This window comes from Mesorhizobium sp. B2-8-3 (genome assembly GCF_006440815.1).
Classification (GTDB): Bacteria; Pseudomonadota; Alphaproteobacteria; order Rhizobiales; family Rhizobiaceae; genus Mesorhizobium.
Genome location: NZ_VFTW01000015.1, coordinates 1 through 108,599, shown reverse-complemented (window position 1 = coordinate 108,599; position 108,599 = coordinate 1). Strand labels below are relative to the sequence as shown.

At 64.8% G+C, this 108,599-nt stretch carries 122 protein-coding genes and 2 pseudogenes (1 of these 124 running past the window's edge); 46 read left to right on the top strand and 78 right to left on the bottom strand.

Annotated elements, in window-relative coordinates; translation table 11 throughout:
- The 7 genes from FJ418_RS32010 to FJ418_RS21070 all read right to left on the bottom strand — a co-directional run.
- On the bottom strand, positions 1-449 hold the beginning of the coding sequence (locus FJ418_RS32010; RefSeq protein WP_181167020.1) for a hypothetical protein. The gene continues 997 nt to the left of window position 1, outside the view; the window shows 449 of its 1,446 coding nt (coding positions 1-449); it begins with the start codon at positions 447-449; its stop codon lies off the left edge, out of view.
- A 302-nt stretch (positions 450-751) separates the two neighbouring features.
- Positions 752-1,507 (bottom strand): terminase family protein, encoded by a 756-nt coding sequence (locus tag FJ418_RS21095; protein ID WP_140868886.1) that lies wholly within the window; start codon positions 1,505-1,507, stop codon positions 752-754.
- 180 nt (positions 1,508-1,687) lie between these two features.
- Positions 1,688-2,689, bottom strand: a complete 1,002-nt coding sequence (locus FJ418_RS21090; protein WP_140868884.1) for a bestrophin family ion channel — start codon at positions 2,687-2,689, stop codon at positions 1,688-1,690.
- A 228-nt stretch (positions 2,690-2,917) separates the two neighbouring features.
- Positions 2,918-3,271, bottom strand: coding sequence for a hypothetical protein (locus FJ418_RS21085; protein WP_140868881.1), 354 nt, complete (start codon positions 3,269-3,271; stop codon positions 2,918-2,920).
- A 206-nt stretch (positions 3,272-3,477) separates the two neighbouring features.
- Positions 3,478-4,086: a terminase family protein gene (locus FJ418_RS21080; RefSeq protein WP_246683144.1), complete on the bottom strand. Its 609-nt coding sequence runs from the start codon at positions 4,084-4,086 to the stop codon at positions 3,478-3,480.
- A gap of 40 nt (positions 4,087-4,126) precedes the next feature.
- Positions 4,127-4,570, bottom strand: a complete 444-nt coding sequence (locus FJ418_RS21075) for a hypothetical protein (protein ID WP_246683143.1) — start codon at positions 4,568-4,570, stop codon at positions 4,127-4,129.
- A complete protein-coding gene (locus FJ418_RS21070; protein WP_140868875.1) occupies positions 4,563-4,931 on the bottom strand; it encodes a hypothetical protein in 369 nt (122 codons plus the stop codon). The genes FJ418_RS21075 and FJ418_RS21070 overlap by 8 nt, the downstream gene beginning before the upstream one ends.
- Positions 4,932-5,277: 346 nt before the next feature.
- Here FJ418_RS21070 and FJ418_RS21065 point away from each other — a divergent pair, with 346 nt between their 5' ends.
- From FJ418_RS21065 to FJ418_RS21050, 4 genes are all read left to right on the top strand, one after another.
- The gene (locus tag FJ418_RS21065) at positions 5,278-5,601 is read left to right on the top strand and encodes a hypothetical protein (protein WP_140640959.1); all 324 of its coding nucleotides are present in this window, start codon (positions 5,278-5,280) and stop codon (positions 5,599-5,601) included.
- Positions 5,602-5,726: 125 nt separating this feature from the next.
- A complete protein-coding gene (locus FJ418_RS21060) occupies positions 5,727-6,182 on the top strand; it encodes a hypothetical protein (protein WP_246683142.1) in 456 nt (151 codons plus the stop codon).
- 245 nt (positions 6,183-6,427) lie between these two features.
- On the top strand, positions 6,428-6,697 hold the full coding sequence (locus FJ418_RS21055; protein WP_140640957.1) for a hypothetical protein: 270 nt from the start codon (positions 6,428-6,430) through the stop codon (positions 6,695-6,697).
- Positions 6,698-6,774: 77 nt separating this feature from the next.
- Positions 6,775-7,080 carry a hypothetical protein gene (locus FJ418_RS21050; protein ID WP_140651970.1) on the top strand — a complete coding sequence of 102 codons (306 nt, stop codon included), beginning with the start codon at positions 6,775-6,777 and terminating at the stop codon, positions 7,078-7,080.
- A 93-nt stretch (positions 7,081-7,173) separates the two neighbouring features.
- Here the strand turns inward: FJ418_RS21050 and FJ418_RS21045 are convergent, their stop codons facing one another.
- Complete coding sequence (locus tag FJ418_RS21045; RefSeq protein WP_140640953.1) at positions 7,174-7,596, bottom strand: DoxX family protein; 423 nt, start codon at positions 7,594-7,596, stop codon at positions 7,174-7,176.
- Between the two features lie 280 nt (positions 7,597-7,876).
- Positions 7,877-8,617 carry a tryptophan 2,3-dioxygenase family protein gene (locus tag FJ418_RS21040; RefSeq protein ID WP_140868872.1) on the bottom strand — a complete coding sequence of 247 codons (741 nt, stop codon included), beginning with the start codon at positions 8,615-8,617 and terminating at the stop codon, positions 7,877-7,879.
- Positions 8,618-8,759: 142 nt separating this feature from the next.
- Between FJ418_RS21040 and FJ418_RS21035 the strand changes: the two genes are divergently transcribed.
- Both FJ418_RS21035 and FJ418_RS32005 read left to right on the top strand, forming a co-directional pair.
- Positions 8,760-9,227, top strand: coding sequence for an Lrp/AsnC family transcriptional regulator (locus FJ418_RS21035; RefSeq protein ID WP_140651974.1), 468 nt, complete (start codon positions 8,760-8,762; stop codon positions 9,225-9,227).
- A 323-nt stretch (positions 9,228-9,550) separates the two neighbouring features.
- A complete protein-coding gene (locus tag FJ418_RS32005; protein ID WP_181167019.1) occupies positions 9,551-10,015 on the top strand; it encodes a hypothetical protein in 465 nt (154 codons plus the stop codon).
- A 74-nt stretch (positions 10,016-10,089) separates the two neighbouring features.
- On the opposite strand, the gene FJ418_RS21025 is transcribed toward FJ418_RS32005, so the two are convergent.
- The 7 genes from FJ418_RS21025 to FJ418_RS21000 all read right to left on the bottom strand — a co-directional run bounded on the left by FJ418_RS21025 (position 10,090) and on the right by FJ418_RS21000 (position 14,991).
- The gene (locus tag FJ418_RS21025; RefSeq protein ID WP_140868869.1) at positions 10,090-11,259 is read right to left on the bottom strand and encodes an SdrD B-like domain-containing protein; all 1,170 of its coding nucleotides are present in this window, start codon (positions 11,257-11,259) and stop codon (positions 10,090-10,092) included.
- Positions 11,256-12,161: an HTTM domain-containing protein gene (locus FJ418_RS21020; RefSeq protein ID WP_181167018.1), complete on the bottom strand. Its 906-nt coding sequence runs from the start codon at positions 12,159-12,161 to the stop codon at positions 11,256-11,258. Before FJ418_RS21020 ends, FJ418_RS21025 begins: the two co-directional genes overlap by 4 nt.
- The gene (locus FJ418_RS21015; RefSeq protein WP_140710126.1) at positions 12,145-12,585 is read right to left on the bottom strand and encodes a hypothetical protein; all 441 of its coding nucleotides are present in this window, start codon (positions 12,583-12,585) and stop codon (positions 12,145-12,147) included. The genes FJ418_RS21020 and FJ418_RS21015 overlap by 17 nt, the downstream gene beginning before the upstream one ends.
- A gap of 220 nt (positions 12,586-12,805) precedes the next feature.
- Complete coding sequence (locus tag FJ418_RS32000) at positions 12,806-12,973, bottom strand: hypothetical protein (protein WP_181167017.1); 168 nt, start codon at positions 12,971-12,973, stop codon at positions 12,806-12,808.
- A 142-nt stretch (positions 12,974-13,115) separates the two neighbouring features.
- Positions 13,116-13,475 carry an SPW repeat protein gene (locus FJ418_RS21010; protein ID WP_140855291.1) on the bottom strand — a complete coding sequence of 120 codons (360 nt, stop codon included), beginning with the start codon at positions 13,473-13,475 and terminating at the stop codon, positions 13,116-13,118.
- Between the two features lie 143 nt (positions 13,476-13,618).
- Complete coding sequence (locus FJ418_RS21005) at positions 13,619-14,710, bottom strand: PAS domain S-box protein (protein ID WP_140868863.1); 1,092 nt, start codon at positions 14,708-14,710, stop codon at positions 13,619-13,621.
- 38 nt (positions 14,711-14,748) lie between these two features.
- Positions 14,749-14,991: a hypothetical protein gene (locus tag FJ418_RS21000; RefSeq protein WP_140640937.1), complete on the bottom strand. Its 243-nt coding sequence runs from the start codon at positions 14,989-14,991 to the stop codon at positions 14,749-14,751.
- 351 nt (positions 14,992-15,342) lie between these two features.
- Here FJ418_RS21000 and FJ418_RS20995 point away from each other — a divergent pair, with 351 nt between their 5' ends.
- On the top strand, positions 15,343-15,606 hold the full coding sequence (locus FJ418_RS20995) for a hypothetical protein (RefSeq protein ID WP_140640935.1): 264 nt from the start codon (positions 15,343-15,345) through the stop codon (positions 15,604-15,606).
- Between the two features lie 140 nt (positions 15,607-15,746).
- Here FJ418_RS20995 and FJ418_RS20990 read toward each other — a convergent pair whose 3' ends face one another.
- The 3 genes from FJ418_RS20990 to FJ418_RS20980 form a co-directional block, all read right to left on the bottom strand.
- A complete protein-coding gene (locus tag FJ418_RS20990; protein WP_140640933.1) occupies positions 15,747-15,956 on the bottom strand; it encodes a hypothetical protein in 210 nt (69 codons plus the stop codon).
- 262 nt (positions 15,957-16,218) lie between these two features.
- The gene (locus FJ418_RS20985) at positions 16,219-16,428 is read right to left on the bottom strand and encodes a cold-shock protein (protein ID WP_140640931.1); all 210 of its coding nucleotides are present in this window, start codon (positions 16,426-16,428) and stop codon (positions 16,219-16,221) included.
- A 465-nt stretch (positions 16,429-16,893) separates the two neighbouring features.
- Positions 16,894-17,307 (bottom strand): HD domain-containing protein, encoded by a 414-nt coding sequence (locus FJ418_RS20980; RefSeq protein WP_140651983.1) that lies wholly within the window; start codon positions 17,305-17,307, stop codon positions 16,894-16,896.
- Between the two features lie 445 nt (positions 17,308-17,752).
- On the opposite strand from FJ418_RS20980, the gene FJ418_RS20975 reads away from it, so the two are divergent.
- Positions 17,753-17,956: a CsbD family protein gene (locus tag FJ418_RS20975; RefSeq protein ID WP_140640927.1), complete on the top strand. Its 204-nt coding sequence runs from the start codon at positions 17,753-17,755 to the stop codon at positions 17,954-17,956.
- A gap of 59 nt (positions 17,957-18,015) precedes the next feature.
- Here FJ418_RS20975 and FJ418_RS20970 read toward each other — a convergent pair whose 3' ends face one another.
- Positions 18,016-19,266: a trimethylamine methyltransferase family protein gene (locus FJ418_RS20970; protein ID WP_140868860.1), complete on the bottom strand. Its 1,251-nt coding sequence runs from the start codon at positions 19,264-19,266 to the stop codon at positions 18,016-18,018.
- A gap of 317 nt (positions 19,267-19,583) precedes the next feature.
- On the opposite strand from FJ418_RS20970, the gene FJ418_RS20965 reads away from it, so the two are divergent.
- From FJ418_RS20965 to FJ418_RS20935, 7 genes are all read left to right on the top strand, one after another.
- Complete coding sequence (locus tag FJ418_RS20965) at positions 19,584-20,303, top strand: Crp/Fnr family transcriptional regulator (RefSeq protein ID WP_140868857.1); 720 nt, start codon at positions 19,584-19,586, stop codon at positions 20,301-20,303.
- A gap of 201 nt (positions 20,304-20,504) precedes the next feature.
- Positions 20,505-20,798 carry a hypothetical protein gene (locus tag FJ418_RS20960; RefSeq protein ID WP_140640923.1) on the top strand — a complete coding sequence of 98 codons (294 nt, stop codon included), beginning with the start codon at positions 20,505-20,507 and terminating at the stop codon, positions 20,796-20,798.
- Between the two features lie 199 nt (positions 20,799-20,997).
- Positions 20,998-21,207, top strand: a complete 210-nt coding sequence (locus FJ418_RS20955; RefSeq protein WP_140868854.1) for a hypothetical protein — start codon at positions 20,998-21,000, stop codon at positions 21,205-21,207.
- A gap of 228 nt (positions 21,208-21,435) precedes the next feature.
- Entirely contained in the window at positions 21,436-22,746 is a 1,311-nt protein-coding gene (locus tag FJ418_RS20950) for an Nramp family divalent metal transporter (RefSeq protein ID WP_140868851.1), read from the top strand.
- Positions 22,747-22,902: 156 nt separating this feature from the next.
- Entirely contained in the window at positions 22,903-23,415 is a 513-nt protein-coding gene (locus FJ418_RS20945; RefSeq protein ID WP_140640919.1) for a ferritin-like domain-containing protein, read from the top strand.
- Between the two features lie 317 nt (positions 23,416-23,732).
- Entirely contained in the window at positions 23,733-24,035 is a 303-nt protein-coding gene (locus FJ418_RS20940; protein WP_140868848.1) for a DUF982 domain-containing protein, read from the top strand.
- A gap of 28 nt (positions 24,036-24,063) precedes the next feature.
- Positions 24,064-24,351: a DUF982 domain-containing protein gene (locus FJ418_RS20935; RefSeq protein ID WP_140785403.1), complete on the top strand. Its 288-nt coding sequence runs from the start codon at positions 24,064-24,066 to the stop codon at positions 24,349-24,351.
- Between the two features lie 502 nt (positions 24,352-24,853).
- Here the strand turns inward: FJ418_RS20935 and FJ418_RS20925 are convergent.
- Positions 24,854-25,114 carry a hypothetical protein gene (locus FJ418_RS20925; protein ID WP_140710110.1) on the bottom strand — a complete coding sequence of 87 codons (261 nt, stop codon included), beginning with the start codon at positions 25,112-25,114 and terminating at the stop codon, positions 24,854-24,856.
- Positions 25,115-25,194: 80 nt separating this feature from the next.
- Here FJ418_RS20925 and FJ418_RS20920 point away from each other — a divergent pair, with 80 nt between their 5' ends.
- Complete coding sequence (locus tag FJ418_RS20920; RefSeq protein ID WP_140868845.1) at positions 25,195-25,407, top strand: hypothetical protein; 213 nt, start codon at positions 25,195-25,197, stop codon at positions 25,405-25,407.
- 17 nt (positions 25,408-25,424) lie between these two features.
- On the opposite strand, the gene FJ418_RS20915 is transcribed toward FJ418_RS20920, so the two are convergent.
- Together FJ418_RS20915 and FJ418_RS20910 are read right to left on the bottom strand one after the other, a co-directional pair.
- Complete coding sequence (locus FJ418_RS20915; RefSeq protein WP_140868843.1) at positions 25,425-26,486, bottom strand: YihY/virulence factor BrkB family protein; 1,062 nt, start codon at positions 26,484-26,486, stop codon at positions 25,425-25,427.
- 6 nt (positions 26,487-26,492) lie between these two features.
- Positions 26,493-27,596 (bottom strand): flavodoxin family protein, encoded by a 1,104-nt coding sequence (locus tag FJ418_RS20910; protein ID WP_140868839.1) that lies wholly within the window; start codon positions 27,594-27,596, stop codon positions 26,493-26,495.
- Positions 27,597-27,859: 263 nt separating this feature from the next.
- Here FJ418_RS20910 and FJ418_RS20905 point away from each other — a divergent pair, with 263 nt between their 5' ends.
- Together FJ418_RS20905 and FJ418_RS20900 are read left to right on the top strand one after the other, a co-directional pair.
- Positions 27,860-28,450, top strand: coding sequence for an NAD(P)H-dependent oxidoreductase (locus FJ418_RS20905; RefSeq protein WP_140868836.1), 591 nt, complete (start codon positions 27,860-27,862; stop codon positions 28,448-28,450).
- An 81-nt stretch (positions 28,451-28,531) separates the two neighbouring features.
- On the top strand, positions 28,532-28,717 hold the full coding sequence (locus FJ418_RS20900) for a hypothetical protein (protein WP_140640903.1): 186 nt from the start codon (positions 28,532-28,534) through the stop codon (positions 28,715-28,717).
- Between the two features lie 15 nt (positions 28,718-28,732).
- On the opposite strand, the gene FJ418_RS20895 is transcribed toward FJ418_RS20900, so the two are convergent.
- Both FJ418_RS20895 and FJ418_RS20890 read right to left on the bottom strand, forming a co-directional pair.
- Positions 28,733-29,038: a hypothetical protein gene (locus FJ418_RS20895; protein WP_140652002.1), complete on the bottom strand. Its 306-nt coding sequence runs from the start codon at positions 29,036-29,038 to the stop codon at positions 28,733-28,735.
- Positions 29,039-29,055: 17 nt separating this feature from the next.
- Positions 29,056-30,075, bottom strand: a complete 1,020-nt coding sequence (locus FJ418_RS20890) for an SDR family oxidoreductase (RefSeq protein ID WP_140868833.1) — start codon at positions 30,073-30,075, stop codon at positions 29,056-29,058.
- Between the two features lie 160 nt (positions 30,076-30,235).
- Between FJ418_RS20890 and FJ418_RS31995 the strand changes: the two genes are divergently transcribed.
- Together FJ418_RS31995 and FJ418_RS20885 are read left to right on the top strand one after the other, a co-directional pair.
- Positions 30,236-30,412: a hypothetical protein gene (locus FJ418_RS31995; RefSeq protein ID WP_181167016.1), complete on the top strand. Its 177-nt coding sequence runs from the start codon at positions 30,236-30,238 to the stop codon at positions 30,410-30,412.
- A gap of 208 nt (positions 30,413-30,620) precedes the next feature.
- Complete coding sequence (locus FJ418_RS20885) at positions 30,621-30,920, top strand: DUF982 domain-containing protein (protein ID WP_140640897.1); 300 nt, start codon at positions 30,621-30,623, stop codon at positions 30,918-30,920.
- Positions 30,921-30,924: 4 nt separating this feature from the next.
- Here FJ418_RS20885 and FJ418_RS20880 read toward each other — a convergent pair whose 3' ends face one another.
- Entirely contained in the window at positions 30,925-31,644 is a 720-nt protein-coding gene (locus tag FJ418_RS20880; RefSeq protein ID WP_140640895.1) for a Crp/Fnr family transcriptional regulator, read from the bottom strand.
- 164 nt (positions 31,645-31,808) lie between these two features.
- Between FJ418_RS20880 and FJ418_RS20875 the strand changes: the two genes are divergently transcribed.
- The gene (locus FJ418_RS20875; protein WP_140868830.1) at positions 31,809-32,039 is read left to right on the top strand and encodes a hypothetical protein; all 231 of its coding nucleotides are present in this window, start codon (positions 31,809-31,811) and stop codon (positions 32,037-32,039) included.
- Positions 32,040-32,079: 40 nt separating this feature from the next.
- Positions 32,080-32,973 (top strand): alpha/beta hydrolase, encoded by an 894-nt coding sequence (locus tag FJ418_RS20870; RefSeq protein WP_140868828.1) that lies wholly within the window; start codon positions 32,080-32,082, stop codon positions 32,971-32,973.
- A gap of 54 nt (positions 32,974-33,027) precedes the next feature.
- Here FJ418_RS20870 and FJ418_RS20865 read toward each other — a convergent pair whose 3' ends face one another.
- Positions 33,028-33,252 (bottom strand): hypothetical protein, encoded by a 225-nt coding sequence (locus tag FJ418_RS20865; RefSeq protein WP_140640890.1) that lies wholly within the window; start codon positions 33,250-33,252, stop codon positions 33,028-33,030.
- Between the two features lie 328 nt (positions 33,253-33,580).
- Between FJ418_RS20865 and FJ418_RS32715 the strand changes: the two genes are divergently transcribed.
- The 5 genes from FJ418_RS32715 to FJ418_RS20840 all read left to right on the top strand — a co-directional run bounded on the left by FJ418_RS32715 (position 33,581) and on the right by FJ418_RS20840 (position 35,282).
- Positions 33,581-33,796, top strand: a complete 216-nt coding sequence (locus FJ418_RS32715) for a KGG domain-containing protein (RefSeq protein ID WP_140868826.1) — start codon at positions 33,581-33,583, stop codon at positions 33,794-33,796.
- A 169-nt stretch (positions 33,797-33,965) separates the two neighbouring features.
- Positions 33,966-34,460, top strand: a complete 495-nt coding sequence (locus tag FJ418_RS20855) for a hypothetical protein (protein WP_140710096.1) — start codon at positions 33,966-33,968, stop codon at positions 34,458-34,460.
- A gap of 27 nt (positions 34,461-34,487) precedes the next feature.
- Positions 34,488-34,706 (top strand): hypothetical protein, encoded by a 219-nt coding sequence (locus FJ418_RS20850; RefSeq protein ID WP_140652012.1) that lies wholly within the window; start codon positions 34,488-34,490, stop codon positions 34,704-34,706.
- A gap of 25 nt (positions 34,707-34,731) precedes the next feature.
- Positions 34,732-34,929 carry a hypothetical protein gene (locus FJ418_RS20845; protein WP_140640884.1) on the top strand — a complete coding sequence of 66 codons (198 nt, stop codon included), beginning with the start codon at positions 34,732-34,734 and terminating at the stop codon, positions 34,927-34,929.
- 35 nt (positions 34,930-34,964) lie between these two features.
- On the top strand, positions 34,965-35,282 hold the full coding sequence (locus FJ418_RS20840; RefSeq protein ID WP_140868824.1) for a plasmid stabilization protein: 318 nt from the start codon (positions 34,965-34,967) through the stop codon (positions 35,280-35,282).
- A 51-nt stretch (positions 35,283-35,333) separates the two neighbouring features.
- On the opposite strand, the gene FJ418_RS20835 is transcribed toward FJ418_RS20840, so the two are convergent.
- Positions 35,334-35,792 carry an Lrp/AsnC family transcriptional regulator gene (locus FJ418_RS20835; protein ID WP_140640880.1) on the bottom strand — a complete coding sequence of 153 codons (459 nt, stop codon included), beginning with the start codon at positions 35,790-35,792 and terminating at the stop codon, positions 35,334-35,336.
- A 169-nt stretch (positions 35,793-35,961) separates the two neighbouring features.
- On the opposite strand from FJ418_RS20835, the gene FJ418_RS20830 reads away from it, so the two are divergent.
- Together FJ418_RS20830 and FJ418_RS20825 are read left to right on the top strand one after the other, a co-directional pair.
- Positions 35,962-36,705 (top strand): AzlC family ABC transporter permease, encoded by a 744-nt coding sequence (locus FJ418_RS20830; protein WP_140868822.1) that lies wholly within the window; start codon positions 35,962-35,964, stop codon positions 36,703-36,705.
- Positions 36,702-37,004, top strand: a complete 303-nt coding sequence (locus FJ418_RS20825; protein ID WP_140868820.1) for an AzlD family protein — start codon at positions 36,702-36,704, stop codon at positions 37,002-37,004. The genes FJ418_RS20830 and FJ418_RS20825 overlap by 4 nt, the downstream gene beginning before the upstream one ends.
- Positions 37,005-37,028: 24 nt before the next feature.
- Here the strand turns inward: FJ418_RS20825 and FJ418_RS20820 are convergent, their stop codons facing one another.
- The 5 genes from FJ418_RS20820 to FJ418_RS20800 all read right to left on the bottom strand — a co-directional run bounded on the left by FJ418_RS20820 (position 37,029) and on the right by FJ418_RS20800 (position 44,552).
- Positions 37,029-39,125 (bottom strand): EAL domain-containing protein, encoded by a 2,097-nt coding sequence (locus FJ418_RS20820; protein ID WP_140640874.1) that lies wholly within the window; start codon positions 39,123-39,125, stop codon positions 37,029-37,031.
- Between the two features lie 256 nt (positions 39,126-39,381).
- The gene (locus tag FJ418_RS20815) at positions 39,382-40,536 is read right to left on the bottom strand and encodes a M20 aminoacylase family protein (protein WP_140868818.1); all 1,155 of its coding nucleotides are present in this window, start codon (positions 40,534-40,536) and stop codon (positions 39,382-39,384) included.
- 174 nt (positions 40,537-40,710) lie between these two features.
- The gene (locus FJ418_RS20810; RefSeq protein ID WP_140868816.1) at positions 40,711-41,907 is read right to left on the bottom strand and encodes a diaminopropionate ammonia-lyase; all 1,197 of its coding nucleotides are present in this window, start codon (positions 41,905-41,907) and stop codon (positions 40,711-40,713) included.
- Positions 41,908-42,117: 210 nt separating this feature from the next.
- On the bottom strand, positions 42,118-43,353 hold the full coding sequence (locus FJ418_RS20805; protein WP_140868814.1) for a Zn-dependent hydrolase: 1,236 nt from the start codon (positions 43,351-43,353) through the stop codon (positions 42,118-42,120).
- Positions 43,350-44,552 (bottom strand): diaminopropionate ammonia-lyase, encoded by a 1,203-nt coding sequence (locus FJ418_RS20800; protein ID WP_140868812.1) that lies wholly within the window; start codon positions 44,550-44,552, stop codon positions 43,350-43,352. Before FJ418_RS20800 ends, FJ418_RS20805 begins: the two co-directional genes overlap by 4 nt.
- Positions 44,553-44,662: 110 nt before the next feature.
- Here FJ418_RS20800 and FJ418_RS20795 point away from each other — a divergent pair, with 110 nt between their 5' ends.
- Positions 44,663-45,136 carry an Lrp/AsnC family transcriptional regulator gene (locus FJ418_RS20795; protein WP_140868810.1) on the top strand — a complete coding sequence of 158 codons (474 nt, stop codon included), beginning with the start codon at positions 44,663-44,665 and terminating at the stop codon, positions 45,134-45,136.
- Positions 45,137-45,209: 73 nt separating this feature from the next.
- Here FJ418_RS20795 and FJ418_RS20790 read toward each other — a convergent pair whose 3' ends face one another.
- Both FJ418_RS20790 and FJ418_RS20785 read right to left on the bottom strand, forming a co-directional pair.
- Positions 45,210-45,710 (bottom strand): hypothetical protein, encoded by a 501-nt coding sequence (locus FJ418_RS20790; RefSeq protein ID WP_140868808.1) that lies wholly within the window; start codon positions 45,708-45,710, stop codon positions 45,210-45,212.
- 148 nt (positions 45,711-45,858) lie between these two features.
- Positions 45,859-46,185, bottom strand: coding sequence for a DUF1330 domain-containing protein (locus FJ418_RS20785; RefSeq protein ID WP_140868806.1), 327 nt, complete (start codon positions 46,183-46,185; stop codon positions 45,859-45,861).
- A 177-nt stretch (positions 46,186-46,362) separates the two neighbouring features.
- Between FJ418_RS20785 and FJ418_RS20780 the strand changes: the two genes are divergently transcribed.
- The gene (locus tag FJ418_RS20780) at positions 46,363-47,055 is read left to right on the top strand and encodes a helix-turn-helix domain-containing protein (protein WP_140785385.1); all 693 of its coding nucleotides are present in this window, start codon (positions 46,363-46,365) and stop codon (positions 47,053-47,055) included.
- A 53-nt stretch (positions 47,056-47,108) separates the two neighbouring features.
- Here FJ418_RS20780 and FJ418_RS20775 read toward each other — a convergent pair whose 3' ends face one another.
- The 9 genes and pseudogenes from FJ418_RS20775 to FJ418_RS32585 all read right to left on the bottom strand — a co-directional run.
- Positions 47,109-48,107, bottom strand: coding sequence for a branched-chain amino acid ABC transporter permease (locus tag FJ418_RS20775; protein ID WP_181167014.1), 999 nt, complete (start codon positions 48,105-48,107; stop codon positions 47,109-47,111).
- Positions 48,100-48,987: a branched-chain amino acid ABC transporter permease gene (locus FJ418_RS20770; RefSeq protein ID WP_140645512.1), complete on the bottom strand. Its 888-nt coding sequence runs from the start codon at positions 48,985-48,987 to the stop codon at positions 48,100-48,102. Before FJ418_RS20770 ends, FJ418_RS20775 begins: the two co-directional genes overlap by 8 nt.
- A gap of 7 nt (positions 48,988-48,994) precedes the next feature.
- On the bottom strand, positions 48,995-49,699 hold the full coding sequence (locus FJ418_RS20765; protein ID WP_140868802.1) for an ABC transporter ATP-binding protein: 705 nt from the start codon (positions 49,697-49,699) through the stop codon (positions 48,995-48,997).
- Positions 49,692-50,492 carry an ABC transporter ATP-binding protein gene (locus tag FJ418_RS20760; RefSeq protein ID WP_140652044.1) on the bottom strand — a complete coding sequence of 267 codons (801 nt, stop codon included), beginning with the start codon at positions 50,490-50,492 and terminating at the stop codon, positions 49,692-49,694. Before FJ418_RS20760 ends, FJ418_RS20765 begins: the two co-directional genes overlap by 8 nt.
- Positions 50,489-51,697: an ABC transporter substrate-binding protein gene (locus tag FJ418_RS20755; RefSeq protein ID WP_140652046.1), complete on the bottom strand. Its 1,209-nt coding sequence runs from the start codon at positions 51,695-51,697 to the stop codon at positions 50,489-50,491. The genes FJ418_RS20760 and FJ418_RS20755 overlap by 4 nt, the downstream gene beginning before the upstream one ends.
- A 290-nt stretch (positions 51,698-51,987) precedes the next feature.
- On the bottom strand, positions 51,988-52,404 hold the full coding sequence (locus FJ418_RS20750) for an XRE family transcriptional regulator (protein ID WP_140645508.1): 417 nt from the start codon (positions 52,402-52,404) through the stop codon (positions 51,988-51,990).
- A complete protein-coding gene (locus tag FJ418_RS20745) occupies positions 52,404-52,700 on the bottom strand; it encodes a type II toxin-antitoxin system HigB family toxin (RefSeq protein ID WP_140652049.1) in 297 nt (98 codons plus the stop codon). The genes FJ418_RS20750 and FJ418_RS20745 overlap by 1 nt, the downstream gene beginning before the upstream one ends.
- 80 nt (positions 52,701-52,780) lie before the next feature.
- Positions 52,781-53,101 (bottom strand): SDR family NAD(P)-dependent oxidoreductase, encoded by a 321-nt coding sequence (locus FJ418_RS32590; protein WP_281407582.1) that lies wholly within the window; start codon positions 53,099-53,101, stop codon positions 52,781-52,783.
- A 107-nt stretch (positions 53,102-53,208) separates the two neighbouring features.
- Positions 53,209-53,487 (bottom strand): annotated as a pseudogene (locus FJ418_RS32585) (SDR family NAD(P)-dependent oxidoreductase); the annotation flags it as partial.
- A 364-nt stretch (positions 53,488-53,851) separates the two neighbouring features.
- Here FJ418_RS32585 and FJ418_RS20735 point away from each other — a divergent pair.
- Entirely contained in the window at positions 53,852-54,163 is a 312-nt protein-coding gene (locus FJ418_RS20735) for a hypothetical protein (RefSeq protein ID WP_140868800.1), read from the top strand.
- Between the two features lie 115 nt (positions 54,164-54,278).
- On the opposite strand, the gene FJ418_RS20730 is transcribed toward FJ418_RS20735, so the two are convergent.
- The 4 genes from FJ418_RS20730 to FJ418_RS20715 all read right to left on the bottom strand — a co-directional run bounded on the left by FJ418_RS20730 (position 54,279) and on the right by FJ418_RS20715 (position 57,351).
- On the bottom strand, positions 54,279-54,881 hold the full coding sequence (locus FJ418_RS20730; RefSeq protein WP_140868798.1) for a YdeI/OmpD-associated family protein: 603 nt from the start codon (positions 54,879-54,881) through the stop codon (positions 54,279-54,281).
- Positions 54,882-55,029: 148 nt separating this feature from the next.
- The gene (locus FJ418_RS20725; RefSeq protein WP_140868796.1) at positions 55,030-55,752 is read right to left on the bottom strand and encodes an amino acid ABC transporter ATP-binding protein; all 723 of its coding nucleotides are present in this window, start codon (positions 55,750-55,752) and stop codon (positions 55,030-55,032) included.
- Entirely contained in the window at positions 55,739-56,407 is a 669-nt protein-coding gene (locus FJ418_RS20720) for an amino acid ABC transporter permease (protein ID WP_140645502.1), read from the bottom strand. The genes FJ418_RS20725 and FJ418_RS20720 overlap by 14 nt, the downstream gene beginning before the upstream one ends.
- A 128-nt stretch (positions 56,408-56,535) precedes the next feature.
- A complete protein-coding gene (locus FJ418_RS20715) occupies positions 56,536-57,351 on the bottom strand; it encodes a basic amino acid ABC transporter substrate-binding protein (RefSeq protein ID WP_210239383.1) in 816 nt (271 codons plus the stop codon).
- Between the two features lie 326 nt (positions 57,352-57,677).
- Here FJ418_RS20715 and FJ418_RS20710 point away from each other — a divergent pair, with 326 nt between their 5' ends.
- The gene (locus tag FJ418_RS20710) at positions 57,678-58,406 is read left to right on the top strand and encodes an SDR family oxidoreductase (RefSeq protein WP_140868794.1); all 729 of its coding nucleotides are present in this window, start codon (positions 57,678-57,680) and stop codon (positions 58,404-58,406) included.
- Here the strand turns inward: FJ418_RS20710 and FJ418_RS20705 are convergent.
- Together FJ418_RS20705 and FJ418_RS20700 are read right to left on the bottom strand one after the other, a co-directional pair.
- Positions 58,357-59,298 (bottom strand): LysR family transcriptional regulator, encoded by a 942-nt coding sequence (locus FJ418_RS20705; RefSeq protein WP_140868792.1) that lies wholly within the window; start codon positions 59,296-59,298, stop codon positions 58,357-58,359. The two genes, FJ418_RS20710 and FJ418_RS20705, sit on opposite strands and share 50 nt — an antisense overlap.
- A 13-nt stretch (positions 59,299-59,311) precedes the next feature.
- Positions 59,312-60,214: a S1C family serine protease gene (locus FJ418_RS20700; protein WP_140645499.1), complete on the bottom strand. Its 903-nt coding sequence runs from the start codon at positions 60,212-60,214 to the stop codon at positions 59,312-59,314.
- Between the two features lie 343 nt (positions 60,215-60,557).
- On the opposite strand from FJ418_RS20700, the gene yghU reads away from it, so the two are divergent.
- Positions 60,558-61,427, top strand: a complete 870-nt coding sequence (gene yghU, locus FJ418_RS20695) for a glutathione-dependent disulfide-bond oxidoreductase (protein WP_140868791.1) — start codon at positions 60,558-60,560, stop codon at positions 61,425-61,427.
- Positions 61,428-61,486: 59 nt separating this feature from the next.
- Here the strand turns inward: yghU and FJ418_RS20690 are convergent, their stop codons facing one another.
- Both FJ418_RS20690 and FJ418_RS20685 read right to left on the bottom strand, forming a co-directional pair.
- Positions 61,487-62,035, bottom strand: a complete 549-nt coding sequence (locus tag FJ418_RS20690) for a YbhB/YbcL family Raf kinase inhibitor-like protein (protein WP_181167013.1) — start codon at positions 62,033-62,035, stop codon at positions 61,487-61,489.
- A 265-nt stretch (positions 62,036-62,300) separates the two neighbouring features.
- Positions 62,301-63,488 carry a PLP-dependent aminotransferase family protein gene (locus FJ418_RS20685; protein ID WP_181167028.1) on the bottom strand — a complete coding sequence of 396 codons (1,188 nt, stop codon included), beginning with the start codon at positions 63,486-63,488 and terminating at the stop codon, positions 62,301-62,303.
- A gap of 270 nt (positions 63,489-63,758) precedes the next feature.
- On the opposite strand from FJ418_RS20685, the gene FJ418_RS20680 reads away from it, so the two are divergent.
- Positions 63,759-64,499, top strand: a complete 741-nt coding sequence (locus FJ418_RS20680) for a sulfotransferase family protein (protein WP_140868785.1) — start codon at positions 63,759-63,761, stop codon at positions 64,497-64,499.
- 40 nt (positions 64,500-64,539) lie between these two features.
- Here FJ418_RS20680 and FJ418_RS31985 read toward each other — a convergent pair whose 3' ends face one another.
- The 4 genes from FJ418_RS31985 to FJ418_RS20655 all read right to left on the bottom strand — a co-directional run bounded on the left by FJ418_RS31985 (position 64,540) and on the right by FJ418_RS20655 (position 67,946).
- A complete protein-coding gene (locus FJ418_RS31985) occupies positions 64,540-64,698 on the bottom strand; it encodes a hypothetical protein (RefSeq protein ID WP_181167012.1) in 159 nt (52 codons plus the stop codon).
- A 448-nt stretch (positions 64,699-65,146) separates the two neighbouring features.
- A complete protein-coding gene (locus tag FJ418_RS20670) occupies positions 65,147-66,355 on the bottom strand; it encodes an amidohydrolase family protein (RefSeq protein ID WP_140868783.1) in 1,209 nt (402 codons plus the stop codon).
- Between the two features lie 480 nt (positions 66,356-66,835).
- Positions 66,836-67,291: a GFA family protein gene (locus FJ418_RS20660; RefSeq protein ID WP_140868779.1), complete on the bottom strand. Its 456-nt coding sequence runs from the start codon at positions 67,289-67,291 to the stop codon at positions 66,836-66,838.
- A 103-nt stretch (positions 67,292-67,394) separates the two neighbouring features.
- Positions 67,395-67,946: an isochorismatase family protein gene (locus FJ418_RS20655; protein ID WP_140645491.1), complete on the bottom strand. Its 552-nt coding sequence runs from the start codon at positions 67,944-67,946 to the stop codon at positions 67,395-67,397.
- A 103-nt stretch (positions 67,947-68,049) separates the two neighbouring features.
- Between FJ418_RS20655 and FJ418_RS20650 the strand changes: the two are divergent.
- Positions 68,050-68,309 (top strand): annotated as a pseudogene (locus FJ418_RS20650) (MFS transporter); the annotation flags it as partial.
- 77 nt (positions 68,310-68,386) lie between these two features.
- Here FJ418_RS20650 and FJ418_RS20645 read toward each other — a convergent pair.
- The 7 genes from FJ418_RS20645 to FJ418_RS20615 all read right to left on the bottom strand — a co-directional run bounded on the left by FJ418_RS20645 (position 68,387) and on the right by FJ418_RS20615 (position 78,409).
- Positions 68,387-69,217: a hypothetical protein gene (locus tag FJ418_RS20645; RefSeq protein ID WP_140868776.1), complete on the bottom strand. Its 831-nt coding sequence runs from the start codon at positions 69,215-69,217 to the stop codon at positions 68,387-68,389.
- A 93-nt stretch (positions 69,218-69,310) separates the two neighbouring features.
- Positions 69,311-71,314, bottom strand: coding sequence for an amidase (locus tag FJ418_RS20640; RefSeq protein ID WP_140868774.1), 2,004 nt, complete (start codon positions 71,312-71,314; stop codon positions 69,311-69,313).
- Positions 71,315-71,438: 124 nt separating this feature from the next.
- On the bottom strand, positions 71,439-73,688 hold the full coding sequence (locus FJ418_RS20635) for a molybdopterin cofactor-binding domain-containing protein (RefSeq protein ID WP_140868771.1): 2,250 nt from the start codon (positions 73,686-73,688) through the stop codon (positions 71,439-71,441).
- Positions 73,688-74,194, bottom strand: coding sequence for a (2Fe-2S)-binding protein (locus FJ418_RS20630; protein ID WP_140645487.1), 507 nt, complete (start codon positions 74,192-74,194; stop codon positions 73,688-73,690). The genes FJ418_RS20635 and FJ418_RS20630 overlap by 1 nt, the downstream gene beginning before the upstream one ends.
- Positions 74,194-75,567: a cytochrome c gene (locus FJ418_RS20625; protein ID WP_140868768.1), complete on the bottom strand. Its 1,374-nt coding sequence runs from the start codon at positions 75,565-75,567 to the stop codon at positions 74,194-74,196. The genes FJ418_RS20630 and FJ418_RS20625 overlap by 1 nt, the downstream gene beginning before the upstream one ends.
- A gap of 100 nt (positions 75,568-75,667) precedes the next feature.
- The gene (locus FJ418_RS20620) at positions 75,668-76,636 is read right to left on the bottom strand and encodes a tetratricopeptide repeat protein (protein WP_140710040.1); all 969 of its coding nucleotides are present in this window, start codon (positions 76,634-76,636) and stop codon (positions 75,668-75,670) included.
- A gap of 168 nt (positions 76,637-76,804) precedes the next feature.
- Entirely contained in the window at positions 76,805-78,409 is a 1,605-nt protein-coding gene (locus FJ418_RS20615) for a WD40 repeat domain-containing protein (protein ID WP_140868765.1), read from the bottom strand.
- Positions 78,410-78,754: 345 nt separating this feature from the next.
- Here FJ418_RS20615 and FJ418_RS20610 point away from each other — a divergent pair, with 345 nt between their 5' ends.
- Entirely contained in the window at positions 78,755-78,850 is a 96-nt protein-coding gene (locus tag FJ418_RS20610) for a putative RiPP precursor (RefSeq protein ID WP_140652080.1), read from the top strand.
- A 266-nt stretch (positions 78,851-79,116) separates the two neighbouring features.
- Positions 79,117-79,230: a putative RiPP precursor gene (locus tag FJ418_RS20600; protein ID WP_140645482.1), complete on the top strand. Its 114-nt coding sequence runs from the start codon at positions 79,117-79,119 to the stop codon at positions 79,228-79,230.
- A gap of 60 nt (positions 79,231-79,290) precedes the next feature.
- On the opposite strand, the gene FJ418_RS20595 is transcribed toward FJ418_RS20600, so the two are convergent.
- The 10 genes from FJ418_RS20595 to FJ418_RS20545 all read right to left on the bottom strand — a co-directional run bounded on the left by FJ418_RS20595 (position 79,291) and on the right by FJ418_RS20545 (position 91,940).
- Positions 79,291-80,472, bottom strand: coding sequence for a hypothetical protein (locus tag FJ418_RS20595; RefSeq protein WP_140868762.1), 1,182 nt, complete (start codon positions 80,470-80,472; stop codon positions 79,291-79,293).
- Positions 80,473-80,908: 436 nt separating this feature from the next.
- Positions 80,909-81,682 carry an exodeoxyribonuclease III gene (gene xth / locus FJ418_RS20585; RefSeq protein WP_140868759.1) on the bottom strand — a complete coding sequence of 258 codons (774 nt, stop codon included), beginning with the start codon at positions 81,680-81,682 and terminating at the stop codon, positions 80,909-80,911.
- Between the two features lie 173 nt (positions 81,683-81,855).
- A complete protein-coding gene (locus tag FJ418_RS20580) occupies positions 81,856-82,509 on the bottom strand; it encodes an alpha/beta family hydrolase (RefSeq protein ID WP_140868756.1) in 654 nt (217 codons plus the stop codon).
- A gap of 238 nt (positions 82,510-82,747) precedes the next feature.
- The gene (locus FJ418_RS20575; protein ID WP_246683139.1) at positions 82,748-83,872 is read right to left on the bottom strand and encodes a tetratricopeptide repeat protein; all 1,125 of its coding nucleotides are present in this window, start codon (positions 83,870-83,872) and stop codon (positions 82,748-82,750) included.
- A complete protein-coding gene (locus FJ418_RS20570; protein WP_140855207.1) occupies positions 83,869-84,780 on the bottom strand; it encodes a Ku protein in 912 nt (303 codons plus the stop codon). Before FJ418_RS20570 ends, FJ418_RS20575 begins: the two co-directional genes overlap by 4 nt.
- Positions 84,781-85,116: 336 nt before the next feature.
- Entirely contained in the window at positions 85,117-87,612 is a 2,496-nt protein-coding gene (gene ligD, locus FJ418_RS20565) for a DNA ligase D (RefSeq protein WP_140868753.1), read from the bottom strand.
- 265 nt (positions 87,613-87,877) lie between these two features.
- The gene (locus FJ418_RS20560) at positions 87,878-88,102 is read right to left on the bottom strand and encodes a hypothetical protein (RefSeq protein ID WP_140710884.1); all 225 of its coding nucleotides are present in this window, start codon (positions 88,100-88,102) and stop codon (positions 87,878-87,880) included.
- 95 nt (positions 88,103-88,197) lie between these two features.
- A complete protein-coding gene (locus FJ418_RS20555; RefSeq protein ID WP_226891878.1) occupies positions 88,198-89,406 on the bottom strand; it encodes a GNAT family N-acetyltransferase in 1,209 nt (402 codons plus the stop codon).
- A 30-nt stretch (positions 89,407-89,436) separates the two neighbouring features.
- Positions 89,437-90,744, bottom strand: coding sequence for a hypothetical protein (locus FJ418_RS20550; protein WP_140868750.1), 1,308 nt, complete (start codon positions 90,742-90,744; stop codon positions 89,437-89,439).
- Positions 90,741-91,940: a glycosyltransferase family 4 protein gene (locus FJ418_RS20545; RefSeq protein WP_246683137.1), complete on the bottom strand. Its 1,200-nt coding sequence runs from the start codon at positions 91,938-91,940 to the stop codon at positions 90,741-90,743. The genes FJ418_RS20550 and FJ418_RS20545 overlap by 4 nt, the downstream gene beginning before the upstream one ends.
- Before the next feature lie 340 nt (positions 91,941-92,280).
- On the opposite strand from FJ418_RS20545, the gene FJ418_RS20540 reads away from it, so the two are divergent.
- Positions 92,281-93,468 (top strand): DUF1972 domain-containing protein, encoded by a 1,188-nt coding sequence (locus tag FJ418_RS20540; RefSeq protein WP_246683135.1) that lies wholly within the window; start codon positions 92,281-92,283, stop codon positions 93,466-93,468.
- Complete coding sequence (locus FJ418_RS20535) at positions 93,465-94,754, top strand: cellulase family glycosylhydrolase (protein WP_140868744.1); 1,290 nt, start codon at positions 93,465-93,467, stop codon at positions 94,752-94,754. The genes FJ418_RS20540 and FJ418_RS20535 overlap by 4 nt, the downstream gene beginning before the upstream one ends.
- Before the next feature lie 93 nt (positions 94,755-94,847).
- Here FJ418_RS20535 and FJ418_RS20530 read toward each other — a convergent pair whose 3' ends face one another.
- Positions 94,848-95,486, bottom strand: a complete 639-nt coding sequence (locus FJ418_RS20530) for a TetR/AcrR family transcriptional regulator (protein ID WP_140855119.1) — start codon at positions 95,484-95,486, stop codon at positions 94,848-94,850.
- A gap of 187 nt (positions 95,487-95,673) precedes the next feature.
- On the opposite strand from FJ418_RS20530, the gene FJ418_RS20525 reads away from it, so the two are divergent.
- Positions 95,674-96,870: a TCR/Tet family MFS transporter gene (locus FJ418_RS20525; RefSeq protein WP_140868741.1), complete on the top strand. Its 1,197-nt coding sequence runs from the start codon at positions 95,674-95,676 to the stop codon at positions 96,868-96,870.
- Between the two features lie 66 nt (positions 96,871-96,936).
- Here FJ418_RS20525 and FJ418_RS20520 read toward each other — a convergent pair whose 3' ends face one another.
- Both FJ418_RS20520 and FJ418_RS20515 read right to left on the bottom strand, forming a co-directional pair.
- Positions 96,937-98,199, bottom strand: coding sequence for a VpsF family polysaccharide biosynthesis protein (locus FJ418_RS20520; RefSeq protein ID WP_246672423.1), 1,263 nt, complete (start codon positions 98,197-98,199; stop codon positions 96,937-96,939).
- A gap of 55 nt (positions 98,200-98,254) precedes the next feature.
- Complete coding sequence (locus FJ418_RS20515; RefSeq protein WP_140868739.1) at positions 98,255-100,342, bottom strand: Wzz/FepE/Etk N-terminal domain-containing protein; 2,088 nt, start codon at positions 100,340-100,342, stop codon at positions 98,255-98,257.
- Positions 100,343-100,591: 249 nt separating this feature from the next.
- Here FJ418_RS20515 and FJ418_RS20510 point away from each other — a divergent pair, with 249 nt between their 5' ends.
- The 4 genes from FJ418_RS20510 (at position 100,592) to FJ418_RS20495 (ending at position 105,472) form a co-directional block, all read left to right on the top strand.
- Positions 100,592-102,121 carry a formyl transferase gene (locus FJ418_RS20510; protein WP_140868736.1) on the top strand — a complete coding sequence of 510 codons (1,530 nt, stop codon included), beginning with the start codon at positions 100,592-100,594 and terminating at the stop codon, positions 102,119-102,121.
- Positions 102,118-103,407, top strand: a complete 1,290-nt coding sequence (locus tag FJ418_RS20505; protein ID WP_140868733.1) for an NAD(P)/FAD-dependent oxidoreductase — start codon at positions 102,118-102,120, stop codon at positions 103,405-103,407. The genes FJ418_RS20510 and FJ418_RS20505 overlap by 4 nt, the downstream gene beginning before the upstream one ends.
- A 252-nt stretch (positions 103,408-103,659) precedes the next feature.
- Entirely contained in the window at positions 103,660-104,868 is a 1,209-nt protein-coding gene (locus tag FJ418_RS20500; protein ID WP_140868730.1) for an NAD(P)/FAD-dependent oxidoreductase, read from the top strand.
- Between the two features lie 106 nt (positions 104,869-104,974).
- Positions 104,975-105,472, top strand: coding sequence for an N-acetyltransferase (locus tag FJ418_RS20495; RefSeq protein WP_140868727.1), 498 nt, complete (start codon positions 104,975-104,977; stop codon positions 105,470-105,472).
- A 7-nt stretch (positions 105,473-105,479) separates the two neighbouring features.
- Here FJ418_RS20495 and FJ418_RS20490 read toward each other — a convergent pair whose 3' ends face one another.
- Both FJ418_RS20490 and FJ418_RS20485 read right to left on the bottom strand, forming a co-directional pair.
- Complete coding sequence (locus tag FJ418_RS20490; RefSeq protein WP_140645463.1) at positions 105,480-106,229, bottom strand: ABC transporter ATP-binding protein; 750 nt, start codon at positions 106,227-106,229, stop codon at positions 105,480-105,482.
- On the bottom strand, positions 106,222-107,373 hold the full coding sequence (locus FJ418_RS20485) for a hypothetical protein (RefSeq protein WP_140645462.1): 1,152 nt from the start codon (positions 107,371-107,373) through the stop codon (positions 106,222-106,224). The genes FJ418_RS20490 and FJ418_RS20485 overlap by 8 nt, the downstream gene beginning before the upstream one ends.
- Positions 107,374-107,504: 131 nt before the next feature.
- Between FJ418_RS20485 and FJ418_RS20480 the strand changes: the two genes are divergently transcribed.
- Complete coding sequence (locus FJ418_RS20480; protein WP_140868724.1) at positions 107,505-108,506, top strand: aldo/keto reductase; 1,002 nt, start codon at positions 107,505-107,507, stop codon at positions 108,504-108,506.
- Positions 108,507-108,599 lie beyond the last annotated feature (93 nt).

The following is a 108,599-nucleotide window of genomic DNA, read 5'->3' as shown; positions in this document are numbered from 1 at the left end:
TCCTGCTCATACCGGGCGCGGCGCTGGAGCTGCTGCATCGCCATGCGCACCGAGCCTGTCTCTCGCAGAGCCGGCTTGCGGCTGGCGAGGCCGGCGCGCAGCTCGGGCGGCGCCTGTTTCAGGAAATTATCGAACAGCGTGTCGAACTGGCCTTTCAGGACGACACGCCCGGTATACGGATCGACCTCGCCATACATGGCGTGGTGCAGGCCCTTCCCGTCGGCCGGCGCGTTGGCCACAGTGTCGGCCTCGGCGCTCGCGATCTCGCCATGCAGCCTGCGCGCGGCGATCTCGGTGTCGAAGGCCTGCTGCTGCGCCATGCGTCGCGCATAGTGCTCGGCAACCTCCTGCCAGTAGGGATCGAGCGGGCCGGCGGGCGCGGCGTCGGGCGTCGCATTGCCGGGATAGGGGCGGCGCTGATCGGTGAAGAGAGGAATGATGTGGACCATTGGCGGCTCCGGCACGGCTGCGCCGCCGGCGGCATGGCCGACGCATGGCGCATCGGCTGTCGCTTGCGGGGCTGTCGGATCGACATTTTCGGGGAGACGAGAAGGTGCCGGCGTTGCGGAATGAGGGGCCGGCCGCACGAGCTTCGTCATCCAAGGGCGAAGCGAGGAGCGGAGCGACGCGGCGTAACGCTAAGCTGATTGCGACGGTTACAGAATTCCGCACCGTTGCGCTCTAGGGCAGGCGTCACGGCATGGATACTCGGGTCAAGCCCGAGTATGACGAAGTGAGAGGGTGGCCCTCGTTACCTGAAAGCTCCCAGCGGGTCGCTCTGTCCCGCCGGCCGGCGCGCCGTCTTGAACTCCGCCGGGTCGACGATCGCCTCGCGCAGCATCATCACGCCGTAACGTGTCGCGGCCATCAGGTCGTCTCGCAGCTTCACCACGTGGCCGTTCTTTCGATGAAAAAGCCTGAATTCCTCAAACCATGCGTGAAGGGCGGAAAACACCTTGAAGCGGCCGGACTGCATGCGGTCGAGCATGTCCATCAGTCCGGCCTCGACCGAGACGGAACCATCCGCGAAGCGGGCGTGGCTGGCCAGCATGTTCAGCCCATGCGCGGCATATTGCTTTGCCAGCGCCACGCCGGCGCCTTCCAGCGTTTGGCGGCGACCGTCGCGCGGCCAGGCGAAGGGCAGCCAGTCGCCCCAGGCCTTCAGCGCCAGCGCCTGCATCGCCGGCGTCTGCTGGGAGGCGCGATGAGCCTTCGTGACGTAGACGACATCGGCCTCGGTATCCCAGGCGAGCTCGACCGCGGCCGAAGGATGGTCCCAGCCGAAATCGAGCGCGCCGATCCGTGGCCACCAGCGCGGCAACTTGAACGGCTCGCAGGCGATCATCTCCTCCGGCACAGGAAAGATGCGACCGGAGCCCAGCACTGGAATGCCTTTGGCGCGTGCTTCGCGCTCGTGCTCGGGATAGGCCGCGACGATCTCGGCGCGCTGCCCGGGCGAATAATGTCCGGCATCGTCGATGGTCATGAAGGTAACGTGGCGGGACATGGCAACTCCACTTCCTCGCCCCGCGAGAGCGGGGAGAGGTGGCGCGGCGAAGCCGCGACGGAGAGGGGACGGCGCCGGCTTTCGACAGAAGAACGGGAGGCTAAACGCCCTACGAAGGCCCCTCTCCGGCCGCTGCGCGGCCACCTCTCCCCGCTCTCGCGGGGCGAGGAACTGGAGCCATCACGTCGCTATGTCGTTCACCGGCGCCAGCGGCGCTGGAAGCGTGGTCTCGCCAAGCCCCCGGCGCAGCTCGATCTCGATGTCGCGGCAGATTTGCGAGATCGGCACGTCGTTGGCGTTGCCTTCGAACGGATTGGCGCTGCTTTCGCCGACCAGGTCCAGCGACATGTAGACCCAGCCCAGCAGCGCGCTGAACGGGATGGTCAGCCAGATCGAGATCCAGCCGAGCACGCCGCCCAGCTTGGCCATATCGGCAAAGACCGGAACGACCCCGAAGGGCAGCAAGGTGCAGAAGATGATCATGAACATCGAGCTCACGATCGCGTATTGCCGGGGATAGGGATTGTTCTTGATGCGATCGCAACGGGCCTGCTGGTCCTGAAAGTCGCGTATCAGCTTGACCAGCTCGGAGTAGACCTGCGTCGGAACAACTGAACTCTTCAGCAAGCCGTTGACCTCGGCCAATTGCCAGTCGAGAAGTTCTATCGCCGGCTGCGGCGATTTCAGCACGCTTTCGGCTTCCTCGCCCAGCAGCCTACGCAGTTCCTCGGCAAGCGACGTCTTATCCTCCTGGATGTGATAGCGGCGCCGCCGGAACTCGATGTTGGCTGCTTTCGCCAGCGATTCCCAAGGCATGGGCCGCCGCAGCGAAAAGCGCAGCGCCGTCAGCCACGCAAGATGGCGATAGATCAGCTGCCGGGCGGCGGCAGCATCCATGAAATCGCGGCAGAAGCCGGACAGCATCCGGCTGCTGGCGGTGATCTGTGAAAAGGCCTGCAGGGCCTCGTTGGCGCGGGTGAAGACCTGCGAATTCTTGAACCCGGCGACCAACGACACCGTGGTGCCGAGCACCAGCACGACCGACCATGGCACCGAGAACCCAGCTGTCGCCGGAAGGCGGTAGGTGGCGATCGCCAGCCCGCTCACCACGACCATGTAGATGACGCTGCGCCGCGACCAGAGCGCGAAGTCCAGCAACCGGTAAGAACGGCCTACATACATTCCTGAAATCCCTTACGCATGCAAATCGCGCGACCGCGCATTCGCGCACCATAAGCGGTGGAAATCGTTTTGAAAGCTCCAGTTCCTCGCCCCCACGCGGTGGGGGAGAGGGGGCGGCGCCAACTTGGATGAACGGACACGGATCACTCGGAGATGCTGCCGCCCTGCGAAGGCCCCTCTCCGGCCGCTGCGCGGCCACCTCCGCTTCGCGCGGGGCGAGGAAAGCGTTCAGCCCTTGTAGCCTTCGTTGACGCAATCGTTCTTCCACGCCCAGTCGAAGTCGGCCTGCGACATGGACGAGCCGAGGCCCGGTTCGACATAGGGGCCGGCACCGTCGATATAGACGATGAAGCGCGCTTCCTTGGTGAAGACGCCGACCTTGCTGATGACGACGCCGCAGGTCTGGCCGGTCGCGCTGTCGCCGGTGGGATCGACATGCGAGAAGGTTGCCACCGGATCGTTGATCAGGCCGCGCATCCTGGCTTCGGCCGCAGTGATCGCATCGGCGCGCCAGTCGCCGGCGGAGCCAGAGCAGGCCGAGAGCAGCGCGCAGGCAAGAAGCAGGTTCGGGAGAGGTCGCATGTCGGCTCCGGATCGCGCCGGAAGCTACTCGACCTTCGGTTGCGGCCAAAGCGGCATCGCAGATCATGGTTTCGGCGCGGTTTCGCAAAGCTCCAGTTCCTCGCCCCCACGCGAGTGGGGGAGAGGTGGCGCGGCGAAGCCGTGACGGAGAGGGGCAGCGCCGGCTTTGGTGACGGAGCGGACAGCAACTCGCAAGGCTTGTCGCCCTATGAAGTCCCCCTCTCCGGCCGCTGCGCGGCCACCTCTCCCCCGCCTTGCGGGGGCGAGGAACCCAGGCCTTGAACCGCCTCCGCGCTCAAAAACCTGAGCACCACATCGCTCATCCCCAACAGCGGCGTGAACGTCACGATCGTTATGCCGTCGGTCGCGTTGGTGCGGGTGAGGCCCTCCGAATAAATGTCCAGCGGCGGTTCCTCGTCGAACCACACGCCGTGCAGCGTCTCGCCCTGCCATTTCTCGCGACCCTTTTCGTAACTCTTGAACGAGAGCACGCTTTCGCCGGCCTGCACGTCGCCGCCACCGCCCCAGCGCACGACGACGCTGTCCAGCGCTCCCGGCGCGCCGCGCCCCATAACCGTGTCGGCAATGGCATTGGCCGGGATCATGCCGGTGCCCCATTCTGCCTGTTGCTGCGGCGGGCCGACCAGCACGCGCTGCGGGTTGTCGCGCGTGCCTTCGCCGGTGACGCCGGCGGCCCAGAGCCTGACGGGCTGGTCGAACACCTTGCCCACCCACCAGTCCGGATAGCGGCCGGTGAGATGCATGGCCCATTCCGCGCCCCCTGCCCTGGTCTTGCCGAGCTGGTTGCCGGCCATGAACAGGCGCTCGCGGTTCGTTGCCCCTGCCGCGTGAAAATCAGCCTGCCGATTGTACGGCGCGTAGGCCTGAAGAAGATTGCGGCGACGGCGTCGGTCCATCTCCTCGAGCAGCGCCAGATAGGTTTGCATCACTGTCGAGGAGCGGCCGGACGTTCGCCTCGAGGCCGCGGATGCGCCTGCGGATCTCCTCATCGCTCAACTGCCCGAGACTGTTTTGATTGGCATCGGCACTTTCCGAAAAATCCTTGGGCAGCATCGTCAGCACGACCTTCAGATACTGCTCCGGTTTTTCGGCCCGCACCGCGGCGATGACGCCCGCGCCATGGGCGCGGAAGTCGGCGCGAAGGGCTGCCGCGAAATCGTCGACGAGCGTTTTTCGCGGGCGCTTCGGGCGAGTGGCCAGAGCGGCCCGGGCTTGGGGGCTCTTCGGCTTTCGGCTTGCCCGCTTCGCGCCTGCGCGGTGCCTGCTTTCGTCAGCCATGGGTGGCCGCTTGCGATGGCGCGGCTTTCGCCGCCTTGACCTTGCGGACTTTGCGCGCTGGTTTCCTGCGTGGCCTGGCGCTGGCCTGCTTGGCGGTCCGGGCATCGGCGGCCGGCGCGGCCATTGCTTTCAGCTTCGCCGTCACCGCGCGGACGGAGGACAAACCGAGGTCCTGGCGCGGAAAACCGAAACCGGCGACGGCCTCATCAGGGCCACCGCGAACCATGCCGATGCGCACGCCTGGCGCGACCTGCACGACACGGCCTGAGCCGCGCGGCAGGCTTGCGCCTTCGAATTCGCCGATGGCGCTGACGATCTCGGCGCCGTCATCGGCGGTGACGATGGTGGCATAGCGTGGCATCTGGGCCTCAGGCAAAAATGTTGAAAGCGCCGCAGGACAGAGAGGGCGCGCGCCAGCGCTTCGAAGGAATGGATGGCGCGAAAAACAAAAAACCCGCCGGGCGGCGGGTCGTTGGCGCAAATCAGCACCATGGACAAAATAGTAGCATAGCTGCCTTCACCGGGCAATAGCTTCTAGGTACATTTTCCTACATTCCTCAAAATCGCAGCGCCCGGCGCGCCACACCCATAAATTGAAACGCCGGGCCAGATTACAACAAATTTTGTCGGAACCAACCTTGGTCCGACGGGTTCCATCCTTAGTCGCAACGTGACGGACGACCGTCTCGCAACAGAGGAGAAAGATCATGCTTACGAAGATTCTTGCAGCTTCGGCGCTGACCATCGGCCTCGCCACGGCGGCGATGGCTCAGAGCGCCGGCACCGCCGGAAATGAGGGTGGCGGCAGTGGCCAGACCATTACCGTGGAGCCGAAGACGCCGGCCAGCCCGTCGCCCGACCAGGCCGCGCCGCCCGATACCGGCACGACCGGCAGTGTCACCGGCGGCGACATGAATTCAAACGCCGACAAGAACTGCCCGAGCAGTCCGCAAGGCGCGGTGGGCGATGCCAACAACAGCACCGCCGGCACGATGCAGCCGAACGTGAACGACAAGAACTGCGGCAAGTAAGGGCATCGGGCTTGCAGCGCAGGGCCGTGGAGCACGCTCCGCGGCCCCGGTGTTTTGGCCGGGCGGCGCGCTCGCGGGAACAATGAGGCGTGATGGCCGTTCCAGGAGGCAAAAAGGAGAGACCGATGGCAGACAATGACACCAGCACCACCAATTCAGCCAACGGCAACGTGAAAGCCACCGCCGCGCGCAACCGTCCCGCGTCGCGTAGCAGCGCGCGTGCCACGCGTGCATCGGAAGACGCGATGAAGAAGCAGATCGCCGAGTTGAAGCGCGAGGTGAGCCGTCTGAACCGCGCGCTTTCCGAACAGGCCGAGGAGGCCGCCGAGACTGCGCATGGCTGGTACCGAGGCGCGGCCGACCGCGCTTCGAACCTCTACAGCGGCGCCTCCGACCGCGCGTCGCGCGCCGCAAGCCAGTTGCGCAGCCAGGCGCACAGCGTTTCGGAAACGGTGCAGCAGAACCCGGGCACCTTCTCGACCGCGATGTTGATCGGCGGCCTGGTCGGCTTGCTGGCCGGCATGGCAATCAGCAGGAATTCCGATCCAGACCCGGACTGGCTGCATCGCTGGCACAGGTAGACATTTCCGGTCCGGCTGCACCCAGCCGCGACCGTCCAAAGTAGTGAGCGCAGGCTGCTTGCGACGGCCGCGCGGAAAGGAAGGCCGGGCTATTGCGCCCGGCCCTTTCTTTCCAGGTCTTTTCGTTTCACGGTTGTGCCTTGCCGCTCTCTTGGCCGCTCTCTTGCTGTGGCCGGTTGTCCCCCCGGGCTGGTCATTAGCCGGAGCTTATGGGATCATTCCCCAAGGGAATCGCGGAGAGCGGCATGGACAGACCTGCCATGGCATCCGTCTTTCGGATGCGGCATGTACCTGCAAGCATTTCGGGCGTTCGCAGCCTTGGCCGAGGCCAGGCCGATCCGATCTTCCATTCGAGACCACTCGGCGAAGCGATCCGCTTCATCGCCCAGGCCGAGGGCCAATACGACCTCAGCGCCGTCGCCGTCTTCTATGGCGACCGCCAGACGCCGCCGCTCGGCAACCGCGAGATCAGGCAGCTCTGGAGCGAATATGGCGAGCGGTGGATGGAGGCCTGAACCGCGCCGGCTTTCCCCCGTCCGGATCGGAAACGCCCCTCATGCGTTCTTGAGGCGAGGTCAATGGGAGGAACGCCATGAACGTCGCCAATCTCCAGCTCGAGGGCCTGCTGATGGCTGTCGCCGCAATCAACCATGTGCTCGTCAAGAAAGGCGTGCTCAGCGTCGAGGAGATCGACATCGCGCTGCGCAAGGCCGAAGCCGGCGAGACCGGCGAGGAGCGCTCGGAGGCGATCTCGGCATCGAACCGCGACGCCATCAATTTCCCGATCCGCCTGCTCGAACTCGCCAACCAGTGCCAGCCGGAAGCGGACATGCCATCCTTCTCCAAGCTGGCCCGCATGGTCGGGCAGATGAAGGAGCCGTATAACGACCAGATGTGAGGCGATGGGAGGGCGCCTTGCCCGGAAATGCAGGCGCCGTCCCTCATCCGCCCTTCGGGCACCTTCTCCCCGTAGAACGGGGAGAAGGAAGGGTCATGCCCGGCCCGGCCAACCCTGCTTGAGCGCGAGCACGCTGCCCGGGCCGTGGACCGCGGCGTAGAGCAGGCCGGCGGCGAATGGGAAATGCGACATGAAGGCGCCGAACTCGGCCTGGTCCGCCGTCCAGTGTGACGGGCCGTGAAAGGCAAAGCCGAGGAAGACGACATAAACCGCGCCGATCAGCGCCAGCGGCGTCATGAAGGCGCCGGTCAGGAAGGCGATCACCAGCAGCGTTTCAAGGATCGCCGCGCACCAGGCGAGGAACAGGGGGAACGGGAAGCCGGCGGCGGCGATGTAGCCGGCCGTGGCGCCCATATCCATCAGCTTGAAGGCGACGCCCATGGCGAACATGGCGGCGAAGATCAGGCGGGCGACGAGAATGGCGGCGGTCTGCCAGGTCGATTGCGTTTCCACGATGTTCCTCCGGGTTTGTCTGTTGATGCCCCAAGGACGGGCGGAGGGAGATGGTTCCGACAGGGATGGGAAAATTGTTTGGAGCGCCCTCTTCCTCGCCCCTGCCGCAGACGGGGAGAGGTGGCGCGGCGAAGCCGCGACGGAGAGGGGGCTACGCCGGCGGCGGCAGCATGAACGCCACGCGGCGAGCCCTTCCCGCCAACTCTGCGCTCTACGAAGGCCCCTCTCCCGGCCACTACGCGGCCACCTCTCCCCCCGCTTCGCGCGGGGCGAGGAAGAGGGCTCAGCCCGGATGGCTGATCGATTCCCGCACGGTGCCGTATTCGGCGCCCCAGCGATCGGTCATGTCGCAGCGTATGTCCCACAGCTCGGGGAAGAAGCGGTGGCGGGCGCCGCCTTCGAGGATTTCCACCGGCCGGCCCTTCAGCGACTTCGCGCCGAGCCCGATCGAGCGGTGGATCAGATAGAGGTGATTGGCGCGGAATTTCTGAAACAGCTCGTCGAATTCGATCAGCGCCTCGGCCACGACGTAAGCATCGCCGTGGTCGTAATGCTCGTCATAGATGTCCTGCACGGTCAGCCCGCGGCCATCGAGATAGGCATGTTTGAAGGCCCGCCAAAGATCCGGCGGCAGGCGCAGCAAAAGCTTGAAGCCCGGCGATTCCTGGCCGCTGCCATTGCCGAGCTGCAGGCGGATCTGCTGGTACTCCTTGGGCGACATGGTCTCCAGGAGATCGAGCTGCGCCGTCATCATGCGCATCAGCCGGTGGACGCGACCCATCAGCGTGACGATGCGGTGCGTGTCCTGCCTCTCCAGATAGTCGAGGACATCGACCAGCGTGTAGGCGATCAGCTTCATCCACAATTCCTCGACCTGGTGCACGATCTGGAACTGCAACTCGTCGGCGTTGACCATGTCGGCAAGCGGCTTCTGGCAGGCGAGCAGCTTGTCGCATTGCAGATAGACGCCGTAGTCGCGCATCTCGGGCGCCTCGATGCGGGCGTGGTAGTCGGATTTGTCCATGACGCAGCCTCCTCGCAGGCGGGGTTTTCGACCGTGCGGCAAGGATAGCGCTTTGTGCTTGAACATTGTTCCTTTCTGTTATCCAAATAGCGTGAAATGAAGGACAATTTTACATCATTCTTGCCATATCGGAGAACGATCGATGCTGGATGCTCTCGACCGCAGAATAGTGGCAGCGCTCGAGCGCGACGCGCGCCTCTCTTTCGGAGAGCTGGCCGAGGAAGTGGGCCTGAGCAAGACGCCATGCTGGAAACGGGTGAAGGCACTGGAAGAGGCCGGCGTCATCCGCGGCTATTCCACCCGTGTCGATCCCGCTTCGATCGGCTTCGGCATCGAGGCCTTCATCCAGGTGTCGATCGACTTCGAAGTGTCGGACGCCTTCGAAGCGGCGGTGAGGAAACACCCGCTGATCCGCCGCTGCTACGCCACGACCGGCGAGGCCGACTATCTCCTGCAGATCGTCACCGTCGACATGAGGGCGCTGGACAGGATGCTGCGCGAGGAGCTCAGCCGGCTGCCTGGCGTTCGCCGCACCGTCACCTCGATGGCGATGCGCGAGATCAAGGGCGACATCTCGTTCGCCGAGGCGGCGGCGCGTGCGTCGCTTTAGGAGATGCAAGGTGATTTGAGGCCTCGGCGGCCCTCCCCAAACCGAACCGCGGATGCGAGCCGCACGGGCACCACGCCGAACCCTGACTTTTTCTGGCATGGTCGAAGAACGCGCGCCGAACCGGTCTATAAGTCGGGATCGGGGGTATGCGGGTGGCTGATATCATCTCAAGCAGAATCGGGGCGGAGCCTGTCTTGTCGGCTGGGCATCCGCGGTTTTTCACATCGGCGGCGAATGCCGACATCGCGCGCCCCATTTTCCCACAACTCAGAAGCAATTCGGCAGCGGCGCTGCTCGCATCGACCATGCTGCTGGCGACGGCCATGGCAACCCACGCCGCGTCGGTCCTGTCGGAGCCGCGGGACGGAGTCCACCAGTCGATGGACCCGGCTGCGCTCATCCAGGACGCCAACCGCGCTCTTCTGGCTCAGGCCGCAGGGGGCAATGGCGGGAATGGTGGTAACGGCGGGAATGCTGGCAACGGCGGCAATGGCGGGAATGGCGGCAACGGTGGCGCCGGCAATGGCGGCTCCGGCGGCAATGGCGGCGATGGCGGCAACGGTGGCGCCGGCAATGGCGGCTCCGGCGGGAATGGCGGCGACGGCGGCAACGGTGGAACCGGCAACGGCGGCTCCGCCGGGAATGGTGGCAACGGTGGCGCCGGCAATGGTGGAACCGGCGGCAATGGCAGTTCGGGCGGCGGTGGCGGCGCCGGCCATCACAACACCGGTTCCGGCCATTCCGGCAACGTCGGTTCCTGCGGCGCTTCCTGGCGATCGTCTTGCTGACGCGGCTTGACCTGGAGACGCGTCGCGCCGAAGCGGATCAAACGGAACCGCTGCGCATTTTTCCTGGAATTGCTCTACGGACCGGTGCGGTAGGCGAAGTCGTCCATCGCGGCCTGCCAGGAGTGCCGCGTCCGGATCTCGAGCCGCGTGATGCGCGTGTAGTCGGCCGCGAAATAGACCGGGCCGCTCGCGGACAGCACAAGCTGATCCTCATAGGCCGGCTGGTCGCCCCGCCAGGCCTTGAGAACAAGCGTCTCGCCCTCGGCGTCGTTCCAGCCGACGCCGAAATAGGCGCCCGTGAAATCGAACGGCTTGTCGCTGAACACCTGGCCGGGGTGGCCTGAGCTGTTATAGGCGATGAATTCGCCCGACATCGTCGTGTTGATGTAACCCGGGCCGTCGGTGAAACGCTGGTGCATGGCAACGAGATTGTACCAGTCGAGCCCGCCATAGCCGGACGGAATTTCGAACACGCCCGACGTCGTCATAAGGTCGTCGAAGCCGACGACGTGCTGTCGGGGCAGCGGCTCCTCGGCAGACCCGCCCTTGCCCGAAAACGCGGAGAGCACGACCGGCGCCTCGCCGACCACGATTTTGCGCCGCTCAGTCGCCCCGTCTGCCGAAACCTCGACCAGCCATTCGCCTGATGTCACGGGCGCGCTGAAGCGCCCATCCGGATCGACCTTGGCGGCGACGCCTGCCCCGTCAGGCCCGGTGAGGGAAATCCGCGCCCCGGGAGCGGCTACGCCGCTGATCGTCAGGTCCGCGGCAAGGCCGACCGGATGCGTCGTGCGCTGCGCGATCATGTCGCCCGGCGAGCCGGGGGAAGCCGCATAATCGCTTTCCTGGGACGCGTTTGCGGTGGTGACGGAAAAGCCCGGCGGAGGCACGACCCGGAACGAATAATGTCCGGGATCGACAACCTCGAGATTGCGCTGGAGAACCGACATCCGGAAGTTGGCAAAGCCGCTGACATTGGTCCATCGCATGATGGTGTCGCCATTCGGCTTGCCGAGCTCGACGGCCACATGCGACATCGGCCGGTCGCCGAGATCGTAGATCCCGTTCCTGTTGCGGTCGCGGAAAACCAGGATCGACGTGTTCATCTGGCCGCCGTTGAAGGCGTCCCACGCGCGCCTGGGATAATAGTCCGCCGCGCTGCCGGCACGCGCCGAGCCCCAGACTATGGCCAGGCCGGTGGCCGCGACGACGACGGCGCCCGGGAACAACAAACCACGCTTCACGAAATTTCCCCTCTGGCAGTCGGTGTCGGTCCGATCCCCTGGAGCCGCGCGATAATCCTGTCCACGGCATCCGCATCGAAATAGGCGAGATAGAGCAACGCCATGGTCGCGCTGAACGTATAGACCGGCAGCGTCAGATAGATGATGGCGTGAAAGGCCAGACCCAGCAGGACCAGATAGCGCCTCGTCGCACGGAACGGCAGGCCGAAGGCAAAGCCATATTCGAGCGCGACCACGCCGAAGGATACGATCGTAGCGGGCAAGGCAAGGCCGGCCGGGTAATCCGAACCCGCATAGAACCAGAGGAAGATCTGCTCGATCCGCGCGCCGCTCAGAAAGGCATGGTTCGACTTGTCGAAGGCGGCGAAGAAATAGAGCACCGATAGCTGCAGCACGATCAGCCGCAGCCCCCACAAATTGCCACGCTCCGCCGGCGGCGCAATGCCCATGCGCTCGGCGTGCGCCACCGCCAGGTAGCGGTCCAGCGAATAGGAGCGGCCGCATGGGGTGAGCGCGACGAGAAGTGCCGCGACGGCGAGCAGATAGGTATGGTGGTGAGTCCAGGGCTCGCGCCCAAGCTGGTGGCCGAAATAGTAGTACATCACCAGCCCGACCGATCCGGCCCAGACAGCGGCGGCGCGGCTCTGATAGCCGACGAACAGCAGCGTCGTCGCGACGAAGAAGTTGGCTGCCAGAAACAGGCCGATCGCCGACTGGTCCCTGTAGAGCAGCAACTCGCCCGCCCACCGCGACCAGAACAGCATGGCCAGGCCGATGCGGATCAATGCGGACGAGCGCGACGATCCCTCCGTATCGACCGCCCAGCCGACGAAGCGCGCCGCCACGGCGTGCGCCGAACGCCAGCTCATCCAATCGGTGATCGCGTCAGCCGGCGCAGGCATTTTCGGCATCGGTATGGATTATCTGCCAGCCGCTGCGCGTGCCCAGCCGGGCGCGGACGCGGATGTCGGCGCCCTGCCCGGCGGCCGTGCAGAGCCGCTTGACGACGGATGCCAGTTCCTCGCGGCTTGCGATCCGCTTCAGCCTGCCGCCGCGAGGAGCGCCGAGCATCTCGAAACGGTCGAGCGGGATGAGCGCGCCGTCGGGCCGGCGGATTTCGAAGGAAGCGTCGATGATGCCCAGCCCGATCGCGCTGAACATGGTCCAGGAGCGCAGCCATGGCGTCTGCACCCCGAAGATTTGCTCCGCGGCCGGACCGGCGATCATGAACGCGGTGATCGCCGTGAAGGCGGCCAGCCGCAAGCGTCCCGCCGACAGCCGTCCGGCAGGCTCCGCGCCTGTTCTGATCGAGATGATGTCCGCCACCCGCGCACCCCCGTCGTGATCATAGACCGGATCAACGCCGTTCCGCGACCATCCCAGAAAAAGTCAGGGCGCGGCGCGCGGGCGCCCGACCGTGCCTCGATGGCGCGAGGCGGGATCAAGGGCAAGATCTTTGCGGAGGCTGCGGGTGCTCCCGAGCGGATGAGTGCTGGAGCGGACAACGTGGATGTCGGCGGGACAGCGGGCGCGAAGGATCGCGGCCCTAGGATTTTGCCGCGGGATCTTCGCTGGCGAACAAAGGCATAGCGTCAGCCGCCCGCGCCACCTTTTCCTTCTCCGCGTCGGCCTTTCGCTTCGGGCATTCCTCGAAATCATGGTCGCGGCCGCCGCAATAGGAGCAGCATTTGGCGGGGGTGTCGGGGTTGAACATCGAGACCATTCCCAAGAATGCACGAAAAGGTTCCCGGTTGCAGCAATTGCGTGAACGCCGCAATCACCGTCCAGCCCGATGCCCCGATACCGCAATACCAGGGGCTCGCCGCTTGCGCGGCGGGCTCCCGCTCAGTCACCGCTCACGCATGCGCGTGGGGATGACGGAAGTCCCAGACGGCCCAGGCCGATGCCGCGACCACCAGCACGCCGAGCACGACGTGCGTGGCCATGACATGCGTGTCGGCCGCAAAGCCCAGCAGCCAGGGCGACACGATCAGCCAGAGCCCGAGGACGACGTTTACCCATTCCTCCCATTCGGCGAACACCGAAAGCGTCGCCAGCGCCACCGCGCCGAGCAGAACGCCGACTATCCAGGCGTTCCACGCGGGCACCATCGCCGCGGTGAATCCGATGACCCAGGGTGAGATGAACAGGCAAATCGCGAGGACCAGAGTGATCCAGTCCTGGCTCTTTCTTGCTTCCATCAGTTTGCTTGCCATGACAACCTCCATGGATGAAGCTTGACCAAAGCAATTGCATTCGCGTGGACATCGCACGCTTAGCCATTGATGTAATTACGCTTCTATGAAGCTGCAAGGTGCCGACCGGGTGGGCAGCCCCGCGCGCCAGCGAGCGCAGCCTCTCAGAGGCTGAAGTCGGTTTCGTCCTCCGCCCCCAGCTGCGGCACGACGATTGCCTCGAGCGGCGCGTCGAGCTCCCACTTCACGCTGCCGGGAGCGCGTTCGAGGCTTGAGGAACCGCTCAGCGACTGCGGCGCCACCCGCTGCAGCACCACCGTGCCGAAACCCTTGCGGTCGGCGAAACCTTTGCGGTCGGCGAAACCTTTGCGATCGGCCGCGTTCCGCCCGGCTTCGCTTGCTGTCGCCCCGGACGTCTCGTGCCACAGAAGATGAAAGCGCCGCTGCGCCTCGGGGCCGGCCTCGACCTTCCAGGTGATTTCGACGCGGCCGCCCTCGGCCGCCAGCGCGCCGTATTTGGCCGAGTTGGTGCCGAGCTCATGGAAGGCCATGCCGAGATTCTGCACCGCATTGGACTGCAGCGTAAGCAGCGGCCCGGAAAGCGAGATGCGCTCTTCGTGGCCGAAGGGCTTCAAATGCTCCTGGATCAGGTCGAAAAGGCTGGCGCCGGCCCATTCCGAGGTGACAAGCAAATCGTGCGAGCGCGACAGCGCCATGATGCGCGAGCGGATCATCTGCTCGAACTCGACAGGATCGGTCGAGCGCTTGCTGGTTTCCCTGACCATCGACAGGATCACCGCGAACTGGTTCTTTACCCGATGGTTGACTTCGCGCATCAGAAGCCGGATGCGGCGCTCGCTTTCCTTGGCGGCGGTGATGTCGCGGGCGATTTTCGATGCGCCGACGATGTCGCCGGCACTGTTCTTGATCGGCGAGATGGTCAGCGAAACGGCAACCAGCGATCCGTCCTTGCGCCTTCGGGTGGTCTCGAAGCTAGGGATGCGCTCACCCCCGCGGATCCGAGCGATGATCTCGCTCTCCTCGTTCTGCATATGATCGGGGATCAGCATCAGGATCGACTGGCCGATGGCCTCTTCGGCGCTGTAGCCGAAGACGCGCTCAGCCGCCTGGTTCCAATCGGTGATGATGCTGTTCAGATCCTTGCCGATGATGGCATCGTAGGAAGAATCGACGATGGCCGCCAGGCGTGCGTCAGCGCTTGCGTCCTGGCGGATAATCCCCCCGATTTTTGTCATATGCTGAAGGTAGCGCCGGACTGCATAAAGGCAACATCCTAATCGGCCGAGTTCTCGGCGTCGCCGTGCGCTTTCGCCGGTCGCACGACGCCGAAATCCTGCGACTTGATCCCGATTTCCGCCATCAGAAACCCTTCCGAGGCGAGGCCGCGGCGCAAAAGCTCCCGCACCGCCGCGGAACGGCTGGGCATGCGCTTTTCAAAGCGCCAGTTCTCCAGAGCCGCGAGTTCTTCGTCATTGAGCATGATCTGCAAACGCTGCGGACGCTCAAGTTCAGCCACGTGTGCCTCCCTTTAAAGGCTACAAATGCCACGAGTTAGTATGTGTCTTATTTTGCAGTTAACTAGGTTACGTCCAATGAAACGTCAAGGTCGCTCTGTGAGTCAAAACCGCAACAGACCAACGATGCCAACGATGCGTCTACCAAGCACTACGTGCTCTATCATAACTGGCTGATATCATTTCTATTTTTTTAATTTCCACTTGCCATTCCAGGGCCAGGGGAGCATCATCGAGTCAAAGGGACAAACCGTCCGTGAAAGGGAGGGTTTTCCATGCGGATGAGATATACAAACAAGCTGAGAGACGACGCCCACAGCCGGGTACAGACCGCCCTGTGGGCTCACGGAGTCGTGAATCTGGTCGTGGTGGCTGAGGAGATAAGGCTCCTAAATCTCGCCGAAAACATAGCCCGCGAGGACATCGAGGAGTTGGTTCTGCAAGTCGCGCAACTCTATGGGGCGATCGTGGAATTCGATGAACAGGCGCTTACCGCGCTCGACCTGCCCGATGCCAGCGGCCGCGACAATCGCAACGATCTGGAAAGAGCGCTCAGCGAGCGATCCTTGCCAGACGGATCCATGGAACACCTGCTTCAGGTGGACCGGGGCGCGTAAAAACCTCGCTCTCCCCCATCAGTCGCGTCATGCGATTGGCGAACTTGGGGTCGAGGCCGCTGCGTTCAACCAATCGAGGCGCCCTGGAAACTTCCTCCTGCCTGCTCTCGCAGTATGACCTGCCGGCCAGCCTTTGCTGGCTAGCGCTTGCGGGCTGGTTTCTTCGGCGCGACGGGAGGTGCGTCGGCCTCTTGCGCCAGCCTGGCTTCGCGCAACCGCTTTGTCTTGGCAGCCCGGGCAGCCGCTTCCAGGTCTTGTATCTGTCGCGCGACGCGGGACGTCGTGTCGGTCTTGGCTTCCGTGCGGGATGGGACCGGCTTGAACAGGCCGGTATCCGGTAGCGACTTCATTGTTTTCTCCTTGTTTCACGCAATTCCGGACGAAAAAGCGCGTCACACTTTTCCAGGAATTGCCTAAAGCGCGTCGCGTCGAAACGGATTCACGCGACGCGCTTTAGGTCGTTGCTTGATGCATGTCGTTGTCGCAAACCGAGGTCACTTTTGCGCGACATGCATTAGAACAAAAAAGGCCGGGCACAGCCCGACCTTCTCCAACGCGCGTGTGCGGCCGATGCCAGTACATCCGTGGTCAAAGGACCCCGAGGCGCTGTGATCAGGCGGCTTGCAGATTGTCTGCCGAGCTCTTGCCGTTGCGAGCATCCTTCACGATGTCGAAGCTGACCTTCTGGCCCTCGACCAGAGAGCGCAGTCCTGCGCGCTCCACGGCTGAAATATGGACGAACACGTCCGGCTGGCCGCCGCCCTGCTCGATAAAGCCGAAACCCTTGGTGGCATTGAAGAACTTCACCGTTCCAGTAGTCATTGCGATCTCCTTACAAATCGACGCAAAATTATACGCGCCCGACAATCGCCGAGCGACGCTATCTTCGAAATTGAGAGGGAAGATCGTAAGTGCGCCATTTAGCGCGAAAACAACGTTCTTTCAGCAAGATCGATTTTCCATACATAGCGCTAAATTTCCTGATCGACAAGGCTTTTCAAAATAATACTTCCGAAGATGGTGTTGCGATCGAGAGCCAACCAGCCGAGGGCAACGAGCCCAGCCGACAAGGCGTTGGACCTTGGAAGAGAAAGGGCAACGGCGGACGACGACCGACCTGGAACCCGATCTGGAATGAGAACCACCCTTCCCTTGGACGAGTTCGTGCAGCGGCTGGTGAGCGAAACGGAAATAAGCGAAGCGCAGGCGCTCGAACTCAATCTGGTCGGCTTGAACTGGAGTTCGCTCGTTCGCGAGGCCAAGGCGATCGCATCGCAGCCTCGAAGTTCAGCCCCTTGCATCCAGACGATCAAGGATGGTCAGGCCGGTCTCGTATCTCTCCGCCGGAGCACCCGCCTGGTGAGCCTGCCAAAGATTGTCCTTGAGATCCGCCTCCTTTACCGGCCGCGCCAGTTCATTGGAGACGGCGCGGCAGATGAAGCCCTCTTCGCTCTCGTCCAGACGCCTCGTCAGCGCATCGACGGCAGCCACGACCACGAATCCAAAACCCGCCGACTGTAGCCGGTCGAGCGTCCAGCCCTCGCCCTTCTCAATGACGTCATGCAGGTAAGCGACGGTCTTTTCATCAAGCGTTTCGACGGCATCGGCTACGCGTCGCAAGTGTTCGATATAGGGCCGGCCGGTCTTGTCCGTTTGTCCGCGATGGGCCTCTTCAGCGATCCTTGCTGCTTCGTGGAGCATGGTCTTCCAATCTCGTCACAATAAAGCCCGTCCCGGCGAGGGACGGCCGAGGCGGGCTTGCTCGGGCCTGAGCCCCGGGTGGCGCGCTTTTCGCGGGGGGAAGCGGGCTGCGCGCCATCCTGCATTCAAGAACATCGGCGCCAGGCGAATGTTCCGCTGCTCGCGGATTTTTAAGAACGGTCAGGCCATCTGTGGCACCCCTTCGAAGCGGCGCCTAAAAAAAAGCCCGGACCAGGAGCCGGGCAAGAGAAGTCTTGGGAACATGCTGACCGGAGGGGCCTGGTTCAGCGCTTGCCAGTTTGCCGGTTCAATATGACCGCCAGATGAAACCTCCTTCGGCCATGTCGTTGGGCTCGGTGCAGGATCTCGACGCAGAAAAGCTTTTCGGCAGGAACCTCGCGACGGCGTTGCCGTTAGCCTTCCGTGTCCAACAGGAGGTCCGGCAATGGATTGGAACCGCGTCGAAGGCAATTGGAAGCAGATGAAGGGCAAGGTCAAGGAACAGTGGGGCAAGCTCACCGACGACGACCTCGACCGCATTGCGGGAAAGCGCGACCAGCTCGAAGGCAAGATCCAGGAACGCTACGGCCTGGAGAAGGATCGCGTGCGCCGCGACATCGACGACTGGTATAACATGCAGCGCTGGTAGCAGCCGGCTTCCCGAAAACGAAGGCGTTGCCTCGCGGCAGCGCCTTTTCCTTTGGCCGTTCAGGCGCGATCGATACGGTCGCGTAGCTCCATCTCGATCCCTCGCTCGAGCGGCGCGGGCGGTTCTGCCCTCCGGCCAAGGCGGAGTTCCGCCAGCGCCGCGGCGTCGCGGCGGAATTTTTCGCGCGACACCGTGCGGCCCTGCTCCAGCCAGCCGGCGGCATGCAGGATGAAATGGGCGCCCGAGGACAGCGCGGCCGAAAGCACCCTGCCCCCTTCCGCGCCGGATTGCGCATCGTCGACCTTGGCCGAGGTGACGGCGCCGTCGCCCCGCGCCGGCACGCCGAGCCGCCTGCCCAGTTCCGCGGCGTAGAACTGGACGAGCTGCGAAGCCGGGTCGCCGAAGTTGGGCTGCATCCGGCGCATGTCGAACGGATAGGCGAGGATGCCCATCACCACCGGCGCGCCCGGGCGCCAGAGCTGCGCCAACGCCAGCCCGGCCAGCACCTCGGCGTAGCCCTGGATCAGCGCGCCGGCCACGGTGACGGGCGCCGTCGCGCCCATCATCATATAGGACGAGACCATGCTCGCCTCGCCCTTCAGCGCGATCGCCCGCAGGCACTTCAACGGGTTCGGCCAATAGGTGAGCGGCGGCGTGGCGTTGATGAGGTGGACAAGATTGCATTCGCCGGGGAGCGCCGGCCGGCCGATCGCGGCCGCGGTCAGGTCGATCACCGCCTCGGCGGCCGCCGGCGAAGCGATGCTGCCCATGAACGGCTTGTCGGAATGGGTGAGATGCGCAAGCAGCATCTCCAGCGGCCGCCGGTCCTCGGCGACGTCCTCCATGACGCAGATCATCTGCCCGGTGTTGGTCAACCCCGGCGCGGCATGCGCGGCGGCGACGAGCTCGCCGTAGATCCGCCGGCTGCCGGCCACTCTCGTTCCATTGTCGAGCACGACATTGGGCGCGCCATAGATCGGCGCGAGGACGGGCGCCGCGCCTTCGCCGACCGGCGTGTCCCGCGCCGGGTTCCTGCCGCGCAGCAGGAACCTTGCTGGCGCATGCCGGCGCACGATGCGGCGCAGCTCGGCTCCATCCAGGCGCACCACATCGCCGCTCGCCACGCCGCCCGCCTGCTTCAGCATGTCGAGGGTTTGCGGATCGTCGAGGAAGCGGATGCCGGTTTCCTCGAGCACCCGGTCGGCCGCTTTCTCGATCGTCTCGAGCCCGGCCTCGTCGCACCCGGCACGATAGGACGCGGCGATGAAATCCGCCGCCACGCGATGTTCACGAATCAATGAAGCCGACATGCATCCCCCGGCCGGCGCAAAAGGTTCGACGGCGCCGACGGATCGGATTATCCGGATTTGGCTTGCCTTCGCGACGCTCCTGGCGCGCCACCTTGCGTCGCTTCCAGAAAGGCATGGCATCGGGAACGGCAGGCCCCTGGCGATCCGGCGACGCCGGCCGCAATGCGTTCGTCGGCATTTCGCCGGGGAAAAGGCGCCGAAGTATCAAATGTTAGCGCGCTCTGTCTAACCCCATACCTCGTCAAACGTGCCTGTTCTTGAATCCCTTGTGACATCCCCTGTGACCGGGCCGCTCGGCCCGCTCATGGAAGACATGAATGCTTGAATCGCTTTTCCTGAATCTCGGCCAGCACGACAGCCTATCGGATGAGGAGCAATCCCTGCTCGGCAATTTGATGGCGGGAGAGCGCAGCTTCGCCGCCGGGCAGGATATCGTCGCGTCGGGATCGCGGCCGGCCTACAGCACACTCATCCTCGACGGCCTCGCTGCCCGCTACAAGGTGCTTGCCGATGGCGGCCGGCAATTCACCTCGCTGCAGGTTCCTGGCGATTTCGTCGACCTCTACGCCTTCCTGTTGAAGACCATGGACCATGGCGTCATCGCGCTCTCGCCCTGCCGCGTCATCCTGGCCGACCATTCGAAGCTGCGCAGCATCACCGAGCGGGCGCCGCACCTGACGCGGCTGTTGTGGCTCGACACGCCGATCGACGGCGCCATCCACCGCGAGTGGATCGTCGCCATGGGGCGGCGCTCGAAAGTCTCGCATCTGGCGCATCTGTTCTGCGAGCTGTTCGTCAGGCTGCAGGTGGTCAAGCGCACCAACGGCATGAGCTTCCATCTGCCCGTTTCGCAAGCGGAGCTCTCCGATGTGCTTGGCCTGTCGGTGGTGCATATGAACCGCGTCATCAGCGCGCTGCGCAACAGCGGCGTGATCGCCTGGGCGGCCCATACGGTGACGATCCTCGACTGGCAGAAGCTCCAGCAGATCGCCGAGTTCGACCCGACCTATCTCTCGATGACGAGAGAGCCGCGTTAGCCGGAACTCACGGGTCAAATCCTCACGGTCTTCTTCGTCAATCGGTGAAAACTGCGAACAATCTGCCCGGACCGCCGTGCGCCAGGCAGGCGATGGGAATGATACTCGATTGCCTTGCTTGTTTTTCGTCCGCTAGCTGGAACTATTTCGCGTCAAGAACGCTATCTCGATGCGGATTTTTTAGGCAGGGAGACGCGTACCATGAAAACCAAAGTGATCTTGATGAGTGCGTTCGCGATTTCGGTCATGACATGCTCGGCATTTGCCGGCGCGAACACCGGAACGTCCGCGCTGGACGATCCCCAGAAAATGTCGCCCTTCTTCACCGATGCCGGCATGAAAACCATGAGGCCGGGCGATGAGTTCAAGAAAGCCTGGATGGCGCTTACCGAAGAGGATCGCGCGTCCATGAAGAAAGACTGCGCAGACGAGACCATCGCGAAGTCCCACGATGAATTCTGCAAGGCGACCAGGGACCTCGCCGGCAATAACTGAGCGTCTCAGAAGAGCGCTGGACGCCCGCACCGGAGCGAGCGTCCAGCACGTGCTGTACTTAAAGAGCGGCCCTATGCCTGCAGCGATGTTGCGACCTACTCGTTGCAATTCGTGACGAATTAGCCGCCCCTCATATCAAATGTACTTTCAACGCCTCGCGTTGCCGCTCAAACTCGCATGGCTGCGGGGACCCGGCGCAATGAGGGCCTATCGCGTCGAGCAATTGGACGGCAAGACCGTCCTTGCAAGCCACGCCGTCGAGGCGATGGCGCCGTTCGAGGCTGCCCGACGGGCGCTCGGGGTCGAGGTCACGCTGCGCGGCGACGCCGCGAAATGGATCCGGGTCGTCGAGCTGACGCGGCTTCGCCCCGGTGTGTTCGGGTTCAAGGTCGTGGGCCGCAGAAGCTAGATGGCGCCGACGCAAATGCGGGCTGGCCAAACAAATGTTGATGATGACCGTGTGGCCGCGATGCCAAGGTGGCGGTCCCGGTGGAACCGACGTCATGTCCGCCGGTTACATCATGCCTTCATTAGCCGGTGCTCATTTTATGTGGAACAGCCTCACCCAGCCTCTTGCGCAGCCCGTCGCCCCGACGGCCGCTTCTTTCCCGCTTGAGCGAAGCTGGAAAGGCCGGCAATGACCGAGGTCGGTTCCCAGGTCGAGGGAGAACAAAGCAACACGCCGGCAAAGGGCCCGTTCCAGCGGTTCCTCCGCACGATCGGGCCAGGCTTCATTACCGGCGCGTCCGATGACGATCCGTCTGGTATCGGAACTTACAGCCAGGCCGGCGCCCAGCTCGGCTTCAACATCGGCTGGGTCATGCTGTTCACCTTCCCGCTGATGGCCGCGATCCAGGAGATCGCCGCCCGTATCGGGCGCACCACAGGCGAAGGTATTTCCGGCAATCTCAGCCGGCACTATCCGGCCTCGCTGCTTTACGCGGTCGTCATGCTGCTGTTCCTCGCCAACGTCATCAATATCGGCGCCGATCTCAGCGCCATGGCAGATGCATTGAAGCTGCTCGTCGGCGGGCCGAGCCCGCTCTATGTGATCGCTTTCGCGATCGTCTGTATAGGCGCGATCGTCTTCCTCGACTACACCCGCTATGTGAAAGTCCTCAAATGGACCACCTTGAGTCTGTTCGCCTATGTTGCCGCGATGTTCGCCGCGAATGTGCCTTGGGCGGACGCGGCCAAAGGGCTGTTCATTCCGCACATCGAATGGAGCGGCGCCTTCTTCACCACGCTGCTGGCAATCCTCGGCACGACGATCTCGCCTTATCTGTTCTTCTGGCAAGCCTCGCAGGAGGTTGAAGAGGAAGAGCTCAAGCCAACCGCCAAGCCGCTGAGGTGGGCGCCGTGGCAGGCACCCAGAGCCTTCCGGCGGATACGCGCCGATACGCTGGTCGGAATGGCCTTTTCGAATCTGATCGCCATCGCGATTATCTTCACCACGGCCGCCACCCTCCACAAGGCAGGGGTGACGGACATTGCTTCGTCCACAGACGCGGCAAAGGCGCTGGAGCCGGCGGCCGGAAAATTCGCCTTCATTATTTTCTCGATGGGAATTATCGGCACCGGGCTTCTGGCTGTGCCGGTGCTGGCTGGGTCAGCGGCTTTCGCCGTCGGCGAAGCGCTGCGCTGGCCGGTCGGGCTGCAGCGCAAGCCGAAGGAAGCCGTGGCGTTCTACGCGACGCTCGCCGCCGCGACCGCTCTTGGCACCGGGATCATGTTCACACCGATAGACCCGATCAAGGCGCTTTACTGGAGCGCTATCATCAATGGCATATGCGCCGTTCCCGTGATGATCGTCATGATGCTGATGGCCGGCCGCAAGGAAGTGATGGGGGAGCTCCCTTTGCAAGGCTGGCTGCGGGCGCTTGGCTGGCTATCGACGCTGACAATGGCAGCCTCGTCGGTGGGGCTCGTGGCGCAGTGGTTCCTATAGACGGGCTGCGAACCGCCTTACCGTCGGCCCGTTTCCATACCAGAGCCAGGTCAATAACAAATGATGTTTTGGGCGGGGCCCCGCATGAATTTCTTTCTGGAACAAGTTCAGTCAGGCCGTGTTGTTGATGATCCAACCTCACCAGGAGATGCAGATATGGCGACGACGAAGGCGGCCTCGAACAAGGGCCTGAACGAACTTTTCCACGACACGCTGAAGGACATCTATTTCGCCGAGAAGAAGATCCTCGCCACGCTGCCGAAGATGGCCAAGGCGGCACAGGATGACGCGCTGAAGGCCGCGTTCGAAAAACATCGCGACCAGACCGAAGAACATGTCGCGCGTCTCGAGGAAGTCTTCGAGGTGATCGACAAGAAGCCGGCCGGCAAGACGTGTGCCGCCATTATGGGCATCACCGAGGAAGGCGCCGAGATCATGGACGAGTACAAGGGATCTCCGTCGCTCGACGCAGGTCTGCTGGCCGCTGCTCAAGCCGTCGAGCACTATGAGATTTCGCGCTACGGCACGCTGAGGACCTGGGCGCAGGAGCTCGGCCTGACCGAAGCCGTCACCCTGCTCGACAAGACGCTGAACGAAGAAAAGGAAACGGACGCAGCGCTCACCCAGCTCGCCGAATCCGCGGTCAATGTCGCGGCTGAAGCCGCGTAGCGACGATCCGCGCCCGGGCGCAGCTTTCCCTTGGTCCAGCTTCCAGCGAGCCCCGGCAGATTGCCGGGGCTCGCTGCTACTTGTTGGACCCACTTTCAATCGAATGGCGACCGCCCTTGCCCACGACACCCAACGATCACGCCGAGTTGCAGGACCGATAAAGCCGTTGCGGGTAACAGAATTGGCGCGCCGGTTCTTGTAGCGACCGGGAAGCTCTTGACGGTCAAAACCCACAAACCCATATCGCCGCTGGGCTTGGCCGCTGTCGGTCCCAAGCCTTCGCCTAAACTCAATTGTTCGTTCGATTGGAGGACCTTATGAACGATCGGATATTCGACAGCCCTGTTTTCGTGAAGACCGAAAACAGCCTCATCCAGGAAATCGCGTGCCTGGAAGATGCCCTGGAATTTCTCTACGCGTGGCCCAGAAACAGGCGCGGACCCATATTTGAAACGGCCCTTCGTGCCTGCCAGCGGGCATTCGACAGCGGCTATCCGCTGACTGCCGCCAGAGATGCCTTTCGCGGTTTCGCAAAGTCGGTCAAAATTCTTGAGGACGTGAGCGTCCCCTTGCCATGGATGACCGGCAAAGGCGGCCGCGGCGGCGGACTGACTGTTTGAAAGTATCGCGGTTATATGGGAGTTCGCGATGCTTTCCAAACCTTTCGAGAAACCCCTTCGCGTTTGGGTCGGACTGGGCTTTCCCCGGCAACTGAACACCGTCGTCGATGCCTATCAGTTCGCGATCGACTGGTGCGGCAATAGCCCGGAGCAGAAAGCGGCGATCCGCGCCTGTAAGGCGGCCTTGGTTGGCGACGTCGACGCGGAAACCGCGCGAGGCGTTTTCGCCGCGTTCGCGCGCAGGAAGGATATCCTGGTCGAGGACGGAGCAATCCCTCCCGCCATCGGAAAAGCCCAGCCGTCACATCACCAATGATGATCGGAGCGCCCACGACCATTGTCGGGGCGCCTCGCACCAAACCTGGATAAATGATGAGGAACCTTCGATGGCAGAACTAGCCATTAGAAAACCCGTTCATGAGGTAAACGCCGCCCGATACGACAGCGATTGCCAGGAAGCGTTGGCTGGCTCTCTCGATGGCCTGCTAGCACAGGCGGAAGCTGCGGGCTGGGACAGGAACCGTGCCGCGTCGGCAGTAATGTATCTTGCGGCAAAGCGCCTCAATGCACGTGCCGAAAGCTAGCAGGACCGCGAGCAGCGAATATCGCGTATGCCAAACTACGGCCACCTGATATGCGGTGCAGCATGTCATCCGGTCTCGTCCCTTGAACTGGATGACCTGTCTTCGAACGGACGCCCACCAATCGCGAATGGTGGGCGTTCAAACAGCTGACGAAGAAGGGACTCAAATCTTCGTCAAATCGTCCCACAAGAATCCGCCTCGTCGGCGTGAGGTTGCAGGGTTCGCCCGGCCCGGCTACCCGGCACGTCGGTTGTTGCCGGCCCAGCTTTCGAGTTCCGCCGATAGCTGGCCAGGGTCAATGACGCCCCGCCTGAAAAGGCACATGATTTTCAGCGCAACCTGTTCGCGCTCGATCTCGCCGGCAATGCCGTGTTTCACGCAGAAAGCATTGAGTGCATTCGCCAGAATTGCCAGTTCGGCAGGTTCGGCTATTCCGTGACCCACCATGCCTGCCTCCCGGTCTGAGGCGACCACATGATAGCCGGTTCCAAACATCCTCCTTGCTCCTGCCAGCTACGGACGACTGAAATGGAACCTCGATCAGGGTTGTCAGTTCCATTGCAAGGCGGGCCAGCATGACCAGATCGTCGCTTCATCTTCTCAAGGGTGCAGGGTATCTGATTTCCACGGTGAGCGTGACGCTGCTGGCGATCGTCAGCTGGGACAGCGCATCGAAAAGTCCGTTGCTGATCGCTTGCCTGCTCGGCGGAGCCGCTACCTCGGTTATCGGCATGTTCTGCCGCTGGCTATCCTACGAAATCGAGAAACGTCAGGAAGAACGGCGGTAAGGCGTCCGAGGTTGGTATCAGCCTTCGCGGCGCAGGACCCGTGTGACAAGCAGGGTGACCAAGCTGCTGAGGACAATCCATGCGACGATCTCGCCGCCGAATGCCGGTGACCGAGGAGCCTCCCTGCTGACTGTGCCAGCGCTGGCCGGCATCGCCGTCTCGGGTTTGGCTACTTGTTCGGCATGGCGCTGCGCAGCCCGGTCGTTTGCGTCTGCCATGACCGGCGCGAGGTCGCGCCGGCTGCCGCGGCGCACCGAATAGGCGCGCGTGATCTCGGCGCCGAAGAGAAAAATCTGCGCCGAATAATAGACCCATACCAAAACGACCATCAGCGCGCCGGCGGCACCGTAGGAGGTGGCGATGGCGCTGGTGCCGATATACCAGCCGATCAGCGACTTGCCGATGGTGAAGAGAAGCGCGGTGCCCAGCGCGCCGATGCCGACATCGCGCCATTTGAGCGTGCGGTCCGGCAGGACCTTGTAGATCGCGGCGAAAAGCAGCGCGATCAGGACAAAAGAGACGATCGTGTTGACGCCGCTGACGATCACGCCACCGAACGGCAGGCGCCGGTTGATCAATTCGCTCAGCGCCGAGATCGCCGTGCTTGCCGCGAGCGATACCAGCAGCAGGAAGCCGAGCGCCGCGACGAGACCGAGGCTCGCCGCCCTCGCCCGCACAAGGCGCGACAGCGACACGCCATTGGGCTTCACCTTCCAGATTTCGTTGAGCGACTGCTGCATCTCGCCGAAGACGCCCGACGCCGTGACGAAAAGCGTCACCAGTCCGATGAGCGTGGCAAGCGTGCTCGACCAGCGCTGCGCGGCGCTCTCGACAGTGGCCTTCAGAAGGTCGGCGCTTTGCGGCCCCATCACGCCCGAAATCTCGGCTGACAACGCGATCTGGGCCGCATCATTGCCGATGACGACACCGGCGATCGCCACGACGATCAAAAGGATCGGCGCCAGCGAAGTGGTGGCGTAGAAAGCGATCGCCGCGCCGTGGCTCAGCGCATTGTCATCGATATAGCCGGTGACGCTTTCCTTCAGCAGTATCCAGCCTTCGTCGAGCCAGCGCGGCATCTTCCCTCACTTCTGACGCGGATCCTCGAACCGGGCGCCGATGGTGGGAAAGTCGCCTGCCCGACGCTTCCCGACTGCTTCGGCCAGAGCCAAAGCGGCGTTGATCACTTCGGCCTGGATGTCCTTGTCGGCGTCGAGCTCGTCATGGCTGTTCGCATAGGGCTTCCAGTAGCCGATATAGCGGTCGAGCTCCGCTACCTCACCGATCGCGTCGAGCTTCATCGAACGCAGCCAGTCGGCGAGCGCGTGCCGTACATTGGCGGCGCCTTCGGTGTCGCCATGGACCACGACCGAAAACAGCCGGCCGGCGAGATGGCGCGGATAGTCCCAGCCGGCCAGCTCGACCTTTTTGGCAAGCTCCGCACCCTTGCCCTGCGTCAGCGTCGGGTCAGGATTGCCCCCATCGGCGCAGACCAGCCGGTCCATCATCAACTTTAGCGGCGATGACGTCTGGTACCAGTTGACAGGCGTGACAATCATCACGCCATGCGCTTCGACCCACAGCGGATAGATGTCGTTCATCCAGTCCTGGACCTGGCCGAGAGAGTGGTTCGGATAGCATGAGCACGGCCAGTGGCAGAGGGCCGCCGCTGTCGAGAAGCATGCCTTGCAGGGGTAGATCTTGCGGCCGTATTCCGAAGCAAGCCGCGACAAATCGAGCACCTCGACCGAAAAGCCCTGCCTGTCGGCAATGGCGCGTCGCGCCAGCTCGGCCAGGCGAAAGCTCTTCGACATCTCGCCCGGACAGGTATGCTCGCTGCGCGAGGAGCCGTTGATGATCAGGATGCGCGAGGGCGCGGCCTTATCCTCGTGCCGGCGCTGCGCGGCCTCGACCGCATCATGCGCGGCGATCCATTCGACCGAAAGGTCGTAGCCGGGGTCGTGGAAGCCCTGCCCCGCCTTCCGGGTCACCGGGCTCTTGCGTTCGTCGCTATAGGCCCGCCAGGCGATCTGGGCCAGCCGGCCGATGGCGTCGGCTTCCACCTCGAAGGCCGGGTCGTAGAACAATTTCCTGTAGCGCTGTTTGAATTCCGCCTCGCCGAGGCGCGGGCTTGGCATGCCCTTGCGCGGTTCTATGGCGGCTTTGTCGGATTGTGTCTGTTCTGCCATTTGCTGCCCAAGCCAATACGGAGCGGGCCGGGTGGGACAAGAGCTGCCTTTTCGTTGGCCAGGACGTGAAGCCGGAGAAACCAGCCCTGTTCTCTTTGCCACCGGGTCCGGCTGACGCGGCCCGCTGAAAACAACCCGGTGCCGGCGCGATGGTTCCGGCCACCTATCGATGAGTGGCCGCGTACGACCAATGCTCAAGCCTAGGCAAAGCAATGGCGTTCAACTAGCCTCAGGCCGGGATCAGAGGCGCGGGGGGCCATGCGATGAAGGTCAATGTCGTCTACGCGCATCCGGCGCAGGACAGCTACCTGGCGTCGCTGCACCGGCGCGTCGTGGAGATCCTGAAGGCCAGGGGCGACGAGGTCGTCGACTTCGATCTCTATGCCATGAAATTCGACCCCGTCATGCGGGTCGATGAGTTGAAGGGGCACGCCGGTCCGTCGCCCGCGCCGGCGGATCTGCAGGTCTACATCGACGCACTGCAATGGGCGGAAGCGTGCGTGTTCTGCTTCCCGACTTGGTGGTCGGGCATGCCCGCTGTTCTCAAGGGATATTTCGACCGCGTGTGGCGGCCGGGCGTTGCCTTCGAACTATCGACGGATGGCGGCACGATCAAACCGGCGCTTCTGAACATCCGCCGGATGGGCGTGGTCACCACCTTCGGCTCGCCATGGTGGTACACCAGGCTCTATATGCAGGACCCGGGCAGAAAGGTGCTTTTGCGCGGCTTGAAATCCATGTGCGGACGCACGGAGAAACACCTCTATCTGGCTAAATATTCGGTGGAGAACATTACCCGCGAGGAGCGGGCAAAATTCGCCCGCAATGTGGAGCGGCGGTTCGAACGATTTTGAGCGGGTCCGTCTCCGGAATTTGCAATGAGGGACAATGGATATATATTTAGCTGACTAAGTGATTCATGGCGCGGTGAGCCGATGGCCAAGAAGAAAGACAGGCAAGCTCCTTCCGAGATTGCGGCGGCCTCCCCGGCCGAGATCAGTGAAGCGGCTTATTTTGCCCGCAAATGCGGCCTCACCCGCGACGAGGCATTGCAGATAATGCGCGAAGCCCAAGGCTCGCCGGCCGTCAAGCCGGCGGCGGACGAGAAGCGCAAGCACTGACCTTGGATGCGGGTTTCATTGACCCGTCTGCGGCGGAACTTCGCCCGGCTTGATCACCGGCATGTCGCTGCCTGTCGGCGGGGGCGGCGTCGCGTTCTTGTCGCCGGTCGGGGGCGGCTTCAGCACGCCGCCGCAATTGCCGAGCTGTTCCGACAGTTCATCCGTATCGGCCTGCTGCTTCTGTTTTTGCTGCTGGTCGTTGGCATCGGGCTTGGCCTGGCAGTTCTGCGCCTGCTGGTCCTTCGGTTGCGCGGCAGTCTGGGCCGCCGCCGGCAGGGCCGGGATCAGGGTCAGAGCCGCAATGAGAAGCGCTTTTTTCATGAGATCCTCCTCATGGGTCAGTAACCCCCGATGATCGGCAGGATTTCGCCGGTGATGTAGCTCGAACATTGCGGCGAGGCCAGGAACACATACGCCGGCGCGATCTCCTCCGGCTGAGCCGGCCGCTTCATCGGCGTCTTGGCGCCGAATTGCGAAACGTCTTCCGGTTCCTTCTCGGACGGATTGAGCGGCGTCCAGACCGGACCCGGCGCCACCGCGTTGACGCGGATGCCTTTGCCGATAAGGTTGCCGGAAAGCGCGCGGGTGAAGGCGTGGATGCCGCCCTTGGTCATCGAATAGTCGACCAGTTCCTTCGACCCTTCGATGCCGGTGACCGACCCGGTGTTGACGATCGCCGAACCCGGTTTCATGTGCGGCACGGCTTCCTGCGCCATGTGGAAATAGCCGTAGAGATTGGTCTTCAGCGTGGTGTCGAAATGCGCTTCGGTGAGATCGGCGAAATCGGCCGAGTGGACCTGGAAAGCCGCGTTGTTGACCAGCACGTCCAGCCTGCCGAAGGCCTTGACCGTCTCATCCACCGCCTTGCGGCAGAAGGCACGTTTGGCGACGTCGCCGCGCAAAGTGATGCAACGCCTGCCCTCCGCCTCGACCGCTTGCTTCGTCGCCTTGGCGTCACGGTCCTCGCTGAGATAGACGATGGCGACATCGGCGCCCTCGCGTGCGAACAACACGGCCACGGCGCGGCCGATGCCGGAATCGCCGCCGGTAACCAGCGCGACCTTGTCCTTGAGCTTGCCCGACCCTTGCCAGAACGGCGCGTCATAGAGCGGCGCCGGCTCGATCGCCCATTCCTCGCCGGGCTTGGGGTGATGCTGCTTTGGGAAAGGCGGCGTGGGATATCTGCGGGCGCCGGCCTGCATGGCGCCCGGGGCTCTCGGCTTCGGCTTGCTGCGGTCCGTGGCATCGACCTTGCGCTGGACGCCGCGCTGCCTGCGCGCGGTCTTGGCCGTATCTGTCTTCTTGCCGGCGGATGATTTTTTGGCCGTGTCGGTTTTCGTTCGGCTGGTGGTCGGCATGGTGGTCTCCTTTTCAGAGGACAACGCATGCCAACGGAAAAGGTTGGCCCCGGTTCGTCGCACCTCGCCGAGACGCGTAGGCGTACATCAAAGTTAAATGCGGCCGCCCGGCCGCGGTGCTAACCCTTGGTCATTGGGGGGACTCTTCAGGAGGAGTCCCATGGACGTTCGAACTCTCATCGGCAGCCTCTCGGCCGCAATGCTGCGCCGGCGTGCCGCAGCGCCGCCAATCCCGGTCAGGGTGATCCGCGCCTCGCTGGCGGATGTGCCGCTCAGGCCGCGCCCGCGTCCGCCGCACCGGCCGGCGCCGCCGGCCCGGCCCGCGAGCAATATGTAGGCTCAGATTTGTAGCCTCGAACTGGCCGGCCGGATGCAACCGACTGGCGGAGTCATCGTTTATCGCCATCCGAAATTTTTACGGTGAAACATGAAATCCTTGTCTATGAACAGCCCGCTTTTTATTCTCGCCGCCGTCATGATCACGGCCGCTCCCTTCGCCGGCCTTGCCTGGCGGACGCGCGAATGGCTCGGGTGGTGAACGACCGATGAGCCGTTTCCTGCCCCTCACCATACGCTTCGTCAATGGCGGCACGATGGTGGTCACCACCGTCGCGGAGGCCAAGAAGGCGCTCGGAGGCACATGGAAGAACAAGGAGGCGCCGGCCTATCTCGAAGCGGCCCGGCTGGTGGACGACGCGATCGCAGGCACCTGCCGTCCGGCCATCGCCTTTGCCGCCTTCAAGAAGGTCGCCGCGCAGCAAGGCCTCCTGAGGCCCGCCCAGCCGAGTGCCGCGCTCACCATGCTGGACCAGTTGTGGTCGCGCTCCAAGACCCCGCCCAGCTAGATGCCTATCTCGGCTCGCGTGTCATGCTGAGATAGGTTGGATCGAATTCGGCGATCGTAACCAGCCGCTCCCAGTCGAGGATCGTGACCATATGGCTTGTCCAGTTGATCACGTTCATGCGGCGCAGGGTGCCGATGACCCGGTTCATATGGACAACGGAGAGGCCGAGTACGTCGGCGAGTTCGGCCTGCGAGAGCGGCAGATGGAAGCTCATCTCGCGGGTCTTTTTCACCACCTGCAGCCTGACGAAGAGCTCGCATATCAGATGCGCGAGATGGGAGGTCTTGGAGCGCCGGCCCATGGCCACGATCCACTCGCGGTGAATGGCGCCATCGACCAGCGTGTCGAGCCACAACAGCCGGGTGAGGTGCGGCGCCTGCTCGGTGATCGTCTTCAGCTTGCCATGCTCGGCGGCAAGCACATGGCACGGCGAAAGCGCCATGATGCCGTGATCCATCGTCTTCAGCAGGAAGGCGTGCAGGTCGACGAAATCGCCCGCGACCTGCAGTGAGGTGAACTGCCGACCGCCATCCTCCAGCACCTTGTAACGGGCGGCGAGCCCGTCGATGATCAGCGTGCTGTAGGTCGGCCGCGTGCCTTCGGTGGCGATATCCTCGCCGGCGGCGACATATCGTTCGAGCGACATCGCGCCGACGAGCAGCGCCTTCTCTTCTTCCGACAGGGCGTCATGCTGGCCGAGGTTGAGGTAGAGCGATTCCAGCATTCGGGGTTCTCCATTCGCAACAGCTAACGCCGCAGGGCTGGACCGGTTGCGGGCGGCCGCGCAGCAAGGGCGGGCGCGCTGCGGATTTCCCCTCAGGATCAACCGCTTGGAACCATGATCGCGGCCAGGGATTGAACTTGCGAACCGCCTGGAGTGCTTCATCGATGGAACGCTATTATTTTGACCTCTATAACGCCGAGCATGGCCAGGTTGACGACCAGGGGCAGCTTTTTGCCAACCGCGAGCGCGCCCGCCTTGAGGCGTTGCGCATCCTGCAGGACATCGCCCGCGACGAGGCGCCCGGGACCGAACAGTTGAAGATCACCGTGAAGCTGCGCACCGAGAAGGCGCAGATCTTCGAGGCGTCGCTGACGCTGGACTCGACCTGGATCTGAGGCGTTCGGCCCTCAGCGCCGCATCCCGCAGGAGGCAAGCATGTTCGCCGATTTTGAGGCATTGGAAATCGACACTGGCGAGGCGCGCATCTTCGCCCGCCAAGCAGGCAGTGGGGCCGGCCTGCTTCTGCTGCACGGCTTTCCCGAGACGCATGTGATGTGGCGCGACGTGGCGCCCAGCCTGGCGCGGGATTTCACCGTCGTCTGTGCCGATCTGCGCGGCTATGGGCAGAGCTCCTGCCCGCCATCGGCCGCCGACCATGCGCCCTACGGCAAGCGCGCCATGGCCGCCGACATGGCCGTGCTTATGGAAGAACTCGGCTTCAAACGTTTCCTAGTCGCCGGCCATGATCGCGGCGGGCGCGTCGCCTACCGGCTGACGCTCGATCATCCGGACCGCGTCGAGAAGCTCGCCGTGCTCGACATCGTCCCTACCGCGGCGGCCTGGGACCGGGCGGATGCGAGACTCGCGCTAAGCTTTTGGCCGTGGTCGCTGCTGGCGCAGCCCGAGCCGCTGCCGGAGACGATACTGGCGGCGGCGGGCGAAGCAATCGTCGACAATGCGCTTTCCGGCTGGGGATCCGCAGCCGACGCGTTCCCGCCCGGCGTGCGGCAGGCTTATGTCGATGCCCTGCGCGATCCGGCGCATATCCACGCCATCTGCGAAGAGTATCGCGCCGCGGCTTCGCTCGACCGTGTGCACGACCATGCGGACCGGGAGGCCGACCGGCGTATATCCTGCCCCGTGCTGGCGCTGTGGAGCGAGCATGGGGCGCTGGCCGAATGGTATCGGGACGAAGACGGACCGCTGGGCATATGGCGGAACTGGGCCGACGATGCCAGCGGCGGAGCGATGCCCGGCGGCCACTTCTTTCCGGAGGAGTCGCCGATCGAAACGGCGGCCACGCTCGACGCCTTCTTCTCCGGAAGATAGAGAGGCTCTTTGCCGGAGATGGCGCCGGCCGGCCAAGCGGCCGGCCGGCCTGGCTCACATCAGCATCAGGTAGAGCAACGGCAGGGCCGCCAGGCCGATTGCCATTGCAATGAGCGCGGCATGGCCGAGGCGCTCCGCGCGCCTGGCAATGTCGGCGACCTCGTTCTCGTCGTTGATGACATCGAGGAACGAAAGATCGGCACGGGTGGTACGCTGGTTGTCGTTGGCAGGCAGGCTTTCGGCATCCTGCCGAGCGGGCTTTGCAGAGATATAGGTCAAAACGTCGTCTCGCTCCGAAGCCGACTGCGCGGCCTTCTTGTTTATGGATATTGGTGTCCGCCGGAATTGCGCGGGGGGCGACCGGCGGACACCATGATGGCCGGCGATGGAGGGGGCTTTTTCGTCGGCCGCTCACCAATTCGCAAAAAGAGATTTGGTTGCACAGGCCGGCCCAATGCGCGGGCCGGATCGGACTTCAGTCTGACCGAGTCACGAAATGTTTCGGCCGGAACATCGGTTGCCGGCGCCTGTTCTCCTTACTCAGGGATGTTGGACGCGTCCTTGAATTTCACCCTCAAGAAAAATCCGAAACAACGGAGAATTCGATATGCCCAATCAAGGCGGAACCCACGAACAGCACGTCAAGGCCGGCCAGCAGAGCCACAAGAACCGCGAAGACCAGCATCGCGGCAGCGGGCAGCAGCAGGCCGAGGACCGCAGCATGGGTCAGCGCAGCGCCGGCCAGCATCGAGGTGGCAGCGGCAACTTTGCCGAAGACCGCCAGCGCGCCTCCGAGGCTGGCCGCAAGGGCGGTCAGCGCTGAGTTTCAAAATGGCGTCCGCGTTTCGCGGACGCCATTTTCGTGTCCCGCGACTTCCAGCTGTTCCGCGACTTCCAGCCCGGGATGGAACCTCTTCCCCCTCCTCCAGTTCCCTTAAGGGCCGGCCGCCTCAAGCGAAGCCGTCGCCGCAGGGCGTTACATGGAGGCACCAATGTCCTTGCATACACTTCACCCCGAACGCGTCGACGAGACCCGCATGCAGGCCTATTCGATCTTCGGTCCTTTGCTGATTCATTCGCTGGCGCAGAAACTGGCGCTCTGCCAGGGGATACGCGAACTGGACAAACTCGAACAATCGCTGGTGCGGCTGATCGAGGAGACCGACGTCGCCGCGCCGCAGGGCGAGGAGATGAAGGAATTCGCTGTCGAGCTCATCGTGTCGACGCTGCGCAATGTGCGCGAGCATCCCGACGCCAAGCAAGATCTGGAAGAGATCGACGGACGCCGCGCCGAAGGCCGTTCGGAAGATCCGGACACGCTGGAAGAGCAGTTGCAGTCCGGCCTTGAGGACTCCTTTCCGGCAAGCGATCCGCCGGCCGTGGTCTCGACCGCGATCACCGGCGGCTCGAAGGACATCGTCGGCACCGACGAGGTGCTGCGCCGCAAGAAGCAAGCACGCCGCAGGCAGTCCCAGACGGCGACCTGATAAGGCGGAAATCGAAGGAGGCCCGAGATGACCCAGGCGAACGACAATATACCGAACCGGCCGGGCGCCGCCGATGCGCCCTCGACCGGCAATTTGCCGACCAAGGGCGGCGACGATCCCGATGTGCGCTTCCTGGCGGAGCACACCGATCTTTCGCCGAAGCAGGCTCGGGAGTTGATCCGCGAGCACGGGCACGACCGCGACAAACTGCTCGAGATCGCACGGACCATGAAGGCGGAGGGCTGACCCTTCTACGAAAGCGAGGCAGACCATGAGCAACGAACCACATCCGGGACGGCCCGGAACGACCGAGCAATGGCCGCGCTGGGAGGGCCCGAAGGGCAACCGCCCACCGGGCTATCTGAGGCCGAAGGACGATCCCGACAAGAACCGCGACGCGGCCGGCGAGAACAACAAGGATCCGGAACGGTCCGACCTCGGCGACGTCGCTAAGAAGAAAGGTTCCTGAGGCCGATTTCACTCAGCGCAACAAGGAGCAAGCAAATGCCACGTGGCGACAAATCGAAATACTCCGACAAGCAGGAACGCAAGGCCGACCATATCGCCGAAGGCTATGAAAAGCGCGGCGTGTCCGAAAAGGAAGCCGAGCGGCGCGCCTGGGCGACCGTCAACAAGGACGACGCCGGCGGCAAGAAGGAAGGGGGCTCCGGCCGCGGCAAGCACACCGGCAATCCGGCCGCGCACAAGGGCGGCAGGACGGGCGGCAAGGCCTCCAGCGAGCGCTCCGCGGCGGACAGATCGGCTTCGGCGAAAAAGGCGGCGGCGACGCGCAAACGGAATGAGAGCCACGCGCATCATTGAGGACTTCCCCTTCGCCCCTTGTGGGTCCCACAGGGGGAGAAGGAGAATGCCCTATAGTGGCATCTCCGAGGTCTGCTTGATCGTCTGGCTGGGCACATCCGTCTTGACGTTCTGCACGCCCTTGATGCGGCTCAGATGCTCCGACTGGAAGCGGCGGTAGTCGTCGATGCCGGCGGCGACGATCCGCACCATGGCGTCGCAATCGCCCAGCATCAGGTAGCACTCCATCACTTCCGGGAACTTCGCCACCTCGGCGGCGAAATGCTCGATCGTGTCCTCGTCCTGTTGCTTCAGCCAGATGCGGGTGAAGAAGGTCTGGCCGCGGCCGATCTTGGCCGGATTGAGAACCGCGACATAGCGATCGATGACGCCGGCCTCCTCCAAGAGCTTGACGCGGCGCAGGCAGGGCGACGGCGAAAGGCCTACCTCCCTGGCTAGATCGTTGTTGGCCATGCGCCCGTCGCGCTGCAAGGCGCGCAGGATGCGCCTGTCGATCTCATCCAGCTTCATGGTGTCAAATTCCAACTTTTGATCAAAATACGCCATCTGCTGCCAAATATTTGCAGAAGCGGCATATCTTCGCAACCCGATTGCCGGGCGTTTCGGCTATGGTCCGGCAACCGATAACCGACAACCGAGCGGGAGAACGGCGGCCGCAAGGCCAGCCGCAGGCAAAGCCATGAGCATTTCCGAGATCGCCCTGGCCGAGGGCCAAAGCACCGATGGACGCGGCGCCGAGTTCCGGCGCGGGCTCGCCGCCTCGACGCCGGTGCTGCTCGGCATCATCCCCTACGCGCTGGTGCTTGGCGCGCAGGCCTCGCAGAAAAGCCTCGGCGTCGTCGAGGTGCCGCTGATGACCGGGCTCAACTTCGCCGGCGGCTCGGAATTCGCGGCCATCCAGCTCTGGACCTCGCCGCCGCATATCCTGCTGATCGCCGCCATCACCTTCTTGGTCAACAGCCGGCATTTCCTGATGGGCGCCGCACTTGAGCCGTTCATCAAGCATTTGCCGAAGCGACAGGTTCTTCCGGCGCTGTTCCTGATGTGCGACGAGAGCTGGGCCGTGGGCCTGGCCGATGCACAGCGGCGCGCCGCCGCCGGCCTGCGGCCGGCCTTCAGCCTGCCTTTCTATCTGGGCGCCGGCCTGCCCTTCTACCTCGCCTGGGTGGCGTTCACGACTTGCGGCGCGGCACTCGGGCCGGTGCTTGGCGACGTCGAAACATACGGCTTTGCAATGGCCTTCCCGGCCGTCTTCCTGGTGCTGCTTCGCGGCATGTGGAAGGGCGTTGCCGCGGCGCGGCCCTGGCTGGTCAGCCTGGTGGTGGCGGCGCTCGTCTATCTTGTCGTCCCCGGCGCCTGGTATGTGGCGGCCGGCGCGCTGTCCGGCCTGGTGGCCGCGTGGTTCCTGGCAGGTGAGAGATGATCGATCCGATGACCGTGCTCGCCATCCTGGCGATGGCCGGCGTGACGTACCTCACCCGCATCGGCGGCTATTTGGTGCTGAGGAACCGCACGCTCGGCCCGCGCGCCACGGTGGTGATGGCGGCCGCGCCCGGCTGCGTGCTGATCTCGGTGATCGCGCCGGACTTCGTCTCGAGGAACCCGGCCGACCTCGCCGCGCTGGCCATAACCGTGCTTGCCGCGACGAGGCTGTCGATGCTGCCGACCGTGGTGGTCGGGGTGGCTTCGGCGGGCGTGCTGAGGTGGCTGATGGGTGGCTGATCTCTCCCCCGACGGAGGAGACGCTTAACCAGCCCGCATTCCCCGCGCGCCGCCGGTCGCCCTTGCCACGATCGCTTCCAGCGGCTCGGGCCGGTGCAGGAAATAGCCCTGGCCATAGGCGACGCCCATGCCCATGAGAATCTCCAGCGCGTTCTTCTCCTCGATCTTCTCTGCCACGACGGCGGCGCCCATCGAGCGGGCGATGCCGGTGATCGCCGAAACGATCTCACGGTCGAAGCGGCTTTCGGCGATATGCTCGACGAAGGAACCATCGATCTTGATGGCGTCGATGGGAAAGCGCCTGAGATATTCGAACGAGCTCATGCCGGCGCCGAAATCATCGAGGCTGACGCGGCAATGGCGGAGCCTCGCCTTGCGCACGAACTCCGCCGCGGCATCGAAATTGGTGACGGCGGCGGTCTCGGTGATCTCGAAGCCGATGGCCGACGCCGGCGCGCCACTGTCGGCGATGGCCTCGTCGACGAAATCCCAGAGCTGCGGATCGGAAAGCGTCTGCGCCGACAGGTTGAAGTCGAGCGAGATGGCGCCCGCGCGCATCGCCTCGCCGTGGCGCGTCAGCGCGGCGCGGATAATCCAGCGGTCGAGCCGGGCGGCAAGGCCGAAGCGTTCGGCGACCGGCATGAAATCGCCGGGCGGGATCATCTTGCCGTTGCGGGCCTCGAGCCTGGCCAGCACCTCGACGTGGCGGCTGTCTTCCCATGGCTGGCCGAGCCGGTGGATCTCCTGGCCGAACAGCTTCAGCCGGCCGTCCTCCATCGCATCGACCAGGTCGGCGGCCAGCCGCGCGGCGTTGAGGCCGCCGGCGCCCGACGTCGTTTCAGGCGAAAACACCGCGAAACGGTCCCGACCGCCGGCCTTGGCGGCGTAGCAGGCATCGTCGGCGCAGGCGAGCGCGTCGGCCACCGTCATGTTGCGGTCGCGCACGAAGGCGATGCCGATGCTGGCGGCAAGCCTGCGCGAGGTGATGGCAGAGCCGAGATCGGCGTTGCGCACCGCGGCGAGCACCGCGCGGGCAAGGTGCTCGGCACAGGCGTCATTGCAGTTCGGCACCAGCAACGCGAATTCGTCGCCGCCGAGGCGGGCCGCCTGCGCCGACGCGGGCAGGCTGGCGAGGATGCCAGCCGCGACGCTCTTCAGCGCGAGGTCTCCGGCGGCATGGCCGGCATAGTCGTTGAGCGCCTTGAAGTAGTCGAGGTCGACATAGAACACGGCAAGCGGCAGCCGCCCGGCCATGGCGATGTTCTCGGCAAGCAGCCGGTCGAAGGCCGAACGGTTGAGCAGCCCGGTCAGGGCGTCGTGACGCGCGGCGAAGGCAAGCTCCTCGGCACGCCTCTTCTCCTCGGTGATGTCGCGCACCGTACCCAAAATCTGGCCGGCCGAGCCGACGCCAGCAATGAAACGCACCAGCGACTCGATATGGCGGACTTCGCCGTCACGAAGGACGATCCGGTATTGCGAGGCGACGACGCTGCTAGAGCCGGGCTCGATCTGGTGGGCCCTTTCGGTGGCGTCCTTGTCGTCGGGATGAAGATAGGTGTGCCACAGGTCGGCCGTCACCTCATCGGTATCGGCAACGAGGCCGAATATCTCGCGCGTGCGCGCGTCCCAATAGCTTTTCCTGGTGCCGATATCGTGGTGCCAGATGCCGGTGCCGCTGGCGGCAAGCGCGAGACGGAAGCGGACATTGACCTGCTCGAGCGCCGCCTCGGCCTCTTTCTGCCGGGTGATGTCGGTCTGCACGCCCATCAGCCTGAGCGGCTTGCCGTCGGCGTCGCGCTCGACAATGCCGCCGCGGTCGAGCACCCAGACCCAATGGCCATCCTTATGGCGCAGGCGCAGCTCGGTTTCGATGGAATCGACAATGCCCGCAATGTGCCGGTCGCCGCTCTCCTGCGCGCGCTGGCGGTCGTCGGGATGGGTGAGCTTCAGCCAGAGATCGGGCGTGTTGGCGAGTTCGTTCGCCTCGTAGCCCAGCATCTTCGACCAGGTCGGCGAATAATAGCAATCGCCGGTCGACAGATTCCAGTCCCACAAGCCGAGATGAGCCCGGTCGAGCGCCTGCGCCCAGAACTTGCCGTTGCGTTTGTCGTCGTCCGCCATTCTTTGTTCTTGCCGTCCCGTCGCAGCAATACTGCATGAAAGCAGAGAAGAAAGAGTTACCGGGGGCGGTTCAGCCAATCTCCCCCCTTGTGGGGGAGATGGCCGGCAGGCCAGAGGGGGGCGTGAAGGATCGCGGCGTTGCAGGAGTTTCGATCAAGGCTGCTGGCAAAGCTGTTCGCCTGCGACAGCCTGAAACGCTGGCGGGACAGCGCCCCCTCTGCCCTGCCGGGCATCTCCCCCACAAGGGGGGAGATTGCTAACCGCCCAGCCGTCTCCTCACCACCGCCGCATGGAAACGCGCGCCGTGCAGCAGGCCCTCGTCGTTGAAATCATAGGCGGGGTTGTGCAGCGGCGCGGTGCCGCCATTGCCCACGAAGACGAAGCAACCAGGGACATGGTCGAGGAAGCGGGCGAAATCCTCCGAGGCGGTCATCGGCTCAGCCGCGACGCGGACAGCGTCGTCGGCCAGAACCGTACGGGCCGCCGCAAGTGCCTCGTCCACCAGCGCCGCGTCGTTGATCAAAGGCACGAACTCGCGGGTGTAAGCGACTTCAGCCGCGACGCTATAGGCCTGGGCCGTGCCCTCGGCGATGCGGCGCATCTCCTTTTCGATCGCGGCGCTCACCTCTGGCCGGAAACTGCGGCAGTCGCCCAGGATGCGCGCCAGCCCCGGCAGCGCGTTGCGGGTCCCGTCGGTGATGAGCTCGGTCACCGAGACGACGCCGATATCGGCCGGGCTCAGGCGGCGCGAGACGATGGTCTGCAGGTTGACGACCAGCGCGCAGGCGGCGACCAGCGCCTCCTGACCGGCATGCGGTCGCGCCGCGTGACCGCCGAGGCCTTTAAGCACGATCTCGAAATTGTCCTCGGCCGACATGACCGGGCCGCTGCGGGTCTCGAAATGGCCGATGGGCAGGCCAGGCATGTTGTGCAGCCCGAATATCTCCTCGAAAGGGAAGCGCTCGAGCAGGCCGTCGTCCAGCATGGCCAGCGCGCCCCTGCCCCATTCCTCGGCCGGCTGGAAGATGAAGCGCACCGTGCCGTCGAAGCCGCCTTCACCGGCAAGCAGCTTTGCCGCGCCGAGCAGCATCGAGGTGTGGCCGTCATGGCCGCAGGCATGCATGGTGCCGGGTGTTTGCGAGCGCCAGGCCTGCGTGCCCTGTTCGGCAATGCGCAGCGCATCCATGTCGGCGCGCAGCGCGATGGCGCGATTGCCACTGCCGCGGGTCAGCGTGCCGACGACGCCGGTGCCGCCGACGCCTTCGGCCACCTCAAGTCCGAAGTCGCGCAGCTTTTGCGCGACGAACGCCGCTGTGCGTTTTTCCTCGAAGCCGAACTCGGGATGGGCGTGGAGGTCGCGCCGCCACGCCGTCATCTCGCTGTGCAAAGCCTGTTGGTCGAGTTCAGCCATCGTCGCCCCTCAAGCCCCTTTTCTCGACGCAATTCCGGAAGGTTACAGCGAAGTCGCCGAGCCCAACCGCTCGGCACTTTTCCTAGAATTGCTCTTTTCTTGACGCAATTCCGGACGGAAGGCTACGGCGAAGTCGCCGAGCCCAACCGCTCGGCACTTTTCCTGGAATTGCTTTCACGCAGTCTGCAGGAACACCTCTTCCGGCGCCATCCCGACCAGCTCGGCAAAGCGGCCGTGGTCGGTCGCGCCCTCCGAATTGATGACGAGCACGCGCGAATGCCTATCGAGGCCGAGCGCCGTGCGCTTGTGCCTGTCGCCCGCGGCGCGGACCAGCCCGGCGAGTCCTGCCCCGCCGCTCTCGCCGGAGACGATGGCCGGATCGCTGCCCAGCGGTCGCGCCAGCCGCTTCATCACCGCGACCGCGTCCTCCTCTTCCACCGTCATGAAGGCATCGCCGACGCGCGCCAGCACGCGCCAGGCGACCAAGGACGGCTCGGCGCATTCGAGCATCGTCATCACGGTCGGCTCCTGATTTGCGATCGTTGCCGGACGTCCGGCCTCAACCGAAGCGTAGACGCAGGCCGAGCGCCGCGGCTCGACCACCACGGCCTTCGGCCGGCTGGAGCCAAGCATCACAGCCATATGGCCGGCGACCGCCGCGGCGAAGCCGCCGACGCCGGCCTGCAGGAAGACATGCGTGGGCGGCTCTGCCATGCGCCGCAACGTCTCGCGCACGATCACCGTGTAGCCCTGCATGACCAGTCCGGGGACGCGCTCATAGCCCAGCCAGGACGTGTTGGAGACGATCTTCCAGCCGCGCTCGGCGCCGACGCGGGCGACTTCGCGCACCGCATGGTCATAGCCACCTTCGACCTCGACGATCTCGGCGCCGAAGCGGGCGATGGCCGCGACACGCTCACGGCTTACGCCGGCATGGACGAAGATCACCGAGCGCGCGCCGACGAGGCTGGCGCCCTGCGCCACGGAGCGGCCATGGTTGCCGTCGGTGGCGCAGACGAAGATCATGCTCGACGCGATCTCGCGCACCCTGGCGTCGTTTATCTCGCTGATATCGACATCGCGCCCGAGCCACTTGCCGGCCTCCTCCAGCACCAGCCGCATAACGGCATAGGCGCCGCCCAGCGCCTTGAAGGAGCCCAGGCCAAGACGCTGGCCCTCATCCTTGACGTGAAGCGCCGCAATGCCGAGCTTCTGGGCCAGCGCCGGCAAGGCATGCAGCGGCGTTTCCGCATGGTTGTCGCGCGCCTTGAGGTAATGCTCTGCCCGAGCGCCGCCGGCCATGCCGAGGGACTCGGCATCAGCGGCAACCAACGGCTGGTTGTATTCTGGACGTTGGTTGAGAAGCAGCATGCTAGTCTTCCTGCTAGGCACTGAATTCTGTTGGCGGGTGCGATTCCGGCGCGATTCCGGCGCCTTAATTGGCTAAGTGATTGATTTCTGTTTCGACCAGATGTCGCCGAATGTTCGCTTCGGAAGGATTCGATACAGCCAACTTGACTATTTTTGGTGGTATTTGGCCTGACGGCGTGCCGCCGAAACGCCGTAGACACCAGCCCCCTATCAGTCGGCCGCCAGCCGGGCGGCGACGCCGAGCAGGATGTCGGCGCCGGCAACAAGCTCGCTGGCGGCGGTGAACTCGGCCGGGTTGTGGCTGATGCCGCCCCGGCTCGGCACGAAGATCATCGCCGACGGCGCGATGCGCGCGATCATCTGCGCGTCGTGTCCGGCGCCCGAGGTCATGCGCCGGCATGAAAGGCCGGCGGCTTTGGCGCCATCCTCGATCAGCGAAACGATGCGGGCATCGAAGGTCACCGGCTCGAACCGCGCCAGGCTTTCGGCATGGATGATGACACCGGTGCTTGCGGCAAGCTGGTCGAGGAAAGCGGCGAGCGCGGTTTCCTCCTCGCGAAGGTGCGTTTCAACCGGGTCGCGCAGGTCGATGGTGAAGGTCGCCCGCGACGGGATGACGTTGATGGCGTTGGGCTCGAAAGCGATGGTGCCGACGGTCGCGACCGTGCGCGTCGACGACGCACTGGCCCGGTCCGCGAGAAAGCCGATCACCCGCGCGGCGGCGACGCCGGCATCGCGGCGCATCGACATGGGCGTGGTGCCGGCATGGTTGGCCTCGCCGTCGATGGTGATGCGCTGCCACGAAATGCCCTGCAGGTTTTCGACCGCGCCGATGGCGATGCCTTCGCGCTCCAGCACCGGCCCCTGCTCGACATGCAGCTCGACATAGGCATGCGGCATGAGGAAGCCGGGCTCGTGGTTACCGGCATAGCCGATACGCTCGAGCTCCTTGCCCAGCACCGTGCCGTCGATGCCGACCGAGGCCAGCGCTTCCCCGAGGCCGCGGCCGCCGGCAAAGACCAGCGAACCAATCATGTCGGGCGAAAAGCGCACGCCCTCCTCATTGGTGAAGGCGGCAACGACGAGCGGGCGCGCCGGCGCGAAGCCGGCCTCCTTCAGGCTCTCGATCGCTTCGAGGCCGGCAAGCACGCCATAGCAGCCGTCATAGATGCCGGCGTCGATCACCGTGTCGATGTGCGAGCCGAGCATGAGCGGCGCCTGGCTTTCGTTGGCGCCATCCTTCCATATCCCAAAAATGTTGCCGATGCGGTCGACGGCGACCTCAAGCCCTGCCTCTTCCAGCCAGCCGACAAGGCGGTCGCGGCCGAGCCTGTCCATGTCGGAAGCGGCGACGCGGACCAGCCTCCCCTGCGGATCGCGGCCGATACCGCCGAGCTCATGGATGCGGCCCAGGAGCCGGTCGGCGTTGATCGTCAGATTGCTCATGCCAGCAGCCTTGCGTCTGCGACCTCGTCCGGCGCCATGCCGACCAACTGGGCATAGCGGCCAGGATCCGTCGCGCCTTCGGAGTTGATGATCAGCACGCGGGAGCTGGAGTCGAGGCCGAGCGCCGCCCGTATCTTCCTGTCGCCGGCAGCGCGGATCAGACCGGCGAGGCCTGCCCCGCCGCTCTCGCCGGAGACAATCGCCGGATCGTTCGCCTTGGGTCGCGCCAGGCGGTTCATCACCGAGACCGCATCCTCTTCCTCGACCGTCATGAAGGCATCGCCGATCCGCGACAGCACGCGCCAGGCGACCAAGGACGGCTCATAGCATTCGAGCATCGCCATCACCGTGGGCTTGCTGTGCGCGATGGCGACTGGATGCCCGGCCTTGGCGGTGGCGTAGACGCACGCCGCCCGTGCGGGTTCGACCACGATTGTCTTCGGCCGATCCTCGCCAAGCCTGATGGCGAGATGGCCGGCCACCGCCGCGGCGAAGCCGCCGACGCCGGCCTGCAGGAAGACGTGGGTGGGCGGCTCAGGCAAACGCTTCAGCGCTTCGCGCACGATCACGGTGTAGCCCTGCATCACCAGTCCCGGAATGCGCTCATAGCCCGGCCAGGACGTGTCGGAGACGACGGTCCAGCCGCGCTCGGCGGCGACGCGGGCGGCTTCCCTGACCGACTGGTCGTAGTCGCCGGCAACGCGCACCATCTGAGCGCCGAAGCGGGCGATGGCCGCCACGCGTTCGTTGCTGACGCCCGAATGGACGAAGATGACGGAGCGCGCGCCGACGAGGCCGGCGCCCTGCGCCACCGAGCGTCCATGATTGCCGTCGGTGGCGCAGGCGAAGGTCATTTGCGCGGCGATCGCCCTCACCTCCGGCTTGTGCAATTCGTCGACATCGACGGCGCGGCCGAGCCGCCTGCCGGCCTCCTCCAGCACCAGATGCATGACGGCATAGGCGCCGCCGAGCGCCTTGAAGCTGCCGAGGCCGAGGCGCTTGCCCTCGTCCTTGAGGTAAAGGGCGCCGATGTCGAGTTCGCCCGCCAGCGCCGGCAAGGGATGCAGCGGCGTCTCGGCATGGTTCTCGCGCGCGGCAAGAAAGCGCTCGGCCTCCCCGGCGCCGGCGAGCCCAAGCGTCGCGGCGTCTTCCTCGGTCAGCGACTGGCGATGGTCCGGGTGGCGGTTGAGCAGGAACATGGGTCGGCCTTTCTGCGCCTTTGATGTGCTGAAATTTATTGCAAGCGAAGCGAGAAAGGCGCTCTGTTTTGGCACTTTAAATGCAAGTTTGTTTCGTCTGGAACGCTGCCATGTCCATTTCGCCCGAACTCGACGCCTTCGACCGCGCCATCCTCGCCATCCTGCAGAAGGACAACACCACGCCGCAGCGCGCCATCGGCGAGAAGGTCAACCTCTCGGCGCCGGCCGTGCAGCGGCGCATCAAGCGCATGGAGGAAACGGGCGTCATCCGCGCCAATGTCGCGCTGGTCGATCCGGCCAAGGTCGGCCACCCGATCACCATCTTCGTCGAGGTCGAGGTGGAGAGCGAGCGCGCCGAGTTGATCGACGCCGCCAAGCGCGGCTTTGCCCAAGTGCCCGAGGTGCAGCAATGCTATTACGTCACCGGCGAGGCCGATTTCATCCTCGTCGTCACCGTGGCGACGATGGCCGACTACGAAGCGCTGACCCGGCGGCTGTTCTTCGAGAACAACAACGTCAAAAGGTTTCGCACATTCGTGGCGATGGACCGGGTCAAGGTAGGGTTGGAAGTGCCGGTGGAGTGAGGCGTCGAAGCTGCCGATCTCCCCAACACGGGGGAGATCGGCAGTCATCCTGGCTTTCGCCGATCTCCAGCGTCTACTGGCTCGGCGCCATCGCGTGTTCGCACGACACTTTCGGGTTCATGTCGGCAAAGGTGCCGGCCGGGTTGCCTTTCCATGCCCAGACATGCAGTTCGTAGAACTCGCCCAGACCGTAGCGGTTGGGCGCGCTGTTGAAGTTGAACAGCTGGCCGTCGAGCGATGCCGGCCCCTTCGAGGTGATGTATTCGACCGCCACCAGCTTCAGCGCGCCGTCGGCCATCGGCTCGTACATGACCGCTTCCGGACGGGCGATATCGATCTTGCCGTCCTTCAGATACTGGCCGTTGACGTAGTGGATGCCCATGGCGCCGCCCGTGATGCCGCTGGCGCAAGGAATGGGCGCATAGCCCTCGGCCGTAGCGGCCTTGACGTCGAGAAACCGGCTGTTGGCCGCTCGCACCTTGTCGGCCAGCGGGCTGGCGCCGGACACGGACGCAGCCGCATGCTGATGCGCCTGCGCGAAGGTCGTGAAGGCCGTCAGCGCGGCCGCTGCCATGAGAAGCCTGTTCCAAAAGTGTGGTGTCATATTCATTCCGTTCTTCCTGAAAAGCACGGCTTGCCGGCCGCCAAAGATGGCGGCGCGACAGGCAAGCGCCGTGGCTGTTTGTGCTTGATGATCGCGGGTTCGATGCGGCGGCTGCCGATCATCCCTTCGGCAGGTACGAGATCGTTCCGGCCAGGTCGGTGTTGTCGATCAGCTGGAACCGGCTGTCGCTGCCACCCTGGCGGGCCGACACGAAGGGGGCGTAGGCCGGATCATTGGTGAAGGCGTGCGCCGCCGCTTCCGATGGGAAGGCCATCAGCGCGATCAGCGTCGTGTCGAGGGGCTTGCCCTCGAGCGTCTTCACATTGCCGCTGCGCGCCAGATATCTGCCGCCGTGCTTGTGAACGAGGTCGTGCACGGTCGCGGCGTAGTTCGGTATCCATTTCGGATCTTTCACCTTGATATCCGCGATAAGGTAAGCGGTCATGGTCAGTCTCCTGGTTGCTGCGCACAGGGGTATCCCGTGCGTCGGCCAAAACGGCTCGCACGGCAGGGCTCGCGCCAACCAGTCCGCGATCTGTACCGGGCCGGTACAGTTTCTGTACTCGCCGCTTCATTCATGAAGGTCTAATGTTCCACCCAGCTTCGAGGGAGGACACAGATCATGGCCCAGCACGGATACAAGCAGTTCTGCCCGCTATCGATGGCCGCCGAGGTGCTGTGCACCCGCTGGACGATGGTGCTGATGCGCGAGCTGGTGGCGGGCTCGACCCGCTTCAACGACCTGCGCCGCGGCGTGCCGAAAATGTCGCCGACCCTTCTGTCGCAACGGCTGAAGGAGCTGGAGCTGGCGGGGATTGTGGAGCGCCGGGAAGTCCCCGGCGAGAAGGGTATCTTCGACTATCGGTTGACCGAGGCGGGACGCGATTTGCGCCCGGTCGTCGAGGCAATGGGCTTTTGGGGACAGAAATGGGTCGAGTCCAGGCTGTCGTTGAAGAACCTCGATCCGTCCCTGCTGATGTGGGATATGCGGCGTAATCTGAACCCCTCGCCGCTGCCCGAGGGAAGAACCGTGATACAATTTCTGTATCAGGATCTCCCGGCGTCGAAACGCTCGTGGTGGCTGATCGTCGAGAAGCATGGTGAGGTCGATCTTTGCTGGTACGATCCGGGCTTCGAGGTCGACCTCTACGTCTCGACCGATCTCCACACGATGACCGCAATCTGGATGGGCTTGCTGACCGTCGAGACGGCCGGCGTGAAGGTCGTTCTGACCGGCGACAAGGCCATCGGCAGGAAGATGCAAACCTGGCTCGGGCTCAGCCCGTTCGCGGTCGAACCCAAGCGCGCAGCCTGAAGGCAGGCTTCGGCGATCCAGCCACGGTCGGCTGATCGCTCAAAGCCATGAAATCAAAGCTTGCCACGGTTGCCGTCCTCGGCCGCCGGCGCCAGCCACCTTGCATATACCTCGCCGACAATGCCGCGCCGGAAGATCAGCACGCAGATCATGAAGATCAGGCCGGTGGCGATGGTCACCGGGAAGCCCGAGGTGGCCAAGGTGTTTTCGAGACCGACGACAAGGCCCGCGCCCGCCACCGGACCGACCATGGTGCCGATGCCGCCGAGCAGCGTCATCAGGATCACCTCGCCCGACATCTGCCAGGTGACGTCGGTGAGGGTCGCGAACTGGAAGACGATCGCCTTGGTCGCGCCGGCGAAGCCGGCAAGGGCCGCCGACATGACGAAGGCGGCGAGCTTGTAGCGGCCGACCGAATAGCCGAGCGAAATGGCGCGGTTCTCGTTTTCTCTTATCGAGCGCAGGATCATGCCGAAGGGCGAATTGACGATGCGCCAGATGGCGAAGACGCCGATGAGGAAGACGGCGAGCACGAAGAAATACATGTTCATGGCGGCGTTGAGGTCGATGACGCCGAAGAGGTGGCCGCGAGGCACGCCCTGGATGCCGTCCTCGCCCTCGGTGAAGGGCGCCTGGACGCAGAAGAAATAGAACATCTGCGCCAGCGCAAGCGTGATCATCGAGAAATAGATCCCCTGCCTTCGGATGGCGAGGAAGCCCATGACGAGGCCCATGCCCGCGGCACCTGCGGTGCCGAGCAGGATGGCTGCCTCCGGCGGCCAGCCCCAGGCTTTCACGGCGTAGGCGCAGAAATAGGCCGCACCGCCGAAGAAGGCGGCATGGCCGAAGGAAAGCAGGCCGGTGTAGCCGAGCAAGAGGTTGAAGGCGCAGGCGAACAAGGCGAAGCACAGCATCTTCATGACGAAGATCGGATAGACGAAGAAGGGCGCGGCGATCAGCGCCACGATGCCCAGCGCTATCAGTGCCCGTTCGAGCCTGAGCGAGGCGGCGGCGCGTTCCTGGTGAAGGGTTGCCTCGCTCATCTCAGGCATCCCTTCCGAACAGGCCGGCCGGGCGCAAGAGCAGCACGATCACCATGATGACGAACACGACCAGGTTCGAGGCCTCCGGGTAAAAAACCTTGGTCAGGCCCTCGGCTAGGCCGAGCATGTAGCCGGTGACGATCGCGCCCAGGATCGAGCCCATGCCGCCGATCACGACGACGGCGAAGACGACGATGATCAGGTCCGAACCCATCAGCGGGCTGACCTGGTAGACGGGAGCGGCGAGAATGCCGGCGAGCCCCGCAAGGGCCGCGCCCAGCCCGTAGGTGAGCGTGAGCAGCAGCGGCACGTTGACGCCGAAGGCCTGCACCAGTTGCGGGTTCTCGGTCGCCGCGCGCAGATAGGAGCCAAGCCTCGTCTTTTCGATCAGCAGCCAGGTGCCGATGCAGACGATCAGCGAAGCCACCACCACCCAGCCGCGATAATTGGGCAGGAACATGAAGCCGAGATTGGTTCCGCCGGCGAGCAGCGTCGGCACGGCATAGGGATTGCCCGAGACGCCGTAGTAATAGCGGAACACGCCTTCGATCACCAAGGCGAGGCCGAAGGTGAAGAGCAGGCCGTAAAGCGGGTCGAGGCGGTAGAGCCGCGACAGCGCGAGGCGCTCGACCGCCATGCCGAACAGGCCGACGATAAGCGGCACAAGGACCAGCGCCGGCCAGTAGCCGATGCCCAAATGCACCAGCAGCAGATAGCCGATGAAGGCACCCAGCATATAGAGCGCGCCATGGGCAAAATTGATGATGCGCAGCAGGCCGAAGATAACAGCGAGGCCGAGGCTGAGCATGGCGTAGAAGGAGCCGTTGATCAGGCCGACAAGGAGCTGCCCGAGCAAGGCCTGGATGGGGATGCCGAAGACCGTCAACATGGCGCGATCATACCCCCAGCACTTCGTGCAACTTGTCGGTGTGCGCGGACAGCTGGCCGACGGCAAAACCCTCCACCACCTTGCCGTGGTCCATCAGGTAGAAGCGGTCGGCGATGCGGGCGGCGAAGCGGAAGTTCTGTTCCACCAGCAGGATGGTCATGCCGCGCTTCTTCAGCGTCGCCAGCAGCTCGCCGATGCGCTGGACGATGACCGGCGCCAGGCCTTCGGTCGGCTCGTCGAGCAAAAGCATCTCGACGCCGGTGCGCAGGATGCGCGCAATCGCCAGCATCTGCTGTTCGCCGCCGGACAGTTTTGTCCCTTGGCTGTTGCGGCGTTCCTTGAGGTTGGGGAAGAGCTCGAAGATTTCTTCCACGCTCATGCCGCCCTTGGCCACGACCGGCGGCAGGATCAGGTTCTCGTCGACGGTGAGGGTCGCGAAGATGCCGCGCTCCTCCGGCACGAAGCCGATGCCCTGATGGGCGACGCGGTGAAGCGGCAGGCCGATCAGGTCCTTGCCGTTGAAGGTGACGGAGCCGGTGCGCTTGCGGATCAGGCCCATGATGGCGCGCAGCGTCGTCGTCTTGCCGACGCCGTTGCGGCCGAGCAGCGTCACGGTCTCGCCGCGCCTGACATCGAGGTCGACGCCGTGCAGCGCATGGCCTTCGCCATACCAGGCGTGGAGGTCGCGCACGGCAAGCAGCGGCTCACTCATGCTCCGTCCCCATGTAGGCGACGCGCACGCGCTCGTCCTGGCTGACGGTGGCATAGTCGCCGGCCGCCAGCACCTGGCCGCGCTGCATGACGGTTATCCAGTCGCAGAGGTCGGCAACCACGGTGAGGTTGTGCTCGACCATCAGCACGGCGCGGTCCTTCGCCAACGAGCGGATGATGCCGGAGATCATGCCGACATCCTCATGTCCCATGCCGGCCATCGGCTCGTCGAGCAGAAGCACTTTCGGGTCGAGCGCCAGCGTGGTCGCGATCTCCAGCACGCGCTTGCGGCCGTAGGAAAGATCGCCGGCGAGCCGATGCGCCGCGTCGTCAAGACCTACGATGGCGAGCAGCTCGCTCGCCCTTGGCGTGAGCTGATCCAGCGCGGCGACCGGGCGCCAGAACTGGTAGCCGAGCCCGCCCGGACGCTGCAGCGCCACGCGCACATTGTCGAGCACGGAAAGATGCGGAAAGATCGCCGATATCTGGAAGGAACGGACGAGGCCCATGCGCGCCACTTTAGCCGGCGGCGCGCGGGTGATGTCGGTGCCGAGCAATTCGATCCTGCCGCTGGTCGGCTGCAGGAATTTGGTCAACAGGTTGAAGATCGTGGTCTTGCCGGCGCCGTTCGGGCCGATCAGCGCATGGATTTTTGCGTGAAGGACGTCGAGGTCGACATCCTTCACCGCGACGAAGCCGGCGAAGTCGCGCCTGAGGCCGCGGGCGGAAAGCACCACCCGCGGCGTCTGATCGGTGCTGTCCGGGCGAACAGCGGTGGCGGTGTCGAGCGTCACTTGGTGACGAGCGGGCAGCCGCTGTCTTCGGCCTTCATGAAGGCCTTGTCGCCAGGAATGGTCGCCAGATAGGTGTAGTAGTCCCAGTCCTTCTTCGATTCTTCCGGCTTCTTGACCTGGTAGAGATACATGTCGTGCACCATCGAGCCGTCGGCCTGCACCTTGCCGTTGGCGGTGAAGACGTCGTTGACCGGCATTTCATGCAGTTCCTTGGCCACGGCCTCGGTCTCGTCGGTGCCGGCCTTGTCGATGGCCTTCAGATACTGCGTCACCGCCGAGTAGGTGCCGGCCTGGATCATGTTCGGCATGCGGTTGGTGCGCTTGAAGAAGCGTTGGGCGAATTCGCGGCTCTTGTCGTCGCGGTCCCAGTAAAAGCCTTCGGTCAGCACCACGCCCTGCGCTGCCTGGAGGCCGAGCCCATGCACTTCGGCGAGCGTGAAGAGAAGTGCCGCCAGCCGCTGGCCGCCGGCGACGATGCCGAATTCCGCCGCCTGCTTGATCGAGTTCGAGGTGTCGAGGCCGGCATTGGCAAGCCCGACGATCTTGGCGCCGGAGGACTGCGCCTGGAGCAGGAAGGAGGAATAGTCGGTGGAGCCGAGCGGATAGCGCACCTCGCCCAGCACCTTGCCGCCGCTGGCTTCGACCAGCTTGGCGGTCTGGTCCTTCAGCGAATAGCCGAAGGCGTAGTCGACGGTGATGAAATACCAGCTGTCGCCGCCCTGCTTGACCAACTCGCCGCCGGTGCCGACAGCCTGCGAATGGGTGTCATAGGCCCAGTGAAAACCATAGGGCGAGCACTGCTTGCCGGTGAGGTCGGTGGAGGCTGCGCCGGTGACGATGTCGATCTTCTTCTTTTCCTTGGAAAGCCCCTGGACGGCCAAGGCCACGGAAGACGTCGTGAGCTCCATGATCGCGTCGACCTGCTCGGTGTCGTACCACTGGCGCGCGATGTTGGAGGCGATGTCGGGCTTGTTCTGATGATCGGCGCTGACGATCTCGATCGGCGCGCCCTGCACCTTGCCGCCGAAATCCTCGACCGCCATCTTGGCGGCCTCGACCGACCACTTGCCGCCGAAATCCGCATAGACGCCCGACTGGTCGTTGAGGATGCCGATCTTGACCTTGCCGTCGGAGATTTCGCCGGCCGCGGCCGGCATTGCGGATGCCGCAAGGAGCGCGGCCGAGACGAGATAGGATGCTTTCACTGGTGGTTCCTCCCATATGGCAGCCATGGGAAACGCGGCTGCCTCGCGATGGTTCAACAGTTCCTTCGGATTTTGGATTGGAGCCTCGATCCCGCTCTGCCGCTCCTCCTCTCGCGGGTCCTCTTGTTTGCGGGCTGGGCCACGGCGTGCCTTGGGTGCACGGGCGCGAGCCTAGCACCACATGTCGCGGGCCGAGAATGCTATTTTCGTAGCATGGCAGAAGATTGGGATGACCAGTTGCCGGAGACGGTCAAGGGGCGGTCGTATGGTGATGAGGCGCCCCGGGACGGTCAAGCACGAGCGGCGGCTTTTCTGTCCTTTGTGTTGCCCTGATCGGCCAAGTGGTAAGGGACGATCAGGACCTCTGCAGGGATATGCCATTCACGATTGAGCTTGAAAGCCATGTCCATCGTCAGCGCTCGCTTGCGGGCTAGAATCTCAGATGCACGCGACGCTGACCCGAGCAGCTTTATCAGCGCTTGCCTGCTGAGATTGGCCATCTCCATATGAGCAGTGATCGCATCCACCGGGTCGGTTTCCGCGATAGGGTAGTGTTTTGTCTCGTATGCTTCGATAAGTTCAGCAAGAACATCGAAACGATCGGCGTCAGGCGTGCCGGGAACGGGCTCCTTGTCAAAATAGCGAGTGATCTCCGCAATCGCCCAATCGTAATCGGCTTCGGTCTTAATGGGTCGGATGTTGTCCATCACACCTTCTCCGCGTCTATCTTGTCGTACTCGGCGTGAGTGCCGACGAATTTGATGAGCACTCTCTTGAACGTGTAGCTTGCATGCACAATCAGCCGGTACTTATTGCCCGCAATGTCGAACACCAGACGGTTATCAGCTACGAAATCGACATTTGCGCCGAACTGTTCCTTGACGTCAGCCGGTCCCTTCCAGTCGACCTTGCTCGATGCATTGAACCAGGCCGTCAGCGGCATTCTGGATTGCGGATGCTTCGCCCAGAAGGTGACGAGCGTTTTCCTGCTGACGATTTGCATGCACCCATATAGCCATTTCCCAAACTGGGAACAAGCGGTACTTACCCAAACTGGGAAATATCCATCTCATCGACGCCCGCTCACCACGGCAGCCGCTTGCCGTCGCGGAAGAAGCCCCCGGTCGGGCCGCCGTCGGGCAAGGTCGCGGCCCAGACGATCCCGGCCGCTCCCTGCGCGACGGGGCGTCCGCCGGGACCGCCCATGTCGGTCGCGACCCAGCCGGGGCAGATCGAGTTGACCAGCACGCCCGCGCCGTGCAGCTCCGCGGCCAGGATGCGGGTCAGCGCGTTGAGCGTCGCCTTGCTGGTCGAATAGGCCGGGGCGCCGGCGCCCATCGAAGCGAGCGAGCCGCCTTCCGACGAGACGTTGACCAGCCGGCCATGGCCGGAGGCACCGAGCAGCGGCGCGAAGGCGGCAGCGACGCGCCAGGCGCCGAAGACATGGTCTCGAAGGCCTCGCGGATCACCGTCCAGTCGGGCTTGAGCGCGCGCGCAGAAGGGTCGTAATGGATGGCGGCGTTGTTGACCAAAATGTCGAGCCGGCCGAAGCGGCGCTCGACCTCGGCCGCGGCGCGCGCTGCCGCCTCGGACGCGGCGACATCCAGCGCGATGGCTTCGACCTTGCCGCCAAGCCGCTTCGCCGCCGCCTCGCCCTTGGCGAGGTCGCGCACGCCGATCAGCACGGTGAAGCCGAGTTCGGCGAGCTGGCGCGCCGTTTCCAGACCGATGCCCCGGTTGCCGCCGGTGACGAGCGCCACCTTGCCGGAATGATCTGTGCTGCCGGTCATTGCTTCCGCTCCTTCGGTTGTTCGTGTCGACAGCAAGATCGCATCGATCGCACCGATTGATTAGAGTGAAGAGTTCGCAATCATTATGCGATTCAGTTCATGAGTGACGGGCAATTCCGAACCCCAGCAATATTCACCGCTGCCGAGGAACGCTATCGCATCTGAAAGCGCAGCCTCGCGGGTCGCTACGCGCTCACCTTTGCCCAATGCGCGAGGGCGACGACGCGCCGGACACAATCCAGAAACAAGATTCAACAGTCGGGAAAAACTCGCGAAAAGAGCGCCTGTCATAAGCGGCACCGGAGCAGCCGATGATTTGCGGCGCGCGACACAGGACATTGTTCTTAACCAAGGAATGCCGATTATGAAAAAGACCGTTCTTTCCGCACTCGGCCTTGCCGTCGCGCTCGCTTTCGCGGTGCCGGCGCTGGGCACCACCGAAGCCAACGCCGCCGCGACGACCACCGCGACCACGACCACGACGACTGCTCCGGCCGCGACCACCGAGACGGCCAAGCCCGCCGCCAAGGCCGAGCACAACAAGCATCATCGCAAGCATCACCGCCGTCATGCCCGCAAGCATCATCACGTGAAGAAGCACTCGAAGCATCACGCCAAGAAGCATCACGTGCGCAAGCACCATGTGAAGAAGCATGTTGCGAAGAAGGCCGCATAAGGCCTGACGCGGTTCGAACTTCATGACCGGATGATCCCGGACCGCTTGCAAAGGGTTCAGGATCATCGCTTCCCGAAAACGCCGTCCTCCTTCCGGGCGGCGTTTTTGTTTGCGTCTACGGCTTCTTCTTCTGCGGGTGGATCGTCTCGCCGCGCTTCAGCATCGCCACCAGATCGGCGATCTTCTTCTTGCGGCCCGCCTCGGTCTTCATGTTGTGGGTGCGAAAAGCGAGCGCGAACCGGTTCTGCGCCGAAAGCTTCTCCAGCATTGCCCTTGCCTTCGGCTCGGCATCGATCGCGGCCTGCAGGTCGGGCGGGATGGTCATCTCCTTCGACCCGCCATAGGCGCGGTCCCAGCGGCCGTCGGCCTTGGCCGCCTCGACCTGCTTGAGGCCATGCTCGGTCATGCGGCCCGCCTCGATCAGGCGCGCGACATTGTCGATGTTGATCTTGCTCCAGATGCTCTTCCTGCCGCGCGGCGTGTAGCGCTGCAGGAAACTCTTGTCGTCGAGCGACTTGCGCACCGCGTCGATCCAGCCGAAGCAGAGCACGACGTCGATCGCCTCCTTCGGCGTGATCGAGGCGAGACCAGAACCGACCTTATGGACCTTGATCCAGACCTCGCTTTCGCCAGCGTGGTTGTCGGCCAGCCAGGCATAGAAGCTGTCTGCATCGGGGAACTCGCGCACCTTGTCCGGGTCGACCTTTATCGGGGCCATCGTCACCTCGTCTTCCGTCGCCACCAGTGTGGATGATTCCGCAGCGGTTGTAGCGACGGCTGGTGCCAATTTCTGTCAGCAGGCGCCAAACGGCTGGATCCGAGGGGCCCTCATTTGCGAATTGAAGCGACGACCGCCGGGTCGAAGGCTACAGGATTTTCGCCAGAAAGCTCTTTGTACGGTTCCTCTGCGGATCCGAGAAAATTGCTTTCGGCGCTCCCTCCTCGACGATCATGCCGTCATCCATGAAGATCACACGGTGCCCAACCTCCCGGGCAAAACCCATCTCATGGGTGACCACGACCATCGTCATGCCCTCAACGGCGAGGGTCTTCATGACCTGAAGCACCTCGCCCACCATTTCGGGATCGAGCGCGGAGGTCGGCTCGTCGAAGAGCATGACGTTCGGTCCCATCGCCAGCGAGCGCGCGATTGCCACGCGCTGCTGCTGGCCGCCGGAAAGCTCGTCCGGATAATTCGCTTCCTTGCCGACGAGACCGACCTTGGCCAGCAATTCGCGCGCGACCCTGTTGGCCTCCTCGGTCGGGATCTTCTTGACCTTGCGCGGCCCGATCGTGACATTCTCCAGAATGGTCAGGTGCTTGAACAGGTTGAACTGCTGAAACACCATGCCGACATGCTGACGTAGTTGGTGGATGTTTGTCTTCGGGTCGGTCAACATCATGCCGGCGATTTCGATCTCGCCGCTGGTTGCCGCCTCCAAGCCGTTCAGGCAGCGCAGAAAAGTGCTCTTGCCGCTTCCCGAGGGACCGATGACGACGACGACCTCCTTTTCCTCCACATGAGTGGTTATCCCCTTGAGGATCTCGTTGTGGCCAAAGGACTTGTGAAGGTCCTTAACGTTTATCAACTTGAAGCCTCCTCTCCAGGTAGGACGAGAACTTCGACAGCGAGAAGATGAGGACGAAATAGAGGGCGGCAATCAGCCCCCAGATCGCAAAGGACGCAAAGGTCTCGGCAATCACGATCTCGCCCTTGTAGACCAGCTCGGCGATGCCGACCGGCGCCAGCAGCGAGGTGTCCTTGATCGTCTGGGCAGCCTGGTTGACCAGCGGCGGGATCATCCGCTTGAACGCCTGGGGCAGAACGATATAGCGCATCGTCTGAAAGCCGTTCATGGCGATGGACTGCGCGGCCTCCTTCTGGCCCCGGTCGACGCCGAGAATGCCCGCGCGGATGATCTCGGTGACATAGGCGCCCTCGTTCAGGCTGAGCGTGAAGGCGGCGGCGAGGATGGGATAAGTCAGCTGTCCGAACCACTGGTTGACGGGCAGGATCGCCGGCAGTCCAAGCACGATGAAGAAGAGTTGCACCAGCAGCGGCGTGGACCGGAATATCTCGACATAGCCGGTGGCGATCCAGCGCAGCGGCGCAACCGTCGACAGGCGCATCAGCGCCGCGCACAGGCCGATCACCACCATCAGGATGATGGCGACGATCGAATACTGGATGGTAAGCCGCAGGCCGTCGAGGATGACGGGTAGGTTTTGCCAGATGGGGCCCATGAACCGTGCCTTGGATCGCTATTCCCGCCCGCTTCGTCAGAGGACACGCATGGCACGGCTGGCGCCATGCGTGTCGACTTGCCGGAGGAACGCTGAAGGGATCTGCCGTTTGGATGATCCGAACGGCCTCAGCCCGAAATCGCGACGGAAGCCGGTTTCTGAACCTCGTTGACGACACCACTGGTATCGCCTCCGAAATATTTCTCGAAAAGCTTCTGGTATTCGCCGCTCTGCTTGATCTTGGCGAGGCCGGCATTGATCTTCTCGACAAGCTCCGGCTTTTGCTTGCTGATGGCGATGCCGTAATATTCGCCAGTCAGCAGCGGGCCCACGGTCTCGACGTTGTCGTGGCCGGCCTTGAAGTTGACGTTGACAGGATTGTCGAAGATGACCGCGTCGGCCCCGCCGGTTTCGAGCGCCTGATAGGCTGCATCGATGCTCTGGAACTGCTTCACATAGTCTGGCGCGAAGCCATGACCGGTCAGGTAGTCGACCGACGAGGTTGCCTTCTTGGTCGCGACCACGTGGCCCTTGAGATCGTCGAAGCCCTTGATGCCGGAGTCTTTCTTCACCAGCACCGAAAGGCCGGATTTGTAATAGGCGTCGCTGAAATCGACGTTCTGCATGCGGCTGGTCTTGATCGTTATTCCGGCAACCGCGGCGTCGATCGAGCCGGCCTGCAGACTCGGGATGATCCCGTTGAACGGCAGTGTTTTCAGGCTGACCGTCATGTCCTCGGCCTTGGCGATCGCCTTGATCATGTCGATGTCGAAGCCCGTGACTTCGCCATTCGTCTCGGTCTCGAATGGCGGGAAGGTCGTGTCGGCACCGACCACGATGTTGGTTGCCGCGCTCTGCGCGGCCGCCATGGGCGTTGCGCCGAATGAAAATACGAGGCCGGAAACCAACGACGTTGCCAGCATGATAAGCGACTTGTTGTTCACAGATATCTCCTTTCGGCGGGCGTTCGTCTGCTGAAGGCGTCGACGATCAGGAGTGGTGCGCAATGCATGAACTCGGAGCCCGTACGGTGCATCTGGATCGGGCCGCGCCCAAGTCAAGGTTGCCGCGGTTGCGGTTCCTCAGGAAGAGCCGCGGCCGGCGGATTTCATGCGCGGCCAGGTCTCGCGACCGGTTATGCCAGAGCCTGCGGTAGAAGTGGGGCGAGCGCGTCGACCCCCGCCATCGGAGCTTCCTATGGCACCATCGGATTCTTCCGTTTCCGCTTCGCGCAGCGGCCTGCCAAACCCTGTCCAGGCAAAGGAAAGGCATGGACATGGACAAGCAGAGAATCCTGATCGTCGGCGGCAGCTCGGGCATGGGGCTGGCGCTCGCCAAGCGCTGTCTCGAGGAAGGAGCCGGCGTCATCATCGCCGGGCGCGGGCAAGCGAAGCTGAGCGCGGCGCGGGAAGAACTCGGCCAGCCGGGCACGCTCGAGACAGCCGTGGTCGATATAAGCCGCGAGGACGGGGTCGCAGCGCTTTTCGAGCGCATCGGCAGGCTCGACCATATCGTCAGCACCGCCGCCGCCATCGAAGGCGCCTACCGGCTGTTGCCGGAGATCGAGCTTTCGGCCGCGCAGCGGGTGGTCGAAAGCAAATTTTACGGGCCGCTGCTTCTCGCCAAGCATGGCGCGCCGAAGCTGCCGCCGACAGGTTCGCTCACCTTCGTCTCCGGCATCGCGGCCTATCGGCCGGCGGCTCGCGGCTCGGTGGTCGCAGCCGTCAACGCGGCGCTGGAAGGGCTGGTAAGAGCGCTGGCTGTGGAACTCGCGCCGATCCGCGTCAACGCCGTGTCGCCCGGCTGGGTCGATACGCCGATATGGGAGTTTGTCGTGGGCGACAGGAAGGCGCAGACGCTGGCCGCCATGGCGGAGCGATTACCCGCGGGGCGGGTCGGAAGGCCCGACGACATCGCCGACGCAATCCGCTTCCTGATCGGCAATGGCTTTACGACGGGAGAGACGCTGCATGTCGAGGGCGGGCACCGCCTGGTTTGACCGGGACGAAGCCCTCCCCTAGAGCGGTCAGCAACGCTTTCAACGCCGGCGGCTGGACGCGGCGGCGGCGCCAGATCATCACCACGTCCGCCGAGCGGACCGAGCCGGGCCAGCCGAGCTCGGCCACCTCGCCGCGATCGATCGCGGCGACAACAGCGAGCCGCGGCACAAGGCCAAAGCCGGCGCCGGCCGCCACCAGCCCGGCTATGGCGTCGATGCTGCCGGCTTCGGCGGCCAGCCTTGGCTTGCCAAGACCTGCCTCGGCAAACGCCTTGTCGACCATGGCGCGGTAGACGCAGCCGGTCTCGGTGGCGACGAAAGGCTTTTCGGCCAGCGCCGCCAGATCGACATCCGCACGGTTGTCGCCGGGAGGCGCGATCAGCGCCAGCGGCTCGACCGCAACGGCGCGCCTGGCAAGGCGCGGTTCCGGCTCACCAGCATCGGGTCGCTCGAAGCAGAAAGCGACGTCGATCTCGCCGTCACCCAGCCGGCGCAGCAACTCGCCGCTGCCGGCGATCCGGAGCTTGATATCGATGCCGGGATGGTCGGCGCGGAAACCAGCAAGCCATGGCGCCAGCCTTGCCGCGGCGATCGTCTCCAGCGCGCCGATCGACAGGCTGCCGGCCGCCTCGGCGCTGGTGGCATCGATGGCGGCGCGGGCGTCGTCGGCAAGCGCCAGCAGGTCCTCGGCATAGGGTTTCAGCGTTTCGCCCGCCGGCGTCAGGGTGAGGCCCTGTCGCGAACGGGTGAAGAGGCTGGCGCCAAGCTCGGCCTCCAGCGCCTGGATCTGATCGCTGACGCTCGACTGGGCGAGATTGAGCTCCCGCGCCGCACGCGTGACGTTGCGGGTGCGCGCGACCGCGAGGAAGGTCTTCAGCAGCCGGGGATGCATCGGCGCTTCAAGCCTACTGCAGCTGCGGTTTCTTCAGGAAGGAATTGCGGTCGGCGGATTTGACGCGCAGCCAGGTCTCGCGGCCGTCGCGCACGACGCGCAGTGGAATTTCCGCGCCGGCCGGGTTCTGCCAGAGTTTTCTGTAGAAATCGGCCAGACCGTCGACTTCGCCGTCGCGCACGTCGGAGATGATATCGCCCTGGCGCAGGCCGGCCTGGGCGGCCGGGCCACCTTCGGCCACGCTCATCACCACCACCATGCCGTTCGACTCGGCCGAGAAGGCGCCAAGCCACGGACGCGGCGCCTTGGCCGCCTGGCCGCGCTTGATGAGATCGTCCAGAATCGGCGTCAGAAGATCGATCGGCACGACCATGTTGATGTCGGCCACCTCGCCGGCGCGGCTCATCTGCAGGCGCAGCGATCCGACGCCGAGCAGCTTGCCGTCGCGATCGAACAGCGCGGCCCCGCCCCAGGACGGGTGGGCGGGCGCAATGAAGATCGCCTCGTCGATCAGATACTCCCAGTAGCCGGCGAATTCCTGCTTGGTGACGATGTGAGCGTCGACCTGCTGGCCGATGCCGTCGGCGAGCGTCACGGCATCGCCGATATTGGTCTTCCTGGCATTGCCGAACTGCACAGCCGGAAGGTTGAGCGGCGACAGCGCCTGAACAAGGCCGAAGCCGGTTTCCTGGTCATAGGCAAGCGCGTGCGCGGCGACCACGCGGCCGTCCTGGTCGGTCAGCCACACTTCCTCGGCCTCGGTGATGAGATAGCCGATGGTGAGCACCAGACCATTGTCGCGGATCACCACGCCGCTGCCTTCGCGGCGCGTGCCCAGCGCATTGGCGGTGAAAGCGTCGTCCGGCACCGTGGCGCGCACGGCAACGACGGAGCGCGAAATTTTCTCGATGGTCATCGATCCATCCTGCATTGCGGGTCTTTGCCTATAAGTATGGCCGAAGGAGCGCGGCGCAAGGGCGGATTTCCCCCTTGCCCCTCGTGGGAGAGGGTTTCGCCGAAGGCGACTGATGAGGGGGCTCCAGAGAGCACAGACGCCACCCTCCGCTGGAACACCCCTCACCCGTCTCGGCGCCGCGCGCCGATCCAACTTCTTCACAAGGGGAGAAGGGAAAGGCACTGGCACAAGCGCTAGTTCAACGAAGATTGAACTTTTTTCTTTGACGCGCGCGGAACCGCACCTAAGTCTAACGGCATCCGCGGCGGACTTCCCGCCGCTTACGAAACACAGGGCCGCCAACATGGACGAATACACCCCACCGAAAGTCTGGACCTGGAACAAGCCCAATGGTGGTCAGTTCGCCTCGATCAACCGGCCGATCGCAGGCCCGACGCATGAGAAGGAACTGCCGGTCGGCAAGCACCCGCTGCAGCTCTATTCACTGGCCACGCCCAACGGCCAGAAGGTTACGATCATGCTGGAGGAGTTGCTGGCGCTCGGCCACAAGGGCGCAGAGTATGATGCCTGGCTGATCAAGATCGGCGACGGCGACCAGTTCGGCAGCGGATTCGTCGGGGTCAACCCGAACTCGAAGATCCCGGCGCTGATGGACCGCAGCGAGCCGAAGCCGGTGCGCGTGTTCGAATCCGGCTCGATCCTCACCTATCTCGCCGAAAAATTCGGCGCGTTCCTGCCGACCGAGCGCGCGGCGCGCGCGGAAACCTTCTCGTGGCTGTTCTGGCAGATGGGCTCGGCGCCCTATCTCGGCGGCGGCTTCGGCCATTTCTACGCCTATGCGCCGCACAAGATCGAATATGCGATCGACCGCTTCGCCATGGAGACCAAGCGGCAGATGGACGTGCTCGACCGCCGCCTGGCCGAGAGCGAGTATCTTGCCGGCCCCAACTACACCATCGCCGACATGGCGGTGTGGCCCTGGTATGGCGGGCTGGCCAAGGGCCGCAGCTACAACGACGCCGCGCAGTTCCTCTCGGTGCATGAATACAAGAACGTGCAGCGCTGGGCCGACGCGATCGACGCCAGGCCGGCGGTAAGCCGCGGCCGCATGGTCAACCGCATGTCCGGCGATCCGGCCTTCCAGCTGCGCGAGCGCCACGACGCCAGCGACTTCGAGACGAAGACGCAGGATAAGCTGGAGGCGGCGGAGTGAAGCGCTGAAGCTGCTGATCTTCCGCCTCGTGGGGGAGATTGGCTGTCACCAGCGCCCCGCTACCTCCCGAATGTATACGTCACACTCGCCACGCCGAGCGCGGAGCTCTTGGCGGCGACCGAGACCATGTCCGGTAACGGATTGTCCGGCGTACGCAGCGTCTTTTCGCCCAGCGCATAGAGCGTGAAGACATAGTGATGCTGGCCGCTGCCCGGCGGCGGGCATGGGCCGAAATAGCCGGCGCGGCCGACGCCGCCCTTGCCGAGCACCGCCCCCTTGGGCATGCGCTTGCCGCCCTGCGCGCCGGCGCCTTCTTTCAGACCCTTGGCGCTCGCCGGGATGTTCCAAGCCAGCCAGTGCCAGAAACCCTTGCCGCCATTGGCGTCGGTGTCGAACATGGTCAGCGCGTAACTCTTGGTGCCGGCGGGCGGATCCTTCCAGGCAAGGGCGATCGAGATGCTTTGCCCACCGCAGCCGGGCTTGTCGCCGAGATATTTCGCGTCCCATTTGCCGCCCGAAACCGACGGGCTGGAGATCTCGAAGGCCGCCGCATGGCCGGCGGAGGCGACAAGGACAAGCATGGTGAAGCCGAGACGCAAGGTTGTCATTTGATCCTCCCTGGAGAACGCAGCGTAGCGGAAAAGCGGCCCGAAAAAGGGCAAGCTGCCGCGACCGCCTGCCTGGACAACAAAAAAGCCCCGCCGGTGGAGGCCGTCGGGGCTCTTCGTTCGGACCATGGAGGTGGGACCCCAAGGTCGGGTCGATCCAGGGGGTGTTGGATCGGTCGCGACACTAGCCGAGGAATCGGTCGCGCGGACAATCACGGCTGCGCACTACCAATCACGCCTGCGCGAGAATGAGGTGATAGCCGGCTTACCCCCGCAGCAGCTTCGCCAGTCTCGGCACGCCTTCGTTCACCGCGCGGTCGTCGGCAAGGGTGAACGACATGCGCAGCGTGTTGCGGCCGGTGCCGTCGGCGTAGAAGGCGTTGCCCGGCACGAAGGCGACGCGCGCCTCCTTGACCGAGCGCGCCAAAAGTTCGGCGGCGTCAGCGCCGTCCGGCAGCGTCAGCCAGACGAACATGCCGCCGTCCGGGCGGCTCCAGGAAATACCGTCGGGCATGTTGGCTTCCAGCGCGGAAAGCAGCGCGTCCCGGCGCTTGCGGTAGGCGCCGATCAGCTTGTCCACCTGGGCGTCGAAGATGGTCTCGGCGACCCGGTGCATGACGATCTGGTTGATCGAGGGGCTGTGCAGGTCGGATGCCTGCTTCATCAGCACCAGCTTTTCCACGACATGGCGCGGGGCGCAGACCCAGCCGACGCGCATGCCGGGCGACAGTATCTTCGAAAACGAGCCGCAATAGAGCGTGCGCGCATGATCGATGCCGCCGGAGCGGGCGCAGTCGAGCGCCAGGATCGGCGGCACGCCTTCGCCGTCATAGCGCAGCGCGCGGTAGGCCGCGTCCTCGATGACGGCGATGTCGAGCTCGCCGGCGAGGTCGAGCACCGCCTCACGCTGCTTGGCGTCCAGCGTGTTGCCGGTCGGATTGGCGAAATCCGGCACCAGATAGGCGAACTTCACCTTGCCACCCCCTTTCGAAAAAACAGAGGGGGCGGCCGCCGCGGCGCGATAAGTCTCCGGCGTCATGTTGCCGCCGGCTGTGTTCAGCCGGTCGTAACGCGGCTCATAGGCGTTGAAGGCTTGCAGCGCGCCGAGATAGGTCGGCCAGGTGACAAGCGCCGTGTCGCCGGGCGACAGGAACAGCTTGCCGAGATAGTCGAGCGCCTGCTGCGAGCCGGAGGTGATGAAGATGTTGCCCTCGTCGCACGGGACACCGAGCTTGCCCATTTCACCGGCCAGCCATTTGCGCAGCGGCAGGAAACCTTCGCTGACCTGGTACTGCAGCGCGGCCCCGGCCTCCTTGCCGCCCAGCACCGCCCGGTAGGCATCGGCGATGGCTTCGGCCGGAAACAGCGACGGGTCGGGAATGCCGCCGGCGAAGGAGATGATGTCCGGCTGGTCGAGCAGCTTCAACAGCTCGCGGATTTCCGAGGCCTTCATGCGCGAGGAGCGCGAGGCCAGAAGGTTCAACAGGGTCAAGGCGCACCTCCCGCAGTGCTTATTTAGGTCAGCTTGGTTGACCTATTATCAGGCCGCGCCTTTCGCGTGAATACACAAAACGACAATGGCGCATCGTCCGGGCGACATTTGGTCCACAAAATTTGTGCGACGCTAATGGAAAGCCATTGCGCGATCGGCCGGCCGGGCGCACGATCACGGCCAAAGAACCGGAAGCCGAGAGAAAATCAATCCGGACCAAGGGGGACGCGCGTGACACTCGAAGTCATCGGGGCCGGTTTCGGCCGCACCGGCACGTGGTCGACTTTCGCCGCGCTGAACCGGCTGGGCTTTCCGAGCTACCATATGCAGGAAGTCATCATCAACAAGGCCAACAAGGGCCACCTCGACTTCTGGCGCAAGGTGGCGAACAGCCCGCCGGGCAGCCAGCACGACTGGAACCGGGTCTTTTCCAACTACCGGGCGACCGTCGACAATCCGGGCTGCTGCGTGTGGCGCGAGCTGATGGCCGCTTATCCCGACGCTAAAGTGCTGTTGACGCTGCATCCGCGCGGAGGCGAAGCCTGGTATGACAGCACAATCGACACGATCTACTTCACCGAGAACGTCTGGCAATTCAAAGTGCTGGAATGGCTCACACCCTTCGGCCGCAAGTTCGGCGATATGTCGCGCAAGCTGATCTGGGGCCGAACGCTGAAGGGCGTGATGAACGACCGTGATAAGGCGGTGGCGCGCTACAATTCCTATATCGAGGAGGTGAAGGCGGCGGTGCCGCCGGAGAAGCTTTTGGTGTTCAAGGTCAGCGACGGCTGGGCGCCGCTCTGCGATTTCCTCGGGGTCGCGCTGCCCAACGAGCCCTTCCCCAATCTCAACGACCGCGCCAGCATCAAGAAGATCATCAACGAGATGATCATGGGATCCTATCTGATGCTTGCCGGCGTTGCGGTCCTGATCGCGCTGGCGGTCGGCGGTTTATGGTGGTGGCTGGGATAGCAACCCCTATCCGTCCGCCAGTGCCCGCAGGCGGCCGCGATCAGAACGGCAACCGGATCTCGTCGAGGTGGTTCGACTGTTCCGGCCAGCCAATGTCCTTTTGGACCTCCGCCGGCAGTTCGTTCAGCTGACGCGTCGTGCGGCGGCGCTTGCTGGCCTGCTCGAAGGCGGCGCGGATTCGGTTAAGACTTTTGAACATGGAAACCTCCATAGATCAGCGGCGGAAAACCGGTGCCGCCTCTTCCCGGTGCCGCTTTTGCGATGCGTCTGTAACCGGTGGATTGCGCGCGAACGGTGAAATGCTTCACGAAACCGGAGGGGCTTGAAACATATGCATGCAAACTAATTTGTGGGATCGACCATGCGGCGGCGCGCCAGTCGCCGGACTGCGTGCCTGCAATGTCGGACGCTTGGTCTTATCGCCCGATGTGCCGATACATGTCCAGCCGAAAGGGAGGCGCGCTTTACTCCGGCGCCTGCGCATCCGATCCGGCCTGCTGCGCGGTCTGCGCCGAGAGCCGTCCTTTGCGGACTAACGTCGGTTTTGCGTATTCTTTCTTCATGGCGAAGTCCCCAACCTGCACGGAAACGTGCGGCATCCGAATAGACGTTGTCAAGCGAAGGCCCGCCTTCCAGGAGACGACGTCCTACGCCGCCACCTTCCCGCCTCGCGCCACTTCCCTGCCCGCGCGATAGACGGTGCGCTCCTTCGGCACAGCCACCACCGCTTCCGGGACATGCTCTGCCTTCAGCGCAACGAAATCCGCCTTGGCGCCGACGGCGATGTTGTAGCCCTCGAGCCCGAGCGCCTTGGCGCCGGCATGGCTCACCACGTCGTAAGCGGCTTCCAGTTCCCAGTCCTCGTAGAAGCCGGAGCGGTAGCCGATCATGTTGGCGCGGTTGAGCATGTCGCCATCGCCATAGGGCCACCACGAATCGCGGATGTTGTCGGAGCCGGCGAAGACCGTGACGCCCGCCTTGCACAGCGCGGCCACCGGCGGGAAAGGATGATCGCCGGGCGCGTTGGTCATGATGGCGACGCCGGCGGCAGCGATCCGCTCGCCGGCTCCGGCCAACGCATCGGCGGAGATGTCGCCCAGCCCGTAGGCGTGGCTGACGGCGACTTTTCCCTGCATGCCCAGTGCCGCGGTCCGGGCGACTATTTCCTCGATCTCGAACAGGCCAAGCGTGCCGCGGTCATGCAGGTGGATGTCGACGCCGGCGCCGTGCTTTTCGGCAAGGCCGAAGACGACATCGAGATGGCCTTTCACATCGCGGTCGAAGCTTGCCGGGTCGAGCCCGCCGATCAGGTCGCAGCCGAGCTTGAGCGCCTCGTCGAGCAGTTCTACCGTGCCTGGCGAGGACAGAATGCCGCTCTGCGGGAAGGCGACGAGCTGGATGTCGATCAGGTCGCGGTATTTCTCCCGCACGCCAAGGATCGTCTCGACATGCTTCAGCCCGACCGCGGCGTCGACCATGACATGGCTGCGCATGGTAAGGCTGCCATTGCCGACGCAGAGCTCGAGCTGGCTTTTCGCGCGCTCTTCCATCGGCGCGGCCTGCTCGAGATTGCGCATCTGGAAGGCGACCCGCTCGCGCACGTCAAAACCATTGGTGCAGGGAATGTGCGGGCGCCAGGCATCGCCATAGAAGGAGGTGTCGAGATGGATATGACCCTCGACGAAAGCCGGCAGCACGAGTTGGCCGGCGAGATCGATGGCGCCAGCCGGCGGCGTTGTCGCATTGGCTGCAGGCACGATGACGCTGAAACGGCCGCCGGCGACGGCGAGGTCAGCAACCGTGCCGTCGGCAAGCCTGGCGTTGAGAAAATGAGTCTGGTCCACGATGCAATCCATTGAAAAGGAAGCCTCAGTCGTCGCCGGTCGGGCGGACCAGGTCAATGCGGATCGAGGGAGAAAGTGTTTCGCCTTCGCCTTCTCCCCCTTGTGGGCCCCCTTGTGGGAGAAGGCGGATCGGCGCGCAGCGCCGAGACGGTTGCTGGAAGGAATGAGGCGCCGGTGAGGGCCGCACGGCCACGGCTGAGCAAGCGATATCGCCAAGCTGGAACACTCCTCATCCGTCCGAGCTTCGCTCGGCCACCTTCTCCTAAAAAAGGGAACCTAAAAGAGGAGAGGGGAAGAGCCGCCATATACCGTTTTCGCGGAAGTTTCAGCGGGCGGCAAATGTGCCATGGTGCAGTCTGCGGTATGAGGCCGCCGTGGTCGACGCGGACGCCCAAGCACATCCCCAACAATGCGCCCCCAACGGCCGCGTCGACCATGAACGGAAATGGCAACGGCGACCTTGCCGCTTTTTTTGACCGGCCCCGCTTTTGGTCAGCCTTGCGTGCCGGCGTATTCGGCGACCAGCGGCTCATATTCCTCGAAGGACGGCAGCGCTTGGTAGCTGTGCGCGGCCGATGTCGTCGCCCAGGGCAATTTCTCACTGGTCCAGGTCTCGATGAAGGGCGCGAACCAGGCATGCTCGTCGAGCATGGTCGGGCGCAGGCTGACGAACCAGTCGATCCCTTCCGGTCGGGTGAACATCCAGGTCATGCAATAGCCGCAGAAATAGTGTTTCGATGCGCCATGCAGGCCGCCGACCGCCGGCTCGCCCTTGGTCACCTCGAAACCTTCCGAGGGGATTGCCGCGCTCAGCGAATAGGCGCTGGACGACATCGACTGGCAGCCGGTGCAATGGCAGGCCATGGTGAGCAGCGGCTTTGCCGAAATCTTCAGGCGCACGCGGCCGCAGCGGCAGCCGCCTTCAGCGGGAAGATCGAGGGTGGGCAAGATAGGCTCCTTGGGTTGGGTTATTCCTTCTCGCCTTGCGGGAGAAGGTGTCGCCGAAGGCGACGGATAGGGGTGCTCCACAAGGGGAGAAGGAAGAAAGCGCTCAACTCCCAACCAGCTCCGCCGTGGTCGTCATCCGCGCGCCCTGCCCCTCGAAGGCCTCGTTGTGGCGAGCGATGATATCGGGCGCCTTCTCCTTCAGTGAATCCAGCGTCGAATGCGCGTCGGAGACCACGGTGACCCCAAGCCCCTCGGCGAAGGCTCCCTTCACGGTAGCGGCGACGCAGAAATCGGTCTGGGCGCCAAGAAGCACGACGTCGTCAGCACCCTGCCCCGCCACCCATTCGGCGAGGTCTGGGTTGGAGAAGGCGTTGCCGACGCTTTTGCCGAAGGTCGGTTCGTCGGCGGCCTGGCCGAGCAGCGGCCATACCGGCCAGCCGGAAGCGCCCGGCGCCAGCGGGTCGCCCTCCGGCCCGTCATGGCGGATGAACGCCACCTTGCGGCCGGAACGCCGCGCCCAGTCGATCAGCCTGCGGGCGCGCTCGGCGATCGTGTCGGCGTCGTGGATCGGCGGCTCGAAACGGCCGTCGAACATGTTGGTCTGCAGATCGATGACGATCAGCGGCGCAGCGGCGGAGGGGGCGGTCTCTGGCATGGCGGCGAAGATAGCGTGGGTGGGGGATGGGTCAAGAACAAGACAGGGCCGAAACGCACCATCCACGGCCGGGGCCGTCGAGGCCGGTGGCGCATGGCTGCCGTTGGTGCTGATAGGGCAAGCGCGGTGCTGCTCGATATCGGCGTCGTCGGCGAGCAGACGCTGGGCCGCCGTGCCGTCAATCTTTTGCAGCCGAAGGCACGTGGCCGCATCAACGGGCTGTTCGTCGGCATCTTCTTCATCGGCGGCGCAATCGGCTCGCTGCTGGCCGGCATTGCCTGGGCCTGGGGCGGCTGGAACGCGGTGTGCGCGGCCGGCGCGGTGTTCGGTGTGATGGCGCTAGTGGTGGACTGGCTGGAGTAGCGCCGCATCCTTCTCCCCCACAAGAGGGGAGATAACGCGCCTCGCCGGTCTGTGCCGCCAATCGTCCTGCTATCCGCCTAGGCATTCCTCGGGTCGGCCACGCATTGCGGAATCGCGCGGGTGGCGGCGATCAGCTTGCCGCGCATTTCGGAAGGCCGGCGCAAATTCTGCCAGTAGGCGCCGATGCCCTTCATTTCAGTGCCCTGGCCACCGCCGAGCGCACCGTCGGCGCCGACCAGCATCGTCACGATCTTGACGCCGCAGGCAAGGTTGCGGTCGGGATCGGTGATGTCGACCTCCGACTTGAAGCCGCAATGGTATCTCTGCTCGTCCGAAAGCGACAATTGCAGCAGGCCGATCGAATACTGGTCCTGGTCCTCTTCCCAATAGGCGGCGGAGCTGCTGTTGACGGATTCCGCGCTGACCAGGTCGGCAAGCAGCGTACGCCAGAACACGGCGCGGCCGCCGCGGTCCTGGCGCAGATAGCCGGGGCAGAAAACCCCTATGTCGGAAGGCTCGAGACCGCTCAGCGGCTTTTCGGCATCGATCAGGTAGGCCAGCTTGCGCGTCACGGTCTTATGATCGACCATTTTTGTCAGCGCGCCCTGCCCCGCGAGGCAGTTTTTCGCGAAAGCCTGCGCCTCCGGCTGGGTGGTATGCCCGTGGGATTTCCACTGGTCGGTGCAGGACGGCCAGGACGCGACAACGGGCGCCACCGCTGGTGAGACGGCCGGCGAGGCGACGGCCACTTTGGCAGGCTTCGGTGTTGCGGCCTTCGGCGCGGCAGCCTGGGGCACGGCGCTTTCGATGATCTTGGGATTGGCGCAGCCGTCGAGCACCACGGCAAGTCCCGCCAATGCCACGACGATGCGGATCAGCCTGAACCGAACTCCGGCATGCAATCGCACTGAGCCGCCAGCGTACAAATCCCCCTCCGAGCAGTAAACACAACGGACCAGCCCGGCCTCTTAAGGTCACTCTGCCAGATCGGTGGTGGCCTGTCACCCGATCCCGCCAGTGATCGTGAAGGTTCCCTTACAGTGCCCGTCGGGCAGGCGCGCAATGGCTGTGACGATCGAGCCATAGGCGCCGCGCCAGACGCTGTGGAAGCCCTGATGCGTCGATACCGGCACGACCACCCGACCGGTCTGGCGGTTGCCCTCCGCCCGCATGACGACAGGCTCGCCATTGACGTGAACCTTGACCGCGGCCGGCTCGTCCGCGCCGACGTCCAACACGATCGCGATCTCGTCGGTGTCGCCGGAGCGCGTCGTCTCGGCGGTCAGCGCCAGCGTGAGCGGCGCATCGCCGGCAGCCGCTCCCCTGCCCTCGAACACATCGCCGGCCAGCGCCGGCGTGCGCGGCGGAACGGTGCGGCGTCTGGTGGCCCGCTCATAGTCGCCGGCGATGGTCAGCAACGCCACGTCGTCATAAGCCTTGCCGGCGAAGGTGAGGCCGACCGGCATGCCGATATCGGCCATCGTTCCCATTGGCACCGTCACGGTCGGGATGCCGAGATGGCGCCACACGAGATTGCCGTTGGCGACCCAGGTGCCGTTGCGCCAGGCAAGCCGTGCGGAAGCCTCGTCGACGTCGGCATCGGCCGGACCGACATCGGCGACCGCCGGCAGCACCACGGCGTCGAGGCGGTTGGCATCGAGCCAGTCCTCGAAATCGACACGGCGCGTTGTCTCCAGGCCTTTCAATCCGGCCTCGATGGTGGGAATGCCCTCGAGCGGCGCCACGCCCTGCTTCGCCCGCTCGACATACCGCGCCAGATCGAAATCGACCTCGCCATAACGGTCGCGCAAGGTGCCCGGCGGCTGCGGAAAGATCTTTGCGCCGTCGACCGAAGCAAGATCGGGGATCGCGGGATCGGCATTGGCGCGCAGGAAATCATCCCAGGACCAGATGGACAGGTCCCAGATCTCGCGCTCGGCGAATTCAGCCGGCACCAGCCCGCGATCGACCATGGTACGCGCGCCAGGGTGGTCGCGCTCGTAATTGGAGACGACGGGGAAATCGACCTCGACCACTTCAGCACCGAGCGCTTCGAGATCGCGCGCTGCCTGACGCCAAAGCTCCAGCACCGAGGCGCGCGTCTCGATCGGCCGGTCGGCGCCGTCATCCTTGCCGATATACATTTTCGGCACGCCGAGGCGTTTGCCCTTCAGCGCGCCTTGCAGCGGAAGCGCGGCGTAGCTCGCCGGCCGCAGCGCCGACGTTTTCGGAATCGCCACCCAGGGCTGCACGCGCCAGAAATCGCCGCGCGTCTCGGCATCGTCGGCGACGATCACGTCGAGCAGCTCCAGCATGTCGGGAATGGTCCGCGTGTGCGGCACCACCACATCCATGGTCGGCACCAAGGGCCAGTTGCCGCGCACCGAAATCACGCCGCGCGATGGCGTGTAGGCCACCAGCGCGTTGTTGGAAGCGGGCGCGCGACCGGACGACCAGGTTTCTTCGCCGAGGCCGAAGGCGGCGAAGGACGCGGCGGTCGCCGTGCCCGAGCCGTTGGACGAGCCGGAAGCGAAAGCGGCGGTGAGGAAGTCCTTGTTGTACGGACTCTCGGCGCGGCCATAGACGCCGCGCTGCATGCCGCCATTGGCCATCGGCGGCATGTTGGTGAGGCCGATCAGCACCGCGCCCGCGGCGCGCAGCCTGGCGATGGTGAAGGCGTCCTCGCCAGCAACGAGATGCTCGAAGGCGGGCGAGCCGGCGGCGACCGTCAGGCCCTTGGCCTTGTAGCTGTCCTTGGCGGTGTAAGGGATGCCGTCGAGCGGGCCGAGGGCTTTGCCCTCTCGGCGGCGGCGGTCCGAAGCTTCCGCCTCCTCGAACATGTTCGGATTGAGGATAGGGACCGCGTTCAGCGCGATGCCGTGGCGGTCGTAATGCGCAATGCGGTTGAGATAGGCACCGACCAGCTCGACGCTGGTGACGGTGCCGTCTTCCAGCCCGCTGCGCAGGTCGGAGATCGAGGCTTCGACGAGGTGGAGGTTGAGCATGATGGGACGGGACGCTGACTGGTAGTTTGTCTATCCACCTAGGATGACGGCGCGCACGTAACTTGTACAGTGAACTCCCCTGTCCCCTTCGGCGACATCTTCCTCGAGGGGGAGATTAAGCGCCCTAAACCCCCAGCACGTCCTTCACCCTCTCTCGCGTGTAAGGCAGATCGTATATGCGCTTGCCGGTCGCATTCCGGAATGCGTTGGCGATGGCGCCAGCGGTAGGGCCCTGTGCGGCTTCGGCGACGCCGAGATAAGGCGTGCCGGGATTATCGACGACTTGCACCTCGATATTGTCGGGCACCGCGCTGAAGCGCAGGATCGGATAGGTTGACCAGTCCGGACTCAAGATGCGCGTTCGATCGAAATGCACGGCCTCGTAAAGCGTCCAGCTCATCGACTGCAATATGCCGCCTTCGGTCTGGTTGATAATCGAATCCGGGGCGACGGCCTCCCCGCAATCGACCGCCGCAACGACGCGCGACACCTTGATCGCGCCGCTGTCGCTGTCGACATCGGCCTCCAGCGCAAGGGCCAGATAAGCGGCGTGGTTCTTGTATTTGGCGAAGGCGAAACCCCTGCCCCGGCCTTCCGGCAAAGCATCCTTCGACCAGCCGAATTTTTGCGCCGCGACCTCGATCACCTTTTTGGCGCGCGGGTCTTTCAGATGGCGCAGGCGGTATTCGACCGGATCGGCGTTCGCCGCCACCGCCAACTCGTTCATGAAGCTTTCGATGGAGAAGACGTTACAATAGGCGCCGAGGCCGCGCAGCGCGGACACGCGCACCGGCATGTCGGCGACGAAATGCCAATTCACGCGCTGGTTGGGCACGTCATAGAGCGGGATCGCGTTGCGGTCGCCATTGCCGAGCGGAGAGATTTGCAGCTCGGCGGGATCGGGCGGGAAATGCCGTTCCATCAGCCTGCCGGCGATCAGCGATCCGGCGGAACCCGGCCGCGTGCCATGGTTGTTGCTCCACAGGTCGTAGTGCCAGTTCACGATGTTGCCGTTCTGGTCGAGCGTGGCACTCGCCCTGGTCAGCATCGCCGGTCCGTATGGCTCCCATAGATGCTCCTGGTCGCGCATCCATTGCACGCGCACCGGCTTGCCCGGCACTTTCTGCGCGATCAGCGCGGCGTCGGCCGCCGCATCGTCGGCGCCGTTGTGGCCGTAGCAGCCCGAGCCCTCGGTGTGGATGCAGCGCACCTTCTCCTGCGGCACGCCGAGCATCTGGGCGATCGCCTTGCGATCGGGATAGACGCCTTGCGTATGCGTCCAGACCGTCGTCAGGCCATTGTCGAGCATGGCCACCGCGCTCGATGGACCGATAGAGCCGTGCATCTGGTAGGCGCGCGTGAATTGCGCCTGGAGCGTCCTGGCGCCCGGCGCGCTGTCGGCGCCGACGGAGGTCACCGTGCCGACTTTCGACACGGCCTTTTCCAGGAAAGCCGAAATATCGTTGGGGTCGGGAAGCGCAGGCTGCTCCTGCCACTTCGCGACGACGGCCATGGCGCGCATGGCCTTCACGGCCTGGAACTCCTGCTCGGCGACCACGGCGAGGAAATCACCGTCGCGCACCACGGCGATCACGCCAGGCATCGCCTTGACCGCGACATCGGGGAAGTCGGCGAGCTTCGCGCCGTAGCTCGGCGGCCGCACGACGCGGGCATGAACCATGCCCGGCGGGCGCATGTCCTGGACATAGGCCTCGCCGCCGGTGACCTTGGCCGGGATGTCGACCCGCGCGAAAGGCTTGCCGATCGCGCGATAGGCTGCCGGCGGCTTGAGCCTGGTATCCGCCGCCGCATCGACATGAAGGAAATCGGCCGAGACCAGTTCGCCATAACCGGCCTTGGCGCCGTTCGGGCCGACGACCGCTCCCGCCTCAGCCTTCAGCGCCTCGACCGGCGCGCCGAACTTTTCGCTGGCCTTGGCGATCAGGATCTGCCGCGCCTGTGCCGAAGCATAGCGGATGGCGGTGCCTGAATTCTGGATCGTCTGGCTGCCGGCGGTGTAGCCTTCATTCGGCGTCAGCGCGGTGTCGGCGGTGATCAGTTTGATCGCCGCCGGCTCGACCTCGAGCTCCTCGGCCGCGATCTGGCGCAGCGACGTCTTGGTGCCCTGGCCAAGCTCGGCCTTGCCGGTGAAGACGGTGATCGAACCGTCGGCGTCGATGCGGATCCAAGCGTCGAGCGAGGGCGTATCAGCCAGACTGCCGGGCAATTCGGGTTTCGCCGTCTGGGCGCCGGGCGCGCTCGGTACCTCGCCCTGCTGCGCCTCGGCGGGGATGGCGAAGGATACGACCAGCGCGCCGGCTCCCGCCAGGAAGCCGCGGCGGGTGACATCGGGAAGCAGGTTCGGTGCGTTCATCATCCCCTCCCGGTGGCGGCTGCCGGCGCCACGTTGCCGGCGGACTTGCCCCGCATCAGGTCGCGGGCGCGGGCCACGGCCCGAAGGATGCGCATATGCGTGCCGCAGCGACAGAGATTGGGCTCCAGCGCCTGCCTGATGTCGGCGTCGGCGGCATCGGGCTTTGCCTCGAGCAGCGCCTGCGCCCGCATCATCATGCCGGCAATGCAATAGCCGCATTGCGCCGCCTGTTGTTCGATGAAAGCTTTTTGCATCGGGCCGGGATCGTCGATGGTGCCAAGGCCCTCGACCGTCTTGATCTCGCGCCCCTCGACCAGCATGGCCGGCGTCAGGCAGGAAAAGACCGCCTTGCCGTCGACCATCACCGTGCAGGCGCCGCACTGGCCAAGGCCGCAACCGAACTTTGCTCCGTTGAGCTTCAGATCGTTGCGCAGCACATAGAGCAGCGGCGTCGCCGGATCGACGTCGACGTCATGTGACGTGCCATTGACGTTGAGCTTGACCATCAGTCCTTGGCTCCCACATTGTCCGGGCTGCGCTCGATGCCGTCCGAAGGCCGGACGCTGACCCGGTATTTGCCGCTCCTGGTGTCGGCGGTCTTCGCTTTCGCGTCCGCCCATGCCGGCTTCTGGGCATAGGCCTCGCGCAGATAGCCGAGCAGGTCCGCCACCTGATCGTCGGTCAGCGTCGCGGCGAAGCCCGGCATGATCGGGCTCTCCCGGCCGCTCGCCGCCGGCAGGCCAAAGAGCACGACGTTGATTGCATTTTGCGGATCGCGCGCGGCGATCGTGCTGGAGAGATGGAAATCGATGCCGCCGAAGGGCTGCGGGCGGCTGCCGTCATGGCAGGTGGCGCAGGCCGCCTGGTAAATCGCGCCGCCGCGGCTTGTCGGGCTGCCGGTGGTGGCGCTGGCCGGTATCGGCGTGCCACCCTGGTCGATCGAAAGCTTCTTGCGGATGTCCTCGGCTGCCGCCGCGCGCTCCGGCACCGGCTCGCCCATTTGGGAAACCAGGTAAGTGGCGATGGCGCTGATGTCGGAATCCGGCAGTCGGCCGAGATTGCCGGTGACCTCGGCCATCGGTCCGTTGGCCACGCCGTGATCGGCATGCCAGCCCTGGCGTAGATAGGCAAAGAGGCTGTCATGCGTCCATGGGATTGGCGCGGAGGACGATCTGTCGAGCGCGAAGGCATCCCAGCCCTCTGCTTCGCCGCCTGCCAGATGCGCGCCTTTCCGCTCGGCGCCCAGCAGGTTGCGCGGCGTGTGGCAGGCGCCGCAATGGCCAAGCCCTTCGACGAAATAGGCACCGCGGTTCCATTCGGCGCTCTGCGAGGCATCCTCGCGATAGGCGCCCTTGTCGAAGAAGAGCAGCTTCCAGCCCGCCAGCACGAAGCGCAGGTTGAGCGGGAACGGCAGCTCATTGGCGGGAGGTCGATTCTCCACGGCATGCCGCGTCATCAGATAGGCATAGAGCGCCTTGTTGTCCTCGTCGGAGACCAGCGTGAAATGGTCGAACGGGAAGGCCGGATAAAGGTGATCGCCGTCGCGCTCGACGCCTTCCCGCATCGCCCGGCTGAAGGCAGCTTCCGACCAGCGCCCGATACCGGTCTTGGGGTCCGGCGTGATGTTGGTGGAATAGATGGTACCGAATGGCGTCGGCACCGCCAGCCCGCCGGCGAAGGACTTTCCGCCGGGCTTGGTATGGCAGGCCGTGCAGTTGCCGACCGAAGCGAGCACCGCCCCCTTCACGATCAGCGCCTGGTCGAAGGAGGCGCGTTGCGGCGGTTCGATCGGGTCGATCGCCGGCTTCCAGGCATAGGCGGCGAAACCCGCCAGGCAGACTACAATGAGGATGAGAACGCCGGTCCAGAAGCGTTTCAAGGAGGTACTCCTTGCGTGAGTCGGGCGGGCACGCGTCGCAGGCGTGGCGCCATGCGAGGAGAACTAGGTTCGAGCCGCGGGGCGTCAATGACAAAGCACCTCACAGCGTCTTGCTGTCGAACTGGCCGTTTTGCCTCATAAGATCGATGTAGGTCTTTGCCCGGGCGTTGCCGTGTTCCGTCGCCTTCAGGAACCATTTGGCTGCTTCCGGATAGTCCGGCTTTCCCAGTACTCCGAGATAATAGAGTTGACCCAAGCTGAACTCGGCATCGGCATTGCCTGTTTTCGCAGCTGCCAGCCACCAGAACTCGGCGGCTTTGCCGTCCCTGGCGATGCCTATGCCGTTTGCGTAGGCATAAGCCACCCACAGCTGGCTTGGAACGTCACCCTGCTTGGCCGCCTTCAGCCACCATGACGCTGCCTCGGTGTCACTCCTGGCAACACCCTTGCCCGTCGAATAGGCAGAGCCTAGCGCTGACTGCGCAGGGATGTAACCTTGCTCAGCCGCTTTGCGATACCAGACGACAGCTTGAGCATCGTCCTTTCCAACGCCGCTGCCCAGAGCGTAAGCGTTGCCGACAGCGGCTTGCGCGTCCACCTGGCCACGCGCAGCGGCCTTCATCCACCATTGGAACGCCTTGCTGAAATCCTGATCGACACCGTGACCGCGCGCATAAAGCGTCCCGAGCAAACTCTGCCCGTTCGGGTCTTCATTGTCGGCGGCTTTTCTCACAAAAGTCGCCGCAACCTTGTCGTCTTTCTCCACGCCCTCGCCGACGTAATAGGCTCGACCGATGCCGTAGGCAGCCCGGGCGTTTCCTCTATCCGCAGCCTTCCGCCACCAATAGAGAGCCAACTGGCGATTCTGCGCGACGCCTTGGCCCTGCCAGTACAGGCCCCCGAGACCATACTGGCCATCGGGATTACCCATATTCGCCAGTAAAGAAAGCTGGCGATACTCTTCCGCATAGTCCTTCGCCAGAATGGCGGCCTGTGCCTTCCTTATTGCGGACCACTGCTGGTAATAATTCAGGACTGGCCCAAACAGAACGAAGCCGGCCAGCACCACTAGGGCGAGGCATAGGGCAGGCCCGGGACGCGGCGGACGTGGACTATAGACTTCCGTCTGCGACCTACTCGGCCATTCGAAATTGCTCAAGATCACCCGCCCATTTGCAACCAACAGTAGTTGATAGCGCAAGTTGGGGCAGAACTGAAATATAGCTCCAATTAAATGCTACTCTGGCGCCCCCGCGAACAGCACCGTGCCATCGCCTCCCGCGGCCGGCCAGTCGCGGATGGTGCGGTCGATGCCGCCGGTCAAAAGCGTGCCGTCGGCGGCGAAGGCGACCGAATACATGGGACCGGTGCCGGGGTCGAACTCGGCGATCTCGGCGCCGGTGTCAATATTCCAGATGCGCGCCGTGCCGTCGAGCGAGACGGAGCCGAGCCGCTTGCCGTCGGCCGACAGGGCCAGCGCGTAGACCGTGCCGGAATGGCCCTCGAAACGTCGCACTTCCTTGAAGCTGTCGAGGTCCCAGAGTTTTATCGTGTAGTCGCCGCTGCCGGTCACCGCGTGGTGGCCGTCGGCCAGGAAGACCGCGCCATAGGCGCCGCGGTCGTGGCCGTGCCAACTGCGCAGTTGCTTGCCCGAAACGATATCCCAGAGCTTCAGCTCACCGTCGATGCTGCCCGTGAGCGCCCTGGTGCCATCGGGCGACATGGCGACGGAGCTCACCGACCAGTCATGGCCCGGCAGCACATGCGACACCGTCCCCTTCTCCAGGTCCCAGACGACGACGGAACCGGTGTCGTGGCCGCTGACGGCGAGTTTGCCGTCCTGGCTGACCTTCAGTTGCCGGACGCCGCCGTTCGCCCCTGAGGAGAAGACGTGCAGCACCGTGCCGTCGGATAGCTGGCGCAGCACGATCTCGCCGTCGTCGCCGGCGGTCAGCGCGGTCTTGCCGTCGGGCATGAAAAGCGCGCTGCGCGCCATGTCCTTGTGGATGCCGAGATCGCGGATCAGCCGCTTGCCGTCGATGTCCCAGAGTTTGATCATGCGGTCGGTGCTTGCGCTCATGATCTCGTGGCCGTCGGCCGACACCGCCAGCCAGACGACGGCGTCGCGGTGGCCTTCGGGCGCGGTCGGCTGGGCCGGAGGCGCCAGTGGAGGCGGCGCCACTATCTGTGGCGGCGTTGCGGGCGCGAGCGCCGTCTGCTCGGTGGGCTGTGCCGGTTGGGCAGGCTGCGGCGCGATGGCTGGCGGCGACGGCGGAACGGGAGCCGCAACTGGCTCTGCCGGCGGCGCGGATTTCGCGACTTCTTCCTGCGCGGATGCGGGCGCGGTTGGCTTTGCGCTAGCCTCCGGCGTGGTTGGTTTTATGCTCGCCTCCGGCGTGGTTGGTTTTGTGCTCGCCTCCGGCTCGGGCTTCGGCTCGGATGGCCGAGGCGCCGGCTCCGCCCGCGAGGTGGCGACTTCCTTCGCCGGTTCGCCGGCCGGCTCCTGCGTCCGCCAAGGGCCGAACTGGTCGGCGAGGATGACGAGCAGCGCCAAAAGCGGCAAAGCGAGTGCTGCGCGGCGCAGCCGCGGATGGCCGGCCGGCGCGATCTCGGCGTCGCGGCCGAACAAGGGGGCGGCCGGATCGTGCCTGGCGGCGCCCGGCAGCAGGCCGGCGAGGAAAAGCAGCCCGGCAAGGACCGACAACACGCCGGCCACGCCGAAGACTTCCAGCCGCGCCGTCGCCAGCGGCTTGCCGCCCAACGCCAGATAGAGCTTGGCGAAGCAGGCAATGCCGACGATCAGCATCGCCAGCGCCAGCAGCCTGTCGGTCGATCGCTTCATCCACCCCCCGTTCCTCCCGCCTGAATGCGGAAGGCGCATCAGCCATCCTAGCCGAGCTTTCTTGCCAGGCTAAGTGCAAGACATCACACGAGGAAAGATTAATCTGCTTCGGCCTCGGGGCGTGCTCTTCCGCCCAACGACGGCCGGCTTTTCAACTTTACTCGACCGGCGGACCAATATCCCGCCGACTAGCTCGAGGCATTGAGGTCTTTCTCTTCGTTGAAAGCCGGTCGCGTGAGCAGAAAGCCACACTCCCCAAGAATAAAGACCTCAACCACTCGCATTGGTTGACAGGAAACGCTCTTATGACATTATCCGGCGGGGATTTTCAGGAGAGCCATTAGCATGAAGAAGATCTACGAGAAGCCTATCTTCATCCGCAAAGGCAAGCTTTCGACAGTCACGGCATTGAACAGCCCTTCCAACCCCCTCCCGGGTTGATCATCGGGAATAGCGATCGTTAGGCCCGACTGGGAAGCAGCCATAGGCGCTGCTCAGGTTGGCGCGAGCGTTTGGAGAGATTTTTTATGAAGAAGGTCTACGAGAAGCCCAACCTCATCCGGAAGGGCAGGCTTTCGGCAGTTACGGCGAACGCTCCGGTTTCGACGGACTGATCGGCCTACGATCGAACATGCCGGCTTGGCATGTTGGACCGACAGCTTGTTGTCGGCCGGCATGCTGTTTTGGGTGTATCGGGGACTCGGAATATGAAGAAAGTCTACGAGAAGCCAACCTTCGCCAGGAAGGGCAAGCTTTCGGCCATCACGGCAATCAACGGCGCCGGTTCAGGTCCCATCAATGGAACCGGGCCGGTGATCTGACCGGTTATCCCCGCGCTTCTTGACAATACGCGAAGGCCGACGCCGGCAATCTCGGCGGATTCAGCGCACCAGCACCAAACCGTCCAGCACAGCTTGCCAATAGTGCTTCGTGGAAATGCGCACGCGCGTCACCGCCTTCAGCATCGGTGCGTAGTGGACCGGAGCCAACGCCGAGAGCGCGATCTCGTCGCTGGCGACCAGTTCGTCATCGAGCCAGCTTTCGACCAATGCGACCTCGCCTTCCGAAGCCAGCCATGCGGCGGTGAGCATAATCGAATGAAAGCCGAAGGGTGTCGTGCCGGCAAACTCCGCCGGATGGCCGCTGCTGGTATAGGCAACGCGGCCGCGTGAGAGATTGCCGTTGAGATAGCCCTCGCTGTCCTTGACGTACTGGCTCGTCAGGGCGTTCAGGTTGCGCCAGTCGAGACCGGCATGGCCGCAGGGAATTTTCTGAAAAGGCAGGGCGGTGACAGCGTCGAAGTCGACCGTTTCGAGTGCCGCATCGGCTGCGATCGCGTCCGATCGCAAAAGTCCGAGATCGGCCGGATAGGGGGTAAGCGCCAGGCGACGGTCGAGACCCGATCCAGAGATCGTCAGCGTGTCGGCGTCGGAGGAGAGACCGACAAGGAAGTCGCCAGGCAGTAGCGCTCTGGTTTCCAGGACCCTGCCCTTGCCCATGACCTGAAGCGCCGCCTCGGTCACGGTCCTGCCGCGAATGAAGCGTCCTGGCGAGAGACCGACCGCCTTCGGCAAGTCCTCGCCGGCGAGACCTGACGGCGCGCCGGGCATGGCGTCGAGGCGCAGCGACTGATCCTCATTGCCGGTGCTCACGCGCCAGCCTTTCGGCACCGAGACCGAAAACCGGTAGGTTCCGGGCGCGCGCAGGACGGCCCGATGTTTCTTCGCCGACATGACGAAATTGGCGAAGCCGCCATTGTTGGTTCGCACCGCGGCGAGGAATGCGCCCTTTTCGTCATAGGCCCTTACCACGATGCCAGCGATCGGCCGGTCGGCCTGTCCGAACTTGCCGTCGCCGTCGACATCCATGAAGACGAAGGACGAATAGTTGAGCGCTCCGCGGCTGCCGCCCCAGGCTGCGCGCGACGCATAGTCGCCCGCCGGATTGGGGCTGCCGCGCGCCCTGCGGCGCTTGCGGCGCCAGCGCAGCGCGATCGCGACGAGAGCTACAGCGCCGGCAACGACGACGGCGGAGATGAGGGCGACGAGGATGGTATCAGCCATTGCGAGGCGGCAACGGCTGGAGACACGTGTTCAAGACCACGAGCATGAAATTGTACCCCTCCAACTCTTCAGCAGATTAGCGTTGGACACCAACACCGCAAGTCGTTGCTGTGGAAGGCGCATGATTGAGACGCCGGCAGGAGAACGCCTGCGCTATCGAAACTATTGGACCACGGTTCTACCAGCAGAAGGCTTTCCCCCAGGTGTCGAACGGCCGCTCTGGTCGAATGCTTGACAGAAACCACTCATCTGAGATCATCTGCTGGAGTATTGGAGGGCAACCCATGAAGAAGACTTACGAGAAGCCGGTTTTGATCCGCAGGGGCAAGCTTTCCGTGATTGTGGCGGGCTCGCCTCCGCCCGCTCCGCCCCCATGATCGGGCACCCAGGATTTGATTCTCAACGATCCCCGCTACGGCGGGGATTTTTTGTTTTCTCACCCTAACTCCACCCAAACCGGCGCATGATCGCTGGGATTGTCGCCTCCCCGCACGTCGCGGTCGATGCCCGCCGCTTTCAGTTTCCGCCCCAGCTTCTTCGACAGCAATATGTGGTCGAGACGCAGGCCCGCGTCGCGCGGCCAGCGGTTCCGTCGATAATCCCAGAAGGTGTAGAGTTTTTCTTGCCTGGGAAAAACCTTGCGCAGCGCGTCGGTCCAGCCCTGCTCGATCAGCGCGGCAAAGGCGGCGCGGCTTTCGGGCTGCACCAGCGCGTTGTCATCATAAGAGCGGGTGGCATAGATGTCGCGCGGCTCGGGCACGATGTTGAAGTCGCCGGCCAGCACCACCGGCAGGCCGGTGTCGAGCAGTTGCTCCGCATGCACCGCGAAGCGCTCGTGCCAGGCGAGCTTGTAGTCGAATTTCGGCCCCGGCCGCGGGTTGCCGTTGGGGGCATAGAGACAGGCGATGACGACACCGTCGACCGCTGCCTCGATGTAGCGGGCCTGGCGATCGGCATCGTCGCCGGGCAGCGCATCGCGCGTCAGGACGGGCTCGGAGCCGCGCGCGAGGATCGCCACGCCGTTCCAGGTCGGCTCGCCCTTCCGCACCGCGCCATAGCCGGCTTTGGCGAGCCGGGTCAGCGGAAACTGCGTGTCGCGCGCCTTCAACTCCTGCAGGCAGACGACGTCGGGCTTTGCTTTGGCGAGCCAAGCCAGCAGGTTTTCCAGCCGGCTGTTGATGTTGTTGATGTTGAAGGTGGCGAGTTTCATTTTTGAATGCCGAAGGCGCCTCTCGCCTCGTCATCCTCGGGCTTGACCCGAGGATCCATTCCGTTACGTTCGCCGTGGAGCGCGGCGGAGCAAAATCCTGAACCGTTGCAACGCTTTAACGTCACGGCATGGATCCTAGGGTCTGCGCGCGTCGCTTCGCTCCTTGCTTCGCCCTAGGATGACGACCGATGTGGACGCTCCGCCCACGCCTTTGTCGTCTCCGCCACCGTCTTCAGGTGATCCGCCCTCGAAAAACCCGAGATCGCCTTTCGCGGCTTGAGATCATGATCGCCGTCTTCCAGCCAAACCACCTCGATGGCCGGGGAAAGACCGTAGGCCGCGACCTCGTCCTTCGTGCCGAACTCATCGCGGGTGCCCTGGAAGATCAGCGTCGGCGTTTTCAGGTCGATGAGATGCTTCGTGCGCAATTGCTCCGGTTTGGCGGGCGGATGGAATGGATAGCCAAGGCAGACCAGGCCGGCGATCTCGCCCTTGGCGTACATCTCGTCGGCGACCATCGAAGCGACGCGGCCGCCCATCGACTTGCCGCCGATGATCAGGTTGCCGGTCACGCCCTTGGCGCGCAGGTCGAGGATCGCCTTCACATATTCCGGGTTCACCGTCTCGGCGCGCGGCGGCGGCTTGCGGTGACCGTAGCGGCGCGCCGCCATGTAGTGGAATTCGAAGCGCGCGACCTGGAAACCCGCCGCTGCGAGCGCCTTGGCGGTGGCCGTCATGGAAGGCGAATCCATCGGCGCGCCGGCGCCGTGGGCGAGAAGGATGGTGACGGGGGCGGTGTCGAAGCCGTCGAAGAGGAAAGTGGTCATGGGATTGTTCCCGGCGCGACGGCGAAGCTGCTGATCTCCCCCCCTTGTGGGGGAGATGGCCGGCAGGCCAGAGGGGGGCGCGAAGGAATACCGGCTTCGCCGCTTACATGAAGACAACTCCAGAACCGGCGGCCGCAAGAGGTTGAGAGGCCGGCGGGACAGCGCCCCCTCTGTCCTGCCGGACATCTCCCCCACAAGGGGGGAGATTGGCTGTCGCGACGGCCTTCGCCAATCATCGTCACCCCGCCGTGCGTGCCATATGCAGATCCACGAACTGTATCCCCTTCTGCGCAGTCCGCGCCCATTCGGATACCGCATCCAGCTCCAGATAGCGCACCCACAGCCGCCGAGCTTCGACGAGATTGCCACCGTCGAACTCCAGCCGCGCGAGATTGAAGACCGGATCGGCGTAGGTCTTGTCGAGCGCCATCGCCTTCTGCAGATGCCTGCGCGCCGAGGCAACCTTGCCCTCGTCGCTCATCAGCCCGGCTAGATTGAACCAGGCCTCGACGAAACCCGGGTCGAGTTTTATGGCTCGCGCATAGTCATGCGCGGCTTCGGCAACCCGGCCGGCGCCGCGCAGGCAGTTGGCAAGGTTGAAGGCGGCGATTGCATCCTTGGGATCGATCGCCAGGCAGCGCTGGTAAAGGGCCGCGGCATCGTCGTGGCGCCCCTCCTCCTCCGCCGTCTCCGCCTCGGCGAAGAGTTCCTCCAGCGTGTCGTCTTCCGGCGAGCCGAGATCGAACAGCAATTGGCCGTCGAGCTCGCTTCGGCCCTGGTCGAGATAGATCGCATCGGGCCGGCCATGCTGCGAGCCGAGGTTGAGCGACTTGGCGGTGAGCGACGCGACCGGGCCCGAGCGGTGCACCGAGCGGGCGATCGCGCCCCAGGACGCACCGCTGGCGATCAGTCCGGCATATTTCCTCGCCAGGATCAGGTCACGGAAGGAATAAGGCTCGGCGTCATGCTCGAAGGCGTCGAACAGCGACAACATGTCGAGATCGCCGCCGGCAAGCCGCGACTGATCGATCAGCGATTGCCTGGAGAGCGAGGACGCTTCGGGCGCCTTCATCAGCCCAAGCAGGCGCAGGAAACCGTTCTCGCTGACCAGGATGCGCCCGGCGGCTCGCTCGGTGGCAACACGGCGCTCGATCTCCGCATCGCCGGTCCTAGTCAGGCCTGCCTTGGCGAGAAGCGCGCGGCCGAAGACGACATGAGAGGTGCGGCGGGTGACGCCGCGCCTCAGCTCCGCGTGGCGGCGCTCGACCTCGCGCACGGCAAGCCGCAGCGGAAAGGCGGCTAGCGCGCCGACGACGCCGAAGACCGCGCCGGGAACGATCACTGGCCCTGCATTTCCCGTCACTTCTTGCTCTTGCCGACGGCCTTCAACAGGTTCGCCTTCAGCGGATTCTCAGGCGCGCCGCCGCCGGCGGCCGCCTTCCTGGCGGGTTTTGCGGGTGCTTCCTCGGCCTTGCTCTTCGACTTGGCCGGGGGCTTCGCCTGCTGCGAGAGGCTCGCTTTCAGCGCATCCATCAGGTTGATGACATTGCCGCGCTCGGGCGCCGCCGCGATGATCGGCTTGTGCCCTTTGAGCTTCTCGCGGATCATCGCCATCAGCGCCACCTCGTAGCGATCCTCGTAATTCTTCGGATCGAAGTGGGTTTCCTTCTGCTTGATCAGCGCCTCGGCCAGCTGCAGCATTTCCGCGTCTGGCTTGGCATCGGGGATGTTGCCGAAATATTCAGTGGTGCCGCGCACTTCGTTGGGGTTCCTCAACGTGCAGACGAACATGCCGTTCTCGCGCGCGCCTATCGTCACCACGCGCTCGCGGCTGGAAAGCACCAGGCGGGCGATGGCGACCTTGCCGGACTTGCGCATGGCCTCGCGCAGCACCGCGAAGGTTTCCTCGGCCATGGCGCCGTCGGGCGCCAGGTAATAGGGCGCGTCCTGGTAGATGACGTCGACCTCGCCCTCGTCGACGAAGGCCTCGATGTTCATCGTGTGATTGGATTCGATCCTCACCGCATCGAGGTCGGCGTCGTCGATGATGATATACTGCTTGTCCTCATATTCGTAGCCGCGCACCAAATCCGAGCGCTCGACCAGGCCGAGTTCGGGATCGACCGGCTTCATGTTGATGCGGTTATGCGTCTTCTTGTGCAATTGGTTGAACGAGATGCGCTCGCTCGCGCTGGTGGCCGGATAGAGCCGGACCGGACAGCTGACGAGACTGAGCTTGAGGTAACCTTTCCAACTTGCCCTGGGCGCCATGATGAACTCCTACGCGGCCATGCACTGACACTATGTTGGAGCATGGTCTTGTCCAAAAACCGGTTCCCACTTTTTGGGACCATGCTCTGCAGCGCTTCGTCCGTAGGACGAACAGCGCCGTGGAAATCCTACACCGACCTTTGATCGTAGCGGTAAAACCCTAGCGAAGTGTTTTCGGGCGGAGTTGCGGCGGAGGATAGTTCAAATTGTATCGAGCGTCGATGGAGAGGAATTGAGACGCCGGCGATTGGCTGAAGGCCTCGACATTTCGTCGTTCTAGGGCGGAGCAAGGAGCGAAGCGACGCGAGCAGATCCAAGAACGACGCCGCCGAGAGGCTACAGCCCATTCTCCACCACCGGCAAATCCCTGGCCGCCTCATCGATCTCCGCCCAGGGATCGCCGGACGTCTCCAGGAGCCCCGGCAGCGAGGCGTAGTTCAGGTCTTCCGGCGCGTCGATGGTTTCCAGGTCGGTCCAGCTTACCGGAGTCGAGGCCGGCAGGTTGGTGCGGGCGCGCAGCGAGTAAGGCGCGGCCGAGGTGTGGCCGCGGGCGTTGCGGTGGAAGTCGATGAAGATGCGCTTCTTGCGGTTTTCCTTGCCCATCGTGGTGGTGAAGGTGTCGGGCGCGCTCGCGGCCAGCAAAGTCGAAATGGCGCTGCTCACCTGGTGCAGTTTCTTCCAGTTCTGCTTGCGCGTCACCGGTACGGTGATGTGGATACCCTTGCCGCCGGAGGTTTTCGCGAAAGGCACCAGGCCAAGGCTCTCCAGCCCGCCCTTGATGTGGACCGCCGCCTCCACCACCTCGCGCCAGGAAATCCCCTCGCCCGGGTCGAGGTCGAAGACGATCTGGTCGGGCTTGTCGAGTTTTGACCGGTGCGTGCCCCAGGTGTGGAATTCCACCACGCCGAACTGCGCCAGCGCCAGATAGCCCTTGGCGTCCTCGACCGAGAGATAGGTTTTCGTCTCGCCTTCCGAATTGCTGCTCTCGAACACCGCCACCGAAGGCGGCATGCCGGTGAAGGCGTGGCGCTGAAAGAAGCAATCCTGCGGCCGCCCTGTCGGGCAGCGCACCAGCGAGACCGGACGGCCGATGATGTGCGGCAGCATGAAATCGCCGACCAGCGCGTAATAGACGGCGATGTCGAGCTTGGTCGGCCCGGTCTTGCCGAACAGCCGCCGTTCCGGATTGGTCACCCAGATGGTGGCAAGATCGGACTCGGCGATCAGCCGCTTGCGCTTGACCGGCACCGGCGTGGTGAGCCCGCCGATATCGCGCAGGCCGCGAAAGACCCCGTGGCGCAGCGAATTGTCGGCGGTGCGGTTGGCATAGTGGATGCGGGCCGACAGCAGCGGCTTCACCCAGTGCATCTCGCGCATGATCTCGCGCGGCGCGCCTTCGGGCGGCGTAGCGCCGGCGGTCAGCCGTTCCAGCCGGGCGAGGAGATCCTGTGCCATATCGCTGTCGAAGCCGGTGCCTACCTTGCCGCGATAGTGCAGTTCGCCATTCTCGAATTCGGCCATGCCCAGCGCCGCCAACCCCTCAGCCCGGTCGGAAACGGTGTAGCCGGCGATGACGAAGTCGCCTTTCTCTTGCGCCTTCACCTTGGTCCAGCTCTTGGTGCGGCCGCTTTGGTAGATGGCGTCGGCGCGTTTGGAAACGACGCCTTCCAGCCCGAGTTCCGTTGCTTGCTGGTAGAGCCCGCGCCCGTCGCCCTCGACATGATCGCTATACTGGATGGCGGCGTTGGCGGCTTGGCCGGCGAGGAGTTCGGCAAGCAGGGCCTTGCGCTTTTGCAGCGGCGCCTTGCGCAGGTCCCAGCCATCGAGATGGAGCAGGTCGAAGGCGTAGAAGTGGAGTTTCGAGCCGGCGCCCTCGGCCAGCGCGTCCTGCAGCAGCGCGAAGCGCGAGATGCCCTTGTCGTCGAGCACCATGATCTCGCCGTCGATGATCGCCCGGCTGACCGGCAGCCGCGAAAAGGCCTGCGGGAGATCGCCATAGCGTTTCGTCCAGTCGATGCCCGCGCGGGTCATCAATCTCACCGTTCCATCCACCACATGCGCCATGGTGCGGTAGCCGTCGAATTTTATCTCGTGCAGCCAGAGCTCGCCGGTGCGCCCGGCGGGATCATCGCCGCCCGGCGGTTTCGGCACCTGCGTGGCGAGCTGCGGCTCGACGCGGCTTGGCGGGTCGCCTCTCACAGCGCCGGCCAGCGCGCCGGGCTTCAGCGAACCGGCTTTCGGTGGCAAGCGCGGCGGTTTCTTCACGGCGACCAGTTCCTCGATGCGCCGTCCCGATTTCACGCTTTCCGGCCGCGCTTCGAGGATGTCGAGCTTGGGATCGGCAGCGAGATCGCGCTCCTTGAAGAGCAGCCAGTTCTTCTTGTTCTCATCCTCGCCGGGCTTGGGCTTCAGCCGCGTCAGCATCCAGCCGCCATTGAGCTTCTCGCCGGCAAGGCGGAACTTGAAGGCGCCGGTCTTGAGGCTCCTCTCGACATCTTCCATCGGCGCCCAGGTGCCGGTGTCCCAGACGATCATCGGCCCGCCGCCATATTCGCCCTCGGGGATGACGCCCTCGAAGTCGATATATTCGATCGGATGGTCCTCGGTCTCGACGGCGAGACGCTTGTCGGCCGGGTTGAGCGAAGGACCGCGCGGGACCGCCCAGCTTTTGAGCACGCCGCCGACTTCCAGGCGAAGATCGTAGTGGTCGGCTGTGGCGTGGTGCTTGTGGACGACGAAGCGGTTGCCCTCTCCGCCCGCGAGGCTGCCCGCCGGCTCGGGCGTGCGGGAGAATTCGCGCTTGGCGCGGTAGGGTTTGAGGTTGGCGGCCATGGGTCAGGCGGGAGCGATGGCAAGCTCGCCTTGCCGGCGCCGCGTTCCGTCACACCCCCCTCTGTCCTCCCGGACATCTCCCCCGCAAGGGGGGAGATTGGCAGCTTGGCTGCCGGCGCCTCTTCTGCAGCGTTGGAGATTGGCGAAAGCGGTGATGACATCTGATCTCCCCCCTTGCGGGGGAGATGTCCGGCAGGACAGAGGGGGGTGCTGTCCCGCCAGCATTTCGGATTTTCCTACAGCGCAGCGGAGCAAGGGAACTGGATCAATCGTCAATCGCCGGCGTCAGTTCCAGCTCGGCCGGCGTCAGCCCTTGCCGCAATTGGCTCAGCCGGAACTCGTCGACCCAGTAGGCCTCGCCATCGACCAGCACGCGGGCGCTGTAGGAGCCGCCGGAAAAGCGCTGCGCGGTGACATAGACCCTGTGGCGGTCGAGCGCGGTTTTTACCGCGGCGCGGCGGGACTTTTCTCTGGCGACCGGACTGACCATGGCCTCACTCGAACACGCTGCCGCTCGGATAGCGGCCGCCCATAAACATGGCGGAGAGCTCAATATGAGTCAATTTGCCGGACGCAGGCGGCCGTTCACCGCGGCGCCCGCAGTCGCCGCCAGCGCTGCATGAACTCCTGCGCGACCTTGAACAGGCGCGGGTTGTCGCGCACGAAAGCCACGCCCCGGCCGCGGTATTTGATGGCCTCGCTCGCCGCCACGCCCTTCAGTGTGATGCCGTAGCAAAGTTCGGACAGAACCGACTTCACCGCGCCCATATGTTCCTTGTAGCTCTGGTTGCCGACCGACAGGTCGAAATAGTCGAAGCCGGCGCCGCGCCCCCATCGGATCAGCTCGCCCATGATGCAGAGCCCCGGCGAAACATTGGGCACCGCGCCCTGGTCGATCGCGATCAGAAGCGCATGCAAGGTGCCCAGATGAGCCGCCAGGTACTGGACCGCGACCATGACCTCGCCGGCGCGCAGGCCGAAGATCCGCACCGAACCGTCCGTCAGGCCGCGATGCGCGGCTTCGCGGTAGAAATCGACCACCGGTGGCTGCGCGAGCAGATCGAAGCGGCCGAGCTCGCGAAAACGGCTGAGCCGCATCTCGACCAGCTTGCCGAAGATGGAGTCCACCAGGGCCGGCGTGTCGGCCTCGACCAGGGCCAGGCCGCCATTGCGATCGAGCCGGCGCAAGTCCTTGTTGAGCGCCTTGACGAAGGACGGTCGGCAGATGCGCTTGACGACAGTTTCGGCGTCGCCGTCCATGGCGATGCCGTAGTGCGAGTGGATGGAGTCGCGCGCCGGCGCAAGCAGCGCCAGGGGATTGGCGACGCCGCCGACCTCCTTCGGGATACCGACGATGTGGATGCGGTCGGCCGGCGGCAGCACGGAAAGCACTGCCGTCCAGGCAGCCTCGGCGGATTGCCTGGTCCACGGCGTCGCGTCGGCGAGCAACGGCGCGGAATAATCGCACACGCCGCAGCTCAGCCATTCGATCACCCAATGGTGGAATGCGCGGCGCCGCATCAGCGGCACAAGCATCCTCGGCTCGCCCGTGGCGGCGTCCCTCACCTCGACGATGGCGAGGTCGGCTTTTTGCGGCACGAGCCCTTCGACGATCCCTTCGGCCCAGGCGAAATGCTGGTGGCCGGTGCACACGCCCTCTGTCTCGAGGCGCAGCCAGAGCGGTTTGACCGCTTCGAGACTGGTGTGCAGTTGCGCCACGTAAGCGCCGCTGGCGGCGCCGGCGGCATGCGGTGCGGCCTCATCGTCGGCCAAGCCGGTCGTCATTGCGGCCATCGGCATTGCCTGGCTTACCACATCATTCTCCTATCGTCTCTGCACTGCCAGCGTGGCCGCGCGGCGCCAGGCGCCGAACACGCTGGGGCGCTGCTGGTTCGGGTGCTTGGAGTTCCACATACGGTGAGCAGCGAAATACCATGAGGCCACGAGCACGAAGGTCTCGGAGACCGCGGCGCCCGCCAGCGACCATGTCGACGGCGCGATGGCCAGGAGAATCCCGATCGTCGCCAGCCCGACGATCGCGCCGGCCATGGTGATGAAGGCGACGATGCGGAAATCGCCGAGGATCTCGAGGACCACGCGCGGCATGACATAGGCCATAATCGGTACATAGTTGGCGATGGCGAAAAGCCCGATCAGCCCGACCGAGGCATGCTGCAGGGCCTGGGATTTGATCATCGGCAAGATGAACAGGATGCCGCAACCATAGGCCAGGCTGCCAAGCCCCATGACGAGCGCCCAGATCTTGGCCTGCGTCCACACGCGGTCGAACTCCTTGTTGCGCACCAGCTTTGCGAGTTCCGGCTGCGTCATGTTCGAGAAGGCAAGGCTGGAGATGCGCAGCGGCGCAAACAGCACCAGCACCGCCGCCAGCGGCGCGTAAGCCGCGGGTCCGGCGATGCCGGCGACCAGCAGGGCCAGGCATTGCCCCTGAATGTTGGTGGTGGTGGCGCTGAACCCCGACCAGCAAAGCTGCGGCCAGAGCTTTGCATAGCGCCGCAAGGTCGGGGCGCGGAAGGAGATACGCAGCCTGCGGCGCGCCAGCCTCACCAGCACGGCGATGCCGACCATATTGGCCGCGGCAAGCGCGTAGAAGGTGGCCTGAAGCGCGTCCGCGAAGAACCAGAGCGCCGCTCCTGCGAGCACTATGCCCGCGATCGTGAACACGGCGTCGCTGATGGAGACGACGAGCTGCATGCGGCGCGCGAAGAAGGCGGTGCGCATATGGCTGCGCAGCGACCAGGCCCCGACGAAGCAGGCGGCGCCGATGCCACTCGGGTCGCCCAAGAGGCGCATCAGCAGCCCGGTGCCCAATCCCATCAGCAGCGCCACCACCAGCGCCGCCGATCCGAAGGTCACGTCGTAGGCGTCGACGCCGGCGCTGTTGGCGCTTCTGCTCATCCATATTGTGGCGGGAACGGCGGTGAGCGAGCGGATATAGGACAAGCCGACGCCGCCCATCACCATGGCCAGCGCGAAGAGCCCGTAACCTTCGGCCGACAGAAGATGCAGCAGCGCGATGTTGAGGGCGAAATGGAAGCCGCTCTGCATCGCCTCGCCGCCGATCATCAGCATGAGGCGCCGCACCAGATGGGCCGGGAAGGTGAACTTCACGGGCTCGTCTCCGCCTCGCGGGCGACACGCGCCCGCCCCTGCCGCGGCGGCGTCGCCTTAAGCTTATCGGCCACGATCGCCACGATCGCGGCGGCAGCGATCGGCTCGCTGAAGACCGCCTCGTAGCGCGCGCGACCGGCGGCGGCGAAGTCGCGCCACAGATCCGGCCGCAGGATGATCTCCGTGAGCTTGCCGGCAAGGGCCGCGGCGTTGCCCGGCGGCACATGCCAGCCGGTCTCGCCATCGGCCACCACTTCCACCAGCCCGCCGATCGCCGACACCAGAGGCGGCCGTCCCCAGCCCATCGCCTCGATGGCGACGCGGCCGAGCGATTCCGGGCGGCGCGACGGCACCGCGACGATGTCGGCCCAGCAATAATGGTCGGCGGGGTCGGAGACGAAAGGCAGCACCTCGACATGCCCGGTCAGCCCCATGCGCCCGACCAGTTCAGCCAACGCCTGCTCGCGTTCGACGCTCTCGAAGGCGCCGCCCACCAGGCGGACCTCGACGCGGTCGCGCAATTCGGCTTGGAGCGAGGCGACGGCATCAAGCAGCACCTCCTGCCCCTTGATACGGTTGACGCGGCCAAGCAGCAGGACCTTGAGCGGGCGGCTGCCATCATAGGTCATCGGCAGGGCCGCGGCGGGACCGGCAACGCCGTTATAGACGACATGCGTGCGCCGCCCCTTGGCATCGAGGGCCGGCGGATCGCCGAAGGTGGCGCGCGTTGCGCGCGAGTTGAAGATCAGATCCGCCTTGCTCCAGCGCATCAGCGCGACAAGCACCTTGCGCAGGACGCCTTCCGGGATCTCGTGGATATGCAGCAGCGCCTTGCGCGGCAGGAGCCGCGCGGCCAGCGCATAGTCGGCGATGATCGAGGTGTTGATATAGGTCAGGTCGCTGCCCCGCATGCGCCGCCAGGCCCGCCAGAGCGCCGCCGGCAACCGCGCCATCTCGACGGTGGCGAGCTTGAGCATCGCCTGGCGCCGGAGCACCCAGAGCGGTTCGAACACGATGCGGCTGGCATGCGGCTTGAGGATATCGACGATCGGCCCCTCGCGCGGCAGCACGACCTCGATCTCGGCGGCCGGAAACGCGGCGCGCAGCGCAGCCACGCTCTCCGCGAAGCTGCGGTCCGAACCATAGAGCTCGTAGCCCTGATGAACGCAGGCGATGCGCATCGCTATCTTTTCCACCTTGCACCCCGGGTCCGCTCAGCACCGGACCCTTCAAGCGCGGAAGGAACTTCATGCCAAATCCGCACGCCGCCTTACCCAGCGGTGGCCACTGCAGGCCCGGGAGCAAGGATCATGCCGGGTCTTGAACGCCCTGCTGCGACCCGGGAACCCGGCCGTGCCCCGTATCGATACAGATACGTCGCGAAAGTTGACCGATAATGAAGCAAGCCCTCCGTTCTGAAGAGAAATTTTACACCTTCATGTGAATATTCGCCCTGGGGGTACCCTGGCACGGAAGTTGCTGGGCGTGTCATTGATTTAACAACAACCATGACCGGACCCCGGGGAATCCTTTATTTTGAAACCGGAACGACCTTCCACCCTGATCGAAAAGCCTTCGATCCTGATCCTGGGGACGCGCGGCATTCCGGCTTCTCACGGCGGCTTCGAAACCTTCGCCGAGCGGCTGGCGCTTTTCCTGGCCGGACGCGGCTGGAAGGTCGGCGTCTACTGCCAGAAGGAGGTCGAGCGCGTCGGTCAAAGGGTGACGAGCGAGACCTGGCGCGGCATCGAGCTCATCACCATCGAGGTCGCCTCCAAGGGTCCGCGCGCGACGCTGGAATTCGACTGGCAGTGCGTGCTCGACGCGGCCAGGCGGCCGGGTGTCTGCCTGGTGCTGGGCTATAACGGCGCGGTGTTCCTGACCTGGTTGAGGCTCAGAGGGCGCAAGATCCTCACCAATATGGACGGCATCGAGTGGCGGCGGCCGAAATGGGGACCGGCGGCGCGCAGCTGGTTCTGGCTCAACGAATGGATCGGCGCCTGGCTCTCGCACCGGCTCGTCGCCGACCACCCGGCGATCGCCGACCATCTGGCGACACGGCGGCCGCGCAGCGCCATCGCCACGATCGCCTATGGCGCGGACCCGGTGACCTCGGCGCCGGAGGAACCCATTCGCGCGCTCGGGCTCGAGCCCGGCAAATATCTGGTCTCGATCGCGCGGATCGAGCCCGACAACAACATCTTGCCGATCATTGAAGCCTTCCGCCGCCGCGATCGCGGCGACATGAAGCTGGTGGTGCTCGGCACGCTCAATGACGACATTCCTTACCACCGCGCCGTGCGCGCTGCGGCGGGCAACGCGGTGATCATGCCGGGCGCGATCTACGACCAGGCGGTGGTGAAGGCGCTGCGCTATCATGCGCGCGCCTATATGCACGGCCACACTGTTGGCGGCACCAACCCCTCGCTGGTCGAGGCGCTGGCCGCCGGCAACATGGTGATCGCGCATGACAACCGCTACAATCGCTGGGTCGCCGGCGATGCGGCGATCTATTTCAGCGACACCGAGAGCCTGAGCCAACGGATCGACGAGGCGCTGGCCGACGACGCGTTGGCGGCACGCTGCGGCAAGGCGGCGCGGGCCCGCGCCCGCGAGGCCTTCCGCTGGGAAGACGTGCTTAGCGCCTATGAGAAGGAAGCGCTGCGGCAGCTCGGCGTTGCCACCGCCGCGCCGGCGAAAGCCGACCGCGCCAAGCACGCATGACTGGCCCACACACGGCCGGCTGGTCGCGCCGCCGTATCCTCGGCGCGGCACTGGCCGCGGCAATGGCGCCACTGGCGACAGTGGTCTCGCCACTCTCATATTCGTCGCAGGCCGCAACCGGCGCATGGCCTTTCAGGCGCGGCGTCAACACCTGGCCGTGGTTTGCGCTGACGCGCGAATTTCCCGCGCCCCGCACCGACTATGACTGGCCGCCCTTCCAATCGCAGCGGCCGGTGCCGACACTGGCCGACCTTGTCCGGCTGCGCGCCAGCGGCCTCGATTTCATCCGCCTGCCCGTCGATCCGGGCCCGTTCCTTGCAGCCGATGCGGGCCAGCGCGCCGACCTCATGGCAATGCTGAGCGCGGCGGTCGAGGCGGCCGTCGCCGCCGATCTCGGCGTCATCATCAACGTTCAAGCCAATGGCGCTACGCATTACTGGAATCCCGACCGCATGTATTCCAGCACCAGCGCGCCTGAGTTTGCGCGCTACCAGGTCTTCGTCGGCGAGGTGGCCGGCATGCTCGAAGGCATTGCGCCCGGCAGGGTCGCACTGGAGCCGGTCAACGAACCGCAGCAGGACTGTTCTTCCGATGTCTGGCCCAAGGTTCAGGCCGCGCTGCTGACCGCCGCGCGGGGCTCGGCGCGAAAGCTGCCGCTGGTCGCCACCGGCGGCTGCGGCTCGATGGTGCGCGGGCTGACCGCGCTCGATCCGGCGCCGCTGGCGGAATTCGAGCCGATCCTGTTCACCTTCCACTTCTACGAGCCCTATCTGTTCAGCCATCAGGGCGCGCCGTGGATGCGCGAGCCGGTGTACCGCGCGCTGAACAACGTGCCGTGGCCGGCTTCGGCGGGCTCGCTCGACAAGACGCTGGCCTCGGTCAGGGCAAGGATGGCTGCGGACACGGAAAGGTCCGACGAGGCCAAGAGGGCCGCCTACGAAGAGACCGAAAAGGTGCTGAAAGTCTATTTCGACGCCCAGCCCGACCGCCGCTTCATCGACGGCTACCTGAAGCAGGTGAGCGACTGGGCGGACAGAAACGGCATCACGCCTGAGCGCATCATCATGGGTGAATTCGGCGCGCTGCGCACCGATGCCCGATACACCGCAGCGCCCAATCCCGACCGCGCCCGCTACATCGCCGATGTCCGGCAAAGCGCCGACGCCGCCGGCTTCCCCTGGGCATTCTGGGACCTATTCGACGGCATGGGCATGATGGATGACACCACGCGCGCGCTCGACCCGGCGATGGTCGAAGCGCTCGGGCTGACGATGCCGCGCGCTTGACTTGTTGAATCAATAGATCGCGCTAAAGGTCTGGTTTCACGCAAGAGCTGGCCGACAGCCCGCGCTTCGTTCGGGACGTCGAGCCTGCATTGCTCACAGATAAGGCGTGCCGGTCATCGCGGCTTTCAGGCCTGCAGCCCCCTTGTCGACGAGCGCCAGGAAAGCATCGTTCGCTTTCTCCCTACTGCGGGTCTCGCGAAAAGTCCGATGCGCCTCGAGGAAGGCGACAGTCCACGTTGCCAGCAGCAGGCTGGCCGCGAGCTGCGCGTCGGGGTCGGCGGCGTCGCGGCCGACGCTTTCGGCCAGCGTCGCCGCCACGAGGTCGGCCAGTTCGTCGCGGATCGCCCGCGCCCGCGCCTTCAGCGTTTCGCTGCCGGCAACCGTCGGCACCAGACGCTCGCTTCTGGCGGAGAATTCGACCACCGGGCTGCGTTCGGCGACCAGCCGGCGCGCGAGCAGGTGCAATGCCTCCAGTGGCGCGACACCGGCCTCACGCCGGCGCACGGCCTCGCGCAGCATCTCGCGCCCCTCCTCGTCGCGGTCGAAGAACATGTCCTCCTTGCGCGGGAAGTGGTTGAAGACCGTCATGCGCCCGACGTCGGCGGCTTCGGCGATCTCGTCCACCGTCACATGATCGAAGCCGCGCTCCATGAACAGGCGCGTGGCGGAATCGGAGATGGCCTTGCTGGTGGCGAGGCGTTTTCTGGAGCGGCGGTCGGACGGTTCTGGCATGGCTTCCGGTAGCATGATTTTTGTACTCAGTACATATTTCCATTGACTCCGCGCCATCGATCGCCGATATATGTACTCAGTATAAATTTAAACTCAGTATACCGACATTTGACGCCCAGGCGGGGCGAGGTTCGACCCCTTTGCCGCCATGGGCAAGACGGCCTTCACTCCCGGAGATCAATCCCTTATGAACAAACCCGTCATCGTCATCTTTGCCGCCATTTGTCTCGACGCCGTCGGCATCGGGCTCGTCTTTCCCATCCTGCCGCGCCTCCTCGAGGAGGTGACGCACAGCCCCGATATCGTCGCGTATATCGGCATCATGACCGCGCTCTACGCGGCGATGCAGTTCCTCTTCGCGCCGGTCCTCGGCGCCTTGAGCGACAATCTGGGCCGCCGTCCGGTCCTGCTGATTTCGCTGGCGGGCGCCGCGATCAACTACCTTATCATGGCCTTCGCGCCGCAGCTCTGGATGCTGTTCATCGGTCGCGCCATCGCCGGCTTGACCAGCGCCAACATCTCCGTGGCAACGGCCTACATCACCGACATCACGCCGCATGATAAGCGCGCCGGCCGCTTCGGCCTGTTCAGCGCCATGTTCGGCATCGGCTTCATCATCGGGCCGGTTCTGGGCGGCGTGCTCGGCGACCACTGGATCCGGCTGCCCTTCATTGCCGCCGCGCTGCTCAACGCCGCGAACTTGCTCCTGGCCGTCTTCGTCCTGCCGGAGCCGCGTATGCCGGCCCGGCAGAGGATCGATCTTGCTGCGCTCAACCCGCTGAAGCCCTTGCGCTGGGTGTTTTCGATGAAAGGGTTGCTTCCCATCGTTCTGGTCTATTTCATCCTCTCCGGCGCCGGCGAGGCCTACGGCACTTGCTGGGCGCTCTGGGGCTTCGACACGTTCGGCTGGAACGGCCTCTGGATCGGACTTTCGCTGGGCGCATTCGGCCTTTGCCAGACGCTGGCGCAGGCCTTCCTGCCCGGTCCGGCCGCGCGGCTGCTCGGCGAGCGCAAGGCCTTCGTCGCCGGCATCGGCTTTGCCTGCATCGCGCTCGCCGCCATGGCCTTCGCCAGCCAAGGCTGGATGGTGTTCGCCATCATGCCGGTCTTCGCGCTCTCAGGCATCGGCACGCCGGCCTTCCAGGCCCTGGCAACAAGGCAGGCCGATCCGGAGCGTCAGGGGCAGTTGCAGGGCGTGCTGGCCTCGGCCGTCAGCCTTGCCTCCGTCATCGCCCCGCTCGCCTTCTCGACCTTCTACTTCGCCACGCAAAGACAATGGCCGGGCGCCATCTGGCTTTCGGTGATCGCGATCAATCTGGTCGCGGTGCCGCTGGTGTTGCTTGGGACACGGAGGAGTGAGGCTGGTCAGCCTGTGAACGCATAATGCGAGCTGCGGAGTTCCGTCGCGCGCCCCTCTGTCCGGCAGGACAGAGGGGGGCGCCGTAGAGCGCTATGCCTGCATCCGTTGACGCACAACCCTCGCCGGCCGATAAAGCGCCAGCGCCATCACCACGAATTTGGTCATCAGTGTCGTCTTGGAGGCGATGCTTTCGGAGGTGTTGAGCAGGATGAGCCAGCCTAGCATCGGCAGCCAGATGCCCGGATGACAGCGGCGCGCGACCTCGTGCATGAACAGCGCGAAGCCGAAGAAGATCAGAAGCGTGAAGAACGCCCCCTGGTAAAGCGTCAGGCGCAGGATCGGGTTCTCGATGCCCTGCTCCAGGCCGCTGATGCGGCGCATGCTGTCGAGCAGGTCGACATCAGGTCCGACGATCAGGTCGCGCAGTTCCAGATGCCTGAAGAGATCGAACATCTCGACGCGGGCATTGGCGCTGCCGCTGTCGGAGACGAAACGTTCGAGCAGCGCATCGAAGAAGCCGTAATAGCCGGCAAGCGCGAGCGCCAGCGGCAGCAGCGCGGCGAGCATGATCACCAGCGCAGCGCCCAGAAGGTTGACGCGTCCGGTCGTGAGCTGCGCCACGCCGCGGATGAGCAAATAGACGCCGCCGAGCAGGATCGTCAGCACCATTCCCGAGCGACCGCCGAAGACGACCAGCGCGCAGAACTGCAGGCCGACGAGCGCCAGCCTGAGCGGCGTCGACAGGGAACGCGAGCCGGACAGCAGCGACAGCACATAGATGGAGGTGACCGTGGCATTGGAGAGCGGGTGCCCCTGCAAAGCCGTCGAGCGCAGATCGTTGACGAACACCGCGCCGTCGAACCGATACGGGAATACGAGATGCTTGGTGCCGAACTCGAACAGCGCCAGCAGCGCGTTCACAGTCATGACGACATGGATGACGGTCTGCAGCTGGGCAAAGGTCTTCTCGTCATCCTCGCTGAGCAGCAGCACCAGCAGCGCCGGCGCGACGAACGTGTCGATCATGCCGGCCATGCCGGGGCGCTGCCTGAGGATGACGACGAAGAGAAGCACCGTCGAGATCACCGCCATCAGCGTCGTGGCCGGCCGCTTGTTGGCGACGTAGACGGCATAGCCGACCGGATTGCCGAAGGTGCAGGAGCGCCAGACGAAGACGAGCACGAAGAGATAGGTGGACGGGTGGATCTTGCTCAGTGGACTGCCCTGCAGGCCGTCGTAATTGTAACCGGCGAGCCACAGCATGCCGCCGGAGACGGAAAACAGAAGCAGCACCCCGACGGTGATGCCGAGACGGGTCAGCGTGTCGACAGGGACAGTGCGCGGGCCGGCCATGCCGTAGCCCGAAGCAGGAACAGGCCGGGCGGAACCAGCCAGGGTCGAGGCCATGTCAGGCCGCCTCGTCGACCAGCATGGCACCGGTCGGCAGCCGCCCCATGACCGAGACCGCTTCGGAGGTCGAGGCGACGTCGCGCATCGGCGTCGCGTTCAGCCTGGCGACGAGCAGGATCTCGTCGGCCATGGCGACCAGCGGCAGGACGTTGAGGTCGTCCGCCAGCGCGCCGCCGTCGACGACGACGAGCTCGAAGCTGCGATTGGCCTCGGCCAGCATGCGATGGGCGAAATAGAGCGCCTGCGCTTCCTGGAACACCGCGGTCGGCCGGCCTCTGCCGATAAGCGCCACGGAACTGCCGGGCGCATAGCGGCTGACCGCGTCGAGCGGATATTCGCCGCGCAGCACGTCGAGCACGCCGGGCTGCGGATCCTTCTGGCCCTTGCCGGCATTGACGTCGATGAACAGCACGCGGCGCCCCCTGGCCGCCGCCGCGTTGGCGAGTTGCCATGCAACCCTCGACCGCTGGGCCTTGTCCTCGGGCGACGACGCCACCAGGATCGACGGGACCAGCGGCCAGTCCGGCGGACGCCTGGTGGCGGCGGCGATGCGCTGCAGCGCGAGCCCCGCCACGGCGTCGGTCTTTTGCGCCGCGCCGCCGGAGCGGCGCCGCGCCTTGCCCGGCAACACGCCCAGCACCGGCGCCTCGATGGCCGACTGCATCTGGTTGGCGGACAGCACGGTCGGCGACAGATATTCGGCGATCAGCGCCATGCCGACGCCCAGCGCCAGCCCGCCGAAGATCGCGCCGAACACAAGCAGCCCCTTCGGCGGCCAGCTCTTCTTCAGCGCCGGCATGGCCTGCGAGATGATGCGGGCGTTGGTGCTGTTGACGTTGGTCTGCTCGCGCGTTTCCTGGGCGCGCTGCAGGTAATTGGCATAAACGGTGCGCACGGCGTCGAGATCGCGCTGCAGCTCGCGCAGCCTGACCGACGCCTGGTCGGTGTCGAGCGACTTGCCCTTCAGCGACGCCACCTTCGCCTCCAGCGCCTTCTGGTTGGCCAAGGCGCGCTCGTAATCGGTCTCGGCGGCGGTGACGAGGCGGCCGAGCTCGCGCGAAATCAGCTTGCGCAGGTCGCTCAGCTGCTGCTGCGCGGAGATCATCGAGGGATGGCGCGGCCCGAGCTCGGTGCCGAACTGCGCGATCTGATCGACCAGCGTCGCCTCCTGCGCCCTGAGGCTGGCGATCACCGGCGAGCGCATCGCCTCCGACGTCGCGTCCGGCGCGCCGCCCTGCCGGCGCAGCTGGTCGACCTGCGCCTTGAGCTGCGCGGTGCGGGTCTGCGCGGCGGTCAGCTGCGTGTTGAGGTCGGTCAGTTCCTGGTCGCTGACCAGATTGCCGGCCGCCATCACCATGTTGTGCTCAGCCTTGTAGGTCTCGACGGCGTTGGCCGCCTGCTCGACGCGCTTGCGCTGGTCATCAAGCCGGGCGCTGATCGCGTCGGAAGCGTCGGCGGCGGCCTTCGAGCGCGCTTCCGCCTGGTCGTCGAGATAGGCCTGCGCGATGGCGTTGGCGAGTTCCGCCGCCAGGTCGGCGCTCTTGGCGGTGATGATGATGTTGAGGACCAGCACCTTGTCATCGCGCTTCACCGCCAGGCGGCGGCGCAGCGCATCAAGCGTCTCAGCCGTCCTGTCACCGTCGCCGGAGCCGAAGAACATGTCCAGCCAGCGGCCAAGTCCGCCCTGCCCGTTGAAGTCCGGGTTCTCGGTCAGGTTGGTCGCCTTGATGGCGCGCAGCAGGACGCCGTTCGACTGGGCCACGCTCACCTGGCTTTCGACCTGGGTGATGCCGCCATCGGGCGAAATGCGGCTCGGATTGACATCGTTGGTGACGACCTGGAGGTCTTGCGGATCGATGATGATCTGCGCGGTCGAGGAGTAGAGCGCCGGCGTCAGAAAGGTGTAGATCAGCGTTGCGATGGTGAGCAGCGCGACGGTTGCGAAGATCAGCTTGCGCCGGCGCAGCAGGATGCGGCCGAGATCGCCAAGCTCGACCGTGGCGGGCGCGGGCGCATAATAGGTCGGCGCCGGCGCGATCGCCTCCGGAGCGTTCTGCTGAGGCACCATGAGCAGGGGTGATTGCAAAGGTCGCTCCGACAACGCTCCATCGGCCGGCAAGACGAGAAATGCGGCGTTGGCCTAGCTATTCCCGGCAACGATTAAAACACTGTTAATTATGTTCATAAATTGATGCGATACTGGCACGAAGTTTGCACCAACGCAGTAGAAATTTAAGTGCAGCGTAAAAATTGGAGACATCGTGCGCATGCGGCGGGAGCTTGACTTGGCCGGCCGGTCCGCCGGCACCGGATATGAGTCGCCCGGGGATTGGCGATGCGCCTGACCATGCGCCTCGACGGCGATTGCGTGCGCGCTTTCCATGTGGCGCTGGCTGAGCGGCTGTCGCTGCTGCCCGGCGTCGAGCTTGCCGTCGACGCCCGGCCGGCGGGGGACGGCGTGCCGCGCGCCGCCGAGGCGCTGTTCCAACTTGAGACGCTGATCCATCGGCTGCCCGCCAATGGCACGGCAAGGCGTGTGCCACTTTCGACACTGGCCGGCCATGCGAGAGCGTCCGCGCCGGCCGATATCACCGTCGATCTCATCGGCGATGTCGAGCCGCAGGGTCGACGGGTCTGGCGCCTAACCTATGACGGCGCCTGCGGCGAAGAGGCCCTGCTGGCGCTGATCCTTGCCGGCCGCACCCCGCTCGCCCGTCTGGAACAGAACGGTGCGACCGTCGCCGAAGGGCGGCTCGGCACCGAATATCACGGAATCGCGCTGGCTTCCTTCCAGGACAGGCTGGCGCGTAGCGCCAGCCTGATCGTCGCGGCGGTCAGCGGTGCCGCGCGCTCGTCGCTTCCGGTGCTGCCCGAACCGTCATCCGAGGCGCCGGCTCCGGCCATGCCGTCGGCCACGAAGCTCGGCGTGCGTGCGGCGAAGGCGATGGCGCGCCGCATCGTGCAGCAGATATACCATCTCTGCTACAACGCCCCGCATTGGCGGGTCGGCTGGCGCGAGACCGGAGGCAAGGACCTCTACGAGCTGCGCGCCCATCCGCAATCGGGCTGGCGCGATCTGCCGGACGACGGCAGCCGCTTTTACGCGGACCCTTTCCCGGTGCTCTATCGCGGCCAGGTGACGCTGTTCGTCGAGGATTACATCCACCGCACCGGCAAGGCGATCCTTTCGGCCGTGGCTTTCGGTCCGAACGGACCGGCCGGCACCCCGAAACCAGTTCTGGAACTGCCCTACCACCTCTCCTACCCCTTCGTCTTCGAGCGCGACAGCCAGATGTGGATGGTGCCGGAAAGTGGCGCCAACCGCAGCGTCGATCTCTACCGCGCCACCGCCTTCCCGGGCGGTTGGGTGAAGGAAGCGACGCTTCTGTCGGACATCGTCGCCAGCGACGCCACGCTCACCGAGCATGGCGGACGCTGGTGGATGTTCGCCACCGTGCGCGACGGCGGCGGCTCCTTCTCGGACCAGCTGCATCTGTGGTCGGCGCCGGATTTCCGTGGACCGTGGACGGCGCATCCGAAGAACCCGTTGCTGATCGACATCGCCTCGGCACGGCCGGCGGGCCGCATGGTCAGCCGCGGCGGCCAGCTCCTGCGCCCGGTGCAGGATTGCCGCAGGAGCTATGGCGCCGGGCTCGGCATAGCGCGGGTCACCCGACTCGACGATAGCGGCATGGAACAGACCGTCGAAACGATCCTCAACCCAGGCGCCGGCTGGGCCGGCCGCAAGCTGCATACACTCAACGAGGCAGGCGGACTGGAATTCATAGATGGTTCGGCAATGGCGCCGCGTTGGAGGACGCGGCGGCATGATGTCATCCCGGCGGCCCCTGGAGACGGAAAATGAGCATCGCAGAGCACCACGAGACAGCTGGCGCGCCGCCTGGGCGGTCCGAGGTCGAAGTGGCGATCGTCGGCGCCGGGCTCGCCGGCACCGTTCTGGCGATGACGCTCGCCAAGGCGGGCCGCAAGGTCGCGCTGGTCGATCCGCATCGCATCCACCATGAAGAGTTCCGGGCCGAGAAAACCCGGGCGGAGCAGATGGGGCTGTTCGAGAAGCTCGGCCTCGGCCCGGTCTTCAGGTCTCTCGTCACGCCGATGACCGACGTCCATGTCTTCCGCTTCGGCCAGCTGTTCGAGCGCAAGCAAGGCTGGGAGTACGCCTTTTCCTACACGCCGCTGGTCAACGGCCTGCGCGCGGCTCTGCCTCCGCAAGTGCCGCTGACGATTGGCAAGGTCGCGGAGGTCTCGACGGGACCGGACCGCCAGCGCCTGGTGCTCACCGACGGCTCCGTCATCGAAGCCCGGCTCTTGGTGGTGGCCACCGGCTACAGCGAGGCGGTGCGACGCGCCATCGGCGTCGAGCGCGTCGAGGAATCGAAGGCGCATTCGCTGACGATGGGCTTCGATTTGGCGATCACCCCGCAGGAATTCGGCCTCCAGTCCCTCACCTTCTATGGAAGGCGGGTCGCCGACCGCATTGCCTTTCTTACCATCTTCCGGATCGGCGAGCGGATGCGGGCGAACATGTTCATCTACCGGACCGTCGCCGATCCGTGGGTGCGGACGTTCCGCGAAGACCCGCAAAAGATGCTCATGGAGCTGATGCCGGAAATCGCCGAGCGGTGCGGCAACTTCGCCGTCGCCAGCAAGGTCGAAGTGAGGCAGGTCAGCCTGACGACGACGCAGGGCCATCGCCGCGACGGCGTCGTCTTCATCGGCGATGCGTTCGCCACGACCTGCCCGGCGCAAGGCGACGGCATCCACCGGGTGCTTACCGATGTCGATTGCCTCGGCTCGACGCATATCCCCGCCTGGCTCGAAACGCCCGGCATGGCGGCCGACAAGATCTGCGCCTTCTACGACGATCCGATCAAGATCGCCGCCGACGAAAGAGCCATGCGCGCCAGCATCTATGCCAGGCGGATCACGACCGAGACCGGGCTTGAATGGCGCCTGCGCCGCCTGCGCAACAATACCGCGCGGCACCTGATGATCTTCGGCCGACGGTTCCGCGAGGCGGGAAAACCGAGTGGCGCCGGGCGTGACCCAGGGGAAACTGCGTTCGACCAAACCGGCAAGACGCCGGCCCGGCCTGGGAACATGATCGTGAGCGATCTTACCAATCCGTAAGTCGCGATCCTTGGCGAAGCTGGCTTAGATCGTGGCGAGCAGTGTCTCCTGCTCGGCGGGACAGCACTCCCGTCGCACCAATGGCCCGCTGCCGTCTCTATCGGCTCGGCGGCGGGCTATCGAGCGGCGGCACGTGCCGGCCAGTGCCGCGGATTAACCTAATTTTCCATTGCTACCCTGCTCGCGCCTGGGTTGCTTGAGATTGTTTCAGCTACTCTAGATATTTCGCCGTGGGCTGTGGAGAGCAGAACAATGAGCACCGCACAGGGCCGCGAAACGCCCGCCGTCCAGGCTGGCGCGGCCGAAGTCGAAGTGGCGATCGTTGGTGCCGGGCTGGCGGGCACGAGCCTGGCCGCGGTGCTGGGCAAAGCCGGCCACAAGGTGGCGCTGGTCGACCCGCATCTGGTGCATCACGACGAGTTCCGGGCCGAGAAGATCGGCATGAAGCAGATGCAGGTTTTCGAGAAGCTCGGCCTTGGCCCTGCCATCAGGCCCCTGGTCACGCCGATGACCGACATCCATGTCTTCCGCCTCGGCCAGTTCTTCCGGCGCGAACGGAAATGGGAATTTGCTTTCTCCTACGGCGCTCTGGTCAACGGCATGCGGCAGGCCCTGCCTCGGCAGGTGCCGCTGACGGTGGGCAAGGTCGCCGGGGTTTCGACCGGGCCGGACCGGCAGCGCCTGGTGCTGACCGACGGTTCCGTCATCGATGCCCGACTGCTCGTGGTGGCTACCGGCTACGGCGAGGCGGTGCGGCGCGCCATCGGCATCGAACGCGTCGAGGAATCGAAGGCGCATTCGCTATCGATCGGATTCGACCTCGCGATCACGCCGCAACAATGCGCCTACCCGGCCCTTGCCTGCTACGCCAGGAACCCGGCGGATCGTGTCGCCTATCTCAGCGTCTTCCCGATCGGCGACCGCATGCGGGGCAACATGTTCGCCTATCGCACCGTGGCCGAGGAATGGACGCGGGCGTTCCGCGAAAATCCGCAGAAAATGCTTTGCGAGCTGATGCCGGAAATCGCCAGGCAATGCGGCAACTTCGCCGTCGCCGGGCCCGTCGAAGTGAGGCAGGTCAGCCTGACGACGACCAGGCAGCATCGTCGCGCCGGCGTCGTCACCATCGGCGACGCGTTCTGGACGACGTGCCCGACGCCCGGCATCGGCATCAACCGGGTGGTGACCGACGTCGACCGGCTTGCGTCGACCTATATCCCGCAATGGCTCTCGACGCCCGGCATGGACGCCGAAAAGATTTGCGCCTTCTACGACGATCCGGTGAAGGTCGCCACCGACAAAGCCGGCATGCGCTCCAGCATCTACGCCAAGCGGATCACCATCGAGACAGGGCTCGAATGGCGGCTGCGCCGCCTGCGCAACAACACGGCGCGCCAGTTGGTGATCCTCGGGCGCAAGATGCGCGATCGCGAAGAATTGCCGGCGCCCAGCGCTGCCTGAGCCGAAAGGCATCCCTCTTGCGTCTGCTGCATCCGGAGCCGCTCGCGCGGGGTTGGTCGCGCCCCGCGCTTCGCCCTATCTTCAGGTTGTAACAAGGACCACGAAGATGACCCGCATCCGGGCGATGACGAGGAACGACTTGGCCGATGTATCGCGGCTGCTCGGCCAATCCTGGCGGCGGACCTATGCGCCGATCATGGGCGACGAAACCGTGGCACGGCTTTCCGACGAAAGGCATGCGCCGGACCAGCTCGCGGCCGAGCTCGACGACGAGGACAAGATGTCCTTCGTCGCCGAAGGCGCCGACGGCTCGATCGCCGGCTACGCCATGGCGGCGATGGACGCAAAGGGCGACGTCATGCTGGAACGGCTCCATATCGAGCCGCAGGCGTTCGGCAGCGGTCTCGCGGTCGACCTTTTGCACGCGGTGCTTGCCGCGCATGCCGGCATCCCCAGCATCGCGCTGGAGGTGATCGAAGGCAACGACCGCGCGATCGCCTTCTACCGCAAGCATGGCTTCGAAGTGGTCGAACGCCGGGAAGCGGCACACGGCGTCGGCGGGCATGCATCGCTGATCATGCGCCACATGCTGCCGAGGGCTTAGGTCGACATCAGGCAGCGGCCCGCATGCGCAACGCCTGCATGACGCTTTCCTCAAACGCCCCAGGCGCCCTGCCCGCTTCGGCCAGCTGAGCCGCATCCCAGCTTCGGCTCAGGCTGCCGTCGGCCATCAGCACCGCGCGATTGCAGAGCGCCGGCACGGCCTCCACCACATGGGTCGAGACGATGGCGGCACGCCGCCCGCTCGCGCAGAGCGCGGTGATCACGCGTTTCACCTCCCAGGCAGCGACCGGGTCGAGGCCGTTCAGCGTCTCGTCGAAGATCAGAAGCGGCGGCCGGCCGAGAAGCGCCGCGACGATGGCGATCTTGGCTCGCGTGCCGAGCGAATATTCGGCGATCGGGCGGTCGATCCAGCGTCCAAGGTCTAGTCGCTCCAGGAGGTCGCCGCCCGGCAGGTCGCCGTTTGGCAGGTCGTTTGGCGCGCAGCCACGGATCGAGGCGACGAGCTCGATATACTGGCGTCCCGAAAGCGCCGGCAGCTCGTGGGGCTCGATGGCAAGGCCGAAGCCGGCTTTGGCGCGTTCCGGCGCGGCGGCGAGGTCGATGCCGTCGATCGCCACGCTGCCGCCGATCAACGGGATCTGGCCGGTGATCGCCCTGATGAGCGTCGACTTGCCCGAGCCATTGGCACCGAGCAGGCCGACTATATCGCCCCGACGGAGCGAAAGATCGATGCCGCGAACGACAATGCGCCCGCGATAGCCGGCGCTGAGCTCTTTAATGGTGAGGACTTCAGCCATTGCGATATCTCTGTCGGGTTCGATGCCACAAGAAAAACACCAGCGCCGCCAAGCCGATCAGCACGGTACGGCCATATTCGAGCGTCTCGTAGCCGGCATAGGCGAGCGCGCCGGCGAAACTCAGCATTGCGACGAAGGGCGCATTGAGGAAATAGGCGCCGAACACCGCATAGGCGCCGTTCAGCACCAGCAGCCAAAGGCCGCTCGCGACCGGCACCGACCAGGCCGACGGTTCGGCCGCGAGCGCCGCGCCGGCCGGCAGCAGAAAGAAGGCGAGCGACAATTGCAGCGGCAGTCGTACCAGCCGCAGCCATACGCGGGTAAAACCGATGGGCGCCGTGCGCAGCACCGGCGAGCCGAGCGGCTGGCAGCGCAGGCTGAGCATGAAAACAAAAATGCCGCCCGCCAGGCCTGCGACAGCCGCCGGCCCAGCCGTTCGGCCGGCCAGGCTGGCCCATACGCCAAGGATGGCCGCAAGCCCGAGCAGCAGGCTGGCGGTCGCCAGCTTCCAAGACGGCCGTATATTGCCGGCCGGCAGTTTCCAGGCCCAGCTGGAAAGCCAGCTTGGACGCGCCTGGTCGAGGCGGCGCAGCCAGGGCCTTCCGACCGGCGCCGCCTCGCTCGCCGCATCGACGACAAGGCGCGGCCGCCGCCGCAGGCGCCAAAAGGCTGCCATGCCGAAGCTCAAGGCAAACAGGATGGCCGCGCCCAAGCCCCAGGCCGGCGCCAACGGCTTTCCGATGACAGCGCAGGCGAAGCCGACCGCCGTGGCGATCATCAGCGTGAGTGGAAGGCCGAGCGCGAAGGCTCCTACCGCCGCCATGCGACAGCGCTCCGCCGAAGCGAGCGGCAGCGCCTTGAGAAAGGGGGCAAAGGCGCGAGAAAGGCAAAGGCGCGACATTGCATTGCCCGCCAGGCATCCCAGCGCGGCGAAAGCGACTGGCAGTCCAAGCATCCACAAAAGCTGGTCGTGCCGCAGCTTCGGACCCGCGGCATGCAGGGCGACGACGATATCCGCAACCGCATAGGCCAGAAGTCCACCGCCGCCGAGCGCAATCCAGGCGAGATCGCGGCGCCGCGTTGCGCGCAGGCCGGCGACCAGCTCGCGCCAGAGCAATATCAGGACAAGCCTGTCGTGCCGCATTGGCTGTCACCACAATGGAGTCATCGCGGGCAAGGATGGCGACGATTGCGCCGTCAATAGGGCCAGCGCTGGACGCATTCACGCCCGGCCCTATAATTTAGCCGGATCGAAAATTCGGCGGAGCAAGACGCATGAGCCTCGGCAAACACAAACTCGGCAGCCAGGGGCTCGAAGTCTCGGCCATCGGCCTCGGCTGCATGGGCATGAGCCAGGCCTATGGGCCGGCCGACGAGGCGGAGTCGATCGCGACGCTGCACCGGGCGATCGAGCTCGGCTGCACCTTTCTCGACACCGCCGAGGTCTATGGGCCGTTCGTCAACGAGGAACTGCTTGGACGCGCGCTGAAAGGCCGGCGCGACCAGGTGACGATCGCGACGAAGTTCGGCTTCCGCATCGCCGACGGCAAGCAGTCCGGCACCGACAGCCGGCCGGAGCATATACGCGAGGTTGTCGACGCTTCGCTCAAACGGCTCGCCACCGACCGCATCGACCTCCTTTACCAGCACCGCGTCGACCCGTCGGTGCCGATGGAAGACGTCGCGGGTGTGGTCGGCGAATTGGTGACGCAGGGCAAGGTGCGCTTCTTCGGCCTGTCGGAAGCGGGCATCGCCAACATCCGCCGCGCGCATGCCGTGCATCCTGTCTCGGCGCTGCAGAGCGAGTATTCGCTGTGGGAGCGCAACCTCGAGCCGGAGATCATCCCGGCGCTGAAGGAGCTGGGCGTCGGCCTGGTGCCGTTCGCGCCGCTCGGCCGCGGCTTCCTCGCCGGCGACGTCAGGCGCGCGGAAGACTATTCCGAAGGCGATTTCCGCCGCGGCGACCCGCGCTACCAGGGCGAGAATTTCGACGCCAATGTCGCCGCGGCCGCCACGGTGCGCGACATCGCCGGCGCCAAGGGGGTGAAGCCCGGCCAGATCGCAATCGCCTGGCTGCTCGCCAAAGGTCCCGATTTCGGCATCGACATCGTGCCGATCCCCGGCACCAAGCGCCGGACCTATCTGGAAGAGAATGTCGCGGCGGCCGACATCGCGCTCGACGCCACCGAGATGCTGGGGCTCGACATGGCGCTGACGCCCGACAAGGTGTCAGGGCCGCGCTACAACGAGCGGACGATGTCTCTTGTGGACCGGTAGGCGTTATCCCAGCGGCTAAAGCGTGTCGCGCTGAAGCGGATTCCACAGTACACGACTCATTGGGTTTTGATGGTCTTAGGGAAAGTGCTGAGC

Coding starts and splice junctions, on each gene's coding strand:
- FJ418_RS20895 (WP_140652002.1), bottom strand. CDS start 29,038: ATGAAAAAAGCGCTTCTCATTGCGGCTCTGACCCTGATCCCGGCCCTG.
- ligD (WP_140868753.1), bottom strand. CDS start 87,612: ATGGCCGCCAACCTCAAACCCTACCGCGCCAAGCGCGAATTCTCCCGC.
- FJ418_RS20915 (WP_140868843.1), bottom strand. CDS start 26,486: ATGCCGCGCTGGCTCGACGAAGGCTGGATACTGCTGAAGGAAAGCGTC.
- FJ418_RS20580 (WP_140868756.1), bottom strand. CDS start 82,509: ATGACCACTTTCCTCTTCGACGGCTTCGACACCGCCCCCGTCACCATC.
- FJ418_RS20705 (WP_140868792.1), bottom strand. CDS start 59,298: ATGCATCCCCGGCTGCTGAAGACCTTCCTCGCGGTCGCGCGCACCCGC.
- FJ418_RS20600 (WP_140645482.1), top strand. CDS start 79,117: ATGAAGAAAGTCTACGAGAAGCCAACCTTCGCCAGGAAGGGCAAGCTT.
- FJ418_RS20520 (WP_246672423.1), bottom strand. CDS start 98,199: ATGGCCGGCCCGCGCACTGTCCCTGTCGACACGCTGACCCGTCTCGGC.
- FJ418_RS20910 (WP_140868839.1), bottom strand. CDS start 27,596: ATGGCAGAACAGACACAATCCGACAAAGCCGCCATAGAACCGCGCAAG.
- FJ418_RS20835 (WP_140640880.1), bottom strand. CDS start 35,792: ATGAAGCTGGATGAGATCGACAGGCGCATCCTGCGCGCCTTGCAGCGC.
- FJ418_RS20535 (WP_140868744.1), top strand. CDS start 93,465: ATGACTGGCCCACACACGGCCGGCTGGTCGCGCCGCCGTATCCTCGGC.
- FJ418_RS20505 (WP_140868733.1), top strand. CDS start 102,118: ATGAGCATCGCAGAGCACCACGAGACAGCTGGCGCGCCGCCTGGGCGG.
- FJ418_RS20905 (WP_140868836.1), top strand. CDS start 27,860: ATGAAGGTCAATGTCGTCTACGCGCATCCGGCGCAGGACAGCTACCTG.
- FJ418_RS20840 (WP_140868824.1), top strand. CDS start 34,965: ATGCCACGTGGCGACAAATCGAAATACTCCGACAAGCAGGAACGCAAG.
- FJ418_RS20615 (WP_140868765.1), bottom strand. CDS start 78,409: ATGAAGCGATCGACCGACAGGCTGCTGGCGCTGGCGATGCTGATCGTC.
- FJ418_RS20525 (WP_140868741.1), top strand. CDS start 95,674: ATGAACAAACCCGTCATCGTCATCTTTGCCGCCATTTGTCTCGACGCC.
- FJ418_RS32715 (WP_140868826.1), top strand. CDS start 33,581: ATGCCCAATCAAGGCGGAACCCACGAACAGCACGTCAAGGCCGGCCAG.
- FJ418_RS20885 (WP_140640897.1), top strand. CDS start 30,621: ATGAGCCGTTTCCTGCCCCTCACCATACGCTTCGTCAATGGCGGCACG.
- FJ418_RS20980 (WP_140651983.1), bottom strand. CDS start 17,307: ATGCTCCACGAAGCAGCAAGGATCGCTGAAGAGGCCCATCGCGGACAA.
- FJ418_RS20720 (WP_140645502.1), bottom strand. CDS start 56,407: ATGGGCCCCATCTGGCAAAACCTACCCGTCATCCTCGACGGCCTGCGG.
- FJ418_RS20770 (WP_140645512.1), bottom strand. CDS start 48,987: ATGTTGACGGTCTTCGGCATCCCCATCCAGGCCTTGCTCGGGCAGCTC.
- FJ418_RS21010 (WP_140855291.1), bottom strand. CDS start 13,475: ATGGCAAGCAAACTGATGGAAGCAAGAAAGAGCCAGGACTGGATCACT.
- FJ418_RS20970 (WP_140868860.1), bottom strand. CDS start 19,266: ATGTCGGCTTCATTGATTCGTGAACATCGCGTGGCGGCGGATTTCATC.
- FJ418_RS20730 (WP_140868798.1), bottom strand. CDS start 54,881: ATGGCCCCGATAAAGGTCGACCCGGACAAGGTGCGCGAGTTCCCCGAT.
- FJ418_RS20595 (WP_140868762.1), bottom strand. CDS start 80,472: ATGGCTGATACCATCCTCGTCGCCCTCATCTCCGCCGTCGTCGTTGCC.
- FJ418_RS21080 (WP_246683144.1), bottom strand. CDS start 4,086: ATGGCCGGCAACCAGCTCGGCAAGACCAGGGCAGGGGGCGCGGAATGG.
- FJ418_RS21085 (WP_140868881.1), bottom strand. CDS start 3,271: ATGCGACCTCTCCCGAACCTGCTTCTTGCCTGCGCGCTGCTCTCGGCC.
- FJ418_RS20950 (WP_140868851.1), top strand. CDS start 21,436: ATGACCGAGGTCGGTTCCCAGGTCGAGGGAGAACAAAGCAACACGCCG.
- FJ418_RS20570 (WP_140855207.1), bottom strand. CDS start 84,780: ATGGCGCCCAGGGCAAGTTGGAAAGGTTACCTCAAGCTCAGTCTCGTC.
- FJ418_RS21065 (WP_140640959.1), top strand. CDS start 5,278: ATGCTTACGAAGATTCTTGCAGCTTCGGCGCTGACCATCGGCCTCGCC.
- FJ418_RS20820 (WP_140640874.1), bottom strand. CDS start 39,125: ATGGCGGACGACGACAAACGCAACGGCAAGTTCTGGGCGCAGGCGCTC.
- FJ418_RS20780 (WP_140785385.1), top strand. CDS start 46,363: ATGGCCCAGCACGGATACAAGCAGTTCTGCCCGCTATCGATGGCCGCC.
- FJ418_RS20485 (WP_140645462.1), bottom strand. CDS start 107,373: ATGCGGCACGACAGGCTTGTCCTGATATTGCTCTGGCGCGAGCTGGTC.
- FJ418_RS20490 (WP_140645463.1), bottom strand. CDS start 106,229: ATGGCTGAAGTCCTCACCATTAAAGAGCTCAGCGCCGGCTATCGCGGG.
- FJ418_RS20875 (WP_140868830.1), top strand. CDS start 31,809: ATGGAACGCTATTATTTTGACCTCTATAACGCCGAGCATGGCCAGGTT.
- FJ418_RS20480 (WP_140868724.1), top strand. CDS start 107,505: ATGAGCCTCGGCAAACACAAACTCGGCAGCCAGGGGCTCGAAGTCTCG.
- FJ418_RS20825 (WP_140868820.1), top strand. CDS start 36,702: ATGATCGATCCGATGACCGTGCTCGCCATCCTGGCGATGGCCGGCGTG.
- FJ418_RS20815 (WP_140868818.1), bottom strand. CDS start 40,536: ATGGCTGAACTCGACCAACAGGCTTTGCACAGCGAGATGACGGCGTGG.
- FJ418_RS32000 (WP_181167017.1), bottom strand. CDS start 12,973: ATGTTCAACCCCGACACCCCCGCCAAATGCTGCTCCTATTGCGGCGGC.
- FJ418_RS20630 (WP_140645487.1), bottom strand. CDS start 74,194: ATGGTCAAGCTCAACGTCAATGGCACGTCACATGACGTCGACGTCGAT.
- FJ418_RS21070 (WP_140868875.1), bottom strand. CDS start 4,931: ATGCCACGCTATGCCACCATCGTCACCGCCGATGACGGCGCCGAGATC.
- FJ418_RS20880 (WP_140640895.1), bottom strand. CDS start 31,644: ATGCTGGAATCGCTCTACCTCAACCTCGGCCAGCATGACGCCCTGTCG.
- FJ418_RS21005 (WP_140868863.1), bottom strand. CDS start 14,710: ATGACAAAAATCGGGGGGATTATCCGCCAGGACGCAAGCGCTGACGCA.
- FJ418_RS20750 (WP_140645508.1), bottom strand. CDS start 52,404: ATGGACAACATCCGACCCATTAAGACCGAAGCCGATTACGATTGGGCG.
- FJ418_RS20560 (WP_140710884.1), bottom strand. CDS start 88,102: ATGGTCAGTCCGGTCGCCAGAGAAAAGTCCCGCCGCGCCGCGGTAAAA.
- FJ418_RS20530 (WP_140855119.1), bottom strand. CDS start 95,486: ATGCCAGAACCGTCCGACCGCCGCTCCAGAAAACGCCTCGCCACCAGC.
- FJ418_RS20635 (WP_140868771.1), bottom strand. CDS start 73,688: ATGAACGCACCGAACCTGCTTCCCGATGTCACCCGCCGCGGCTTCCTG.
- FJ418_RS20990 (WP_140640933.1), bottom strand. CDS start 15,956: ATGAAGTCGCTACCGGATACCGGCCTGTTCAAGCCGGTCCCATCCCGC.
- FJ418_RS20685 (WP_181167028.1), bottom strand. CDS start 63,488: ATGAAGGCCTCGGAAATCCGCGAGCTGTTGAAGCTGCTCGACCAGCCG.
- FJ418_RS21075 (WP_246683143.1), bottom strand. CDS start 4,570: ATGGCTGACGAAAGCAGGCACCGCGCAGGCGCGAAGCGGGCAAGCCGA.
- FJ418_RS20790 (WP_140868808.1), bottom strand. CDS start 45,710: ATGGCAGCGGCCGCGCTGACGGCCTTCACGACCTTCGCGCAGGCGCAT.
- FJ418_RS21040 (WP_140868872.1), bottom strand. CDS start 8,617: ATGGACAAATCCGACTACCACGCCCGCATCGAGGCGCCCGAGATGCGC.
- FJ418_RS32005 (WP_181167019.1), top strand. CDS start 9,551: ATGGCAACCCACGCCGCGTCGGTCCTGTCGGAGCCGCGGGACGGAGTC.
- FJ418_RS31995 (WP_181167016.1), top strand. CDS start 30,236: ATGGACGTTCGAACTCTCATCGGCAGCCTCTCGGCCGCAATGCTGCGC.
- FJ418_RS20775 (WP_181167014.1), bottom strand. CDS start 48,107: ATGCCTGAGATGAGCGAGGCAACCCTTCACCAGGAACGCGCCGCCGCC.
- FJ418_RS20510 (WP_140868736.1), top strand. CDS start 100,592: ATGCGCCTGACCATGCGCCTCGACGGCGATTGCGTGCGCGCTTTCCAT.
- FJ418_RS20850 (WP_140652012.1), top strand. CDS start 34,488: ATGACCCAGGCGAACGACAATATACCGAACCGGCCGGGCGCCGCCGAT.
- FJ418_RS20640 (WP_140868774.1), bottom strand. CDS start 71,314: ATGCTCAACCTCCACCTCGTCGAAGCCTCGATCTCCGACCTGCGCAGC.
- FJ418_RS20870 (WP_140868828.1), top strand. CDS start 32,080: ATGTTCGCCGATTTTGAGGCATTGGAAATCGACACTGGCGAGGCGCGC.
- FJ418_RS21035 (WP_140651974.1), top strand. CDS start 8,760: ATGCTGGATGCTCTCGACCGCAGAATAGTGGCAGCGCTCGAGCGCGAC.
- FJ418_RS20495 (WP_140868727.1), top strand. CDS start 104,975: ATGACCCGCATCCGGGCGATGACGAGGAACGACTTGGCCGATGTATCG.
- FJ418_RS20700 (WP_140645499.1), bottom strand. CDS start 60,214: ATGACCATCGAGAAAATTTCGCGCTCCGTCGTTGCCGTGCGCGCCACG.
- FJ418_RS20855 (WP_140710096.1), top strand. CDS start 33,966: ATGTCCTTGCATACACTTCACCCCGAACGCGTCGACGAGACCCGCATG.
- FJ418_RS20985 (WP_140640931.1), bottom strand. CDS start 16,428: ATGACTACTGGAACGGTGAAGTTCTTCAATGCCACCAAGGGTTTCGGC.
- FJ418_RS20945 (WP_140640919.1), top strand. CDS start 22,903: ATGGCGACGACGAAGGCGGCCTCGAACAAGGGCCTGAACGAACTTTTC.
- FJ418_RS21090 (WP_140868884.1), bottom strand. CDS start 2,689: ATGTATGTAGGCCGTTCTTACCGGTTGCTGGACTTCGCGCTCTGGTCG.
- FJ418_RS20960 (WP_140640923.1), top strand. CDS start 20,505: ATGAAAACCAAAGTGATCTTGATGAGTGCGTTCGCGATTTCGGTCATG.
- FJ418_RS31985 (WP_181167012.1), bottom strand. CDS start 64,698: ATGTTCAAAAGTCTTAACCGAATCCGCGCCGCCTTCGAGCAGGCCAGC.
- FJ418_RS21020 (WP_181167018.1), bottom strand. CDS start 12,161: ATGCCTGCGCCGGCTGACGCGATCACCGATTGGATGAGCTGGCGTTCG.
- FJ418_RS20925 (WP_140710110.1), bottom strand. CDS start 25,114: ATGTTTGGAACCGGCTATCATGTGGTCGCCTCAGACCGGGAGGCAGGC.
- FJ418_RS20795 (WP_140868810.1), top strand. CDS start 44,663: ATGTCCATTTCGCCCGAACTCGACGCCTTCGACCGCGCCATCCTCGCC.
- FJ418_RS20845 (WP_140640884.1), top strand. CDS start 34,732: ATGAGCAACGAACCACATCCGGGACGGCCCGGAACGACCGAGCAATGG.
- FJ418_RS21055 (WP_140640957.1), top strand. CDS start 6,428: ATGGACAGACCTGCCATGGCATCCGTCTTTCGGATGCGGCATGTACCT.
- FJ418_RS20555 (WP_226891878.1), bottom strand. CDS start 89,406: ATGGCCGCAATGACGACCGGCTTGGCCGACGATGAGGCCGCACCGCAT.
- FJ418_RS20670 (WP_140868783.1), bottom strand. CDS start 66,355: ATGGATTGCATCGTGGACCAGACTCATTTTCTCAACGCCAGGCTTGCC.
- FJ418_RS20940 (WP_140868848.1), top strand. CDS start 23,733: ATGAACGATCGGATATTCGACAGCCCTGTTTTCGTGAAGACCGAAAAC.
- FJ418_RS20745 (WP_140652049.1), bottom strand. CDS start 52,700: ATGCAAATCGTCAGCAGGAAAACGCTCGTCACCTTCTGGGCGAAGCAT.
- FJ418_RS20690 (WP_181167013.1), bottom strand. CDS start 62,035: ATGACAACCTTGCGTCTCGGCTTCACCATGCTTGTCCTTGTCGCCTCC.
- FJ418_RS20785 (WP_140868806.1), bottom strand. CDS start 46,185: ATGACCGCTTACCTTATCGCGGATATCAAGGTGAAAGATCCGAAATGG.
- FJ418_RS20810 (WP_140868816.1), bottom strand. CDS start 41,907: ATGCTGCTTCTCAACCAACGTCCAGAATACAACCAGCCGTTGGTTGCC.
- FJ418_RS20805 (WP_140868814.1), bottom strand. CDS start 43,353: ATGAGCAATCTGACGATCAACGCCGACCGGCTCCTGGGCCGCATCCAT.
- FJ418_RS20975 (WP_140640927.1), top strand. CDS start 17,753: ATGGATTGGAACCGCGTCGAAGGCAATTGGAAGCAGATGAAGGGCAAG.
- FJ418_RS20735 (WP_140868800.1), top strand. CDS start 53,852: ATGAAAAAGACCGTTCTTTCCGCACTCGGCCTTGCCGTCGCGCTCGCT.
- FJ418_RS20655 (WP_140645491.1), bottom strand. CDS start 67,946: ATGCCAGAGACCGCCCCCTCCGCCGCTGCGCCGCTGATCGTCATCGAT.
- FJ418_RS21095 (WP_140868886.1), bottom strand. CDS start 1,507: ATGTCCCGCCACGTTACCTTCATGACCATCGACGATGCCGGACATTAT.
- FJ418_RS20500 (WP_140868730.1), top strand. CDS start 103,660: ATGAGCACCGCACAGGGCCGCGAAACGCCCGCCGTCCAGGCTGGCGCG.
- FJ418_RS20610 (WP_140652080.1), top strand. CDS start 78,755: ATGAAGAAGATCTACGAGAAGCCTATCTTCATCCGCAAAGGCAAGCTT.
- FJ418_RS20920 (WP_140868845.1), top strand. CDS start 25,195: ATGACCAGATCGTCGCTTCATCTTCTCAAGGGTGCAGGGTATCTGATT.
- FJ418_RS20955 (WP_140868854.1), top strand. CDS start 20,998: ATGAGGGCCTATCGCGTCGAGCAATTGGACGGCAAGACCGTCCTTGCA.
- xth (WP_140868759.1), bottom strand. CDS start 81,682: ATGAAACTCGCCACCTTCAACATCAACAACATCAACAGCCGGCTGGAA.
- FJ418_RS20890 (WP_140868833.1), bottom strand. CDS start 30,075: ATGCCGACCACCAGCCGAACGAAAACCGACACGGCCAAAAAATCATCC.
- FJ418_RS20935 (WP_140785403.1), top strand. CDS start 24,064: ATGCTTTCCAAACCTTTCGAGAAACCCCTTCGCGTTTGGGTCGGACTG.
- FJ418_RS21060 (WP_246683142.1), top strand. CDS start 5,727: ATGGCAGACAATGACACCAGCACCACCAATTCAGCCAACGGCAACGTG.
- FJ418_RS20900 (WP_140640903.1), top strand. CDS start 28,532: ATGGCCAAGAAGAAAGACAGGCAAGCTCCTTCCGAGATTGCGGCGGCC.
- FJ418_RS21050 (WP_140651970.1), top strand. CDS start 6,775: ATGAACGTCGCCAATCTCCAGCTCGAGGGCCTGCTGATGGCTGTCGCC.
- FJ418_RS20800 (WP_140868812.1), bottom strand. CDS start 44,552: ATGTTCCTGCTCAACCGCCACCCGGACCATCGCCAGTCGCTGACCGAG.
- FJ418_RS20765 (WP_140868802.1), bottom strand. CDS start 49,699: ATGAGTGAGCCGCTGCTTGCCGTGCGCGACCTCCACGCCTGGTATGGC.
- FJ418_RS20965 (WP_140868857.1), top strand. CDS start 19,584: ATGCTTGAATCGCTTTTCCTGAATCTCGGCCAGCACGACAGCCTATCG.
- FJ418_RS20710 (WP_140868794.1), top strand. CDS start 57,678: ATGGACATGGACAAGCAGAGAATCCTGATCGTCGGCGGCAGCTCGGGC.
- yghU (WP_140868791.1), top strand. CDS start 60,558: ATGGACGAATACACCCCACCGAAAGTCTGGACCTGGAACAAGCCCAAT.
- FJ418_RS20830 (WP_140868822.1), top strand. CDS start 35,962: ATGAGCATTTCCGAGATCGCCCTGGCCGAGGGCCAAAGCACCGATGGA.